Here is a 113173-nt window from a genome sequence, read left to right as displayed (position 1 = left end):
TTATGTGGCGTGGCGGCAAGAGCAAAAGGCGAATCAGGCGGTCGTCTGACGGACTCAGTCGTGACGCAGGATGTACAAGTTCGCTCTCATCAAACGTGACACCACTGCAGATGCGCCTGCCTAAACGCCCATTGTGGGAGCGAGCTTGCTCGAGAACAGGTCGACATCCGCTGCATATATAGCGCCTGGAACACCGTCTTCGTGAGCAAGCTCACTCCCACCTGGACAGTGTTTGCCAGGGAGCCAGCACGGCGTATGGACGACGAAATCTTCCCTGATGCCTGCAGGGGTCAGCTTACCGACAACCCATCACCCGGTCGCAGGTGATCTTGGTACGGCTTCCATTTGAGCTCGACACCCGACTGATCGTCGTCCAGCCCACTTTCTGGATGTAACCCACCCACGTCTCGCCGTCCGATGCGAGCCCGGTAAAAAACGTCAGCGAACCGTATCGGCTGTTGGTCTGCGCCCAGCGGCGATTGCCCACGCTTTCAACGCCGCGCACAAACATCGTGTTCCCTGCGTCCGCCACGCTGTACGTGTTGTTGCCGGCATCGATGCAGGCCAACAGCGTCGCGCTGCGTGTGCATAGCGCCTTGTCCAGCCTGGGCGAGGGCGGCATGGCGATGGCCTGCGTGCTCAACGCCAGTAAGCACCCTGACAAAAGCCAAAACAACCGAGTCATGAAGTGGCCTCAAAAAAGATTAGCGTGTGCGTATCGTTATACTATAACGTAAAAAGCGATATCATCCGTACTCTGGTGAAACCTTCATGAACCGCCTTCCCGTTACCGTTCTCTCCGGCTTCCTTGGCGCTGGTAAAAGCACGCTGCTGAACCACATCCTGCGCAATCGCGACAATCTGCGCGTCGCCGTGATCGTCAACGACATGAGCGAGATCAACATCGACGGCAGCGAAGTTCAGCGGGACGTCAGCCTCAATCGGGCGGAAGAAAAACTGGTGGAGATGAGCAACGGCTGCATTTGCTGCACCCTGCGCGAAGACTTGCTGGAAGAGGTCAGCCGGCTGGCCCATGAAGGCCGGTTCGACTATCTGCTGATCGAATCCACGGGCATCTCCGAGCCGCTTCCCGTGGCGGAGACCTTCACCTTTCGCGATGAGCTGGGCGGGAGCCTGGCCGATGTCGCCCGCCTCGACACCATGGTGACGGTGGTCGATGGCCTTAATTTTCTGCAGGACTTCAACGCTGCGGAGAGTTTGGCCTCGCGCGGAGAGACCCTGGGCGAGGACGACGAGCGGGCGATCACTGATCTGCTGATTGAGCAGGTCGAATTCGCCGACGTGATCCTGATCAGCAAGATCGACCTGATCAGCTCAACCGACCGGCGAGAGCTGATGGCAATTTTGCGGCGGCTCAACAGCCAGGCAGAGATTCTGCCGATGGTTATGGGCGCCGTGCCCCTCGGCAAGATTCTGGACACGAGCCGTTTCGATTTCGAACGTGCGGCTCAGGCACCGGGCTGGCTCAAGGAGTTGCGCGGCGAGCACACGCCAGAGACCGAAGAATATGGCATCGCGTCCACGGCTTATCGGGCGCGTCGGCCGTTTCATCCACAGCGATTTTTCGACTTCCTGAATGCGCCGTGGGAAAACGGCCGACTGCTGCGCTCGAAGGGCTTTTTCTGGCTCGCCAGCAAGCACGAGGACGCCGGCAGTTGGTCCCAGGCCGGCGGCTTGATGCGTCACGGTTTCGCCGGTCGTTGGTGGCGCTTCGTGCCCAAGGCGCAGTGGCCGCAGGACGACGAAAGCACGCAGGTGATCATGCGCAGCTGGGAAGCCGAGACCGGCGACTGCCGTCAGGAACTGGTGTTCATCGGTCAGAACATCGACTTTGCCCGGCTGGCGGTAGAGCTTGATCAATGCCTGCTGACTGACGCCGAGATGGCGGGCGGCGTCGCGGACTGGCGCTCGATGCCTGATCCGTTTGGCGACTGGTATGGCGACGCGGCGTAGCACCCGTCTGACTCACTGCGTTTTCCAGATGCCCTTGCTCTGCTGCTCGCAGAACGGTTTGAGAAACGCAGCGTCGCTGGCAACGCCGTAATAGTGAATGTTCTGCCGATAGGGCATATTGGCCACCTGCGCGTTGCTGCACTGGCCAAATGACCCGGCAGGGCACTGCTCCGAGTACGTGACCTCGGTTTTCTGATCCTTGAGCTGAGGTTTGCAGAATCCGTCGTGGAACAGGTCTGGCGGGATGTTCAGATTTTCCTGACAGACTTTGACGTCCACTCGCTCGCCTTGGCTGTGCACCACGCACGACTCAGCCCGGACCGGCGTCGACGTCATTGCCATCAGCGCCCATGCCAGCCCCATAGGCAGCCAGATTGCTCGCATCAATTACCTCCGTCAGCGCTCATTCAGGAGCGATCTCAAAATGGCCGATATGCTGCAGAACATCCCCACTCATGTCATTGCTGGCCCTTTAGGTGCTGGCAAGACGAGTCTGATCAGGCATCTTTTGAAGCAGAAACCGGCGGGCGAGCGCTGGGCTGTGCTGATCAATGAGTTCGGCCAGATCGGCCTGGATGCTGCGCTGCTGACGACCGGCGATGATGGTATCGCACTTGGCGAAGTGGCTGGTGGCTGCCTGTGCTGCGTCAATGGCGCGCCTTTTCAGATTGGCCTCGGCCGGCTCTTGCGCAAGGCCAGGCCGGACCGCTTGCTCATCGAGCCCTCCGGGCTGGGGCATCCGGTCCAGTTGATCAAGCAATTACACGAGGCGCCCTGGGTCGGGGTGCTGTCCGTCCAGCCTAGTGTCATGGTGCTCGACGCCCAGGCACTCGCCCAGGGCAAAGAGCTGCCTGACACCCAGCGAGAAGCCCTGGCGCAGGCGGGCCTGCTGGTGCTGAACAAGTCAGAAGGGCTGGACGCGTCGACCCGAAAGGCAATCATCGACGGACTGCCTGCGAGCAGGCTCCACTGGACCGACCACGGCATATTGTCTCTGGGTTCGTTGCCGGGCATGGACGTCAGCGCCCACGCTGGCTCGGCCAATCCAGCAATCCCCCGGTCATTGCCGCAACTCCCCGCAGCGTGGGCGGACCCGATGACGCCGGTCTGCCTGAGTCAGCAACAGGCGGAGGGGTGGAGCATCGGCTGGCGCTGGCACCCTCAGCGAGTGTTTGATGCGGCGAAAGTCCAGTCCTGGCTGCAAACCTTGAACTGGCGGCGTGCCAAGCTGGTTATCCACAGCGAAAAGGGGTGGATCTCAGGCAATGCGGTGAACAGGAGTGCGCTGGCATGGGCGTCGAGTGAGTGGCGCAAGGACTCCCGTCTCGAGCTGATCTTCGATGGGCCTCAGGACGAGGCCGCTTTGCAGACAGCGCTGGCGGCCTGTCTGCTCTGAAACGAGTTATCCACAGAGGATCACTGCTTCCACTTATTGTGTTCCTGACGCCATTGGCTCAGCTGAATGATCTCGGCGGTCGGTTTCGGGTCTTTGATCTCGAACGGGTAGGGCGCCAGCTCGATCTGCGCCGCGTGGGCACCGAACATGGTGATCGTGCCGGGATGCCGGTGCTCACCGGTGACCGTGAACTCGAAGTTATACACCCGCGCCAGTCGCTTGCGGCCCTCATTGTCGCGCTTGAACGCGAGTCGCTTCAGCGCCACGTTGCCGTCGAGCAACTCAAGATCAAGTTTGGCGCAGTGCTGTTTGACGCGTTCGAGCGCCCGTTCACGCAGGCCATGGGCGTGCCACAGCCAGGCGCCGGCAGTCGCCAGCAGCATGAGGACGAAAATGTTGCCCAGGGTCAGCATGGAAAAGGAACTCCAACAGAAGGCTTGCAGCTTAACTGCGTCGGGTGACAGACAGCCATAGCCCTAAAGTTTAATTTCGCTTCACTTCGTCCGGCATCGCCACTACTGTGCCTTCCCGGTCTCAGGAACCTGTCATGAAACGTACGCCCCATCTACTCGCCATCCAGTCGCATGTCGTGTTTGGTCACGCCGGCAACAGCGCAGCCGTGTTCCCTATGCAGCGTATCGGCATCAATGTCTGGCCGCTTAATACCGTTCAGTTCTCCAACCACACCCAGTATGGCCACTGGGCGGGGGAAGTCCTGGCGCCGCAGCAGATTCCGGCGTTGGTTGAGGGGATTGCGGCGATAGGCGAGCTGGGCAATTGCGATGCGGTGCTGTCGGGTTATCTGGGGAGCGCAGCGCAGGGACGCGCGATTCTGAGCGCCGTTGCGCAGATCAAACGCGCCAATCCACGCGCGCTGTATTTGTGTGATCCGGTGATGGGGCACCCGGAGAAGGGCTGCATCGTGCCGCAGGAAGTGAGCGATTTCCTGCTGGACGAAGCCGCTGCAGTCGCCGACTTTCTTTGCCCGAATCAGCTGGAGCTGGACAGCTTCTCCGGCCGCAAACCCGAATCGTTGCTTGACTGCGTGGCCATGGCGCGGGCGTTGCTGGCCCGAGGCCCCAAGGCGGTTGTCGTCAAGCACCTGGCCTACCCGGGTAAACCCGCGGACGGCTTTGAGATGCTGCTGGTGACCGAGCACGAAACCTGGCACCTGTGTCGGCCGCTTCTGGCCTTTCCCCGGCAGCCGGTGGGCGTGGGCGACCTGACGTCCGGGCTGTTCCTGTCTCGGATTCTGCTCGGTGACGACCTGCGCAGCGCCTTCGAATTCGCGGCGTCAGCGGTGCATGAAGTGCTGCTGGAGACCCAGGCCTGCGGCAGCTACGAGCTGGTGCTGGTGCGCGCGCAGGACCGAATCGCTCACCCGCGGGTCAAGTTCGAAGCGGTCCGGCTGTAAGCCGAACCGGTGCTGGCTTAAACCGGCTCATCCTTGATTTCACGATAACGCTTCTCCAGTTCCTGACGGATCTGGCGGCGTTGTTGTGCCTGCACGTAACGGCGCTTGTCTTCGCTGTTGGCCGGTGTCAGCGGCGGTACGCTGGCAGGTTTGCGCTGGTCATCCACCGCCACCATGGTGAAGAAGCAGCTGTTGGTGTGACGAACCGAGCGCTCGCGGATGTTTTCGGTCACCACCTTGATGCCCACTTCCATGGACGTATTGCCGGTGTAGTTGACCGATGCCAGGAACGTGACCAGCTCGCCGACGTGAATCGGCTCACGGAAAATCACCTGATCCACCGACAGCGTCACCACATAGCGCCCTGCGTAACGGCTCGCGCACGCGTAAGCCACTTCGTCGAGATACTTCAGCAGCGTCCCGCCGTGCACGTTGCCGGAGAAGTTGGCCATGTCCGGGGTCATCAATACAGTCATCGACAGCTGGGCGTTTCCGGGTTCCATAGCGTTGCTCACGGTCTAAAAGGGTCAGAAGGCACCTTGCTCGGGTGCTCGAATGCAGATTGGCGACAAAACCATCGATACCGGGACGCCAACGGCCGCTCCGCCGTCACGCCCTGTACCCATCTGTTTCCATATATTGCACTGGCTTCTCCCGCTTTTGTGCGGTGTTAACCTGCGGAAGCCCTTGGATGGGGTAAATCCTGCGTCTCAGTCAGAATATTCAGGCTTCGTTGGCGAGTTTTCGTACAGCAGTCGTCTCTCTTTCAGACGGATACGCGTATTTCATCGATTGCCAGCAGGAGCAGCGCCCATGCATGCCATCAGTTTCATTCAGGACCTGGCAGTGATCATGCTCGTGGCTGGCGTCGTAACGGTGGTGTTTCATCGGCTCAAGCAACCGGTGGTGCTGGGCTACATCGTGGCCGGCTTCATCATCGGTCCGCACACCCCGCCGTTTGGCCTCATTCACGACGAGGACACCATCAAGACCCTCGCCGAACTCGGCGTGATCTTTTTGATGTTTTGCCTCGGCCTGGAATTCAGCCTGCGCAAGCTGTTCAAGGTCGGTGCGACGGCGTTCATTGCCGCGTTTCTCGAAATCATGCTGATGACCTGGATCGGTTACGAAATCGGCCAGTTCTTCGCCTGGAACACCATGGACTCGCTGTTCCTCGGTGCCATTCTGGCGATCTCGTCCACCACCATCATCGTCAAGGCGCTCAATGACCTGAAGATGAAAAACCAGCGCTTCGCCCAACTGATCTTCGGCGTGCTCATCGTTGAAGACATCCTCGGCATTGGCATCATCGCGCTGTTATCGGGGATCGCCGTGAGCGGCACGGTCAGTTCCGGGGAGGTGTTTTCAACGGTCGGCAAGCTGTCGCTGTTCATGATCGTGGCGCTGGTCATCGGCATTCTGGTCGTGCCGCGATTGCTGGCCTACGTGGCGAAGTTCGAGAGCAACGAAATGCTGCTGATCACGGTGCTGGGGCTGTGCTTCGGGTTTTGCCTGCTGGTGGTGAAGCTTGAGTACAGCATGGTGCTGGGGGCGTTTCTCATCGGCGCAATCATGGCCGAATCCAGGCAACTGGCGAAGATCGAGCACCTGGTCGAGCCCATTTGTGACATGTTCAGCGCGATCTTCTTCGTCGCGATCGGCTTGATGATCGATCCGAAGATTCTGCTCGATTACGCCTGGCCCATCGCGGTGATCACCGTCGCTGTGGTGCTGGGCAAGATGATTTCCTGCGGGCTTGGCGCTTTTATCGCTGGCAACGACGGTAAGACCTCGCTGCGGGTGGGGATGGGACTGTCACAGATTGGCGAATTCTCCTTCATCATCGCAGCGCTGGGGATGACGCTGCAGGTCACCAGCGATTTTCTCTACCCGGTCGCCGTGGCGGTCTCCGCGATCACGACGCTCTTGACCCCTTATCTCATCCGCGCAGCAGACCCTCTGTCCCACACGCTGGGCGCCATTGTTCCTGCACGCATGGCGCGTGTGTTTGGAATGTACGGGGAGTGGCTGCGCAGCATTCAGCCCCAGGGGCAGGGCGCAGTGCTGGCAGCGATGATCCGGAAGATTCTTCTGCAAGTCGGAATCAATCTGGCATTGGTCATCGCCATCTTCTTTACAGGAGCATTCTTTGCGGAGCGGATTGGCGTGTATTTCAGCGACTGGGTCAGCGATGTCGGGCAGCAAAAAGCCTGGATCTGGGGTGCGTCGTTGCTGCTTTCACTGCCGTTTCTGATTGCGGCTTACCGCAAGCTAAAGGCGCTGTCGATGCTGCTGGCAGAGATGAGCGTGAAGCCGGAGATGGCGGGCAGGCACACAGCGCGCGTCCGTAGGGTGATCGCCGAAGTGATCCCGCTGCTGTCTTTGCTGGTGATTTTTCTGCTCATCGCATTGCTGTCATCCAGCATGCTGCCGACGCGCGAATGGCTAATGCTGATTGTCGTCGTGGCGTCTGTGGTGGCTGCCGTCCTGTGGCGCTGGTTCATCCGGGTGCATACGCGCATGCAGATCGCGTTGCTTGAAACCCTGGGCAATCATCCTGAGCCCTGAGTTGTAAATCAGCGTTGAGGTGCGTACCTCAACGCTGATTCAGGGGAGCGGTTGTGCTTCTCAGCTTTCCAGCCAGACGTCCCGCGCCCAGTGCCAGACGGATTCCCAGCTTTCTTCGGTGACGAGTTCTTCTTCGCCAGACCACAGCACCACAGTGCCGTCTTCTTCAACGCAGTAGTAATCCTCGCCGTCCTGGCAGATCGGGATCAGCTCGCGGGGTACGCCGATATCCCAGGCGGTCGCTGCCACTTCCGGCAAATACGTATGGGAGACCGGGTCAGTGACGGTGACAGGCTCAAGACTGCCGTAGACCACGTCGCTGACGGTCAGCAAGAACTCCTTGAAGACGAAGGGGATATTGATGAACAGCTGCTCTTCAACCTCGACCAGCTGATCTTCATCAGGCAGCTCAAGCGGGACAGGGACCGGTTCATTGGCTTCACGGAGTTGTTCGATGACTTCTTCCACGACGTGGATCCTCTAACGATTTGCGCGGGTTATACAGTAGCTCAAAGGCATCGCCAAATTAACTTGGCTTCTATAAAAAGCAGAACCCCGGAACAAGTCCGGGGTTCAGTTGCAGCAGCTCAGCGGTATTAGCCGTTCTGGCGGATACCTGCCACCAGCCAAGGCTGGTTGTCGCCCTGAGCGCGTTCCATGTTCCAGCTCTCGCTGAACACTTCGCCCTGATCGAAGCGCGACGTTTTCGACACACCGCTAAACGTCAGCGTGGCGATGGTCTTGTCGGCGCGATCATCCAGACCGTCAAGTTGCACGGTGAGGTTGTCGATGAAGGTGGACTGGAAACCGTCGCCCAGATCGGCACGTTCTTTTTTCAGGAACTGCAGCATTTGCGGGGTCACGAACTCGGAGATCTTGTCCATCTCGTTCGCGTCCCAGTGCTGTTGCAGCGACTGGAAGTGGCTGCGGGCCGCTTCAATAAAGCGTTCTTCGTTGAACCAGGCTGGCGCGTTGATCACCGGACGGGCTGCCGCTGCTGGAGCGGAACCGCCGAAGATCGAATTCTGTGCCGGTTGTGGTTGCTCGAAGGTTTCACGCTGATAAGGAGCACCAGCGGGAGCCATCTGTGGCTGCTGTTTGCGTCGACGCGCCGCGATGAAGCGGAAGATCACGAAGGCGATGATCGCCATGATCAGGATGTCGAAGAACTGCATGCCTTCGAAGCCACCGCCCATGAACATGGAGGCCAGAAGACCACCGGCGGCGAGACCGGCCAATGGGCCGAGCCATTTGGAAGCACCGCCCGCAGCAGGCGCAGGACGGCCGGCGGCGTTAGGTGCAGCGGCAGGAGCGGAAGGAGCTGTTTGACGCGCCTGGTGACTTGGCGCCGAGCCCATGCTCTTGCCACCACCGAAACGCGCAGCATTGACGTCGAGGCTCATGGTGAGCCCGATCATCAGTGCCAAAGCGATGCTAAGAAAACGTTGCATAAGGGAATTCCCGTTTGTGGATTGCACGCGCGCCATGTTGCACAGGACAAATGGGGATGACCAGCGGCCATATGTTTCCGGCTTTTGCGTGAATCTTCACCTGCCTGTCCTATTTGGGTTGTAGGCAGGTGAAGAAAGTTCTGTAGGAAAGATGGGGGGTGGATGTGGGAATGCAAGGGGTGCATCAACGCATCCTCAGTTACCGCTCACACCGGCTCGAGCTTCGCGTACCCCAGCATCAGCCACTTGCTGCCTTCCGAAAAATTCACCTGCACCCGCGCCTGAGCGCCTGAACCCTCGAAGTTGAGGATCACGCCTTCGCCAAACACCGCGTGCTGCACGTGCTGACCCAGGGAGAACTGGCTCTGCGGAATGGCTTCGCCGTCGAACAGACGACTCGGTGCCATGGTTTTGGAACCGCCGAACGGACGGGTCACGCTGTTGGACAGCCGCACTTCCTGAATCAGATTAGGCGGGACCTCCCGTACGAAGCGCGAGACCTTGTTGTAGGTTTCGCTTCCGTACAGGCGTCGGGTTTCTGCGTAGGTCATCACCAGATGCTGCATGGCGCGGGTGATGCCCACGTATGCCAGACGGCGCTCTTCTTCCAGGCGGCCCGGTTCTTCCAGGCTCATCTTGTGCGGAAACAGGCCTTCTTCCATGCCCACCAGGAACACGTACGGGAACTCCAGACCCTTGGCGCTGTGCAGCGTCATGAGCTGAATGCTGTCTTCGTGCTCATCCGCCTGGGTGTCGCCGGCCTCCAGGGAGGCATGGCCGAGGAATGCAGCCAGTGGCGTCAGGTCTTCCTCCTCGTCGCTGTTCTCGAAGGCGCGCGCGGCGCTGACCAGTTCCTCAAGGTTTTCCACCCGGGCCTGGCCTTTCTCGCCTTTTTCTTCCTTGTGGTACGTGATCAGGCCGGACTGCTCGATGACCGTTTGGGTCATCAGGTGCAGCGGCATGTCTGCGGCCTTGGCGGCGAGGTTTTCGATCAGTTCGATGAACGCGCCTAACGCGCTAGCCGCACGACCGGCCAAGCCTTTGTTGGCGACCAGCAGGCGCATGGCCTCCCACATCGACACGTCGGCATGGCGCGCATGCTCGCGAATCGCTTCGACGGTTTTCTCGCCAATGCCGCGCGGCGGGACGTTGATGACCCGCTCCAGCGCCGAATCGTTACCGCGCCCGTCCAGCAGGCGCATATACGCCATGGCGTTCTTGATTTCGGCGCGCTCGAAGAATCGCTGGCCGCCGTAGATACGGTACGGGATGCGCTCGCGCAGCAAGGCCTCTTCGAGGACCCGCGATTGGGCGTTTGAACGGTACAGAATGGCGATGTCGCTGCGCGCGAGGCCGGTCTTGATCGCGCTCTCAATGGTCTCGACCACGTAGCGCGCTTCGTCGTGTTCGTTGAACGCTGCGTATAGATTAATCAGCTCGCCATCGCCGACGTCCGTCCACAGTTCTTTGCCCAGACGCCCGGTGTTGTTAACGATCAAGCCGTTGGCGGCCTTGAGGATGCTCGCGGTGGAGCGGTAATTCTGCTCCAGGCGGATGGTCTCGGTATCAGGGAAGTCTTCGGAATACTGATGAATATTCTCGATCTTCGCGCCGCGCCAGCCATAAATGGACTGATCGTCGTCGCCGACCACCATCAGGCTGTCGCCACCCTGGGCGAGCAGACGCAACCAGGCGTATTGAACGGCGTTGGTGTCCTGGAATTCGTCTACCAGCACGTGACGGAAACGACGCTGATAGTGCGCAAGCAGGCTCGGGTTGTCGCGCCACAGGTCCAGCGCGCGAAGCAGCAACTCGGAGAAGTCGATGACGCCGGCGCGCTGACACGCCGCCTCGTATGCCTCGTAGACCGACTTCATGGTCGTCAGAAACAGATCGCCCGAGGCCTGGATGTGCTTGGGGCGCAGCCCTTCGTCCTTCTGGCCATTGATGAACCACTGCGCCTGCCGTGCCGGCCAGCGCTGCTCATCCAGATTGAGCTCGCGCATGACGCGCTTGACCAGTCGCTGCTGGTCATCGCTGTCGAGGATCTGGAAGCTCTGGTTAAGACCCGCTTCCTGCCAGTGCGCCCGCAGCAGGCGGTGCGCCAGGCCGTGGAAAGTGCCCACCCACATGCCGGCCGGGTTGATACCCATAAGCTGCTCGATGCGATGGCGCATCTCGGCGGCGGCCTTGTTGGTGAACGTCACCGACAGAATCGAGTGCGGCGAGGCGTTCTCGACCTGGATCAACCAGGCGATACGGTGCACCAGCACACGGGTTTTGCCGGAACCAGCGCCGGCCAGGACCAACTGACGACCCACGGAGGCAGCTACGGCCTGGCGTTGGGCATCGTTGAGGGAGTTAAGCAGAAGGGAGAGGTCATCGCGCATCGGGGCATTCTAGGGTGCCGTGAGGGCATGGGCAAACCCTAACGCTGGCCGGTCGTGATGTTGCCGGTCCCATCTTTGCCGTCTGTAGATTTTAATTGATGACTGTTTGGTCTCGACGATCCCTTGTGTATCCTCCGCGAACGTTCAAGGCCCCCAATTATAAGAAACGCCATGACCTTCAGTTCCGAAGCCCCGGCAAACTCCGTGGCGACACGTCGTGTCATCTGCAAGCAGTTCGCGACCCAGCTTGCCGCCGAGCGCACCCGTCTTCTTTATCAGGGATCGCTGCTGCCGACCCTGTTCATGTTCATCAATGGTTTGCTCTGCGCGTGGCTGCTCTGGAGTCCCGAGCGTTACGTGCTGGTGGGCGTCTGGCTGGGCTGGCTGTCAGCGCTGGTGTGTCTGCGCGTGCTGCAAGTCGCAGCGTTCAGGTCAGCATCACTCGATCGTCGATCGCAGCCGATCTGGAACCGCATGTTTCTGGCCGGCGCCTGCGTCAGTGGGTTCACCCTCTCCAGCGCCGCGCTGGTGCTGATGCCGGCGCAAAGCCTGGCCCAGCAGGCCTGGGTGTTCGGCCTGATTGGCGCGGCCACGCTGTCTGCCAGTGTGGCCTATGCGGTAAGCATTCCGGCGTTTCTCACGTTCACGCTGCCGTGTCTGCTGCCGCCCATTCTCTATCTGTTCTGGACCGGCGACCCCCAATGCCACGGTTGGGGCTGGCTCGGACTGATTCTCCTGCTGGCGCTTATCGTGGTGGCTGCGCAGGTCAACCGTTTGATCGAGCGGGGTCTTATCCGGCGATTTCAGAACGTGGCGCTCATCGAGCACCTTCAACAGGCCCAGGCCGAAAGCGACGAGCTCAACCGCGAACTGACCCGCCAGTACGAAGAACGTACGCGTTATCTGACCCATTACGATGAGCTGACCGGCCTCGCCAATCGCGCGCTGTTCAATGAGCGGCTGCGTGACGCCAATCAGCGTGCGCGTCATGGCGGGCGCACGCTGGCTTTGCTGCACATCAACCTTGATCGCTTCAAATTGCTCAATGACAGCCTGGGTCACGATACCGCTGACCAGTTGCTTCGCCTTGTCGCGCGCAGGCTCAGCGGCCATGTGACCGATGCCGATACCGTCGCGCGTTTGTCAGCGGACGAGTTTGCCGTGCTGTTCGACAGCCACGGCAACCTGACCACACTGGCGCGGATCACGACGCGCCTGCTGGCAAAACTGCGCTCGCCGATATCGGTTTGCGGCCATGAGTTAGTGGTCAGCGCCTCCATCGGCATCGCGTTGCTGCCGGGTTCTGCACGGGACATCGCCGCGTTGGTCAGCCAGGCAAATATGGCCATGCAACACGCCAAACACCTGGGCGGCGACAATTTTCAGTTCTTTACCGAAAGCCTTGAGGCGGGCACGCCGGGTCGTTTGCAGCTGGAAATCCAGCTGCGTCGCGCGATTGCAGAAGGGCAGCTGGAGGTTTTCTATCAGCCGAAGCTGGAGCTGGAAAGTGGTCGCCTCAATTCGGCGGAAGCGCTGGTGCGCTGGCGTCATCCCGAGCGCGGTCTGATTTCGCCCGGCGAGTTTATCGGGTTGGCAGAGGAGACCGGCCTGATCGCCAACATCGGCGAGTTCGTACTGCGCAAAGCCTGTCATCAGGCCTGCGAATGGCAGCGGGAGGGGCTCGCTCCTATCAGGGTGTCAGTCAATCTCTCTGTGCATCAGATGCGTCAGGGCAAGCTGGTCAGCCTCGTTCGGCAAGTGCTCGAAGAGACCGGGCTCAAGCCCGAATACCTGGAGCTTGAGCTCACCGAGAGTCAACTGCTGGAGAGCGTCGAACATATCATCACCACGTTTCAGCAACTGCGCGCACTCGGCGTAAAACTGGCCATCGACGACTTCGGCACCGGCTACTCATCGTTGAGCTACCTGAAACGTTTTCCGGTGCACTGCGTGAAGATCGACCAGGCCTTTATTCGTGGTCTGAATGAATGCGCAGAAGACGCTGCGATTACCCGAGCGATCATCGCGATGGCCCACAGTCTTGACCTCAGGGTGGTGGCCGAAGGCGTGGAAGATTGCGAACAGCTGGAGTTTCTCAGGTCTCACGGTTGCGACGAGGTGCAAGGCTACTTGATCAGTCGGCCAGTGGAGGCCAGCGTTATGGGCGGCATCCTGCGCAGTCGGCTGACCGAAGCCTGGAGTCCTGTGCGAAAAGCCCTACACTACAAAGCGACCTGAGCCTCAACAACGATCGGTTGACCACGGCGAGATCGTTTAACTGTGCGGTTTGCAGGTCATGTAGTATAACTACAAGAAAGCTACAGCCCGGCCCATCCTTCACTTGAGTCCTGTCCTTTGAATCTGTTGCAGCACATCGCCCAGTCACGCCATCTCTTGCGCAAGTCGGAGCTGAAAGTAGCCGATCACGTGCTGCTCGATCCGGCGGCCGTGATGCACAGCTCCATGGCCGATCTCGCGCATGCGGTCGGTATCAGCGAGCCGACCATCGTGCGTTTCTGTCGCGCCATTGGCTGCACCGGCTTTCAGGACCTGAAACTCAAGCTGGCGCAAAGCCTTGCTGCTGGCGCGAGCTTCGGCCAGTTCGCCATCCACGAAGACGATTCCGTCGCCGATTACAGCCTGAAGATTTTCGACACCACGCTGCACACGCTGATAGAAGTGCGCGAAAAGCTCGACCCCCATGCCTTGCAGGCGGCGGTGACGGTCATGGCGGCGGCGCATCGTGTCGAGTTCTACGGCTTCGGCGCATCGGGCGCAGTCGCGGCTGACGCCCAGCACAAATTCTTCCGTCTGTTACTGACGGCAGCGTCTTACTCCGATCCGCACATGCAGGCGATGTCGGCTGTGACGCTCAAGCCTACGGACGTCGCGGTGTGTATTTCCCAGTCCGGTCGCTCAAAGGACTTGCTGATCACCGCCAACCTGGTGCGCGAAAGCGGCGCCAACCTGATCACCCTTTGCCCGAGTCAGACGCCACTGGCCGAGCTGTCCACGGTCAATCTCGCCATCGACGTGCACGAAGACACCGAAATCTATACGCCGCTGACCTCGCGTATTGCGCATCTGGTGGTCATAGATGTCCTGGCGATGGGCGTTGCGATGGCGCGCGGTCCGAGCCTGGTCAATCACCTCAAGAGCGTGAAGCGCAGCTTGCGCAGCCTGCGGTTGTCGCCGAAGTCGATCAAGTCGTCTGAAGATTGATCTGAACTCGCGTAGCGCCGAAACCTTCACCAACCTGTAACGCTTCCGACGTCTGATCGTCACCGCATCCCGCCACTCTGTACTCCCGCACACGAATGGGAGACAGGATATGCCTCGGCACTACGATGACTCGCAGCAGCACAGCACCTCCACAAAGACTCGCCGTCAGCAGGAAGACCAGCGCCGCATGGCGTTCCGGCGTGCGATCGAAAGCCATTCCGAAGAACGCCGCCTGAATCAGGAGCTCTCAAGCTACCTGGACAGCGCCAGCGCCCATTTCTGGCAGAGCGCTAGCGCTTCGGAAGGTGGCCATCAAAGCGCGCGACCAGCTCGCTGATCTGGGTACGCTCCGTCCGAATGAATGACAGGAACGCGTGAGCCACCGGCGACAGACGTTTGTCCCGTGCCTGTACGACGCACCAGCTTCGGTACAGCGGCAATTCGGCCACTGGCAGCTCAATCAGCGTGCCAGTGGCAAGTTCCAGGCTCAGCGCATGGCGGGTCAGCAGCGCAACGCCAAGCCCCGCCACTACGCATTCGCGCTGCGCCTCGGCCGAGGACACCTCCAGCGTGTGCTCGAAATGAATGCGCTTCTCCTTGAAATACTCCTCGCAGGCCTTGCGCGTCCCTGAACCCTGTTCGCGAACCACCAGCGTTGCTGCCTCCAGATCCTTCAGCGCCGGATTGGGCAATAACGTCAACGGATGGTCCGGCTGCGCCACGGCAACGATCGGGTTATTCAAGAAGGGCAAAAACTCCAGGCCCATGTCCTGTGGGACCATCGACATGACGACCAGATCATCACGGTTATCCGACAGCCGCCGAATCACCTGCGCCCGATTGACGACCGTGAGGTTGAGCATGACTTCGGGGTATTTGCGCTTAAAAGCTGCAAACAGGTGGGGAACGAAATACTTTGCGCTGGATTCAATCGCCAGTTTGAGCTGCCCCTGCAGGGAGCCCTGCATGTCGGAGAGCTGCATGTCGAGGTTCTCCAGCCGACCGAAGATGTCGCGACTGGCAAGCTGCAGCGCTTCGGCGGCTTCCGTCAGGTAGAGCTTCTTACCCACGTATTCGAACAGCGGCTGGCCGACCAACTCTTCCAACTGGCGCATCTGCAGGCTCACCGCCGGCTGGGTCAGCGACATTTCCTCAGCTGCGCGACTGTAAGAGCGCAAATCACAGACCTCATTGAAGATCCGCAATTGACGCAATGTCATTCGCATCAATGACTTACGCATTTTTCCAGCCCTAGCCGTTTAGTTGATATCGGGAACTATAAGGTTTTGCTTATGGTTCACCCAATATTTACTCATTTTTGTTAATTGCTGATTCGTCATAGGGTGGCGTCACCTGCGAGCAACATGCAGTAACGGAATGTCGCGCGGTATTGGCCAGCCATCTGGTCCGTCTGCTAATCGGTCGAGGAAATACCAGTGATAAAAAAAATCCTGATCGCCAACCGTGGGGAAATCGCTGTTCGGATTGTGCGCGCTTGCGCCGAAATGGGCATCCGCTCGGTGGCGATTTATTCCGACGCGGACCGGCACGCGCTTCACGTCAAGCGTGCCGACGAAGCCTATGGCATCGGCTCGGAGCCCCTTGAAGGCTATTTGAACCCGCGCAAGCTGGTGAACCTTGCCGTTGAAACCGGCTGCGACGCGTTGCACCCCGGCTATGGTTTTCTCTCGGAAAACGCAGAGCTGGCAGATATCTGCGCCGAACGGGGTATCAAGTTCATCGGCCCGTCCGCTGAAGTGATCCGCCGCATGGGCGACAAGACCGAAGCTCGCCGCAGCATGATCAAGGCCGGCGTGCCGGTGACGCCCGGCACGGAAGGCAACGTGGCCGACATCGCCGAAGCACTGGTTGAAGGCGATCGCATCGGTTACCCCGTCATGCTCAAAGCCACCTCGGGCGGCGGCGGGCGCGGCATTCGTCGCTGCAACAGCCGGGAAGAGCTGGAGCAGGCGTTTCCTCGAGTCATTTCCGAGGCCACCAAGGCATTCGGCAAGGCTGAGGTATTTCTCGAAAAGTGCATCGTCAATCCCAAGCACATCGAAGCGCAGATCCTTGGCGACAGCTTCGGCAACGTCGTGCACCTGTTCGAGCGTGATTGCTCGATCCAGCGCCGCAACCAGAAGCTCATCGAAATCGCCCCAAGCCCGCAACTGACGCCGGAGCAGCGCGCCTACATCGGCGACTTGTCCGTGCGCGCCGCCAAGGCCGTGGGCTACGAGAACGCCGGCACCGTGGAGTTCCTGCTCGCCGAGGGCGAGGTGTACTTCATGGAGATGAATACCCGCGTACAGGTCGAGCACACGATCACCGAGGAAATCACCGGGATCGACATCGTCCGCGAGCAGATCCGCATCGCCTCAGGACTGCCGCTGTCGGTGAAGCAGGAAGACATCATCCATCGTGGTTTCGCGTTGCAGTTCCGCATCAACGCGGAAGACCCGAAGAACAACTTCCTGCCGAGCTTCGGCAAGATCACCCGTTACTACGCGCCCGGCGGCCCCGGCGTGCGCACCGATACGGCGATTTACACCGGCTACACCATTCCGCCGTATTACGACTCCATGTGCCTGAAGCTGATCGTCTGGGCGCTGACCTGGGAGGAGGCAATGGACCGCGGCCTGCGTGCGCTGGATGACATGCGTCTGCAAGGGGTGAAGACCACGGCCGCGTATTACCAGGAAATCCTGCGTAACCCGGAATTCCGCAGCGGCCAGTTCAATACCAGCTTCGTGGAGAGCCATCCCGAGCTCACCAATTACTCGATCAAGCGCAAACCCGAAGAGCTGGCCCTGGCCATCGCCGCCGCCATCGCTGCCCACGCGGGCTTATAAAAAGCCAGCTGCAAGCGCTAAGCCGCAAGCTGCAAGTTGAAGCCGATCCGCTGTGACTTGCCGCTTGTAGCTTGCCGCTTGAAGCTAAAAGGAGATCCGAACATGTCCAAGAAAATCTTCGTCACCGACACCATTCTGCGCGACGCCCACCAGTCTCTTTTGGCGACCCGCATGCGCACCGAGGACATGCTGCCGATCTGCGACAGGCTCGACAAAGTCGGCTACTGGTCGCTGGAAGTGTGGGGCGGGGCGACCTTCGACGCTTGCGTGCGCTTTCTGAAGGAAGATCCGTGGGAGCGCCTGCGCCAATTGCGCGCGGCGCTGCCCAACACGCGTTTGCAAATGCTGCTTCGCGGTCAGAACCTGCTGGGGTATCGGCACTACAGCGATGACGTGGTCAAGGCATTCGTCGCCAAGGCGGCGGACAACGGTATCGACGTGTTCCGCATCTTCGATGCCATGAACGACGTGCGCAATCTGCGCGTGGCGGTGGAAGCGGTGAAGGCTTCCGGCAAACATGCCCAGGGCACGATCGCGTACACCACCAGCCCGGTGCACACCATCGGCGCGTTTGTGGCGCAGGCCAAAGAGATGGAAGCGATGGGTTGTGATTCCGTCGCGATCAAGGACATGGCCGGTCTGCTGACTCCCTATGCCACGGGCGAGTTGGTCAAGGCGCTGAAGGCCGAGCAATCGCTGCCGGTGTTCATTCACTCCCACGACACGGCCGGCCTAGCCGCGATGTGCCAGTTGAAGGCCATCGAAAACGGTGCTGACCACATCGACACCGCGATCTCCAGTTTCGCCTGGGGTACCAGCCATCCGGGTACTGAGTCGATGGTCGCGGCCCTTAAAGGCAGCGAATTCGACACCGGCCTGGACCTGGAACTGCTGCAGGAAATCGGCCTGTATTTCTATGCGGTGCGTAAGAAGTATCACCAGTTCGAAAGCGAATTCACGGCGGTCGATACCCGCGTGCAGGTCAATCAGGTGCCGGGCGGCATGATCTCCAACCTCGCCAACCAGCTCAAAGAGCAGGGTGCGTTGAACCGCATGGGCGAAGTGCTGGCCGAGATTCCGCGAGTGCGCAAAGACTTGGGCTACCCGCCGCTGGTGACGCCGACTTCACAGATCGTCGGCACCCAGGCGTTCTTCAACGTACTGGCCGGCGAGCGCTACAAAACCATCACCAACGAAGTGAAGCTTTACCTCACTGGCGGCTACGGCAAGGCGCCGGGGCAGGTGGACGAGACGCTGCGCCGTCAGGCCATCGGCAACGAAGAGCTGATCGACGTGCGCCCGGCCGACCTGCTCAAGCCGGAGATGACCAAGCTGCGCGGCGAGATCGGCGCGCTGGCCACCAGCGAAGAAGACGTGCTGACCTACGCCATGTTCCCGGACATCGGCCGCAAGTTTCTCGAAGAACGTGCGGCGGGCACGCTGGCGCCAGAGCCGTTGCTGCCGATCCCCGAGCCGGGCGCGGTGGCGAGGGCGGGAGGCGAGGGCGTCCCGACCGAATTCGTCATCGACGTTCACGGCGAAAGCTACCGCGTTGATATCACCGGTGTGGGCGTCAAGGCCGAGGGCAAGCGTCACTTCTATCTGTCCATCGACGGCATGCCGGAAGAAGTGGTGTTCGAGCCGCTCAACGAGTTTGTCGGCAGCGGTATTGGCAAGCGTGCCCAGGCCAGTAAGCCAGGCCATGTCAGCACTTCGATGCCGGGCAATATCGTCGACGTGCTGGTGAAGGAGGGCGACAGCGTTCGCGCCGGTCAGGCGGTACTGATTACCGAAGCGATGAAGATGGAGACCGAAGTTCAGGCGGCAGTCGCTGGCAAGGTCGTGGCCATCCATGTCGCGAAAGGCGATCGGGTTAACCCGGGCGAGATTCTGGTCGAGATCGAGGGCTGATAACCCACTGCATAGATAACAGCCCGCCGCGCACAGATGCGGCAGGCTGAACAGTTACCTCTGGGGGAGCTCTCGTGGCTCCTCTTTTTTTGCTTCAGCCAAGCGTCTCCGGCTGTGGGACTCGACGCTCTCAGCGGTGGCGCAGTTGCTCCAGCGTCCTGATTTGCTCACCGTCCTGGAAGTTATCCACAGCCAGCCATGCTTCGAACGCCTGTTGTATTGCAGGCCATTCGCTGTCGATGATCGAGTACCAGGCCGTATCCCGATTCTGACCCTTGAACACGGAATGCTGGCGGAAGGAGCCCTCGAAGCTGAATCCGAAACGCTCCGCCGCACGCTTGGAACGGGCGTTGTTGGCATTGCATTTCCATTCCAGACGACGATTGCCCAGCGCAAAGGATTCCCTCGCCAGCAGGTAAACCGCTTCCGTTGCCTTGGGGGTGCGTTGCATTGAGGCGCCGAAGGTCACATGGCCAATTTCGATGCGGCCCGCGCTCGGGAAAATCGACATCAAGCCCAGAAACCCGTGGATGGTGCCGGTCTGTTGATCGATGACGGTGTAGAACCAAGGATCGGTCGAGCCTTCCAGTCTTGCGAGATAGTCATCGAATGCGCCGCGCTCTGGAAACGGGCCCACGAACAGGTAATCCCACAATTTGCGGTCAGCAGCCGGGCCTTCCAGTGCATCCCACAGCCCATCGCCATGGCGGGCGGCGTTCAATTTTTCCAGACGAATAAAGCGTCCTTGCAGTGTGCGGGTATCCGGCAGCTTGGCCGGTTGCCAGTTTTCAAGATCCGACATGTCGAGAGTCCCTGTCTTACAACGGTTTGCGAAATTGAATATAGCCCGGGCGCTCAGCGATGCGCTCGTAGAGCTGAATGGCGATTGCGTTGGTCTCGTGGGTGAGCCAGTGGACTTTGTCGGCGCCGTCCCGTTTGGCGGTCGCGTAGACGTATTCGATCAGTTGGCGGCCAACGCCCGTGCCGCGCTGTTCCGGCACCACCAGCAAGTCCTGCAAGTAGCAGGCATTGCTGATGCTCCAGTTCGAGCGGTGATAAATGAAATGCACCATGCCCACCGCCCTGCCGTCCTGCCAGGCGAGGGCGGCATTGGTGGGCTCGCTGCTGTCCAGAAACCGCTGCCAGGTGCTCTGTGAAACCGCATCGGCCAGCGTGGTTTTATAGAAGGTCAGATAGGCCTGCCACAACGGTAGCCAGGCGTCGTGATCTTCGGCGGTGACGGGGCGGATGTGGAGGTCAGACACGCGGTGCTACCTGGCTCATCAACTGAGCGATTTTCTGATCGGATGGGTCCTGGCTGAGTGCCAGGCCTTTGCTCACGCCGGCGATGTCTGCGGCGCTGCGGTTCTGGTTGAGCTTGCGCTTGCCTTCCAGCCGCTCGATGGGGATCGCGAAGCCGACGATGCCGTTGAGCATTTTCTCGATGTAATCGGCGGGTGCGTCGCTGACAGCCCAAGGCTCGGCGCGGCTGGCTTCGTGCTTGTCGGTCAGGCCGGTGACAATCCGCAACAGCCGCTCGGGATCAGTGAACACATCGGCACGGCCGTAGGCGTGCACCGCCAGGTAATTCCAGGTGGGCACTACTTTGCCGTGCTCGGCCTTGGCGGCGTAGAAAGACGGGCTGATGTAAGCCTCTGCACCCTGGAAAATCAGCAGTGCTTCAGCGCCCGTCTGGAGGGCTTTCCATTGCGGATTGGCCTTGGCCAGATGCCCGTACAGCGTGCCTTGCGGACCCTGAGTCGGTTCGAGCAACAAGGGAATATGACTCGCCTGCAGTCCGGTCTCGTCAAAGGTGACCAGAGTAGCCAGGCGTGTGGCTTCTATCTGTCCGTGTAGGCTGGCGAAGTCTTCGTCTTTGAAATAACTGGGCATGTACATGAGATTTTCCTTGGCGGCTGAGTCAATCCTAGGCAGCCTATTGGTTCGTTGTAAGAGCCATTAATGGTCTATCTCATAGGGCCAATCCCATGCACGCACCCACGCCCGCGCTGACGTTCGATTTTGCCGGCATTGAGCTGAACCGCCGCCATGGTCTTAGCCGCCAGCTCTATCAGACACTGCGCGAGCGCATCCTCGACGGTCGCTTGTCCGGTGGCACGCGCTTGCCGGCGAGCCGGGATTTAGCGTTATCCCTCGGCATCTCCCGCAACAGCGTGGTGCGCGCTTATGACCAGCTTTACGCCGAAGGCTTTACCGAAAGCCGCGTCGGGGACGGCACTTACGTCGCACTCTTGAGAGAGAAATCGCCCGCTGCAAAAAAACTATCCACACACCTGTCCACAGGGTTATCACCAAGCTTATCAACAGGTTTATCCACAAAACCCCTGATAATGGCGGCCGAATCGTCCAACAATGTTATCCACAGCACAGCAATGCATACGCTGGATCAGCATCATTTGCGGCCTCCCAAAAGCGGCCTGCCCAGGGCGTTTCGCACGGGTGTTCCGGCGTTTGATCTGTTCCCTTTCGACACGTGGGGCAAGCTCCACACGGCTTTCTGGCGTAAGCCGGGCCTCCAGCATCTTGGCTACGGCGACCCGGCTGGCGAATGGCGGCTGCGGGAGCTGATCGCTGCCTATTTGAGGACTTCCCGCGACTTGCGCTGCGCACCTGAGCAAATTGTGATCACCAATGGCGCGCAGCAGGCGATTACCCTTTGTGCACAGCTGCTGCTGGAGCAGGGCGACGTGGTGGCGATCGAAAATCCGGGGTACCGCGCGGCCGGTCATGCCTTCGGGGTAGCTGGCGCCAGGTTGCAGGGCACGGCGGTTGACGACGAGGGCATGCGCAGTCCGGCTCTGGATGACTCAGGCTGCAAGTTGGCGTACGTGACGCCCTCACACCAATACCCGCTGGGCGTGACGATGAGTCTGGCTCGGCGGCTTGAACTGCTCGCGTGGGCTGAGTGCAATCAAAGCTGGATCGTCGAAGACGACTACGACGGCGAATACCGCTACAGCGGCGCCCCGCTGGCGCCGTTGGCAGCGCTGGATCGCAGCGGTCGCGTGCTGTACGTCGGGACATTCGGCAAGGTCGCATTTCCGGCGCTGCGCCTGGGTTATCTGGTGTTGCCGCGCAACCTGGTTGAGCCGTTCAGCCGGCGCCGGGCCGTGGACATGCGTCATTCCGAGGTGGGCACACAGATGGTCATGGCCGAGTTCATCGCGGCGGGTCACTTTCAGCGGCACATCCGCCGCATGCGCCGGGCTGCGTTGAGTCGACGCGATGCATTACTGGCCGGCTGGCCCAAAGAGCTTGCGGGTTGCAGCCCGATGATCAAGCCCGTTGCAGGGCTGCATGTGACCGTCGCAGTGGATACGTTAGAGCGTGAAACGGAACTGGTCGCCAAGGCAGAAAATGTCGGCGTCGAGGTCGCGCCGTTGAGTGAGTATTGGCTGCCGGGGTCAGAGACGCCGGTGGATGATCGGGCCGGTCTGGTCCTGGGGTTTGCAGCGGTGCCTGAGGCCGATATCGCCTCGGCGCTGGCGCGATTGCGAAGTGCATGGCGGGTTTGATCTTGGTGAACCCGATGGCGGCCTGGCGCGTCATCCAGCAGGCACCGGCGTATACTCGCGCCCATCGCAATCCTTCTTCGAGATACGCCCATGAGTCTTCCTCTCTCCGCGGCGCCGCAGCGCAAGCTCGGCGCGCCGCTGATCGCTTTCCTTTTGCTGGTGGTCGGCGCTCTGTTTCTGCAATCCGCCGTTGGCGGCAGGCAAGTGCTGTTGCTGATCGTTGGCGCGGCGCTGGGCCTCACGCTCTATCACGCCGCCTTCGGCTTCACCTCGGCCTGGCGGGTATTCATCAACGAGCGACGCGGCGCCGGCTTGCGCGCGCAGATGGTGATGCTGGCCGTCGCGGTGTTGCTGTTCTTCCCCGCGCTGGGTGCAGGTACGCTGTTCGGCACGCCGGTCACCGGCCTTGTGGCCCCGGCGGGCGTGTCGGTTGTCTTCGGCGCCTTCATCTTTGGCATCGGCATGCAAATGGGCGGCGGCTGTGCGTCCGGCACGTTGTTCACCGTCGGCGGCGGCAATGCGCGGATGCTCGTAACCTTGCTGTTCTTCATCATTGGCTCGCTGATCGCCACGCATCACGTCGATTGGTGGTTCTCGTTGCCGTCGTTCCCCGCCACTTCCATCGTTAAAACCTTCGGCGTGATCCCTGCGTTGCTGATGAGCCTGGCGCTGTTCGCGATCATTGCCCTTGTCACCGTCAAGCTGGAAAAGCGTCGGCACGGACAGCTGGAAGCGGCCGTCACCAGCGAGCATGTTGGCGTGCGCCGTTTCTTTCGCGGGCCGTGGCCGCTGGTGTGGGGCGCGGTTGGCTTGGCGCTGCTCAACTACGCCACGCTGGCATTGGCGGGTCGCCCTTGGGGCATCACCTCGGCCTTCGCGCTGTGGGGTGCGAAAGTCGCCGGTGGTCTGGGGGTGGACGTGGGCAGTTGGCCGTTCTGGCAAATGCCAGCGAACGCCAAGGCGCTGGCCGCGCCGGTGTGGGAGGACATCACCACCGTCATGGACATCGGCATCATGTTGGGTGCGGCAGTGGCGGCAGGCCTTGCTGGACGATTCGCTCCGAGTCTGAAAATCCCGACGCGCTCGTTGATCGCTGCAGTGATTGGCGGGCTGTTGCTGGGTTACGGTTCGCGCCTGGCGTACGGCTGCAACATTGGCGCGTACTTCAGCGGGATCGCCTCAGGCAGCCTGCACGGCTGGCTCTGGCTGGTCGCTGCCTTTGCGGGCAACGCAGTGGGCGTGCGGATTCGGCCGGTATTCTTTGAGGGCGAGCGTCGGCCTGCTGTTTTGACAGGGTGCTGATCGAGTGATTTGAAGGAGGGAGGACGCTTGCCCGCGAGGTGCGGGCAAGCGCTCTTACACAGGATTAACCGGCGATCTGCTCCTTCGCCAGCTTAGCGATGTTTTCCGCCGTGAATCCATACTTGGCCTGCAGCTTCTCGATCGGGGCCGACGCACCGAAGGTGTTCATCACAACCTTCGCTCCGGTCTGGCCGACATACCGATCCCAGCCCACCGGCCCCGCCTGTTCCACCACCACCCTGGCTTTCACGTCCGGCGGCAGCACGCCGTCGCGATAGGCCTTGTCCTGATCCTCGAACAATTCCCAGCTCGGCATCGACACCACTCGCGCCGCAACCCCTTCGGCTTTGAGCGTCTCGAACGCTTCGACGGTCATACCGACCTCGCTGCCAGTGGCGATCAAGATCACGTCCACTTTGCCTTCTACCGCATCGGCCAGCACGTACGCGCCTTTAGTCAGGCCCTCGGCGGCGGCGTATTTCGAGCGATCAAGGGTCGGCAACGGCTGACGCGAGAGCACCAGGCAGGACGGTCTGCTGGTTTGCGCCAGCGCTATTTTCCAGGCTTCGGCCGTTTCGTTGGCATCGCCCGGACGAATCGTCAGCACACCGGGTGTTGCCCGCAGCTGAGTCAGTTGCTCGATGGGCTGGTGTGTCGGGCCGTCTTCGCCGACGCCGATGGAGTCATGGGTAAAGACGAAAATAACCGGCAATTCCATGATCGACGCCAGACGAATCGGCGGCTTCATGTAATCGCTGAACACCAGAAACGTCGAGGTGTACGGGCGGATATAGGACAGAGCCAGGCCGTTCGCGATAGAACCCATGGCATGTTCGCGGATACCGAAGTGCAGGTTTCGACCGCTGTAATTGCCCGCTTCAAAGCTACCGGCTCCGTCGAACGTCAGATTGGTTTTGGTCGACGGCGAAAGGTCTGCGGAGCCACCGATCAGCCAAGGAATCTGCTCGGCGAAGGCGTTCAGCACTTTGCCACCGGACGCGCGGGAGGCAATGCCTTTGGCGTCGGCTTCAAAATTCATCTGCTTGTCTTGCCAGCCTTCGGGCATCTCACCGGCACGCATGCGCTTGAGCTGATCGGCGAGGTCGGGCTGGTCCTTTTCAAACTGGTTGAAGGTCTCAAGCCAGGCGTCGTAATCGCTCCCGCTGCGGTCGAGCAGTGCATCACGCAGGCAATGGCGGGCATCTTCCGGCACTAGGAAGCTGCTGTTTTCGTCCCAGCCGTAGGCTTTTTTGGTCAGTTTGATTTCGTCATCGCCCAGCGGTTCGCCGTGGGCGGCAGACGTATTGTGTTTGTTGGGCGAGCCAAAGCCGATGACGCTGTCGACCACGATCAGGGTTGGTGCATCGCTGGTTTGCTGAAAGGTCTGCAGCGCTTTTGCCAGCGCACTGGCGTCATTGGCGTCTTTGACGTGCAGGGTTTTCCAGCCGTAGCCCTCGAAACGCTTCTGCACATCGTCGCTGTAAGCCAGCTCGGTATGACCTTCGATGCTGATGGTGTTGTTGTCGTAAATCCAGCACAGATTCGACAGCTTCAAATGACCGGCAAGTGAGGCCGCTTCTGCGGTTACGCCCTCCATCATGTCGCCGTCGCCGCACAGCACGTAAACGCTGTAATCGAACAGCGTCGCGCCCGGCGTGTTGAAGTGTTCGCCCAGCCAGCGCTCGCCCATCGCCATGCCGACGCTGTTGGCGCAACCCTGACCCAGCGGGCCAGTGGTGGTTTCCACGCCGGTGGTCATGCGGTATTCGGGGTGGCCCGGGGTTTTGGAGTCCATCTGGCGAAACTGCTTGATGTCCTCAAGGCTCACCGCAGGTTTGCCCGATGGCTTGCCGTGCTCGTCGATCTCGATCACACCGGCCAGGTGCAGCAGTGAATAAAGCAGCATTGAAGCGTGACCGACCGATAGCACGAAGCGGTCGCGGTTTGGCCAGTCAGGGTGTTCCGGGTGGTAGCGCAGGAAATCTTTCCACAGCGTGTAGCCCACAGGGGCAAGCGCCATCGGCGTGCCGGGGTGCCCGGAATTGGCTTTTTGCACTGCATCCATGGCTAGGGTGCGAATGGTGTTGATGGTCAGTTGGTCGCGGTCGGTGTGCGGCGTAAACGTGCGCACTGCGCCTGATCGTTCGGTGGAGTGAGAGTTGGCAGACGAGCTCATTAACGTTCTCCTCGTGACGGGTAGCGGAAGCATCCAGATAGGTGTTGAGCCCTCGGAGGCTGTGATCGTTCCATGAACAATCTGTCAGTCGACCCGGTGGAGAAGCGATTCAGCTTTCCGCTCGTATTTGGTTACATATAGCCTGTGGGCGTAACGAACGAAGTTGTTCTCACGTATTCGAAGCCTTGGGTCGAGCCTTTGCCGACCGATTTAAGCGTATTGCGGAGGTGGCTTTTGCAGGAATTCATCGTCAAGAAGTACCGGGCCATGATCCGGACGTTTACCTACATCGGCTGGTCATTGTTCTGGCTGCTGATTTGGGACGTCGTCGTCACCGTCGACTTCATGCTGTTTCTGGATCGCAAGATCACCCTCCCATCAATGCCCTTGACCCTGTTGGGTTCTGCGCTGGTCGTGCTGACCAGTTTTCGCAATACCAGTGCGTATAACCGCTGGTGGGAGGCGCGCACGTTATGGGGTGCGCTGGTGAATAACTCCCGCAGCTTCGCCCGGCAGGTGCTGACCTTCATTGATGACGAGGACGGCCTGAACCCGGTCAAGGCCACGCTGTTGCGCCGGCACGTCGCTTATGTCGAATGCCTGTCGGCTCATTTGAAGGGCAGTGATTGTGGCGAGCAGGTGACCGCGATGATTTCCCGGGAAGAGTATGAGCGCCGCACGCGCACCAACAACTTCCCCAACGCGATTCTCAATGAGTCCGCGGCGATCATCGCTCAGGAATACAAGGCCGGCCGCCTGGACAGCATTCGTCTGGAACGGCTCGAAGCGACGCTGGTGGAAATCTCCAACAACCAAGGCGGCATGGAGCGCATCGCCAATACCCCGTTGCCTTACCCGTACGTGACGTTCCCGCGCCTGTTCATCACGCTGTTCTGCATCATCGTGCCGATCGGTCTGGTGGAAACGCTGGGCTGGTTCACGCCGCTGGCGTCCACCGTGGTCGGCTTCATGCTGCTGGCGATCGAGAAAATCGGCACCGACTTGCAAAGCCCGTTCAAAGCCTCCGAGCACGAGATCCAGATGAAAGCGCTGTGCGAAAACATCTCCGGCAATCTGAATTCAATGCTGCAGGATGCGATGGACAAGCGGCCGGTTGAGGTGGCTTATTCGTGATGAGGTCATGCCCTTGCTCTGAGAGGGCATGAACGACGCTAGGCGCATCTGGACTGAGAGGATGCTCTATCCGCGAGCTATCCAGCGGTCGAGAGGCCGCTTTTGCATCAAGAATGAAGCCACCGCAAATGCACCTGTTGATACACGAGTTGTGGGAGCGACCGGGGTGGCGTTCCACCTTGCTCGCGAAGAGGTCGGAAGGTGCGCTGAATCTTCAGCGGCTGAAATGCCGTCTTCGTGAGCAAGCCCACTCCCACAGGATTGGGTTTGCTGCGCGAGCAAAGTGTCTGGACGCCGGGTAATTTGCGACCCGTTGCGGGTTACCGACCTTGCGATATGTCTTTGCTCATCGCAGACAAAGGCCTGCAGATCATCATCTGAGCGCCGCCACTCGCTCAGCGCAACTCCCCACACACGTCCAGCTCTACCAGCCGCCGCACTTCATCCCCACTCAGACCAGCCCCCAGCAGCGCATGCAGCTTGCCGAACGCGGCTTCGCGGGTCATGCCGCCGCCGGACAGCACGCCGACGCCCCGCAGCCGGCTGCCGGCCTCATACACATCCAGTTCGACGCCGCCTTCGTGGCATTGAGTAATCGCCACGACCACGATGCCTTTCTGGTGAGCACGCTGAAGGCTGGCGAGGAAGTCGACATCATCGCTAGGCCCTGTGCCGTTGCCGAAGCATTCCAGCACAAGCCCCTGAATACCGCTGTCGATCATGCCGTCGAGCTGAGCACCGCCGATGCCGGGAAACAGCGGCAGCACCGCAACGTTCGCCAGTTGCTTGGGCTGGCGATAGTCCAGTGCCGCCGGCAACGCCGAGGCGGCCTCACCACCCCGTGCGCGATTAAGCGCCGCGAAAGGATTACGGCCGAAGCTGCGAATCTTTGCGCAACGAGTCGGTTCCAGCAGCTCCCCGTGGAAGTACAGATGCACTCCCGCGGCAAGCCCTTGCCCCAAAGCCTGCAAGGCGCCGTTAACGTTTTCCCAGGCATCGCTGTCGGGAACGCCCGCTGGCAACATTGAGCCGGTGAACACCACAGGGGCATTCAGGCCCAACAGTTGAAAGCTCATGGCCGCTGCGCTGTAGGCCAGGGTATCGGTGCCGTGCAGAATCAGCACGGCGTCGCACCCTTGCGCTTCAATTGCATCGACCACCGCCTCACGCAAGCGCTGCCAGTAGGCGGGCGTCATGTTGGCGCTGTCGATCAGGGGGGACATTTCGCGGAACGACCACTGCGGTACCACCATTTCGGGCAGTGCAGCCAGTTGCTCAGCCATGCGCGCTTCAAAGCCGGAAGCGGGTGCCAGCCCGTTTTCGCTGGCCTGCATGCCGATGGTTCCACCGGTATACAGGACCATTACCTGGCGGGCTGATGCGTGGTTTTCGCGATTCATGCCTGTCTCCCTTGATTGACGTTCAAATGATCAACGCGCGTCCGTGACCGGTTTGCCGCCGATCGCTGCCGCGTGCGCTGCAGGCTGCGCAGCATCGGGCTTTGGCCAGGCTTTCAGATCCAGGTCCAGATCGGGGAACTGGCTGGAGTCGAAAACCGGCGTTTTGATGCCGGCTTTACGCTGGGCATCGTAGTCTTTCAGGACCCGCAGCGCGATTTTGAACAGCATTGCCAGCGCGATCAGGTTGACGAAGGCCAGCAGCGTCATGGTGATGTCGGCGAAGGCGAACACCGTGCCCAGATCCTCGACCGCACCCCACAAGATCAACGCCAGAACCAACACGCGGTAGCCGAAGATCGCCTTGCGGTTCTCGCCCAGCAAGAAGCGCAGGCTGTTTTCGCCCAGGTAGTAGTTGTAGAGAATCGAGGTGAACACGAACAGCGCCAGTGCCACACTGATGAACAGCTTGCCCCAGTCACCGACGACGGCGGCGAGGGAGTTCTGCGTCAGGGCAATGCCATCACCTTCGAAGCCGGGGGTATAGAAACCCGACAGCAGGATCAGCAACGCGGTGCAGGTGCAGATGACGAAGGTGTCGAGGAACACGCTGAACGCCTGAACCACACCTTGTGCCACCGGGTGCTCGACCTGAGCCACCGCTGCCACGTTGGGTGCGCTGCCCAGGCCGGCTTCGTTGGCGAAGACGCCACGTTTGACGCCCATGACAATGGCACTGCCGATCAGGCCACCGAACACTTCATCCATGCCGAACGCGCTTTTGACGATGGTCATCAGCATGTGCGGAACGTGTTCGAACTGCACGCCGATGACATACAGCGTGACGGCGATGTAAACCAGCGTCTTGATCGGCACCAGCAGGTCGGCGACCTTGGCGATGCGCTTGATCCCGCCGACGAACACCAGGCCCAGCAGAATCGCCAGACCGACGCCGGCGTAGCTTGGCGAGATCTTGAAGGCGTCGTTGAGCGAGTGGGTCACGGCGTGGGATTGCAGGCCGTTGAAGGCGAACCCGAAGGTCACCAGCAACAGCACCGCCATGATCATGCCCAGCCAGCGTTTGCCCAGGCCGTGCTGAATGTAATACGACGGGCCGCCGCGGTATTGGCCTTCGGCGTCGCAGCGTTTGTACAGCTGGCCGAGGGAGCATTCGAAAAAGCTGCTCGCCATGCCGACAAGGGCAGTGACCCACATCCAGAACACCGCACCGGGTCCGCCGAGGGTGACCGCGATGCCGACGCCTGCGATGTTACCGGCGCCGACGCGGCCGGCAAGGCTCAGCATCAGGGCCTGGAACGAACTCAATTGGCCCGCGCTGCTGCGCAGACTGTCGCGGAACACCGCGAACATGTGAAAGAAGTGACGGAACTGAACGAAACGCGAGCGAATCGTGAAATATCCACCGAGCCCAACAATGAGCACGATCAGTACTTTTCCCGAGAGGAAGTCGTTGATGACTTCAAGCATTGGTGTTTCCTCGCTTTCTTAGAGGGTGCGCACTATACCGGCGCGCGTTATTGGAGTCTTTATCCGGTTTGTTTCATGCCCAAATGACGCCGGGCAAAAAAAAGGGCCTGGAAGCGTGTGCTCCCGGCCCTCAAAAGGGTGAGGGGTGTCTAGACCCTCAGCCTGGTGATCGTGTTGCAAGTGTCGCAAGGGGGCCGGACGGATCAAGCCTTCAAGGGCACGAGTCGCGGCGCAATCATGTTCTCGGGGCGCAGGATGTCCGCCAGCATGACGTCATCGAGCAAGCCCTCTTCGCGCACCAGCTCCAGCACGCCACGGCCTGTTTCCAAGGCGACGCGGGCGATACGGGTGGCGTTTTCGTAACCGATGTACGGGTTCAGCGCAGTGACGAGGCCGATCGAGTGCTCGACCAGTTCACGGCAGCGCACTTCGTTGGCGGTGATGCCGACTATGCAGTGCTCGCGCAGCATGTCCATGGCGCGCTGCAGCAGGCGAATCGAGTCGAAGATCTTGTAGGCGATCAACGGCTCCATCACGTTGAGCTGCAACTGGCCGCCTTCGGCAGCGATGGTCAGCGCCAGGTCGTTGCCCATGATTTCGAAGGCGCACATGTTCACCGCCTCCGGAATCACCGGATTGACCTTGCCCGGCATGATCGAGCTGCCTGGCTGACGCGCAGGAAGATTGATTTCGTTGATGCCGGTGCGCGGACCGCTGGAGAGCAGGCGCAGGTCGTTGCAGATCTTCGACAGCTTGACTGCAGTGCGCTTGAGCATGCCGGAGAACAGCACGAAAGCGCCCATGTCGGAGGTGGCTTCAATCAGGTCGGCAGCCGGCACCAGCGGCTGGCCGCTGATGGTCGCCAGACGCTGAACGGCCAGGTGCTGATAACCAGGGTCAGCGTTGATGCCGGTACCGATGGCAGTGCCGCCCAGATTGACTTCGGTCAGCAGCTCAGGCGCCAGACTGCGCAGGCGATTGAGGTCTTCAGTCAGCGTGGTGGCGAAGGCGCGGAATTCCTGACCCAGGGTCATTGGCACCGCGTCTTGCAATTGGGTACGGCCCATTTTCAACACGTGGTTGAACTCGTGACCTTTGGCCGCGAACGCCTGAATCAGGCTGTCGAGGCTGGCGAGCAGCGCGTCGTGGCCCAACAGCAAACCCAGGCGAATGGCCGTCGGGTAGGCGTCGTTGGTGGACTGCGCCATGTTCACGTCGTTGTTCGGGTGCAGGTATTTGTATTCGCCCTTGGCATGGCCCATCGCTTCGAGCGCGATGTTGGCGATGACTTCATTGGCGTTCATGTTGGTGGAGGTGCCGGCGCCGCCTTGAATCATGTCGACAACGAACTGATCGTGGAAATCACCGCGGATCAGTCGTGCGCAGGCTTCGCTGATGCCCGCATGCTTCTCGCTGCTCAAATGGCCCAGCTGATGGTTTGCATCCGCCGCTGCCTGCTTGACCATCGCCAGCGCTACGACCAGCTTGGGGTAGTGCGAAAGCGGAACGCCAGAGAGGCGGAAGTTGTGCACTGCGCGCAGGGTCTGGATGCCGTAATACGCTTCAGCGGGTACTTCGAGAACGCCAAGCAAGTCTTTTTCGATGCGAAATGATGCAGCGGAGGACATGATAGAGAAAGTCTCAAGATGGGCACGGACTAAGCCGGAACGCCCTTGATACTAGGCCTGTGGGCTATTCTGGACCAATGCTGTAAAACGCTGCCCTATGCACAATCGGCATAATGTCGCTGTGACGCGGGGATTGTGACGAGCGTGTGAATCAGTGTATGAGGCTCCTGTTCGCACCCGCGAATGCGCAACTTTTAAGGCTGGAGAAACGATGAACCTGGAAAGCAAATGGCTGGAAGACTTCAGCGCGCTGGCCGCGACCCGCAGTTTTTCCCAGGCGGCGGAGCGTCGGTTCGTCACGCAACCGGCCTTCAGCCGGCGCATTCGCAGCCTTGAAGCGGCCCTTGGCCTGACGCTGGTCAATCGCTCGCGCACGCCAATCGAGCTGACGGCGGCGGGGCAGTTATTCCTTGTCACCGCGAGGACAGTGGTCGACCAGCTCGGCGAGGTGCTGCGTCATTTGCACCATCTGGAAAGCGGGCAGGGCGAGGTCATGCAGATCGCCGCTGCCCACTCGCTGGCGCTGAGCTTCTTCCCGCGGTGGATCGCGCAGCTGCGCAACGAAGGACTGAATATCGCCACGCGCCTGGTCGCTACCAACGTCGGCGACGCGGTGCATGCGCTGCGTGAAGGCGGTTGCGATCTGATGCTGGCGTTCTATGACCCCGACGCCGCACTGCAGATGGACGCCGAGATCTTCCCGTCGCTGCACCTGGGCGTGACCGAAATGCTGCCAGTCTGCTCAACCGATGAAGAGGGGCGTCCGCTGTTCGACCTGGAAGGGGAACAGAGCGTGCCGCTGCTGGCGTACAGCGCGGGTGCGTTCTTGGGTCGCTCGGTGAACCTTCTGTTGCGCCAGCGCAGCGTGCGCTTCACGACGATTTACGAAACGGCGATGGCCGACAGCCTCAAGGGCATGGCGCTCCAGGGGCTGGGTATCGCGTGGGTGCCGCGCCTGAGCGTGACGGCTGAGCTCGAACGGGGAGAACTGGTGATCTGCGGCGGCACTCAGTGGCACGTCCCGCTGGAGATTCGGCTGTACCGATGCGCGCTGGTTCGCAAGGCCAATGTCCGGCTATTGTGGCGCAAGCTGGAAGCGGGCGGCAGCTCGCCAGCCGCCTGACTTCGGAGTCAGTAAACCCGGGCTTCCGTGGGCCGGTTTGGTAGGCTGACAGGAGGTCGCGGGCAGTCTGTCAAACGAGAGTCTTTGCGGTATACTCCGCGGCCTTCGGCCGGTTCGACTGGTCATAATTTGTACGACAAGCCACGCCGGTTTTCCCGCGTGGCTTGTTGTTTTTAGCCGCGCCTGCGGGCGCCCGATGAGAGGCACGACGATGAGCGCACTGGTTGGCGTGATCATGGGCTCCAAGTCCGATTGGTCCACCCTTAGCCACACCGCCGACATGCTTGAAAAGCTCGGCATTCCGTACGAAGTCAAAGTGGTTTCGGCGCACCGCACGCCTGATCTGCTGTTCAAGTACGCCGAGGAAGCCGAAGGCCGTGGCATCGAGGTGATCATCGCCGGTGCCGGTGGCGCCGCTCACCTGCCTGGCATGTGCGCCGCCAAGACTCATCTGCCCGTTCTGGGTGTGCCGGTGCAGTCTTCCATGCTGTCGGGCGTTGATTCATTACTCTCCATCGTTCAGATGCCTGCCGGCATTCCGGTCGCGACGCTGGCCATCGGTAAAGCGGGCGCGATCAACGCCGCGCTGTTGTCGGCCAGTATCCTGGGCGCCAAGCATCCACACTTCCACGCAGTGCTGAAGACATTCCGCGCTGAGCAGACAGACAGCGTTCTGGACAATCCAGACCCACGCGAGGCCTGAGGTTTTCATGAAGATCGGCGTAATCGGTGGCGGCCAGTTGGGTCGCATGTTGGCACTGGCGGGGACCCCGCTGGGGATGAACTTCGCCTTCCTTGACCCCGCGCCGGACGCCTGCGCCGCTGCGCTTGGCGAGCATCTGCTCGCCGATTACGGCGATCAGGAACACCTGCGCCAGTTGGCGAATGATGTCGATCTGGTCACCTTCGAGTTTGAAAGTGTGCCGGCAGAAACCGTCGCCTTCCTCTCGCAGTTCGTGCCGGTTTACCCGAGTGCCGAAGCGCTGCGCATCGCCCGCGATCGCTGGTTCGAAAAGAGCATGTTCAAGGACCTCGGCATCCCGACGCCGGCGTTCGCTGACATCCAGTCCCAGGCGGAGCTGGACGCTGCGGTGGCCAGCATTGGTCTGCCGGCCGTGTTGAAAACCCGCACGCTGGGTTACGACGGCAAGGGCCAGAAAGTCCTGCGCACGCCCGAAGACGTAGTCAACACCTTCGCCGAGCTGGGCAGCGTGCCGTGCCTGCTGGAGGGCTTCGTGCCATTCACCGGCGAAGTTTCGCTGATCGCCGTCCGCGCCCGTGATGGCGAGACCCGCTTCTATCCGTTGGTCCACAACACTCACGACAGCGGCATTCTGCGCTTGTCGATCGCCAGTACCGATCACCCACTGCAGGCGCTGGCTGAAGATTACGCCGGGCGCGTGCTGAAGCAGCTCGATTATGTGGGCGTGCTGGCTTTTGAATTCTTCGAAGTCGATGGCGGCCTGAAAGCCAACGAAATCGCCCCGCGCGTCCACAACTCAGGTCACTGGACCACCGAAGGCGCCGAGTGCAGCCAGTTCGAGAACCATCTGCGCGCCGTTGCCGGGCTGCCGCTGGGTTCGACGGCCAAGGTCGGCGAAAGCGCGATGCTTAACTTCATCGGTGAAGTGCCCGTTGTGAGCGAGGTCATCGCCGTCGAAGATTGCCACCTGCATAACTACGGCAAGGCCTTCAAGGCCGGGCGCAAGGTCGGCCACGCCACCGTCCGCAGCAAAGATCGCGCGACGCTGGATCGTCAGGTGAAGCAGGTTGAGGCTCTGATCAAAAACTGATCACCGCGCTGACCGGTCTTGACCGCCTCCGTAGGAGTGAGCTCGCTCGCGATGGCATTTGTCCGCGACATCATTGCTGTCTGACCCAGCGTGATCGCGAGCAAGCTGCTCCTACAGTGTCCTTCATATCCTGTTGAACCATTTCGCCGGGCCGCCCCTCTCATAGCGTGTTGCCAATAGCCAGCTAGGCTTTGGCATATTCATTCAAACAGAGGGACATGGCATGGGAATCATCGGAACCATCTTCATCGGCTTGATCGTAGGTCTGCTGGCGCGCTTTCTGAAGCCAGGCGACGACAGCATGGGCTGGATCATGACCATCCTGCTCGGTATCTGCGGCTCGCTGGCCGCCACTTATGGTGGTCAGGCGCTGGGTATCTACCGCGCAGGCGAGGGTGCAGGTTTCCTCGGTGCGCTTGTCGGCGCGATCATCCTGCTGGTGATCTACGGCATGATTAAAAAGCGTTAAGCACGCCTGGCCCTCTGCGCTATTGCGGCGCAGAGGGCTAGAATGCCCGGCACTCAACTCCTCCCGCCGAGCATCTCCAATGCGTCATCTCCTTTTCGTTTCACTGCTGCTGGTCTGCGGACTGGTACGCGCCGTTGAATTACCCGAAACCGACTGGCTTGAACTGATGCCGAAGTCGGATCAGAAAGCCCTCGAAGCCATGCCCGAAATCGACCACAACTCGCCGGAAGGCCAGGGCACGTTCGACAGCAAAGGCGGTTTGAAGCAGAGCAAGGGCTTGCCTGCCGTCATGTATTCCACCAAAACCGTCGCGTCGATGAACGACAAAACCATCCGCCTGGGTGGCTATCCGGTTCCGCTGGAGACTGATGCGAAGGGCCACAGCACGCTGTTCTTCCTCGTCCCGTACCCGGGCGCCTGCATCCACGTGCCGCCACCGCCGCCGAATCAGCTGGTGCTGGTGCGTTATCCGAAAGGCCTGAAGATCGCCGACATCTACACACCGTTATGGGTCATCGGCACGTTGAAGGTGGAGAAGGTCAGCAATGATCTCGCCGACGCCGCCTATGCGCTGGACGCATCGAAAGTGCGTGTGGTGGTTGAGGCGGATTTGTAGGATCTGGCTAAGCACCATCCCACTGACACAGCGCGGGTGCTTGGTAGGACCGGCTTTAGCCGGGAAGGCGTCGGGTGTCACACCACAAAATTGATGGTGCTCAAACCGGCCCCTTCCCGGCTAAAGCCGGTCCTACAAAATAGCGCAGTGTTGTCAGGCCTCTGCCAACGGCTCGGCCCAGATGCTGACGCTCAGCGCATGCATATCACCTGGCTTGAGCGTCACGACGTCGGTCAGGACGTTGGCCGTCTCAACGCACACCATGCCCTTCCAGCCCTCAGGCTGCATGTCGTCGAAGGTTTTGGTCTTGGCGATCCACGGGTTCCAGACGATGGCCGATTGCGAACCCGTCGTTTGAATCTGAATCCGGCGTTTCCACTGCGGGTCGACCACTGAAATCAGGTCAGGCGTGTCCTGATAAATACGGTCCGTCTCGCCAGTGAACGTGATGTCACCCACCTGTACGTTCTGGGTATCCCAGCTTTCCAGTGTGTTCAGGTACTCGACGCCATCCAGCCCTTCGATACTGATCCGGCTCACATCGCTCACCGCGAAATAACTGTGCAGCGCCTGACTCAGCGTGACGTCTTCGGCGCCAGCGTTGAAGCTCACCAGACTGACATTCAGCGCGGCATCCAGGCGGATGTGCAGCTTCAGGCCAACGGTGTGCGGCCACCCCGACAAATGTCCCTCGGCCTGGGGCTGGATGAATTCGACGATCAATGCGTCGCCGTCCTCACCGACGCCCATCAACTCCCAGTCGATCGCCCGAACTTCGCCGTGGGCCTTTGCCGGCTCGTCGCTCTCGCGCATGGCCTGCACGCTGGACGGGTTTTTCTGGAAATTGCCAAACCACGGCCAGCAGATAGGCATGCCGCCGCGAATAGGCTTGCCCGATTTGAACAACGCGCCCGGGTTGGACCAGATCAGCGGCTCATCGCCGTCCACCTGGTAACTGATGATGTGCGCGCCTTGCTGGGCGATCACCAGTTCGGCCTGACCGTGGCGGATGCGCCAGCAATTAAGCTCACCGAGCTGGAAGGATTCGACGTTTGACGTAGGCATAGAGGTTCTCACTCGAAGGACAGTGACTGAATCAGACTGCGCCAAGCTTGATGAGTTTGTTGCGCAAAGCCAAGGGCGGGCACATCGGCGCCCACCCGGGCTTGATGATCAGCGTCGAGCCGGCACCGAACGAGTACGGCCGCTGCCGTCGATGGCGACAAAAACGAACACCGCCTCGGTCACCTTGCGCCATTCGCTGGACAGAGGATCATCGCTCCACACCTCGACCATCATCTGAATCGAGCTGCGGCCGATTTCCAGGGTCTGGGTGTAGAACGACAACTGCGCGCCCACCGCGACGGGCACCAGAAACGCCATGCGGTCGATGGCAACAGTCGCCACACGGCCACCGGCCACCTTGCTCGCCATGGCAGTGCCGGCGAGGTCCATCTGGGCAACCAGCCAGCCGCCGAAAATGTCGCCAAAGCCGTTGGTTTCGCGGGGCAGGGCGGTAATCTGCAGGGCAAGATCGCCCTGCGGTATCGGATCTTCTTGTTCGAGCTCAATCATTACTGGGTTCCTCTGACCCTGCAGACCCTGTGAAAACTACTGCGCTCGACAATACTGCGTTAAAAGCAGGCGGAAAATGCTCATTTAGGAGCCTCTAGACTCCGCTTTTCCGCCTGCTTTTGCCTTGTCTTGCCTTCGCTCGCGACGTTTTCACAGCGTCTGCTGACTCTAGGTAGTCTTCATTTCGTTTAAAGGGAAACTCTGCGAAAACGACTTGGGCAAATGGCTTCGCACAACTTCCCTGAAGAGACCGGCTGAGTCGTGGCCGGCGAGTATATCGGGCGCGCGGTCATGAAACGACCGCCGCTTTTTCATGATGCCTTCGCGCCATTGCAATCCATGTGCATTTGTACGCAATTTGCTATCGTGCCGGACCGACTTGGCGCACTACGCCATTTTTGGCACGCAATTTTGATGCCCGATTAACTTTTCGAGTCGAGAAATCGCGTGTGAAGCCGTTACCCACGGTTGAGTCACCGTTGATTTTTCGCCCAAAGAGAGCCTCAAAAGAGAAGCCACTGTCATGTCCTCTGTGCCTTTAAGCGCCACCCAGCCTTCGCGCCCGTTGAACCGTAACGATTACAAAACCCTTTCACTGTCTGCCCTGGGCGGAGCGTTGGAGTTCTACGACTTCATCATTTTCGTATTCTTCGCAGCAGTGGTAGGCAAGCTGTTTTTCCCCGTAGACATGCCCGAATGGCTGCGTTTGATGCAAACGTTTGGCATTTTTGCCGCCGGTTATCTGGCTCGGCCCCTGGGCGGCATCGTCATGGCGCATTTTGGTGATCTGCTGGGCCGCAAGAAAATGTTCACCCTCAGCATTTTCCTGATGGCCGTGCCGACGCTGATCATGGGCTTGCTGCCCACTTACGCGCAGATCGGCATCTGGGCCCCCATGTTGCTGCTGCTGATGCGCGTCATTCAGGGCGCCGCAATCGGTGGCGAAGTGCCTGGCGCGTGGGTATTCGTTTCCGAACACGTTCCCGCCCGTAACGTCGGTTACGCCTGCGGTACCCTCACGTCCGGCCTGACGGCCGGGATTTTGCTCGGCTCGCTGGTCGCCACCTGGATCAACAGCGTGTACTCGCCCGTTGAGGTATCGGACTACGCCTGGCGGATTCCTTTCCTGCTCGGTGGCGTCTTCGGTCTGATGTCGGTTTACCTGCGCCGCTGGCTGCACGAAACCCCGGTGTTCGCCGAGCTTCAATTGCGCAAGCAACTGGCTGAAGAAGTGCCGCTCAAAGCGGTATTGCGCGATCATCGCGGCGCCGTCGTGCTGTCGATGTTGCTGACCTGGCTGCTCTCCGCCGGCGTGGTGGTGGTCATTCTGATGACGCCGACCCTGCTGCAGAAGGCCTACGGTTTCGCACCTGCCGACACCCTCAAAGCCAACAGCCTCGCCATTGTCTTGCTGAGTCTGGGATGTATCGGGGCTGGCGCGCTGGCGGACCGAGTCGGCGCGGGCCTGGTGTTCCTGTTCGGCTCGCTCGGTCTGCTGGTGAGTTCGTGGACCTTCTACCACATGATCGGCACGCACCCGGATCTGCTGTATCCGCTGTACGCGATCACCGGTTTGTTCGTCGGCACCATCGGCGCAGTGCCGTATGTGATGGTCAAAGCATTCCCGCCGGTGATTCGCTTCACCGGGCTGTCGTTTTCCTACAACCTGGCGTACGCCATCTTTGGCGGTTTAACGCCAATGGTCGTCAGCCTGATGTTCGCCGCCAACCCGATGGGCCCGGCTTGGTACGTGGCGATTCTTTGCGCCATGGGCATGGGGATTGGTGTTTACCTGATCAAGAGAAAGCCGGTCGAGTCCTGATCGAGCCACCGGCAAATCCTCCTGCTGAAACCGAGGCCGCCAGTCGTAATGACTGGCGGCCTTTCATTTGATTGTCATATTCCGGTCATAGAGTAGTCACATGGCCATCATAGATGGCGGCACTCTTCACCTCGCCAGGAGCAAGGCATGACCTTCAAACGTTTGATGACGGCGCTGACGTTCGTCGCGGCTGGCGCGGCTATCGGCAGTGCTTCTGCCGCCGTCGACCCTGCGATCAAGCCCTACGTCAAAACCAGCGGTGTCTCCGGGAATCTGTCCAGCGTGGGCTCCGACACCCTCGCCAATCTGATGACGATGTGGGCCGAGGCCTACAAGAAAGAATACCCAAGCGTGAACATCCAGATTCAGGCTGCCGGCTCCTCAACAGCGCCGCCCGCACTGACCGAGGGCACTGCAACGCTGGGACCCATGAGCCGCAAGATGAAGGACGGCGAACTGTCGGCCTTCGAGCAGAAGCACGGCTACAAGCCGACGGCGATTCCCGTGGCAGTGGACGCGCTGGCGGTGTTTGTCCACAAGGACAACCCGATCAAGGGCCTGACGCTGCAGCAGGTCGACGCGATTTTCTCCGCGACCCGGCTGTGCGGCGCCAGGACCGATGCAAAAACCTGGGGCGATGTGGGCGTGACAGGAGATCTGGCCGGAAAGGCCATCCAGCTGTTCGGACGCAATTCGGTGTCCGGCACCTACGGTTATTTCAAGGAAGAGGCGCTGTGCAAGGGCGACTTCAAACCCAACGTCAACGAACAACCCGGCTCTGCTTCGGTGGTCAGCTCCATCAGCAATTCGCTGAACGGCATTGGCTACTCGGGTATTGGTTATAAAACATCCAGCGTGCGCACCGTACCCCTCGCGAAAAAAGAGGGCGGCGACTTTGTCGAAGACAACGAGGCCAACGCGCTGAATGGCACTTACCCGCTGGCGCGCTTCCTTTATGTGTACGTCAACAAGGCGCCGAACAAGCCATTGAATCCTCTCGAAGCCGAGTTCGTCAGATTGATCCTGTCAAAACAAGGTCAGGAAGTTGTCATGAAAGACGGGTACATTCCGTTACCAGCCAAGGTCGTCAGCAAAGCCTTGGCTGATCTGGGGCTACAAGAACGGTAGCGAGCGCGCTGCCCAGACAACCCTGATGCGGGGTGACAGGTTCGTCCCGCCACAAACGACAAAGGCCTTATGGAACGAGGCTCGCAGAACACTGAACAGTCCGTTGCCCCGATTCAGGAGCGGCGGGCTTTTTTGCGTCACCTCGCTGTCATGTATTTGTCATACAGAGTGGCTACGGTGTGCGCATGAATGATTTGGCCAATTCATCAATGACCGAAAAACCCCGTCCCGAGCGCATTGATTTCAATGCGCCCGAGCTGCAACGCAAGCGCAGGATCCGTGCGCTCAAAGACCGCCTGACGCGTTGGTACGTGTTAGTGGGCGGTCTTGCCGTGTTGGCCGCCATCACCCTGATCTTCTTCTACCTGGCTTACGTCGTCGCGCCGTTGTTTCAGGGGGCGAAACTGACGCGCAGCGATGCTCAAACTCCCGCCTGGCTGCAAGATGCTGGCAACCCCATGGTGCTGGTCATCGAAGAGCAGAATCAGGTCGCCATGCGCGTGTCCGACAAGGGCGAAGCGCTGTTTTTCCACCTCAAGGACGGCGGCGAAATTTCCCGCGTGGCCTTGCCAATCCCTGCTGGCGCGAAGGTGACGTCGGTGGCCCAGGATCAGCCCGGCAAGCCTTTGATTGCGGTCGGCCTGTCCAACGGACAGGTGCTGGTGTTCAAGCACGCTTATCCGATCAGCTATCCCGACAACAAAAAAACCATCACCCCCACGATTACTTATCCTTACGGCGAGACGCCGCTGGTGCTGGACGAAGGCGGGCGGGCGCTTGAGCACGTCAATCTGAATGCCAGCGACACGACCCTGATTCTGGCCGGTGCAACCGGTACCCAGCTGCACGTGTTGTCGCTGACCCAATCCGAAAACCTGATGACCGGCGAAACCGATCGCGAGCAAAGCCGCATCGACTTGCCGCAACTGTCGGCGGCGGTCAAAGCCATCTACGTCGATCCGCGCCAGCAGTGGCTGTACGTGATCAACGGCCGCGCGCTGGTGGATGTGTTCGACCTGCGCGATCGCACGCTGAACGGCCGCTACAAACTGCTTGAAGACGCCAACGCCGAAACCACCGCCAGCACGCAGTTGGTGGGTGGCATCTCGCTGGTGATCGGCAGTTCCAGAGGCAACATCGCGCAGTGGTTCATGGCGCGGGACGTCGACGGCGAGATGCGTCTGCAACACATTCGTGACTTCAAAATGAGCGGCGCGCCGATTTCTCAGATCACCGCCGAGCAGCGCCGCAAAGGGTTCATTGCCATGGACACCTCCGGCAAGCTCGGCGTTTTCCACAGCACCGCTCACCGCACGCTGTTGATCGAGCCGATAGCCAGCGGCCCCGCGGTGATGGGTCTGTCGCCCCGCGTGGATCGCCTCATCGTTGAAGACAGCGGCAAGCTGCTGCCCCTGAGCCTGAACAATCCGCACCCGGAAATTTCCTGGAGCGCGTTGTGGGACAAGGTCTGGTACGAGAACTACGATGAACCCAAGTACGTTTGGCAATCCACCGCATCCAGCAGCGACTTCGAGCCCAAGCTCAGCCTCGCGCCTCTCACCTACGGCACGCTCAAAGCCGCCTTCTACGCCATGCTGCTGGCCGCACCGATCGCCGTCGCTGCGGCGATCTACACCGCTTACTTCATGGCGCCGCGCATGCGTCGCAAGGTCAAGCCGGTCATCGAGTTGATGGAAGCGATGCCGACGGTCATTCTCGGCTTCTTCGCCGGGCTGTTCCTGGCGCCGTATCTGGAAGGGCACTTGCCGGGCATCTTCAGTCTGCTGATCTTCACCCCCATCGGCATTCTGCTGGCGGGGTTTGGCTGGACGCGCTTGCCTGACTCGATTCGCCTGCGGGTACCCGACGGCTGGGAAAGCGCGATTCTGATTCCGGTCATTCTGCTGATTGGCTGGGTCTCACTGAGCATGAGCCCGCACCTGGAGAACTGGTTCTTCGGCGGCGACATGCGCGCGTGGATCACCAACGATATGGGCATCACCTACGACCAGCGCAACGCAATGGTGGTCGGAATCGCGATGGGTTTTGCGGTCATCCCCAACATTTACTCTATTGCCGAGGACGCTGTGTTCAGCGTGCCGCGTGGCCTGACCCTCGGCTCACTGGCCCTCGGCGCCACGCCGTGGCAGACACTGGTTCGCGTGGTGATTCTCACGGCCAGCCCGGGGATTTTTTCTGCGCTGATGATCGGCATGGGCCGCGCTGTGGGCGAGACCATGATCGTGCTCATGGCCACCGGTAACACGCCGATCATGGACATGAACCTGTTCGAAGGCATGCGCACCCTTGCGGCCAATGTGGCGGTGGAGATGCCCGAGTCGGAAGTGGGCGGCAGTCATTATCGCGTGCTGTTCCTCGCCGCCCTGGTGCTGCTGATGTTCACATTTGTCATGAATACCTTGGCAGAGCTGATTCGTCAGCGTCTGCGCAAGCAGTATTCGTCTCTCTAGGGCAGGTTGAAACCGATGAAGCAGACCTCCCTCAAGCGGTGGTTCAACAGTGGCGGCCCCGGCGTCTGGTTGAGCGCGGGTGCGGTGTCCATCGCGGTGATCATGACCATCGGCCTGCTGGCGGTGATCGCCGTGCGCGGGCTGGGGCATTTCTGGCCCGCCGATGTCATTTCCGCCCAGTACGACGTTCCCGGGCAGGAAAGCCACGTGCTGGTGGGCGAGCTTGTTCAGTCTGAACAAGTGCCGCGCGCCAGGCTCAAGGCCGCCGGGTTGCCGGTTCCTGATCAGGGGCCCGAGTTCATGACCCGCGATCTGTTCAAGGTCGGCAACCGGGATATTAGTCCCAGCGATTTCAACTGGGTCATTGGCGAGTGGCTCAAGGACCCGCGCAAGCCTGCGGAATTGATGACCCTCGAGCGCCGCGAGTGGGGCAATTTCTACGGCTATCTGGTCAACGTCAAAGAAGACGGCAAAGTTGTCGCCGAGGGTGAAGCCGCATGGCCGCAACTGCAGGCGCGTATCGAGCGGGTGCAGGGCATTTCCGATCAACTGGACGACCTGGAGAAGGGCGAGATTGGTGCGATCAACCACGGTATCGAGCGGCTGCGTCTGCAGGCGCGCAAGCTTGAGCTCAACGGCGAACTCGATGCCGCCGCACAGGCCGACATGGCCACTGAGCGCGCCGAATACGACGCCCGCTACAAGGACGTCGAATCGCGGCTGGGCGCGTTGCACGCCGAATACAATCGCGACAGCCTGACGGCCCGTGACGCCAACGGCAAAGAAATCGAGATCAGCATCGGCAAGGTGGTTCACGCGTATCAACCCAACGCCATGGGCACGATGACCAAGCTGGGGTTCTACTTTCAGAAGCTTTGGGAGTTCCTCAGCGACGACCCGCGCGAGGCCAATACGGAGGGCGGGATTTTCCCGGCGATCTTCGGCACCGTGATGATGACGCTGATCATGGCCGTCATCGTGACGCCCTTTGGCGTGCTCGCCGCTGTGTATCTGCGTGAGTACGCGCGCCAGGGCGTGATGACGCGCTTGATCCGCATCGCGGTGAACAACCTCGCGGGCGTCCCTGCCATCGTCTACGGCGTGTTCGGGCTGGGCTTTTTCGTTTACGTGCTGGGCGGATCTCTGGATCAGCTGTTCTTCCCCGAAGCCCTGCCGGCGCCGACGTTCGGCACACCGGGCTTGCTGTGGGCATCGTTGACCCTGGCGCTCCTCGCCGTGCCGGTGGTGATCGTTGCCACCGAAGAAGGCCTGGCGCGCATCCCGCTGACGCTGCGCGAGGGCTCGCTGGCTTTGGGCGCGACCAAGGCCGAAACGCTGTGGAAGATCGTTTTGCCGATGGCCAGCCCGGCCATGATGACCGGTCTGATCCTGGCCGTCGCTCGAGCGGCCGGTGAAGTGGCGCCGCTGATGCTGGTGGGTGTGGTCAAGATGGCGCCGTCGTTGCCGCTGGACGGCAATTACCCGTACCTGCACCTCGACCAGAAGATCATGCACCTGGGTTTTCATATCTACGATGTCGGTTTTCAAAGCCCCAACGTCGAGGCCGCGCGCCCGCTGGTGTACGCCACGGCGCTGCTGCTGGTGCTGGTGATCGCGCTGCTGAACCTGTCGGCGGTGACGATTCGCAACCGCCTGCGCGACAAGTACAAGGCTTTCGAAGACTGAGTCGGCCACACGCTTCAAGCGGCACGCTGAAAAGCCGCATACCGTATCAGCACCACATTTGCAGCTTGCGGCTAGAGGCTTGCAGCTACGAACGGAGAGAGACCATGCAACACGAACCCCACGCCCACGGCATCAACATGTCGGCCCTGGGTCGCAAGCGCCAGGTGCTGGATCTGGCGAACGAAGCCGTTGCGCTGGAAGTGCCGGGGCTGGATCTCTTCTATGGCGAGAAGCAGGCGCTGTTCGACATCCGCATGAACATCCCGAAACAGCGCGTGACCTCGTTCATCGGGCCGTCCGGGTGTGGCAAGTCCACCTTGCTGCGCACCTTCAACCGCATGAACGATCTGGTGGACGGCTGTCGCGTACAGGGCGAGATCAAGCTCTATGGCCACGACATCTACACCAAAGGTGAAGACGTCGCCGAGTTGCGTCGCCGGGTCGGCATGGTGTTCCAGAAGCCCAACCCGTTTCCGAAGACCGTTTACGAGAACGTCGTTTACGGGCTGCGTATTCAGGGCGTGAACAAAAAGCGCGTGCTCGATGAGGCCGTCGAGTGGGCCTTGCGTGGCGCCGCACTGTGGGACGAAGTCAAGGACCGCCTGCATGAGTCGGCGCTCGGACTTTCCGGTGGTCAGCAGCAACGTCTGGTGATCGCCCGCACCATCGCCGTCGAACCCGAAGTGCTGCTGCTCGATGAGCCGTGCTCCGCGCTCGACCCGATTTCGACCCTGAAAGTCGAAGAGTTGATCTACGAACTGAAATCCAAATACACCATTGTGATCGTTACCCACAACATGCAGCAGGCGGCGCGCGTGTCGGATTACACCGCGTTTCTGCACATGGGCAAGGTGGTCGAATACGGGGACACCGATACGTTGTTCACCAATCCGACCAAAAAGCAGACTGAAGACTACATAACCGGTCGTTACGGCTAGCACGTGTTTCGTCAGCCTTGAACCACCGCGCAATCAATCGGACGGACACTCATGATCAAAGACAGCCATACACATCACATCTCCCAGCAGTTCAACGCTGAACTGGAAGAAGTTCGCAGCCACCTGCTGGAAATGGGTGGTCTGGTCGAGAAGCAGGTCAACGATGCGGTCACCGCGTTGATCGAAGCCGACTCGGGCCTGGCCCAGCGGGTGCGCGAGGTGGACGACCGCATCAACCAGATGGAGCGCAACATCGATGAAGAGTGCCTGCGCATTCTGGCCCGTCGTCAGCCTGCCGCGTCCGACCTGCGTCTGATCATCAGCATCTCCAAGTCGGTCATCGACCTTGAGCGCATTGGCGATGAGTCCACCAAGATCGCTCGCCGTGCGATTCAGCTGTGCGAAGAGGGTGAGTCGCCGCGCGGTTACGTCGAAGTGCGCCACATCAGCGATCAAGTCAGCAAAATGGTGCGCGATGCACTGGACTCGTTCGCCCGCTTCGATGCCGATCTGGCGTTGTCGGTTGCGCAGTACGACAAGAACATCGACCGCGAGTACAAGACCGCATTGCGTGAGCTGGTCACCTACATGATGGAAGATCCGCGCTCGATCTCCCGCGTGTTGAATGTGATCTGGGTCCTGCGTTCGCTGGAGCGCATCGGCGATCACGCGCGCAACATCTCCGAACTGGTGATCTACCTCGTGCGCGGTACCGATGTCCGCCACCTGGGCCTCAAGCGCATGCAGGAAGAAGTGAAAGGCCTGACCGCCGAAAGGATTAATGTTCTGGACACGCCTGACGATAAATAAGATTGCCTGAGAAAAAACGCCTGGCGACCGCCGGGCGTTTTTGTTTCTCCGGTCTGCCCATATTTTTCAAGTCACCCGCGAATAAAAGTCCCGGTGTCGTCAAACAGTTTGGCAGCTGGCCACCCGCCAGCGAATGCTCGCCATTTACGGTGAACACGCCATCAGGAGCGTCGATGAGTAAAGTCAGTGTATTGGTGGTGGATGACGCACCGTTCATCCGTGATCTGGTCAAGAAAGGCCTGCGCAATGCCTTCCCGGGAATCGCTCTGGAAGACGCAGTCAATGGTCGCAAGGCGCAAGTCATGCTCAGCCGTGAAGTGTTTGATCTGGTGCTCTGTGATTGGGAAATGCCCGAAATGTCCGGGCTCGAATTGCTGACCTGGTGCCGCCAGCAGGACAACCTGAAGACCATGCCTTTCATCATGGTCACCAGCCGTGGCGACAAGGAAAACGTGATCCAGGCGATCCAGGCCGGCGTCTCCGACTTCATCGGCAAGCCGTTCACCAACGAGCAACTGCTGACCAAGGTCAAGAAAGCGCTGCACAAGGTCGGCAAGCTCGACGCGTTGATGTCCAGTGGCCCGGCCCGCGTCAATGCGGCGTTTGCCAATGACTCGCTTGGCGCACTGACAGGTAACCGCCCTGAAACCGTCAGCGCTTCACCCACTGCGTCGGCAGCACCTCAAGCCGCTCAGCCTATGGTCCAGCCGACAGCTAAAGCTGCTCCTGCCGCTGCACCCACCGGTCGTGGTCAGGGTCAGTTGCGTCTTCCGAGCGGGAACCAGCCCTGCGTTATCAAAGCGCTGACGCTCAAGGAAGCCTCGCTGCTGGTCCGCCGCGGCGAGGTCCTGCCGCAGATCCTCGAAAGCGCCGTGCTCGATCTGGAGCAGGGCGAGAACGCCGAGGTGGCCCGTCTCAATGGTTATCTGCACGCGATTGCCGCGTTCGAGCAGAAGCCGGACAGCGAGTGGCTGCAGGTCACCTTCCGCTTCGTCGACAAGGACACCCAGAAGCTTGATTACCTGTCGCGCCTGATTGCCCGTGGCACCGCGCAGAAGCACTTCGTGCCGGGCGCCTGATCCGCTGCGCACTCACCTGGGGGAGCGACCGGGATGGCGCTCCACCTTGCTCGCGATGAGACCGGTACATCCGCTAAATTTGGTGCGGTCGGGCGTCCATCTTCGCGAGCAAGCTCACTCCCACTCTATCCAGCATAGAAATTGCAATTCCGATCGCGCCCTGTGCTGACGCAATTTCCTTGACGCTTCGTCTATTACCGATTGATTCGGATGAGTCCAATTGCGTCGGCATCGCTGTTAGGCTGGGCGCCAATCGTCCACTCACCAGGTCTATCCCGATGTTAGAGCGCGTGCTGGTTGTCTGTGCCTTACTGCTGGCCACGCAGACCGCCGGGGCCGTCACGATCTATCGGTTCACCGATGCCAATGGCGTCGTGTCGTTTACCGACCAGCCTGTGCGTGGCGCGGAGGTGATGAAGCTTCGCGAGCGCATGGTCGAGCGCATCGACTCCCAGGTGCGCCTGAGCGTGAAGAAAGCCAATTGCAGCGATAGCCTGTATGTGCGAAACGATCTTTACGCGCCCGTGGAAGTCGAGCTGCGTCTGGCCGGGGTGAAGAACGTGGTGGGCGTGTCGGACCAAGTCATTCGCCGCACAATTCCAGCGCGCAGCAACGAACGCCTTATCGCCCTCAGCCCGCAAGTCGCCAGCAAGGCCATGGCCTACAAGCCCAGTCTGCGATCCATCGTCGGCGACCCGCAGCGCGGCGTGTCAGCGAACGGATTTGCCTATCGCTATCCGTTGCCATGGGTGGGCGGGCCGTTTCGCATCAGTCAGGGTGCCAATGGGTCCTACAGCCACGTAGGCGCCAAGAGCCGCTACGCGATCGACATCGCCATGCCCGAAGGCACGCAGATCATCGCTGCGCGGGGCGGGACCGTGATCAAGACCGAGAATGCCCAGTCGGGCCGAGGCGCAAATCCATCAGGCAACTTCGTGCGCATCCTGCACGACGACGGCACGATGGGCGTTTATTTGCATCTGCAGCAGGGATCGGTGAGCGTCAAGGAAGGCCAGCATGTGGCAGTGGGCGCGCCGCTCGGACGGTCCGGCAACACCGGCAACAGCACCGGCCCGCATTTGCACTTCGTGGTGCAACGCAATGTCGGGCTGGCGCTGGAGTCGATCCCGTACGAATTCTCGCAACCGGTCCAGAGCCTGCCTAACTTCGCGATTGGCGGCAATTGATGATCTGCTGGCGGGCAGGTCAATCCAGCTTCAACACCTTCGCCAGCACGATTTTCGGGCCTTTCATCTTCTTGATGATGATGCGCAGGCCTTCGACTTCCATGACTTCCTCTTCCTCAGGCACGCGCTTGAGGCTGTCGTAGATCAGGCCTGCGAGGGTCTCGGCTTCAACGTGGTCCAGATCGATGCCCAGCAGGCGCTCGACCTTGAACAGCGGCGTATCCCCCCGTACCAGCAGCTTGCCCGGCTGATAGGCCAGAATCCCGCGCTCGGCCTTGCGGTGTTCGTCCTGAATGTCGCCCACTAGCACTTCCAGCACATCCTCCATCGTCAGGTAACCGATGATCTTGCCGTCGGCTTCCTCGACGAGCGCAAAGTGCGCGCCGCCCTGACGGAACTGCTCGAGCAGGCGCGACAACGGCATGTGCTTGGACACGCGCTCCAGCGGCCGCGTGAGCTCGGCGAGATTGAAAGACTCGGGGATGTGGTCCAGCGCCGCCAGCTCCAGCAGCAGGTCCTTGATGTGCAACAGGCCCACGAATTCATTGCGGTCCGAGTCGTACACCGGGTACCGGCTGAACTTGTGCCGACGGAACATCGCGAGGATTTCTTTGAGCGGGGCGTTGAATTCCAGCGAGACCATGTCTTCGCGGGAATTGGCCCAGTCCACCACTTCCAGCTCGCCCATTTCCACGGCGGACGCCAGCACGCGCATGCCCTGGTCGCTTGGGTCCTGACCGCGGCTTGAGTGCAGGATCAGCTTGAGCTCTTCACGGCTGTAATGGTGCTCGTGGTGGGGGCCGGGCTCGCCCTGGCCGGCGACGCGCAGAATGCCGTTGGCACTGGCGTTGAGCAGGTAAATGGCCGGGTACATCGCCCAGTAGAAGAGGTAGAGCGGCACCGCCGTCCACAGCGACAACAGCTCGGGTTTGCGAATGGCCCAGGATTTCGGGGCCAGCTCACCCACCACGATGTGCAGGTACGAAATCATGAAAAAGGCGCTGAAGAACGACACGCCCTTGACGACTTCAGGCGATTCCACGCCGACCGTCTCGAGCAACGGCGCCAGCAGGTGCGCGAACGCCGGCTCGCCGACCCAGCCCAGACCCAGCGACGCCAGCGTAATACCCAGCTGGCAGGCCGACAGATAAGCATCGAGCTGACTGTGAACGGTGCGCAGAATGCGTCCGCGCCAGCCGTTTTTCTCGGCAATCGACTCGACGCGTGTGGAGCGCAGTTTGACCATGGCGAACTCGGCCGCAACGAAAAATCCGTTGAGCAGAACCAACACCATTGCGAAAAGAATCATGCCGAAATCGGCGAAGAGTGAAGCCAGGCTGATACCAGGGGAAGGGTCCATGATGGGGTTTTGCAGGTTCCGTTTTGAAGTGTGGAATGAAACAAGCCCTCACAATTGGAGGGCACAAGGGACGCAATTTAACGGCTATCTACAGGCTTGCCTAGGCTTTGGTCATCTGGGCCGGGGCAAAGTTGCAGATAAACACACTGCCCTTGCCGGGGACGCTGTTGATTTCCAGTACCGCGCGGTGGCGCAGCAGCACGTGCTTGACGATCGCCAGGCCCAGGCCTGTTCCGCCGGTGTTTGACGCGCGGCTGGAGTCGACGCGGTAGAAGCGCTCGGTCAGGCGCGGGATATGTTTGCTGTCGATGCCGATGCCGGAGTCCTGCACGCTCAGGTGCGCGCCACGCCCGTCACTCCACCAGCGGATGCGGATCTTGCCCTCTGCGGGCGTGTATTTGACCGCGTTGAAGATCAGGTTGGAGAACGCGCTGCGCAGCTCCGCCTCGCTGCCCTTGAGGCTGACGTCGCTTTCCAGCTCCAGGGTGATCTGCTGGTTCTTGCTCCCCGACAGCGCCTGGGCATCATTGGTGATGCTCTGCAGCAGCGACGACACGGCGACGGGCTGATTGTCGGACGGGTAATCGGTGGCTTCCAGCTTGGCCAGCAGCAGGAGATCGTTAAGCAACGTCTGCATGCGTCCGCCTTGCTGATGCATTTGCTGCAACGCACGGACCCAACGCGGATTCACTTCTTCGACGTTATCCAGCAGCGTCTCCAGGTACCCGCAGATGACCGTCAACGGTGTGCGCAGCTCGTGGGACACGTTGGCGACGAAGTCTTTGCGCATCTGCTCCAGCTGATGCATACGCGTCACGTCGCGCACCAGCATTAAATGCTCGTTGTTGCCGTAGCGGGTGATCAGCATCTGAATGCGCAGGCGGTCATTGACCGGCGACGGGATCTCCAGCGGCTCGGCATAGTTGGCGTGCGCGAAGTACTCCTTGAAGCGCGGGTGGCGCACCAGGTTGGTCACCGGCTGACCGCTGTCCTGGGGCGTCTTCAGGCCCAGCAAGGTTTCTGCCGCGCGGTTCCACCATTCCAGGTTGCCGTCGCTGTCGAGCATGATCACGGCATCTTTCAGTGCGGCGGTGGATTCCTGCACACGGTCGATAACCGCTTGCAGGCGGCCACGCACGCGCTGATCGCGACGCTGTAAATGGTAAATGCTGTCGAAGACTTCACCCCACAAGCCATAGCCATCGGGCGGCGGCTCGTCGGGTTTGTGATGGCGAAGCCAGTCATGCAGGCGCAGCAGCTGTTTGAGGGTCCAGGCCAGATAAAGCCCCAGACCGATTGCCAGACACCCGCCGTAATGTCCGCTGATCAAACCGGCCAGCAGCGAGGCTGTGACCAACATCAGCAAGTGGCGGATCAGGGTGCCATGCCAGTTGTGATTCAATTAACGCGTCCTTGTCTTCAGCGGTCTGAATCGCTGCCAAACGCTTTTTCAGCTTTTGGTGGAGAAACGGTAACCAGTACCGCGGACGGTTTGTACCAGATTTTCGTAAGCCTCGCCGAGGGCTTTGCGCAGACGCCGGATGTGGACATCCACGGTGCGCTCTTCCACGTAGACATTTCCGCCCCAGACCTGATCGAGCAGCTGCCCGCGGGTGTAGGCGCGTTCCTGATGGGTCATGAAGAATTGCAGCAGGCGGTATTCGGTCGGGCCCATCTCGGCAGGTGTGCCGTCTATGGTCACGCGGTGGCTGATCGGGTCCAGCAGCAGACCGCCCACTTCGATCGGTGATTCGCCATCGTTCGGGGCAGCCCGACGCAGCACGGCTTTAAGCCGGGCGACCAGCTCGCGGGGGGAGAAGGGTTTGGTGATGTAGTCGTCGGCGCCGACTTCGAGGCCCTGAATCTTGTTGTCCTCTTCGCCTTTGGCCGTGAGCATGATGATCGGGATGTCACCGGTCAGCTCGTCACGTTTCAGGCGGCGTGCCAGCTCGATGCCGGATGTGCCCGGCAGCATCCAGTCCAGCAGGATGAGGTCCGGCTTGCGGTCGACGATAACAGCGTGGGCCTGTTGCGAATTCTCAGCCTCAATGCAGTCATAGCCGGCCATTTCCAGTGCGACGGCAATCATTTCGCGAATGGGCGCCTCGTCGTCGACGATCAGAATGCTCCTGCCAACCATGCCTCGAACCTCATGTCATTTAACTGTCTTGGGGCGCATTAGATAACGGAATTATTGCAGTCGTGTGACAGGTTAGTTCGAGCTAGGCGTATTCGCCGGTCTAGCGCTAAGCTGGCGACTTGTCCTACAAGAAATGTCCATACAACGACAAACAAGAAGAGGATTCATCCATGGCTAAAATTTCTTCTGCTCTGATGCGCCTTTTGGCGGCGGCAGCGTTAGCATCTTCCGGCATGGCATTCGCTGCCGCGCCGGCGATGACCAGTGACGGCATGCTTACCGACCACAAAGGCATGACGCTCTATACCTTTGATAAGGACACCTCTGCAGGCAAGTCCGTCTGCAACGATCAGTGCGCAACCAACTGGCCGCCGCTGACTGCCACAGCAAGAGACAAGCCTGAGGGCGACTGGACCATTATCAAGCGCGATGACGGCGCCTCGCAGTGGGTTTACAAGGGCAAGCCGCTGTACTTTTTCAAAAGCGATAAGGCCGCTGGCGACAAAACCGGCGACGGCAAGGGCGACGTCTGGCACATCGCCAAGCCATGATCTGAGCCTTCGCGCGCTGCGTCGGCCCGAATCGGTCAGCGCAGCGCGTAGTCCAGAACGATACCGATGAAAATCGCCAGCCCCGCCCAGTGGTTGTGCAGAAAAGCCTTGAAGCAGGCTTGCGGGTCTTTGTCCCGCGTCGACCAGAATTCCCAGCCAAAGCATCCCGCCGCGACCAGTAGGCCGATGAAGAAGTACAGGCCCAGCTCAAAGCGTGTACCCGCCAGCATCAGGCAGAACAGCGCCAGGCATTGCAGCGTCAGGATGATCACCCGATCCGCGTCGCCGAACAGCACGGCCGTGGATTTTACGCCGATCTTCAAGTCGTCCTCGCGATCCGTCATCGCGTAATACGTGTCATATCCCACCGTCCACAGCAGATTGGCGATGTACAGCAGCCACGCGGCAGCGGGCAGCTCGCCGGTCTCTGCGGTAAACGCCATCGGCATGCCCCATGAAAACGCAGCGCCCAATACCACTTGCGGGTAGTAGGTATAGCGCTTCATGAACGGGTAGCATGCCGCGAGGGCAAGACCGCCGAACGACAGCCAGATCGTCGTCGCGTTAGTGAACAACACCAGCACAAAGCTCAGCCCCACCAACACGGCGAACAGAATCAGCGCTTCCTTTGACGTCACCCTGCCACTCACCAACGGCCGTTGCTCGGTGCGTTTGACGTGGCCGTCCACCTTGCGGTCGGCGAAGTCGTTGATCACGCAGCCCGCCGCGCGCATCAGGAACACGCCGATGACGAAAATCAGCAGCGTGCTCAGGGAAGGCGAGCCTTTGCCTGCAATCCAGACCGCCCACAAGGTCGGCCAAAGCAACAGATAAATGCCGATGGGCTTGTCGATGCGCGTGAGCTGGATGAAGTCCCAGGCGCGCGGGTGCAGACGGTTCAGGGATTTGAGCAACGACAGGTACATCAGCGGCCCTCTTGGGCATGCAGTGGAAGGTTGGCTTCGATGGCGCGCCATGCGGTGGGCAGAAACACTTCCGCCACCAGAATGCTCAAGATCCCCCGGCTGAAACAGGAGCGGCGTCCCCACAAGCCCGGCTGTGCGTCAGTCTCGGGTAGCCATTGCGCAGGATAGTGGCAGACCTGCAGCGGGCCGCGGGCGAAGGCTTTATCGCTGAACAGCAGTTCGCCCAGCGATCGGGTGCCGAGTTCGTCCATGTGCAGGCCGTCATGCTCCAGAGCGCTGCGGGCGGCGACACTGCGGGCAAACACCCATCGTTCGTCACGGCCCAGCAGATAGACTTCACGCACCCAGCCTTCGCTGCCCTCAGGCAAGTGCAGCGCGGCGCATTCATCTTCACGCAGGCGCTGCCAGCCTTCGAATTGCGGCTGCACGCAGAAATGATTGTCAGAGAGCCGGGTCAGGCGTCGGGTCAGGGAATCTTCGTGGAACAGCCACTCAAGAACGACGGGTGAGGGGGCTTCGATCAACTGATCGCGCAAAAGCCACTCGGGCGCTGGAAATGCAGGGGTTTGCTGGATCACGGGAGACAAACACAGGCGGCAATCGAGGCGGCGAGCTTAGCATGATTGCGATTTTTGACCGACGACCGGAGCCCCCCATTGCTGCGCTGAGACACTTGACGCATTCCCGGCTAAAGCCAGTCCTACAGGATATGCAGTGTTAGTAGGACCGGCTTCAGCCGGGAAGAGGCCGGTTTGGGCGCTATCAATCTTGCGGCATGACGCTCGACGCCATCGCAGCTAGAGCCAATCCTCCGAAAAGCGCGCGAGTCGTGCATCAATGAAACTTGCGTCATTGCGCTGTGATCAGTAAAAGGCCTGACCCATTCGAAAACTTCGCGACGACAGCGGAGCGTCTGGGACGCCTAGCCTGAAACCAAGAGAACCGACCAATGAAAAAGTGGCAATGCATAGTCTGTGGCCTGATCTACAACGAAGCCGACGGTTGGCCGGATGACGGCATCGCGCCGGGCACGCTCTGGCAGGATGTGCCGGAAGACTGGCTGTGCCCTGACTGCGGCGTCGGCAAAATGGATTTTGAGATGATCGAAATCGGCTGATCCGCCGACTTCCACGACCCCTCTGGAGAAATGAATGAACGCACCTGTCGTGATCATCGGTACCGGGCTGGCGGGCTATAACCTCGCCCGCGAATTTCGCAAGCTGGATGGCGAGACGCCGCTGTTGCTGATCACCGCCGATGACGGCCGTTCGTACTCCAAACCCATGCTGTCCACCGGCTTTGGCAAAAACAAGGAAGCCGACGGCTTGAGCATGGCCGAGCCAGGCGCCATGGCCGAGCAGCTCAAGGCCGAGGTGCGCACGCACACCCGCGTCAGCGGCATCGATCCGGGTCACAAGCGTCTGTGGATCGGCGAGGAAGCGGTCCCGTACCGCGATCTGATTCTGGCGTGGGGCGCGGAAACTGTGCGCGTGCCGGTGGCCGGTGATGCCGCCGATGCCATATTCCCGATCAATGATCTGGAGGACTACGCGCGTTTCCGTGCTGCAGCCGCCGGCAAGAAGCGAGTGCTGATTCTGGGCGCAGGCCTGATCGGCTGCGAGTTCGCCAACGATCTGATCCTGGGCGGCTACGAAATCGACCTGGTTGCGCCGTGCGAGCAGGTGATGCCGACGTTGCTGCACCCTGCGGCTGCCGCAGCGGTACAGGCCGGGCTGGAAAGCCTGGGCGCGCGTTTTCATCTCGGCCCCTTGCTGACACGGCTTGATCGTGCCGACGACGGGCTCGAGGCGCACCTGTCGGATGGCGAGGTGCTTCACTGCGATCTGGTGGTATCGGCGATCGGCCTGCGCCCCCGCACTGATCTCGCCGCAGCGGCCGGCCTGGAGATCGGGCGTGGCGTTGTGGTCGATCGGCATTTGCAGACCTCCCACGCCAATATCTATGCACTGGGCGACTGCGCTGAAGTTGATGGCCTGAATCTGCTTTACGTCATGCCGCTGATGAACTGCGCCCGGGCATTGGCGCAAACCCTCGCCGGCACGCTCACACCCGTCAAATATGGCCCCATGCCGGTCACGGTAAAAACGCCGGTTTGCCCGCTGGTAGTGTCGCCGCCGCCCAAGGGCTCGGTAGGTGTCTGGACCGTGGAAGGTGAGGGCGCCGACATCAAGGCACTGTGTCTGGACAGCGACGGCAACCTGCTGGGTTACGCGCTGACAGGCGCGGCGGTGATGGACAAGCTCGCCCTGAACAAGGCTTTGCCCCCGCTGCTGGCATGATTAACAGTCGTTCTGTCGGATAAGCCATCTTTTAGTTGAAACAAACGTGGCCCACGTACTGGCGCGGGTCCCGGTGGCGTGCCATTCTCATTCCTGTCTGCCGCAACGTAGAGCTGTTGCGGCACCTGCTCGCTGTCCGCAAGGGCTGCACGGGACATAAAAACAAAAAACCGTAAAAGAGGCTTTATATGCGTAAACCAGAACTCGCAGCGGCTATTGCCGAGAAAGCAGATCTCACCAAAGAACAAGCCAATCGCGTACTCAACGCGGTGCTCGACGAAATCACCAACGCGTTGCACAAAAAGGACAGCGTCACGCTGGTTGGCTTCGGCACTTTCTTGCAACGTCATCGTGGCGCCCGCACCGGCAAGAACCCTCAGACCGGTGAGCCCGTCAAGATCAAGGCCAGCAACACGGTGGCATTCAAGCCGGGCAAGTTTCTCAAAGACAGCGTCAATCCGGACTCGGCAAAGCCAGCGAAACCAGCCAAGCCGGCTGCAGCCGCCAAAGATGCGAAGCCAGCCAAGGCCGCAGCGGCCAAGGCACCCGCAGCAAAGAAAAAGTAATTCGCTGAGCGCTCTGCGGAGGGCGAGCAGCATGGAAATGGGCATACCGATCAGTCGGCGTGCCCATTTTTTATGGCCGGTGAATCGACCGGCGCCGACCCGCGCGTCCCGCCTAGCCCGCCACTTTGCGACTGACCGGTTCTGCTTGCTCGCCGGACAATCAAGCTCGCTACACTGCGGCTGGTCACCCTGACCGCCGCTGATCCTATGAGGCCCACGCATGAAGTTTCGTTTTCTACTCTGGATGTTGGGCCTGTTGATGGCCCGCGCCAGTCGCAATAATCCCGCGTTTCAGCAGCAACTCGCGGGGAAGGATCTGGCTTTCCAGTTGCAGACGGCTGACGGCAAGATCGCCCGGCACTTCATCGTGCGCGATCAGCGCGTCAAGAGCCGCGCCGGCACCTTTGCGGCGCCTGCGTTCGTGATCTCTTTCAAAGACGCCGATTACGGCTTCGCCACAATGCAGGCCCGGAACAAGCAGCTCGCATTCATGCAGGGCATTCAGGACAAGGACATCCTGGTCACCGGCAACGCGGGACTGGTGATGTGGTTCCAGGGGCTGACGAAGTATTTGAAGCCTAGGAAGAAGAAATAGTTGAATGCTCAGGCCTCTTCGTGAGCAAGCTCACTCCCACGAGTGCAGCGGCGTGCCTGAGATGTTGCGTTAACCCAGATCCTGTGGGAGCGAGCTTGCTCGCGAAGACTGACGCTGAGTCACCGCAGAAAATAGCTGAATGCTCCAGCCTCTTCGTGAGCAAGCTCACTCCCACGAGTGCAGCGGCGTGCCTGAGATGTTGAGTCGACCCCGAGCCCGTGGGAGCGAGCTTGCTCGCGAAGACTGATGCTGAGTCACCACAGAAAATAGCTGAAGGCTCCAGCCTCTTCGTGAGCAAGCTCACTCCCACAAGTTCAGCGGCGTGCCTGAGATGTTGCGTCAACCCAGATCCTGTGGGAGCGAGCTTGCTCGCGAAGACTGATGCTGAGTCACCACAGAAAATAGCTGAATGCTCCAGCCTCTTCGTGAGCAAGCTCACTCCCACTACTGCAGTGGTGTACCTGAGATGTTGCGTCAACCCAGATCCTGTGGGAGCGAGCTTGCTCGCGAAGACTGATGCTGAGTCACCACAGACAATAGCTGAATGCCCACAGATCTTCGTGAGCAACCTCTTCCCAACAAAAAGCGCAGCTAACTTTCAGGCTGCAAGCGGGCATTTCGAGATCAGCTGAACTGCGAGGCCAGTTCGCGCAACAGCACTTCGGCCTCCAGCACTTTCTTCACGACGTCCTGAGCTTTCTCGCGAGAGAGCTTCAGGCGCTCGAGCAGCTCGTCCGGAATGCTTTCCAGAGGGCCGGAGCCGATGCCTTCCTTGCGCAGCAGCCTCACCGCCAGGCATACCAGGTTTGCATACTTGTGATGCTCACCTCCGTAGTGCGGGTCGTGCTGAAAGCGCAGGGCGATGACCAGCTCCTCCGGCATGTCCCAGTTGCGCATCAGCCAGGAGCCGATCTGCTCGCGGCTGATGCCCAGCAGATGCTGTTCGACGTAGCTGTGATGCAGGTGCGGATTGACTTCGATCTGGCGGCAGATCAGCGAAAAGTGCGGCGGAAACACATGCGCCAGCAGCAGATAACCGAAGTTGTGCAGCAAACCGGCGAGGTAGGTCAGGCCACTTTCCGGGCGCTCGGCACGGGGCATCGCGCGGGTCAGGCCTTCGATGATCGCAGCCGTGTAGATCGACTGCTGCCAGTAAGGCGTCGCCTGCTGCGGATGATCCTTGGGCAACGCCAGGGTTTTGCCCAACGCCAGGCCGAGCGCCAGATTGATCACCAGATCAAAACCCAGCACGCGAACGATGGCGTCTTCCACCGAACGGATTTTGCCGGCTGAACCGTAATACGGAGAGGCCGCCCAGCTCACCACCTGGGCCGCCAATGCCGGATCGGTTTCGACTACGCCGGTGATGTCGTCGATGGTCGCGTCCGGGTCGACACGCAGCTTGATAATCTTCTGCGCCGTGTCGGCCAGCGGCGGGATTTCCACCGTGGACTCCAGGCGCTGCTGAATGCGTCGGGCGGTGAAGTTCTGAACGGCTTTGGTGATCTCCTCGCGGTCGTCATCGGGACGCGTGAGGTTAGGGGTGACCGACGTCACCGGTTCGCCAAAGCGGGCAGCGCTTGCCTTGGTCAACAGCGTTTTGAAATCCTCGCTGCTGATTTCCAGCAAGAGGCCCGGCTCGCCGGAGTCGATCAGCACGGCAGGGCCAGACAGAATTCGCTCCTCATACAGACAAGGCGAGCTGGTCAGTGCAGGCAGGCCGGGCAACGTGCCGAGCTTGTGTTTTTGCAGCATGAGCTCGAGCGACTCTTTCGGAACCGCTTTCAATTTGCGGCCGGTCAACTCGGTGATGCGGTTGAGGTCCAGCAATTGGTTTTGCGGAAACAGGATAAACAGCGCGCCAACGGAGTCATCGACCAGAATGGCCTGAACCTTTTGGGCAGGCGGCAGAGACTCATCGTCAGTTACTTCACGGAAGTTGAGTTTGCCCAGCAACTGCCGAATGACAGAAGGGCAGTGTGGGCTTGTGTCGATGTGGGCAACTTCTGTCATGGCCTGTATCCAGATTCCTACAATCGCTGAAGTATAACCAGCTTAGTTGTTATAGAGGTGAGACACCCTGTTATTGCGTTGACTGCTTCACACTTGCCCGTATTGCTGGCCATGGCGCAACCAGCGTTCCAGCAGGGGACTGACATGGTGCGGCCAGCGTTCAAGCAGTGCCTGGGCCGCGTCCCTGACCGCAGGCAGCAAATCTGCATCGCGCATCAGGTCAGCAACCTTGAACTGCAGCAGCCCTGTCTGACGCGTGCCGAGCATCTCGCCTGGCCCACGCAGCTCCAGATCTTTTTCAGCGATGACGAAGCCGTCGTTGGTTTCACGCATGATGCCCAGCCGCTGACGACCGATCTGCGAAAGTGGCGGGTGGTACAGCAGCACGCAATGGCTGGCCGCGCTGCCCCGGCCGACCCGACCGCGCAATTGATGCAGCTGCGCCAGGCCCAGGCGTTCCGGGTTTTCGATGATCATCAGGCTGGCATTGGGAACGTCCACGCCGACCTCGATCACCGTCGTTGCAATCAGCAGATTCAGATTGCCCTGCTTGAACTCGGCCATGACGGCGGCTTTTTCGGCGGGCTTCATGCGCCCGTGAATCAAGCCGACCTTGAGCTCGCCCAGCGCGCTGGTCAGTTCCTCGAACGTGGTTTCAGCGGCTTGGCATGTCAGCTCCTCGGACTCCTCGATCAGCGTGCACACCCAGTACGCCTGCCGGCCTTCGGCGCACGCATTGCGTACACGCTCGACGACTTCGATCCGTCGGCTGTCGACCACCAACACGGTGTTCACCGGCGTACGCCCGGGTGGCAGTTCGTCGAGGATCGACGTGTCGAGGTCGGCGTAGGCGCTCATCGCCAGCGTGCGTGGAATGGGGGTGGCGGTCATGATCAATTGGTGTGGGCACATCGAGCCGCCGACGCCTTTCTTGCGCAGGGCCAGACGTTGCTGAACACCGAAGCGGTGCTGCTCATCGATGATGACCAGCGCGAGATTCCTGAACTGCACTTCGTCCTGGAACAGCGCGTGGGTGCCGACCACCATCGGTGTGCCGCCGGCAATCTGCGCCAGGGATGCCGCGCGCGCCTTGCCCTTCAGTTTGCCCGCGAGCCAGGCCGTCTCGATGCCGAGAGGCTCGAGCCAGCGGGTGAAATTGATGAAATGCTGTTCGGCAAGAATCTCCGTGGGCGCCATCAGTGCAACCTGATAGCCAGCCTCCAGCGCCTGCAACGCCGCGAGTGCTGCGACGACCGTTTTGCCAGCGCCTACGTCGCCCTGAATCAGCCGGAGCATCGGCTCGTTCTGACTAAGGTCGTAGGCGATCTCATTGCCGACGCGCTGCTGCGCACCTGTGGGCGGAAATCCGAGGTTGGCGAGGAATTGCTTCGGCAGGCGTTTCGCGGGGGGCAATGCAGGCGCGCGTTGCGAGCGCAGGCTTTCACGCAGGCGTTGCTGGGAAAGCTGGTGCGTCAGCAACTCTTCAAATGCCAGTCGGTGCTGCGCCCAGTGATGGCCCAGCGCGAGCTCTTCGACGTCAGCATCGGCGGGCGGGTTGTGCAGGTAATGAATAGCCTCAGCCAGGGGCGCGAGTTGATAGTCGCGTGCCAGCTCGTCCGGCAGCCAGTCAGGCAGGCTTTTCGGGCCGAGCATCGACAGGCTCTGCTGACACAATTGCCGCAGGCGCTGCTGGGTGAGGCCTTCGGTCGTGGGATAGATCGGTGTCAGCGTCTGCTCGACAGCCACCGGCTCATCGCCTGTAATTGCGCGATATTCCGGGTGATAGATCTCAAGCCCCGAAGCGCCGGGCCGGGCTTCGCCGTAACAGCGCACATGGGTACCGCGCTTGAGGCCGTCCTTCTGCGCGTTGCTGAAGTGGTAAAAGCGCAGGCTCAACACGCCGGTGCCGTCGCCGATCCTGACCAGCAAACTGCGGCGCTTGCCCATGACCACGTCGGCGCCGCTGACCACGCCCTCGACCACCGCGTCCTGGCCCGGGCGCAATTCGCCGATGGGCACGACGCGAGTCCTGTCCTGATAACGCAACGGCAGGTGAAACAGCACGTCTTGAATGTTCTCAAGACCGACTTTCGCCAGCTTTTCAGCCATTGCCTCACCGACGCCTTTTAGCGCCGTGACCGAGACATGAGACAGCTCCGTCATACCGTCCCTTAACTCGCTTCAGCCTGAGCTTTCGGACGAGCGACGGAACACAGACGAATCGAATCAGCGAGGATTTCGATGGCTTTCGGACGCGGGAAGCTGGCACGCCAGGCGATTGCCACAGTGCGGAATGGTACTGGCGGCGACAGCGGACGGACTTCGATCACGCCGGGTGCGTAGTGATGGCTGTCGACAGCGGACATCGGCAGGATGGAAATACCCAGTCCTGAAGCGACCATGTGCCGAATGGTTTCCAGCGAGCTGGACTCCACCGTGGTGTGCTTGGCAGCATCGCCGCCCTTGACCAGCGTCGGACAGGCTTCGAGCACCTGATCGCGGAAGCAATGACCTTCGCCCAGCAACAGCAGGCTCTTGTCGTTCAGTGCCGAGGCATCAATGGTCTTTTTCTGGGTCCATGGATGATCGGCAGGCATCAGTACGTAGAACGGCTCGTCGTACAGTGACAGCGTCAGAACATCAGCCTCGTTGAACGGCAGGGCGATGATGATCGCGTCGAGCTCGCCATTACGCAGCTTGTCGCGCAGCACGTGGGTGAAGTTTTCCTCGATGTACAACGGCATCTGCGGGGCGACCCGGTGCAGTTGGGGAATCAGGTGAGGAAAAAGATACGGGCCGACGGTGTAGATCGCGCCAACTTTAAGCGGCGCGGTCAGCTGGTTCTTGCCGGTCTGGGCCAGTTCACGAATGCCCTGGGCCTGTTCGAGGACCTTCTGCGCCTGAGCCACGATGCCCTCGCCAACCGGGGTCAGACGTACGGCACTCTTGCTGCGCTCGAAAATCAGCACACCGAGTTCATCTTCCAGCTTCTTGACGCCCACCGACAAGGTCGGCTGGCTGACGTGACAGCGTTCAGCGGCATGGCCGAAATGCTGCTCTTGAGCGAGGGTAACGATGTAGCGCAATTCTGTGAGGGTCATAACGTGCGTCCATGAAGTTGCGGCCCCAGCATAGCGGGTGCAATCGATAGACGCACGTTATCAACCCGTCGCGGCTGACAAAATTCTGGTTTCAGCGTTTATCCAGGGAATAAACGAAGGGAGCGACCACTTCCAGCGACCCGTTCTTCAGCAATTCCGGCGGCGGCTTGGGCAATGGCTGCGCGCGGCGGATCATTTCCAGCGTCGCTCGATCCAGTGATGCGCTGCCCGAGCCTCCGGCCAGTTCATAGGACAACACGCGGCCTTCGCCATCGACCACGAAGCGCAGACGACTGGTGCCCTGCATTCCCCGACGTCGAGCATCTTCCGGGTACCGCTTGAACTTGCTCAGGTGACTCAGCAATTCACCCTGCCAAGTAGGTAATGCATTGCTTGGCGGCGTGGGCGGAGCAGGTTGCGGCGACGCTGACTTCTCCGGCTTGGCGTTGGACGGCGGGGCGTCCAGCGGCTTGTCGTCGGCTGGCTTCTCTTCCTTCGGCGGCTCGACCTTCTTCACAGGTTTTGGCGGCTGTGGTTTGGGCTTGGGCTTGACCGGCTTGGGTACGGCGATTTCGGCCTTGGGCGCTTCGGCGACTGGCGGAATCGGCAGTTGTTCTTCAGGCGCAGGCGGCTGCGGCGGTTGCACGACTTTTGGCGGTGGCGGCGGGGCGGGCTCGGGAGCAGGCGCCAGCTCGACCATCATCGCGGCCGGCGGCAGCTCGATGGCCTGCGAGGAGGGCCAGCGCAATGCAACGACAATCGCCACGGCATGGACCGCCAGCACCAACAACAGACTACCGCTATAGCGCGTCAGCTTTTGGCGCGTATTGATCATTTCTTGCCGACCGTCTCGAGACCCACCAAGCCGACCTTCAGGTAGCCAGCGCCGCGCAGGGCGTTCATGACGTCCATCAGGTCGCCGTAGTCGACGCCCTTGTCGGCCTGGAAGAAGATCGTGGTGTCTTTCTTGCCCTTGGTCTTGGCATCCAGCACCTGACCGATCTGCTCGCGGGCCACTTTTTCATCGCCCAGGTACAGGCTCTGGTCGGCTTTCACGCTCAGGAAAATCGGCTTCTCGGGTCGAGGCACCGGCTTGGCGGTAGAGGCAGGCAGGTCAACTTTGATGTCTACGGTTGCCAGCGGGGCGGCAACCATGAAGATGATCAGCAGGACCAGCATGACGTCGATGAACGGCGTCACGTTGATTTCGTGGTTCTCGGCGAGCTCGTCGTCGCCTTCCTTCAAATGCAGGCCCATGGTTTACCCCATCTTTACCATGTGCGGCGATTGGCTGCGCTCGACCGCAGGCTGGTGATCCAGATCGCGACTGACCAGCAATAGAACCTGCGCCGAAGCGTCGGACACTTGCGCCTTGTAGCCGGCAATGGAGCGGGCGAAGACGTTGTAGATGACGACGGCGGGAATCGCGGCAACCAGACCCAGTGCGGTGGCCAGCAAGGCCTCGGCGATGCCCGGCGCCACAACAGCCAGGTTGGTGGTCTGGGTTTTGGCGATGCCGATAAAGCTGTTCATGATCCCCCATACGGTGCCAAACAGGCCCACAAACGGCGCAGTCGAGCCGATGGTGGCCAACACGCCGGTGCCCATGCTCATGTTGCGGCCGCAGGCGGCGACCAGGCGTTCAAGGCGGAAAGCGACGCGCTCCTTGATGCCTTCCCGTTCGCGGGTGTTAACCGACAGGCGCATCTCTTCCAGTGCGTCGTGCACCAGCAAATGGGAAAGGGTGCCTTCTTTCTTCGACCCTGCGCTGGCTTCGTCCAGGTTGCGTGCGCGTTTCAGCGCAGCGATTTCGCTCCGCAGACGACGCTTGGCGCCCAGCAGTTCGAAGCCCTTGGCGATCCAGATGGTCCAGGTAATCACCGATGCAATGGCCAGACCGATCATCACGGCTTTGACGATGATGTCCGCGTTCTTGTACATACCCCAGGGCGAGAGGTCGTGGGACATGCCCAGGCTGTTATCTTCCGCAGCAGCATCAAGCGACTCAACCGGAGCAGATGCCGGGGTCAGTTCTTGAACGCCTGGCGTTGTCGCAGGGTCAACCGGAGTGGCGGTTGGCGCCTCGGCCTGTACGGCGGGCTTTTGTACGGGAGCGTTGGAGTCGGCGAGCGCTATGGGCGTCAACATCAGGCTGAACAGCAGCGCGGCAATGGCGCGTCCTGCGCGTGGCAGACCTCGGTTGGCAATGGACGAAGCGGGGGTTTGAATAGATGTCATGCTGGCCCGACCTGATATGAAGATAGGTGTTCGTTCTGAGAGCGTCACGCTGGCGCGAGGCGAGCGGAGGAGAACAAAGGACCGTCATTATTGCAAGTAATTCTTGTTAACAAAAGTAAGAGCGTCTCTTTTTTCATGAGAATGCGTCCCAATGGTCGGTTTTGCAGCCCGCTTTACAGGCTTAAATTCAACAAGTGATGTGGAGATTGGACATGTCAGCGCCATCCGTTTTGATTGCTGGATGTGGCGATATCGGGAGCCGACTGGCCTCCCAACTTATGCCCGATGACTGGACCGTGTACGGCCTGCGCCGCTCGGTAGAGAAACTGCCCAACGGCGTGCTAGGCGTCAGCGGCGATCTTTTCGACCCCCGCATTCCCGCTCACTGGCCGGAAGGGCGACTGGATTACCTGGTCTACTGCGCCACACCTACTGACCGGGATGAGGCGGGTTATCGCGCGGCTTATGTCGAAGGCCTTCGGCACGTGCTGGGCTGGAGCGAGCGCAGCGGACAGAGGCCGAAGCGGATATTGTTCGTGTCCAGCAGCAGCGTCTATGGCCAGCAGCACGGCGAGTGGGTTGATGAAACGTCGCCTGTCGAAGCGACCGGGTACTCAGGCCAGGTCATGCGCGAAGCTGAACAAGTGGCGTTGGACAGCGGTGTGCCAGCTACCATCGTCAGGCTGACCGGGATTTACGGCCCGGGACGCAGTGATCTGATGAACCGTGTACGTCAGGGCTACAGTGTTGCAACTGATCCGCCCCTGTATGGGAACCGTATTCATGCTGATGACGCGGCCGGGCTGCTGGCGTTTTTGCTGCGTGCGGCTGCAGACGATGTAGCGCTGGAAGACTGTTATATCGGCGTCGACGATGCGCCCGCGCCGCTGGCCGAAGTGGTCGACTGGATGCGTCAGCGTCTGGGCGTCACAGAGTGGTCGGATGAGCACAACGTGCGCCGCGCCGGCAGCAAGCGCTGCAGCAACGCCCGCGCCAAAGCGCTGGGCTGGACGCCGCGTTATGCGACTTATAAAGAAGGGTATGAGGCGATGCTGGCAGACCAGCCGAAATAGCTCGGATCACTGAAATCCTGTGGGAGCGAGCTTGCTCGCGAAGAGGGTGGCACAGCCGCTAAGTATCCGGCGGCTGAAAGGCCCTTTCGTGAGCAAGCTCACTCCCACAACAACGACGTTCGCTGTATCAGTTCTTCTCAAGCACCCAGCGCTTCTCGCCCGGGCGAAGGTCCGGCATTTCGGTTGCCTGGGCGTTATTTACGGCCTGGAACAACTCCAGCTGTTTGCCGTTGCGAACGAAAATCCACGGGTTACCGCGCTCGTTCTTCTCCAGCCACATGCTGTCGTATTCACCGCTCATGGCCGCGCAGTCGCCGGCCAGGCACAGTGCGTAGCGATCATTACCTGGCAGGCCGCTGACGCTGCCGTCTGGCAGGAATTCAACCGTGCTGCCCTGACCGTCGCCATTGACGATGGTCCACTTGCCACCAAGGTAGGCGGTGTAGAGCGCGCGCTCAAAGCTGGTGCCGGGTTGCGCGCCGGCCGGTGGGGCTTCTTTCGGCGAGCGGAAATGCTGCTCAGGCCCGGTGTCGCTGGCGCGTTGCACCAGCTCATCGCCCTTGATGGTCAGCTCATCAGACGCATTGCCGTAGAAGTCGACGCGCAGCTTACCGTCGGCATTGCTGGCGATCTTGCCTTCACTCAGCTCGAAGCCGTTTGAAGCAGTGGCTTGTCCGGCCTTGGTGTTGATGTTCCATTCCAGATTCGGGCCGTAGGCCAGCAGCGCCTGACGCAGGTTGCCGCCTTGGGCTGCCGCGTCGATGGCCGCCTGGTTGATCCAGGTGCCGTCCGGGCTTTTGTCGGAGTGGCTGGCGCAGCCGCTGAGCAGTGCGACCAGCAGCGAGAGGGCAAACGCAACGCGCATGGGCGGAGTCCTTCCTTTTCTCAGGAGGCGGAGCGTGCTTGAGCTCCGCACCGGGATTTACTCGATGACCAAAATGGCGTCCATTTCGACTTGAGCGCCACGCGGCAGCGCAGCCACGCCAATGGCGGCGCGCGCCGGGTACGGCTGTTCGAAATATTTGCCCATGATCTCGTTGACCTTGGCGAAGTGGCTCAGGTCAGTGAGGAAGATATTCAGCTTGACGATGTCCTTGAACGAACCGCCTGCCGCTTCGGCCACCGCCTTCAGGTTTTCGAAGACCTGAACGGTCTGTGCTTCAAAGCCTTCGACCAGTTCCATGGTCTTCGGGTCCAGCGGAATCTGGCCCGACATGTAGACGGTGTTGCCCGCCTTGATTGCCTGGGAGTAGGTGCCGATGGCGGCCGGGGCTTTGTCGCTGGAGATGACGGTCTTGCTCATGAAAAACTCCTGTTTGCGGTTTGACTACGCGCGCATACGGGTGATGCGGATCACGCCGGCCAGGGCGCGCAGTTTCTTGATCACACGGGCCAGATGCACGCGGTCGTGCACGCTGACCACCAGTTGGACCACGCTGATGCGACCATCGCGTTCATCCATACTGATTTTTTCGATGTTGCCGTCCGCGGCGTTGACGCTGCTGGCAAGCAAGGCGATCAGGCCACGCTGGTGTTCCAGTTCGACGCGCAACTCAACGTTGAATTCGCCGGTGACGTCTTTGGCCCAGGACAGCTGAATGCACTTCTCGGGGTTGTGGCGGATTTCCGCGATGTTCCGACAGTTGTCCAGGTGCACGACCATGCCTTTGCCCGCGGACAGATGCCCGACGATCGGGTCGCCTGGAATCGGCGTGCAGCACTTGGCGTAGCTGAGGACGAGGCCTTCGGTGCCACGAATAGCCAGTGGACCTTCTGCGTTTGGCAGTTGATCGCCTTCACTGGCCAGCAATCGGCGAGCGACCACGTAAGCCATGCGGTTACCCAGGCCAATGTCTTCGAGCAGGTCTTCGATGACCTCGACTCGGTACTCGGCAAGGATAAGGCGCACGCGTTCGGCCGGAATCTTTTCCAGCGTGCTGTCGAAGCCGTTGAGTACTTTGTTCAGCAGGCGTTCGCCGAGATTGATCGACTCCGATCGGCGCTGCAGTTTGAGCGCATGACGGATGTGCGTGCGGGCCTTGCCGGTCACGACAAAGTTGAGCCAGGCCGGATTCGGACGTGCTCCTGGCGCACTCACAATCTCGACGGTCGAGCCGCTTTGCAGCGGTTCGGACAGCGGCGCCAGCCGGCGATTGATCCGGCAGGCGATGCAGCTGTTGCCGACGTCGGTGTGCACGGCATATGCGAAGTCCACCGCTGTGGAGCCTTTCGGCAGCTCCATGATTCGGCCCTTGGGCGTGAACACGTAGACCTCGTCCGGGAACAGGTCAATCTTCACGCTTTCGATGAATTCCAGCGAGTTACCCGCACGCTGCTGCATTTCCAGCACGCCCTTGACCCACTGACGGGCCCGCGCGTGGGTGCTTTTCGGCTGCTCATCGCCAGACGACTTGTATAGCCAGTGCGCGGCGATGCCGTTGTTGGCCATCTCTTCCATTTCGCGAGTACGAATCTGGATTTCGATGGGCACGCCGTGCATCCCGAACAAAGTGGTGTGCAGCGATTGATAGCCGTTGGCTTTCGGGATCGCGATGTAATCCTTGAAGCGGCCGGGCAGCGGCTTGTACAAATTATGCACAGCGCCGAGCACGCGATAGCAGGTGTCGACCTTGTCGACGATGATCCTGAACGCGTAGACGTCCATGATCTCGTTGAAGGCCCGGCGCTTGCCGCGCATCTTTTTGTAGATGCCATACAAATGCTTTTGACGGCCGCTGACTTCGCCTTCGATGCCGTCAACGGCGAGGCAATGGCTCAGCGACTCTTCGATCTTGTTGACCAGTTCCTTGCGGTTGCCGCGCGCGCGCTTGACCGCCTGGCCAATGCGCGAAGAGCGCATCGGGTACATCGCCTTGAAACCCAGGTCTTCGAATTCGATGCGCACGCTGTGCATGCCAAGACGATTGGCGATAGGGGCGTAGATTTCGAGGGTTTCTTTGGCGATGCGACGGCGCTTCTCTCCGGAAAGGACTTCCAGCGTGCGCATGTTGTGCAGGCGGTCGGCGAGCTTGACCAGAATCACACGGATGTCCCGCGCCATGGCCATCGCCATCTTCTGGAAGTTCTCGGCCTGAGCTTCGGCTTTGGTCTCGAAGTTCATCTGGGTCAGTTTGCTGACCCCGTCGACCAATTCGGCCACCGTTTCGCCAAACTGTGCGCAGAGCGCTTCTTTGGCGATGCCGGTGTCTTCGATCACGTCATGCAGCATGGCGGCCATCAGGCTCTGATGGTCCATGTGCATGTCGGCAAGAATATTGGCCACCGCCAGCGGATGCGTGACGTAGGCTTCGCCGCTGCGACGGCGTTGGCCGTCGTGGGCTTGTTCGGCGTAGAAGTACGCCCGGCGGACCAGATTGACCTGGTCGGCGCCGAGGTAGGTCGCGAGGCGATCGGCGAGGGCGTCTATGCTCGGCAAGATAAATCTCCTTGCCGAAGGCTGTGACCCTGCGCCTTGCTACGTCGACCAGGCATAGGCTTAGACGGCCTCGCTGGACTCGTCCTCGAATGCGGCGAACAGTGGTTCATCTTCAACGATTTCGGCTTCTGCGATAACAGCGTAATCCATCAGGCCTGCAGCGATTTCACGCAGGGCCACTACGGTAGGCTTGTCGTTTTCCCATGCCAGCTTTGGCTCTTTGCCACCGGTCGCCAGTTGACGCGAGCGCTTGGTGGCGAGCATGACCAGCTCAAAACGGTTATCTACATGTTCCAGGCAGTCTTCAACGGTCACGCGGGCCATGGGTATTCCTCGTAGCAAATGCGATATGCGCGGTGCCCGAATGGGCGAGCGGACTCGACAGTCTAAAAAATCACCAGCGTTAAGGGAAGCGCTGATTTCAATAGCCCGGTTTTGCCGGGCAAAAACCGATCAGGCCAACAGTTGCGACAACAGCTGACTATGACGCTGCTGTTGGTGCTCCTGGCTCAGCAAATTGGCGCGGAAGATCGCTTTCAGGTCTTCGAGCGCCGTGGCGAAGTCGTCGTTGATCACAATGTAATCGTATTCGGCGTAGTGACTCATCTCGCTGACCGCCTCGCGCATGCGGCCCTCGATGATCTCGTCGCTATCCTGGCCCCGGTTGGTCAAACGCTGGCGCAGCGCCTGCTGGGTCGGCGGCAGAATGAAGATCGAGCGGGCGTGGGGCATCAGTTTGCGAACCTGCTCCGCACCTTGCCAGTCGATCTCCAGAATCAGGTCATGACCTTCGTCCAGCGTCTGCTGCAAACGGCTTTGTGACGTCCCGTACATGTTGCCGAAGACCTCCGCCTGTTCGAGAAAATCGCCATGCTCGATCATGCGCACGAACTCGGCGCGGTCGACGAAGTGGTAATTCACGCCGTCCACTTCTCCCGGACGCATGGCCCGCGTGGTGTGGGACACCGACACGCGAATCTGCGGCTGAGCGTTGATCAGGGCGTTGACCAGGCTGGTCTTGCCCGCGCCCGATGGGGCGGAAATGATGTACAGGGTGCCAGTGCTGTGGGTCATGTCGGAGGTGGCCTTACTCAATGTTCTGCACTTGTTCGCGCATCTGCTCGATCAACACTTTGAGGTTGACGGCAGCTTGCGTGCTTCGAGGATCAAAGGCTTTGGAGCCCAGGGTGTTGGCTTCGCGGTTGAGCTCTTGCATCAGAAAATCCAGCCGGCGCCCGGCTTGTCCGCCGGCTTTGAGCACGCGGCGAACCTCGGTGACGTGCGTGCTCAGGCGGTCGAGTTCTTCGGCGACGTCGCTTTTTTGCGCCAGCAGGACCATTTCCTGTTCCAGGCGCTGCGGATCGAGCTCGGCCTTCATGTCGGCAAAGCGATCAAGCACCTTCTGACGCTGGGCGGCGAGCATCTGCGGCACGAGCGTACGCAAGGTCGCGACTTCAGTCTTGATCGCGGTAAGCCGTTCGTCGAGAAGCCTGGCCAGATCGGCGCCTTCGCGGGCGCGCCCGGCCTTGAGTTCTTCAAGGGCTTCGTTGAACAAGGCCAGGGCATCATTGTTGAGGGCTTGCGGATCGGCAGCGTCGGCCACCAGCACACCAGGCCAGGCCAGCACTTCAAGCGGGTTCAGCGCAGCAGGTTGTTTGATCAGGCTGGCAACGATCTCCGCTGCCGCGACCAGTTGCCCTGCGCGCTCGCGATCAACCTGCAGCGGTTTGCCTGCGGTTTCTTCAGTAAAACGCAGGGTGCATTCGATTTTGCCCCGGGAAAGGCCCTGGCGCAGCGCTTCACGTACGGCGCCTTCGAGGTCACGGAAGGATTCCGGCAGGCGCAAATGGGGTTCGAGGTAACGGTGATTGACCGAGCGCATTTCCCAGCTCAGCGTGCCTTGTGGGCCGGCTCGTTCAGCGCGGGCAAAAGCCGTCATGCTGTGCACCATGGGAAGTACCTCTATAAATTCAGGCGTTTGCGGATAGCCGGTCCGGGATGAATACCCGGCAAAGTGTCGTGGGGAAACGACTGGCTATAAAGGCGCAGGATTGTAGCTCAGTGCAGGGTGTGCGCCCAAATGTGGCATTGTCGCAAGCGATGCGCGGCGTCGTGATCCTGCTGTCCGGCAGTGCCCTTCAGCAGCGTTCGTTGTGAGCGATGTGTCTTTAGATGTCCCAAGCCGTGCCTGCACCTCTATAATGCAGACCAGTTTTCCGTCTCCCAGTACAGGTATCCCAGATGAAACGTCCAAGTGGTCGCGCTGCCGATCAGCTTCGCCCGATCCGCATCACCCGCAACTACACCAAGCACGCCGAGGGTTCTGTGCTGGTCGAGTTCGGTGATACCAAGGTGATCTGCACCGTCAGCGTTGAAAACGGCGTTCCGCGTTTTCTCAAGGGCCAGGGCCAGGGCTGGTTGACGGCTGAGTACGGCATGCTGCCTCGCGCAACGGGCGAGCGTAACCAGCGCGAAGCCAGCCGTGGCAAGCAGGGCGGCCGTACCCTCGAAATCCAGCGCCTGATCGGCCGCTCGCTGCGTGCGGCACTGGACATGTCCAAGCTGGGTGAAATCACCTTGTATGTCGACTGCGACGTGATCCAGGCAGACGGCGGGACACGCACTGCGTCGATCACCGGCTCCATGGTTGCGCTGATCGATGCACTCAAATCGATCAAAAAGCGTGGCGGCCTGAAGGGTGGCGATCCGCTGAAGCAGATGATCGCAGCCGTATCGGTGGGCATGTATCAGGGCGAGCCGGTCCTGGACCTGGATTATCTTGAAGACTCTGCGGCCGAGACCGACCTCAACGTGGTCATGACCAATGCGGGCGGTTTCATCGAAGTGCAGGGCACTGCCGAGGGCGCGCCGTTCCAGCCTGAAGACTTGAACGCGATGCTGGCACTGGCTCAAAAAGGCATGAGCGAAATCTTCGAACTGCAGCAGGCGGCACTGGCCGACTGATCGGTTTCTACGTCAGAACACCACGTCAGAGCACTACATCAAAACAGGGAAAGCATGATGATCGAGAGTCAGTCGCCGTTGCCAACGCCGAGTAAAGAAGTCCGTCAGTGGGCGATGCTGTGCCACTTCGCGGCGTTCTTCGGCCTGATCTTCCCGTTCGGCAATTTGCTCGGGCCCCTGATCGTCTGGCAGCTCAAGAAAGAAGTCGACCCGTACATCGATGCCCAGGGGAAGGAAGCCCTCAATTTTCAGATCACCGTCGCCATCGCCGCGATGATCTGTTTTTTGCTGATGGTAGTGATTATCGGCTTTCCGCTGTTGATGCTGGTGGGCGTCGGCGCGCTGGTGCTGACGATCATCGCGGGCGTCAAGGTCAATGACGGCATCGCCTACCGCTATCCGTTTACCTGGCGGTTGATCAAGTAAGACTTCACGGGGATCGGGCAAATGCCTGATCTGCGGACAAACAAAAGCCGACTTCACGTCGGCTTTTTTTGAGCAACTGAACGTCAGATGGTGAGCGTCCAGTCGTAATCCACGATCAGCGGCGCGTGTTGCGAGAAGCGCGGCTGGCGTGGAAGGCGCGCACTGCGTACGAAACGACGCAGGCCCGGGGTCAGCAGTTGATAATCGAAGCGCCAGCCCAGGTTGAGCATCTCGGCCTGTTCGTTATCCGGCCACCAGCTGTACTGATCGCCTTCACGGCTGACTTCGCGCAGGGCATCGACGTAACCCATGTTGCCAACGATCTCGTCCATCCATGCACGCTCTGGTGCCAGGAAGCCCGGAGATTGCTGGCTGTCACGCCAGTTCTTGATGTCCAGCTTCTGTTGCGCCACATACAGCGAGCCACAGTAAATGTACTCGCGACGTTTGCGCCGCTGCTTGTCGAGGTACTTGCCGAAATCGTCCATGAGCTTGAATTTCTGATTCAAGTCTTCATCGCCGTTCATCCCGGAAGGAAGCAGCAAGGTAGCGATACTGACTTTGTCGAAATCTGCCTGCAGGTAACGCCCGTAACGATCAGCCGTCTCGAAACCAAGACCGTTGATAACTGCCTTCGGCTGCAGCCGCGAGTAAAGCGCCACGCCACCCTGGGCAGGCACTTCGGCTTCGCAGGCATATAGGAAGTAGCCGTCCAGTTGGAAGGCTGGGTCGTCCAGTTCAAAGGCGGAGGCGCGGGTGTCCTGAAGGCAGATGACGTCGGCATTCTGGGCTTGCAGCCAACTGAGCAAACCACGCTCGACTGCAGCCTGAATACCATTAACGTTCACACTGATGATCCGCATAAATGGCCCCAAAAATCACGTGCGTGTATGATACCCGAGCTCTACCTAATTAGCTAAATCCGTGGTATTCGGGGCTTTTTTCATGCAGGCGTATCAACGCGATTTCATTCGTTTTGCCATCGATCGCGGAGTTTTGCGCTTCGGTGAGTTCACATTGAAGTCTGGGCGCACCAGTCCTTACTTCTTCAATGCCGGTCTTTTCAACAGTGGTTCGGCCCTCGCCCAACTGGGTAAGTTCTACGCCGCTGCCGTTGTTGAAAGCGGTATCTCCTTCGATGTTCTGTTCGGCCCGGCCTACAAGGGTATTCCCCTTGCAGCGGCGACTGCCGTGGCGCTGGCCGACCATCACGGCCTCGACCTACCCTGGTGCTTCAACCGCAAAGAGGCCAAGGCCCATGGCGAAGGCGGCAGCCTGGTGGGCGCGCCGTTGACCGGCAATGTGTTGATCATCGATGACGTAATAACTGCAGGCACCGCGATTCGCGAAGTCATGCAGATCATTCAGGCCCAGGACGCGAACGCTGCCGGCGTGCTGATCGCGTTGAACCGCCAAGAGCGCGGCAATGGCGAGCTGTCTGCCATTCAGGAAGTCGAGCGTGATTTCGGCATTCCGGTGGTGAGCATCGTTTCGTTAAATCAGGTGCTGGAATTCCTGGCCGACGATCCGCAGCTCAAGCAGCACTTGCCTGCCGTCGAGGCTTACCGGGCTCAATACGGAATCTGAGCCTCCAAAAGGATGCGGTTTATGCTCAAGCTGGGCACGTTGGGTTTCTGTCTGTCGCTGGGTTTGGGTTGCATCGCGAGTGTTCAAGCGGACGACGCCCCGGGCATCGTGCTGTATCGCTACGTCGACAATCGCGGCGTGACCGTGCTCGATCGCCAGGGCGTGCCCCCGGAGTACGTCGGCAAGGGTTATGAAGTGCTGAATCAGCGCGGTCGCGTGGTGCAGACGATACCGCCTGCACCTTCGGCCGATGAATTGCGCGATGCCCAGGCCGCCAAGCTGCAATCCGACGCCGATGCGCATCTGCTTCGGCTGTACACCAGCGTCGAAGACGTCGACCGGGCGAAGAATCGTCGGCTCGCTGAACTCGACGGCTTGATCGTCGTAGCTCAAGGCAACATTCAGAACCTCTTCACGCAGCAGGGCGCACTCCAGACGCAGGCGGCTGATCAGGAGCGGGCAGGGCATCCTGTGCCCAAGACGCTGCTCGATCAGATGGACGACCTGCGCGATCAGCAGCAGAACCTGAAAGTCGACATCCTGCGCTATCAGACTGCGCGAACCCAGGCCGAAACCGAGTTCGCGCAAGATCGTGCGCGGTTGCAGAAGCTTTTGGGCCGCTAGCCTGCGCGCCCTCGCTTCGGATCAGACGATCAGCACCGGGACAGTCTCAAGCTGCATGTCGAGCGCAGCGGCAAGCCGATGATTGCCGTTGACCACCGGATAAGCGCCGTTTTCCAGCTCCCTGACGTGGATAGGCGGCAGGTATTGCCCCTCGGTAATGCCTGACTTGATGTCGTCCAGCCGCTTCTGAATCAACTCTCCTCGACCGGGGTTCAGGCGCTGTGGGGCGACCTGCATGACATTAGCCTGAAGTGCAGGGTCTACACGCCATGTTTTCAGGGTGGCATGGTTATAAAACCTGAAAACGCTCACCCGCAAGTTGGTGAGGGCGTCCAGATATATCCCGTCGTACACATCATGGAGCGCGATGCTTTTGCTGCCGTTGGCGGTTTCGTAGATAAACAGCGGCGTTCCGTCCTCCACCGCTTCTCTGATGGCAGTGAGCTGCTCTGGCGTTGCACTGATGCCATTGACCTTCATCACGTCTGCCAGATCAGTAGTGGCATCGATCGCAGGGCCCAGCGTGCCGCTATCGGGTCCCGCGATGGGGTTTTTCATCGCGCCTCGGCCAGACAGGGGATAGCCCGGCCTGCCGTTGATGCGTTGCAGTGAATTCCCCATGGCTCGTCGCGCGATCAGCCGTGGGCCATATGCGCACCCCGAGGTAATCAGGTAATAGGCGCCCTGCGTGCGAGACACAGCGTTGGAGATTCTGCGCACCGGCACATTCTCAATGTCCCCGACTTTGGCGAGGACATCCATGGTGCTCGTGCCGTGCCATTGCGTGGGCGTTGTGATGGTGGGGATGCCAGAGACGTGGCGCAGGCCCTGGCTTATGCCTGCTGTTGACCTGGCGATGCCGTGCATTCGACGAGCCAGGGCATGAAAGGCGTTCATATTGAACGCCTTTGAAGCGAGCAGCTTGCCGATGGCCCCAGGCATGAAAGTGCTGGAAGCGCGTGTCGCTCGATACACATGAGCAGAGCTCAGAAATACGGCGGGCATCAACTGCGCGAATGTCGGCAGGGCCCGCATAACACTCAGCTTGCCCGCATTGAATGCCAGTCTGATTGCACCTCGTAAAAGCCTCAATGCCGGGATGCCGAAAGTGAGCGCGTCCAGCGTACAGGCGACGGCGGGTGACTCATCCGTCGCAATCGCATTGGTGCAGGCGAGCCCTGGAACGAACAGTTCAAGACTGCGCAAGAGTGGAGGGTAGTTGCTGGCCACCTCTTCCGATGCTGTCTGATGGCGGTGATGGAGGTAGGCGTCATGGGAGTAAAAAAACAGGTGGGTTGTCGCTACCTCGAACGAAATGTCCTTCAGGCGTGCCGATGTCAGGGCAGTGCCTGCATCGTCGGGCAGGGAGGCGAGCGGGGCGAGCTCGGCGACCATTTCGCTGATGACCACAGAGGTTTTGCCGGGTTGTGGCTTGGTAAGGTTGGCGTAGGCGTCCCAGTCGATACCCACGGCATTTCCGGACACGATTTCCAGCGCTGAGGGCAGTGCTGAAGGAAAGGGATGCGCGCGCCGGGTAGGAATTGCCAAACGGGTATGACGTACGGCAACGCCCACGAGAGGGAAAAGCTCGTAGTAAAAAGTGTTTTCCCGGTCCGCACATTCGAGGATAAAACCGTAGCGACCCCGCTTACGTTCTCTGTCTTCTGGCACTTCGAAGCCTGCGAGCTTCCCCGTGGATGTGCGCACCGTATGAATCTTCACCCTCCCGTAGTGAAGCGCTCTTCGATCCTCGGCGGGCAACTGCGTCAGCAACTCCTCGATGATAAATGCGTAGGCGGCTTTTGCTCGCGCTTCATAGAACCGGTATTGCGCTTCAAACATCCTCGGAATATCGATGCCGATAAGCGGGGTCGAGATCCTCTCAAACCCTCCTCTGACTGGCGCTCGGGGCGTGACAGGTTTGAACGTGTCGGTCCCGTTCACCAGTTCTCCCGCTGAAAAAACGTCCAGCAAGTAAAAACGAGAAGCGTCGCTTGAAGGGTCACTGCGCAATAAATGTTCAAGTCGCCTGCTGAAAGCGGCGGGATACATGAGCATTTTTTTGATGTCGTCGGCCTCGGCGCCAAAAATGTCGCGAAGCTTGCCCATCGCTAGTCGAACGCGATCAGGTACCTCACGGGTCATTCCCTCGGCCGCCTCCAACGCATTGGCAATGTAACCGTCCAGGGCGGCCGCTGCCGCGTCCATCTCCGACAGCGAAAAGTCGTGAGTGCCCTCACTGCGCGATAGTCCATTGGCGGTCGCCCACGTCAGGCTGGGAAGTGCGCGGGTGGTGGCAATCAGGGTCAGCTCTTCATAGCTCGCCTCCTTGCTCAAGTTCATCGGCAACTGAATCAGTTCTTCGAACGTGAGCGTCGATGCCAACGCTGGAGCAAGCGTATTGCCGAGTGATACGCCATGAACGAAATTCACCCACGCCGCCGTGCCGTATCGCAGGTCTTCATCGATGCCCTCCACCACGAAGTCAGGAATGGCAGGCGAAAGGATGTACAGCGCCAGCTCAGGGGTGGCGGTCTTTGCTGCGAGCGCGTTGAGCAGCCGTGTCTGACGCTGCCGGTAGGTCAGGCCCCAATTCTGCGGCCCCTCCAGATCACAACCCGCAACGTGTCCTGGCCTTTGGTACTCGGGGGGATTGAGCTCCAGCATGAGCGCCGCCCATACCAGTTGCTGGCGAATGACCGGGGCGGTGACCTCACCATCCTCGCCGCCGTACCATTCCAGCGCTTTGAGCAGTTGACCGGCGAGCGTCTCGGCCGGCGCAGAGCTGAGCATCGAGTCGAGGACGATGCTCAGGGATTTTTGCGTTGGCCTGGCAGCGTTGGCGCCTGGCTTCAAGACGGCCAAATGGGGGGCTGCGAGGAGCGACAGCAGCGTCTGCGTACCTTGGGTGTCGTTCGGCTGTGGCGTGTTTTGCAACAGGAAACGCCCAACCGTGTCGTTGATGCTGACCAGATCCCCGGTCGTCAACAAAGCGTCGACCTGATGAGGCAGCGTCATGAGTCGGGCAGGCTCTACGGTGCTACTCACGCGTGAAGTGGCGGGTAAAAGCAACCATCTCTGGCTGCCGGCGAGGTAGGTCGGGTGCCAGCCGCGTAGAACCTGCTCCCGGTTCGCTGGCGCCGCGGCGCTTTCGTCCATCCCGTGATCAGGCGCCCGAGGTGCCACAAGGTTGAAGCGGAAGTTGTCGGTATCGAATTCCACTTCGTACGTGCGGCCGTCGAGTTCGATGAACAGCAGGCCGTCGACGTTGTAAACGCCACTGAATGGCGCGACGTCCTCAAGCGCGTCGTGCCCGGTCAGCGACTGTGCGCTGACGTAGGGCTCCAACAGATCTGCCGGGGGCGCCAGCTCTACATTCGGCTGCTCGCCGGGCAAAAGGAGTTCCAATGAGGGTTCTGGCTGAACGGGTGGCGGGGTATTGCGATGCAGCGTGGACATAAGAGGTCTCGAAATAATGAGCGAGACCTACGGTGTTCAGTTCCTGAGGGTGTGACTGTCATCAGATGGCGCTTTAGCCGGTCGGATAAATCTGAAGCCTGTGTGGGCGCCACTAAAACCTGGCCGTAAAAAAGCCCCGACCGGCAGTGGGCCGGGCGGGGCTCTTTACAGCGGCAATCAGTGACGCTTGCGATTGCTGATCAAGGTGCCAACGCCGGTATCGGTAAAGATCTCCAGCAGCACGGCATTCGGCACACGGCCGTCGATGATGTGCGAGGTGTTAACGCCGCCCTGAACCGCTTCCAGTGCGCAACGGATCTTTGGGAGCATCCCGCCGTAGATAGTGCCGTCGGCGATCAGGCCATTGACCTGCTCGGTGGTCAGGCCGGTCAGCACCTTGCCTTCCTTATCCATCAGGCCGGCGATGTTGGTCAGCAGCATCAGCTTTTCGGCCTTCAGGGCTTCAGCGACTTTGCCTGCGACCAGATCGGCGTTGATGTTGTAGGACTCGCCATCCGCGCCTACGCCAATGGGCGCAATCACCGGAATGAAATCGCCCTTCACCAGCATGTTCAGCAGGTCGGTGTTGATGCCGACAACTTCACCCACATGGCCGATGTCGATGATTTCCGGCTTGAGCATGTCCGGGGTCTGACGCGTGACGTTCATCTTCTTCGCACGAATCAGCTGCGCGTCTTTACCGGTCAGGCCGATGGCGCTGCCGCCGTGGCGGTTGATCAGGTTGACGATGTCCTTGTTGACCTGGCCGCCCAGCACCATTTCCACCACGTCCATGGTTTCGGCGTCGGTCACGCGCATGCCGTCGATGAAATGGCTTTCGATGGACAGGCGCTTGAGCAGGTCGCCAATCTGAGGGCCACCGCCGTGAACCACGACCGGGTTGATACCCACCGCCTTCATCAGCACGATGTCGCGGGCGAATCCGGTTTTCAGCTCTTCGCTCTCCATGGCGTTGCCGCCGTATTTGATGACAAGCGTCTTGCCAACAAAACGTCGGATGTAGGGCAACGCTTCGGAAAGGACCTTGGCGGCATTGGCTGCGGCATCATGTTCGAGGGTCATTTGGGCTCCACTCAAAATTGGGTCAAAAAGGAAGTTCTAGATCCGGTGCTACGTGTTTCAACTGGGTATGGAAGACGTCCTTGATCCGCTGCAGCTCAAGCTCGGTTTCGGCCTCGAAGCGTAATACCAGCATGGGCGTAGTATTGGAAGCGCGAACCAGGCCCCAGCCTTTCGGATAATCGACCCGCACACCATCGATGCTGGTGAGGTTGGCGTTGCCCCATTGGGCGTCGCGCTCCAGCGCTTCCATGATGCTGAACTTGCGGGTTTCGGTGACTTTGATGTTGATCTCGGGCGTGGACAGATCGTTTGGAAAGGTCTGGAAAAGCTCTTCGGCGCTGAGTTTTTCCTGACTGAGGATTTCCAGCAGACGCGCTGCGCTGTAGATGCCGTCGTCGAAACCGAACCAGCGCTCCTTGAAGAAGATGTGTCCGCTCATCTCGCCCGCCAGCAGCGCGCCGCTTTCTTTCATCTTCTTCTTGATAAGCGAATGACCCGTCTTCCACATAACCGGGCGGCCGCCGTATTCGTGGATCAACGGTATCAGGCGACGCGTGCATTTGACGTCGAAAATCACGTCAGCACCAGGATTGCGCTTGACCACATCGCGGGCAAACAGCATCAGCAGGCGGTCAGGGTAGATGATCGTGCCGGTATTGGTGACGACACCGACACGATCGGCATCACCGTCGAAGGCCAGTCCCAGATCGGCGCCGGTTTCCCGGACCTTGGCGATCAGGTCCTGAAGGTTCTCCGGCTTGCCCGGATCAGGGTGATGGTTGGGGAAATTGCCGTCGACCTCGCAATACAGCGGGATGACTTCGCAATTCAGCGCTTCGATCAATTGCGGGGCGATAACGCCACCTACACCGTTGCCGCAATCCACCACGACTTTCATGCGCCGCGCGAGCACCACATCGCCAATGATCTCGCTGGCGTAACGGTCGAGGATATTGACCTTGATGATGCTGCCTTTGGCGGACGGCAGGTCGTTGGCCTTGATGCGTTCGTGCAGTGCCTGAATCTGCTCGTCTGCCAGCGTATCGCCGGCAATGACGATCTTGAAGCCGTTGTAATCCTTCGGGTTGTGGCTGCCCGTCAACATGACGCCGGTTTTCCCCGCCAGTACGTGAGTGGCGTAGTACAGCGCCGGCGTGGGCACCAGACCGATGTCGCTGACGTGGCAGCCACTGTCATGCAGCCCCTTGATCAAGTCCGCGACCAGCTCAGGCCCCGAGAGTCGACCGTCGCGGCCTACCGAAACATGCGGCTCGCCCTGCGCGAAACTTTCCGCACCGACGGCGCGGCCGATCCAGTAGGCGGTCTCGGCGTTCAGCGTATCGCCGACGATTCCGCGAATGTCATAAGCGCGGAAAATCGTCTCGGGAAATGGCGGGGCGATGGAGGCGGTGCTGCTCATGACGCGGGATGGCTCCGACTGCGGGGAGTCAGGGTGGTCATCGATCAGGTCGAGGTCGAGGATATCGGTGTCCTGGAACAGCGGGTCGGTCAGGTGGTCATCCTCCGACACAACGGGAGGGAGCGGTGCGGCGCCGTGGGGCGGTCTCCCGGCTGGCTGACCCTGTTCTGTCGACCCCGCTGCCGCTGGATTATTGCGCAGCGAGAACCGCGCCATGCTCTGAGCGAGCCCGTTCAACGCGGGCAGGCTCAAGCTGAAGGCCTTGACGGCCTTGCCCCCGGAGAGTTCTTGCAGCAGTTGCTCAAGCTGCCGCGCGTCGGCAGCAACCCGGCGCTTGAGTGCACTCTCGTTCAGATACAACCCCAACAGCATCGCCCCGGCGGCAACCAGCAAGGCGAGCAGCAGCATCAGCCAGGGCGTCGAGCCTTGCAGCGCGGGGCCGGCCGCAAAGGTCAGTTTCCAGTTGGGGTAGCCGGTGGAAAATTCTTGTGGACGGCTGCCGTCGTCTTCGCCGCGCGTGAGAAAATTCTGCGCGGTGGCGTTACCAAACTGCTGAACGAGCACCACCTGACCCGCATCGGCGGGTGTCTCGGGGAGCGCATTGATCAGCCGCTGTGGGTTAAACGCCAGCAACAGGGTGCCGGTGATCGGCGCGTCTGGCGCCGTGCGCAAGGGCGCGGCGCTGTAGATCAGCCATGCGTCGCCGACTTTGCGCGCTTCGGGCGCAGGCGTTTCACCCTTGCCGGCCTTGGCCAGCATGTCCAGCGTGGCGAAGCTGATCGGCAGCGCGCTTTGGGTGTCTACGCTGTTGAATCCCACAGGGTTGAGCCGTGCGCCTATCACGCCGTCTCGATAACGCAATTGAGCCTGCGCGCTCTCGATGACCGACGGATTGTTGCTCAACAGGGCCTGGCTCAGCGCGGCGTCCATCGCGGCGGCCTGGGTGTCGGCGTTGATCTGGCGCAGGGCCTTGTTGACGGCCCCGGCTTGCGCGCTGCCCCACGCCTGAACCAGCTGCTCCTGTTGCTGCGGCTGGCTTTGAATGGCAAGCCACACCAGCACCATTGCCGCGAGCAGGCCGATGAGCGAAGGAATGAGGCCGGGACTTGCCAGGCTCAGATTGGCGTCTTTGCCGGCCGGGGCACTTGTTTCCGGAACGGGGGTCGCTTTGGCTGTGCGTTTGATGCCTTTCAAACTAACTCTCCCTGCTGGGTCGTCCTGACGCGTTCTTGTTGTTTTCGCACCGCTCAAAGCCCGTCAGGCCAAAAGCGATGCGTTAGCCAAAGTGAGTGTTTGTGACAGGATCAATGGCTGCCGGAGTGGCCGAAGCCGCCTGCGCCGCGCTGACTCTCGTCAAAGTCTTGGACGATTTCAAAGTGCGCCTGCACCACCGGCACCAGTACAAGCTGAGCCAGACGCTCGCCGATGGAGATCTTGAAAGCGGTCTGGCCACGGTTCCAGCAGGAGACCATCAGCTCGCCTTGGTAGTCGGAGTCGATCAGGCCCACCAGGTTGCCCAGCACGATGCCGTGTTTATGCCCCAGGCCCGAGCGCGGCAGAATCAGTGCAGCCAGGCCAGGGTCTGCGATGTATATCGACAGCCCGGTAGGAATCAGGAGGGTCTGACCCGGTTCGAGCAAAGTGTCTTCTTTCAGCATGGCGCGCAGGTCGAGGCCGGCCGAGCCAGAAGTGGCGTAAGCGGGAAGCGGGAATTCGCTGCCAATGCGAGGGTCGAGGATCTTGGCTTGTAGAGCGTGCATTCGTGATTAAACCTGGTTCATGCGATCGGCGATAAAAGTCACCAGCTGCCGCGCGATCTTGGCTTTGCTGGTCTGGGCGAAGAGCGTCGCTTGCAACGCTCGGTCGATCACGCTGCAGGCGTTTTCTTCGCTGTTGAAGCCAATGCTGGGATTGGCGACGTCATTGGCGACGATCAAATCAAGGTTCTTGTCTTTGAGCTTGCGTGCGGCGTAATCGAGCAGGTGTTCGGTTTCGGCCGCGAAGCCGACGCTGAACGGGCGATCCGGGCGCTGTGCAATGCTGGCGAGAATGTCCGGGTTACGGACCATCTGCAGCAGAAGACCATCACCGGTGGTGGGATCTTTCTTCAATTTCTGTGTGGCGACGACTTCCGGCCGGTAGTCCGCAACGGCTGCCGAGGCGATGAAGAGATCGCAAGGCATGGCATTTTCGCAGGCGGCGAGCATGTCCCGGGCACTGACAACGTCGATGCGCGACACCCGGTCAGGCGTCTGCAGGTTCACCGGGCCGGTGATCAGGGTGACGCGCGCGCCCGCTTCGGCAGCGGCTTCGGCCAGGGCGAAACCCATTTTTCCGGAGCTGTGGTTGGTGATATAGCGAACCGGATCGATGTTTTCCTGGGTAGGGCCGGCAGTGATCAGCACATGCTTGCCGGTCAGCGTCAGGCGTTGGAAACAATCGGCGGCAGATTGCGCCAGATCATTGGGTTCGAGCATGCGCCCGTAGCCTACGTCGCCACAGGCCTGACTGCCGCTGGCCGGCCCAAACATGCGAAAGCCGCGCTGTTCGAGCAGTTGCAGATTGGCCTGCACGGAGGGGTCGCGCCACATGGCCTGATTCATCGCGGGCGCGACGGCGACGATAGCGTCGGTCGCCAGCACCACGGTGGTCAGCAAATCGTTGGCAATGCCTTGGGCCAGACGGGCCATGAGGTCGGCGGTGCCCGGTGCGATAAGAATCATGTCGGCCCACTTGGCCAGCTCGATATGACCCATGGCGGCTTCCGCTGCGGGGTCGAGCAAATCCAGGTGAACGGGGTGGCCGGACAGGGCCTGCATGGTCAGCGGGGTGATGAATTCAGCGCCGCCTTTGGTCATGACGACGCGGACTTCCGCACCGTGGTCGCGCAAACGGCGGACCAGTTCGGCGCTCTTGTAGGCCGCGATGCCACCGCCGACGCCGAGAACGATGCGTTTTCGATACAGCCGCTGCATAGGCCTGCCTTTAGGTCGGTTAACACGCGGCAATCATTACGCCTCCCCAGGCCTGACCGTCGCGCAAAAAAGAGCGGCTAAGATAGCACAGCGACCGCACGGGAACAGCGGCGCCACATACAGGGAGCTGCTATGAGTATTCGCGATTGGCCGGCGGCAGAGCGTCCGCGGGAGAAGCTGCTGGAGCGGGGGGCGTCGAGTCTGTCGGACGCCGAATTGCTGGCGATTTTCTTGCGCACAGGGGTGTCGGGGAGAAGCGCCGTGGACCTGGCCCGGCACCTTTTGCATCAGTTCGGCAGCCTGCGTGCGTTGCTCGAAGCCAACCTGACGGCATTCAGCAGCGAGTTGGGTCTGGGACCCGCCAAGTTCGCGCAGTTGCAGGCCGTCATGGAAATGGCCCGGCGCAACATGGGCGAGGATTTGAAGCGCGATTCCGTGCTGGAAAACCCGACGCAGGTGCGTCGCTACCTTAAGGCGTTGTTACGGCACGAGCCCCATGAAGTCTTCGGCTGTCTGTTTCTGGACAGCAAGAACCGGGTTCAGACGTTCGAAGTGCTGTTTCACGGCTCGATCAACACGGCGCATGTCCACGCGCGGCAGGTGGTCAAGCGGGCACTGGCCCACAACTCGGCGGGTTTGATCCTTTGTCACAACCACCCCTCCGGCGTCAAAGACGCCAGCGAAGCCGACATCGACCTGACGCGGCATCTGAAACAGGCGCTGGCGCTGGTGGACGTGGTGGTGCTGGATCACTTGATCATCGGCGACGGCGATCCGCTGTCGATGGTTGAGTATGGGTTGATGTAGCGGCCAGGACTGGCTAATCACAGAGATTCTGGGGCTGGACACCGAACGAATGTAGGACCGGCTTTAGCCGGGAAAGCGTCGGTATTCACACCGCAAAATCGACGGTGTGCAAACGGGCCTCTTCCCGGCTGAAGCCGGTCCTACTAAGCATCGCGTGCATCCAGCGGGGGAGCGTATGAGCCCGGTTCCCGATCTCCCGCGAATTACTTCACGGTCACCTTTGAGAAATCCTGACGACCAAACGGGCTCACGCTATAACCCTCGACGTTCTTGCGCAGCAGCGCATAGGCAGTTGGATGCGCAAGCGGCAGCCACAATGCCTGCTTCTGGATCTGCTCTTGAGCCTGGTGATACAGCTTGCTGCGCTGCGCCTGATCGGTCACCGCCTTGCCCTGGCTGATCAGCTTGTCCAGCCCCTCATCGCAGTAGCGCGCGAAGTTGGTGCCGGATTTGACCGCGGCGCAGGAGAACTGCGGCGTCAGGAAGTTATCCGGGTCGCCGTTATCCCCCGACCAGCCCATGAACAGCAGATCGTGCTCGCCGGTCTTGGCGCGGCGGATCAGCTCGCCCCATTCGATAACTTTGATTTCCGCCTTGATCCCCACCGCGGCCAGATCGTTCTGCAGCAACTGCGCGCCGGCGTTAGGGTTGGGATTGAGCAAGCTGCCCGACGGCCGAGTCCAGATCGTCGTCTTGAAGCCGTCTTTCAGACCGGCCTTGGTCAGCAGTTCCTTTGCCTTCGCCACATCATGCTTGTAGCCAGGCAGGTCGCTGGCGTAGCCCCAGGTATTAGGCGGATACGGACCATTGGCCGGGCGCGCCGAGCCTTCGAATACCGCTTTCAGGTAAGTATCTTTGTCGAATGCCAGGTTGATCGCCTGACGCACTTCCGGTTTGTCCAGTGGCGGATGCTGGCTGTTGATCGCCAGGAAAGCGGTCATGAAGGCGTCAGTCTTTTCGACCTTCAGGTTCGAATCCTTGCCGGCTTCAGCGACATCCATCGGCTTTGGCGACAGGGCAACCTGGCACTCGTTGCGGCGAATACGTTGCAGGCGGACGTTGGCGTCCGGCGTAATCGCGTAGATCAGCGCATCAACGGCTGGCTTGCCGGCGAAGTAATCCGGATTGGCCTCGTAACGGACCACCGAGTCTTTCTGGAAGCGCTTGAAGATAAAAGGCCCGGTGCCAATCGGCTGGCTGTTGAGCTTCTCCGGCGTACCGGCCTTCAACAGCTGCGCGGTGTACTCCGCGGAATAAATAGAAGCGAAGCCCATGCTGAGCGTTGCCAGAAAGGTCGCATCCGGGTGGTCCAGGGTGATGCGCACTGTGGTGGCATCGGTCGCTTCGACTTTCTTGATCAGCGACGGCCATTGCATGGATTGCGCGTGGGGGAAGCCCTGCACAGCGACCTTATTCCACGGATTGGCCGGATCGAGCATGCGCTGGAAGCTGAACACCACGTCGTCAGCGTTGAGCTCGCGCGTGGGGGTGAAATAGTCGGTGTGATGGAATTTCACGCCGGCGCGAAGTTTGAAGTCGTAGGTCAGCCCGTCCGGCGACACACTCCAGCTCTGCGCCAGGCTCGGAACCAGCTTGGCGTCATAGTCCACCAGGCGGTTCATCAGCACGTCGGCCGAAGCATTGGTGGTGGTCAGCGAGTTGTACTGCACCACGTCAAAGCCTTCGGGGCTGGCTTCCGTGCAGACGCTCAGCGTCGTTGCCGCCTGGGCCAGCAGTGGTGTGGACAGGGACGCGAGCAACAGGGGTAGAACGGCTAGGCGCATGGCGATTTTCCTTTCAGAGAGAGCCCATCTGCCGGCGCAGTCTGGAGAGTCAGTAACCCTAGACCATCGATTGGCGCAGAACAATCGCTGCGGCGCGACGAGTGGTATATTTCCCGCCGCGCCTAACGCCGCTGGCGTTGCCGGGTGAAAGCCCTGGCTTTGTGACAGGCAATTCGTGGTTTGTGTTGTTGCACCGGGGGCTTTCTGGTATAAAGCAGCGCTCTTTTCTAGGGGCCCGCTGCCTTCACCTCAGGTGTGGCCGGTAAGACCCCTGAAGAAACGCGGCGCCTGGCGCCAAATGACTGAGAGATTAAGCGGCCAACCCATGCCGGGTTGGGCATGTGGTTTTAGAGGGCTGAGGCATGTCGAGAGTATGTCAAGTTACCGGTAAGGGTCCGGTAACCGGGAATAACATTTCCCACGCAAACAACAAAACCCGTCGTCGTTTCCTGCCAAACCTGCAGCATCACCGCTTCTGGGTTGAAGAAGAGAAACGCTTCGTACGTCTGCGCGTATCTGCTAAAGGCATGCGTATCATCGACAAGCGTGGTATCACGGTTGTTCTGGCCGAAATCCGCCGTGCTGGCGCGAAGGTCTAAGGGAGAAAATCATGCGTGAATTGATCCGTTTGGTGTCGACCGCTAACACCGGCCACTTCTACACCACCGACAAGAACAAGCGCACGACTCCGGACAAAATCGAAATTAAAAAATTCGATCCGGTTGTTCGTAAGCACGTGATCTACAAAGAAGCCAAAATCAAGTAATTGATTTCTGCCTCTTACAAAAAAGCCCGCAGCGATGCGGGCTTTTTTGTGGGTGAAATAAGGTGGGTCAACTAACAGTCAGGCCTTCTGTTCAAACACCACATAGATCTTGCGGCAGGCCTCCAGCACCTCCCACGTGCCTGTGAACCCTGCAGGAATCACGAAGCGGTCACCCGCGCGCAGGGTTTTCGACTTGCCTGCTTCGTCACGGATGACCGAGACGCCCTGCACGATTTCACAGTACTCATGCTCGGTGTAATTTACCTTCCACTGACCGACTTCCCCTTCCCAGACGCCTGCATTCAGCTGCCCGCACGGGCTGTTGTAATGGTTGTAAACCGTCTGGTTCGGCTCGCCCTTGAGGATCTTTTCAGCAGCAGGGGTGAAACGCTCCGCTGCGGTAGTGGCTTCGCTGAAGTCGACGATGCTTTCGATGCTCATATCTGATTCCTGAAAGTAGGCGCTGCGTGATTGTTGCTTGCCGAGGGCCGGATGGAAAGCACAAGCAAGCCCGAACAGCTGTTGAATAAAATGCACGATCCGGCCAGATTTAGCCCGCTTCTGTCCAATATATTGGAAATCCGTCCAATGCTGGTTTAGGGTGGCGAATGCCTTCGGCCGATCCGATGACGCGTCAGGCCCTGCCCTGAAGCCCGATTCGAGTGCGAAGACGTGCCTATTTCATAAGAGGAGGACGTTTCATGACCACCCTGACTCATGCTGACTGGGAACAACGCGCCCAGGATCTGAAAATCGAAGGCCGTGCTTTCATCAACGGTGAATACACAGACGCCGCATCCGGCTCGACGTTCGACTGCATCAGTCCGGTCGATGGCCGCTTCCTCGCCCACGTCGCCAGCTGTGACGCCGCCGACGCGCAGCGCGCCGTTGAAAATGCCCGGGCTACGTTCAATTCCGGCGTCTGGTCGCGATTGGCGCCGGCCAAGCGCAAGGCAGCCATGCTTCGTCTGGCCGAGCTGATCAACGAGAACGTCGAAGAGCTGGCGCTGCTCGAAACCCTCGACATGGGCAAGCCGATCAGCGACTCCTATGGCATCGACATTCCCGGCTCCGCCCAGGCGTTGAGCTGGAGCGGCGAGGCCATCGACAAGCTGTACGACGAAGTGGCGCCGACCCCGCACGATCAATTGGGCTTGGTGACTCGTGAACCAATTGGCGTAGTGGCGGCCATCGTGCCGTGGAATTTCCCGCTGTTGATGGCGTCCTGGAAGCTGGGCCCTGCGCTGTCGAGCGGCAACTCGGTGATCCTCAAACCGTCGGAAAAATCCCCGCTGACCGCGATCCGCGTCGCCCAGCTCGCCATCGAAGCCGGTATTCCGGCTGGCGTGCTGAACGTGCTGCCGGGTTACGGCCACACCGTCGGTAAAGCGCTGGCGCTGCACATGGACGTCGACACGGCTGTGTTCACCGGTTCGACGAAGATTGCCAAGCAGTTGCTGATCTACTCCGGCGAATCGAACATGAAGCGCGTCTGGCTGGAAGCCGGCGGCAAGAGCCCGAACATCGTCTTCGCTGACGCGCCGGATCTGCAGGCTGCAGCGGAATCTGCGGCCAGCGCCATCGCCTTCAATCAGGGCGAGGTCTGCACAGCCGGCTCCCGTCTGTTGGTCGAGCGCTCGATCAAGGACAAATTCCTGCCGATGGTGATCGAAGCGCTGAAAGCCTGGAAGCCGGGTAACCCGCTTGATCCGTCAACCACCGTTGGCGCGCTGGTCGATACCCAGCAGATGAACACCGTGCTGTCGTACATCGAAGCCGGCCACACCGACGGCGCCAAGCTGGTCGTCGGCGGCAAGCGCATTCTTCAAGAGACAGGCGGGACCTACGTTGAGCCGACGATCTTCGACGGCGTGACCAACGCGATGAAGATCGCTCAGGAAGAGATCTTCGGGCCAGTGCTCTCTGTGCTGACCTTCGATACCGCTGACGAAGCCATTCAGATTGCCAACGACACGCCTTACGGCCTGGCCGCGGCGGTGTGGACGGCTGACTTGTCCAAGGCGCATCTGACCGCGAAGGCGTTGCGCGCTGGCAGCGTGTGGGTGAATCAGTACGATGGCGGCGACATGACTGCGCCGTTTGGTGGCTTTAAGCAGTCCGGCAACGGGCGCGACAAGTCGCTGCACGCGTTCGATAAATACACCGAGCTGAAGGCGACCTGGATCAAGCTGTAAAAGGCCGCGCGCGCTTCAACACTCAGTCGCTGTAAAAACCAACGCAGCCGGGCTTTCATCAAAGCCCGGCTGTTTTGTTTCGTCCTTTTGAGCCACAGGAGCGTGGTGATGCGTTGGGGTACTTATTTCGCTGTGCTGGCGTCGGTATTGAGCGTCGGTCTGGCGCTGGGCGTGAGCATGCCGCTGGTGTCCCTGCGGCTGGAGGCTTGGGGTTACGGTGCGTTTGCCATTGGCGTCATGGCTGCGATGCCGGCCATTGGCGTGCTGCTGGGTGCCAGCCTTGCCAGCCGGCTCGCTTCAAGACTCGGCACCGCCAACCTGATGCGGCTGTGCCTGTGGGCCGGGTCATTTTCAGTGGGTTTACTGGCGTTACTGCCCAATTACTGGATCTGGCTGGTATTGAGGCTGATGCTCGGGACGATCCTGACCATCGTCTTCGTGCTCGGCGAGAGCTGGATCAACCAGTTGGTGATCGAACGGCTGCGCGGCAAGCTGGTGGCGCTGTACGGCAGTTCCTACGCACTGAGTCAGCTGGGCGGGCCGGTGCTGCTGGGCTTCATTGGCACGGGAGCAGATTATGGGTTCTGGGTCGGGACCCTGTTGCTGGCGGTATCGCCGTTTCTGTTGCTGGGCAGAACAGGCGCGCCGAGCGCGGAATCCAGCCATGTGACGCTGCGCGATCTCGGCGGCTTCTGTCGGAGCTTGCCGGCCATTGCGTGGGCCATTGCGTTATTCGCCGGGTTTGAAGCGATGATTCTGACCTTGCTGCCGGTGTATTGCCTGCAACAGGGCTTCACGCCTGAAATCGCTTTGGCGATGGTCAGCACCGTGGTGGTGGGGGATGCGCTTCTGCAACTGCCCATTGGCGCGCTGGCCGACAGGGTTTCCCGCCGGCGGCTGTTTTCCGGGTGTGCGCTGGTGCTGACGGTGTCGAGCCTGGCGATCCCGCTGCTGGTCGACACAATCGCCATCTGGCCGCTGTGGGTGCTGTTCGGCGCCAGTGCGGGCGGGTTGTTCACGCTGTCGCTGATTCTGATTGGCGAGCGCTACCGCGATGACGCCTTGGTGCGCGCCAATGCCCATGTCGCTCAGCTGTGGGGGATCGGTTGCCTGCTCGGCCCCTTGGCGGCAGGCGCTGGCAGCCAGTGGGTCAGCGGTCAGGCGCTGCCGTTGCTGATGGCGGCGGGGGCGCTGGGGTTGGTGATCCTGTCCCAGCGTCCCAAGGCCTTTGGCGCGCAAGCAGTGGCGGCTTAAAGCATCTTTTCCAGGCCGACCGCCGTGCTGAACCAGGCGTTCATCCGGCGCCACCAGTCGCCGGGCTCTTTGGACAGCGTATGGATTTTGCCGTTGTCCTCGGTCACCCATACCAGCCGGTCGTTCTCCAGCTTGACCTGATAGCTGATGGCCGGCGCCATACCCTGAAGCGCCAGCTCGCGCAGGTATTCGGTCAGCTCGGGGCTGTCGACCAGCACGCCGACTTCGGTGTTCCACAGCACTGACCGTGGATCGAAATTGAACGAACCCACGAACATCTTCTGTCGATCAAAAATCATCGCCTTGCTGTGCAGGCTCGATTCCGAGCCGCCCTTGATCAGGTTTGTGTGCAGAAATGCAGGTCCGCTGCCCTTGGCGTTGCTCGGATCGCCTGGCTGGCGGCGCAGTTCGAACAGCTTCACGCCGTGCTCCAGCAGTGCTCGGCGGTAGGGCGCGTAACCGCCGTGTACCGCCGGCACGTCGGTGGCCTCCAGCGAATTCGTCAGCAGGTTCACCGACACGCCTTTGTCCGAGAGTCCGGTCAGGTACACCAAGCCTTCCTGCCCGGGCACGAAGTAGGCTGAGATCAGCATCAGTTCCTTGTGCACGCCGCCCAGATCAGGACTCAATTGAGTCGCCAGCAGCAGATGCGGGTCGGGCTCGCCCCGTGACAGCACCTTGGTCGGCGCGTCCCACAACGCCTGGTTGTGCGCCCAGATCAGCTCATTGAGCCAGGTCTTCATGCGCGGGTGAGTCCGATAGTCCATCAGCCGTTCATACAGGGCCTTCTTCTCAACGTGGGCCTGATCCAGCGACTCGGCCAGCAGAGCGCGCGCTTTGGTCAGATCCTTACGATCGGGTGGCCAGTAGAGGAAGTCGTTGATCGGCTTGCTGAGCGCGCTGTTCCAGTACTGATCGAAGCTGTGACCCAGCTGTTCCGCCACCGGGCCCACGCTGAGCATGTCGATGTCGGTGAAATTCAGATTGGGTTCGGCGTCGAAATACTCGTCACCCAGATTGCGCCCGCCGACGATGGCCACGGCGCCGTCGGCCAGCCACAACTTGTTGTGCATGCGTCGATGCTGCTGGGACAGATTGAACAGCCGGCCCAGATTACGGGTGGCGCCCATGCTGCGGCCCAGATTGAGCGGATTGAACAGGCGAATCTGAATATTCGGGTGCGCAGCGAGTGTGGCGATGACTTCATCCAGCCCGTCGCTGGTGGTGTCGTCCAGCAGGATGCGCACGCGGACGCCGCGGTCGGCAGCTTTGAGCAATTCGTCAACCAGTGCCCGCGTGCTCAGGCCGTCGTGAACGATGTAGTACTGCAGATCCAGGCTGGTTTTGGCGTTGCGAATCAGCTCGGCGCGGGCCATGAAGGCTTCGGTGCTGTTGGGCAGCAGGCGGAAGCCCGAACGGCCCTCGTGAGGCGCCGCCTGGGCCATGATCGAGCGGCCGAATGAAGACTGCACCGCCGGCAGCGCCTGACTCGGTCCGTCAGGAGCGGGCGTATGCGCACAACCGCTGAGGCCGAGGGCGAGAGCCAGGAGGAGGGGCACCGCCCGTAAGTTCGTCAACGCGGTCATCCGAAAATCAGTCATGGCGATATGACCGCGCTTTCTCCTAAAGGTTAAAAGCCGCAAAAGGTTAAAAGCTTCAAAAGGTTTAGCTGCAAAGGTCATGCAGGGTCGGTCCGCTGCATGAGCAGCGCCGTGGCAGCGCCGACCTTGCGCACCGCGTCCTCGATTTGCGCGGTCGGTTTGGCGGCGAAGTTCATCCGCAGGCAGTTTCTGTATTTGCCGGACGCCGAAAATATGCTGCCCACGGCGATCTGTACGCCTTGCCCCTGCAGCGCGCGGTTCAGGCGCAAGGAGTCGAAGTCTTCCGGCAGCTCGATCCACAGCATGAAGCCGCCCTGGGGACGGCTCACGCGGGTGCCTTCCGGGAAGTAACGCGTGACCCAGCCGGTCATCAGGTCGCGACTGCGTTGGTACTGGCCGCGCATCCGGCGCATGTGCGGCTCGTAGTGTCCGGCCTTGAGAAAGTCCGAAATCGCCAGCTGCGGCTGGGTCGCGGTCGAACCGGTGCTGATGTATTTCATGTGCAGCGCGCGATCGAGATAGCGACCGGGCGCGACCCAGCCGACGCGCAGGCCCGGCGCCAAGGTCTTGGAAAACGAGCTGCAGAGCAGGACGCGGCCGTCTTCGTCGAAGGATTTGATCGTGCGCGGGCGAGGGTAGGTGTAGGCCAGATCGCCATACACATCGTCTTCGATGATCGCCACATCGAAGCGTTGCGCCAGGGTCAGCAGTGCGCGTTTACGGTCCTCCGGCATGATGTAGCCCAGCGGGTTGTTGCAGCTCGGCGTCAGCTGTATGGCCTTGATCGGCCACTGTTCCAGCGCCAACTCCAATGCGTCGAGGCTGATGCCGGTGAGCGGGTCGGTGGGGATTTCCAGGGCTTTCATGCCCAGCCCCTTGAGCGCCTGCATGGCGCCGTGAAAGCTGGGCGAGTCGACTGCGACGATGTCGCCCGGCTGGCACACCGAACGGATACAGATGGCCAGCGCCTCTTGGGCGCCAGTGGTGATCACCAGATCGTCCGGATCGATGTTGGTGCCGGAATCCAGCAGCAGCCGCGCGACTTGCTCCCTCAGGCAGCGCCGACCGTGGATGTTGTCGTAATACAGCCCGGGCATGTCGGAGCGACGGCTGATTCTGCCCAGCGCCTGGGTCAGTGGCCGTAAGGTCGGGCTGGTGACGTCGGGCATGCCGCGACCCAGCTGAACCACGTCAGGGCTGGGTGCGGCTCGTGCCAGTTCCAGCACTTGATCCCACTGAGAGATTTCCACCGGGCGCTGGGCGGGGCGGCCTATCGCAGGCAGGGCGGGCGTCTTGCGGCCAGCCGGCACGAAATACCCGGACTTGGGCCGTGGCAGCGCGAGCCCGTTGTCTTCCAGCAATCGATACGCCTGCTGCACGGTGCTCAGGCTGACGCCGTGCTCAAGACTCAACGCACGCACCGAAGGCAGCCGGTCGCCGGGGCGATAAAAGCCGTTTTCGATGCGCGTGCCGAGCAATTCGGCGAGGTTGACGTAGAGGGTCATGGCGTACTCCCACAAGGTGATGCGATCGGTAGACCGATACAGATGTTGGGAAAATACAGCATTCAGCGCGAGAGGAAACCGATCTGTATGCAAAGAATAATAATTCTTTGGATCTGTAATGGTTTTCCATACAGACACATCATGAATCCACTCGAAACCCACCCTGAGGTGTCTGGAAATGAGCGGAATAAGTGATGTTCGGTTAACGCTGTATGCCGGTGAGCTGGTCCGGGAGCAGGACGGGAGCTCGCGCATTAGTGCGCCGGAAGGATTAGGGATGTGGGGGCTGTTTCAGCATCGCCTGGCCAGTCGGCGCGCGTTGTTGAAACTGACTGACGAGCAGTTGAAGGATATTGGCTTGAGCAGCGAGCAGGCGCGCCATGAAGGGCTCAAGCCGTTCTGGCGCGAATGAGGGCTGTGACGCAGTCAGCCTCACAGCGGCGAGTTTCGTTACACCAGTTCTTTGAAGCGGTGCCACAACATCCCCAGCGCCAATAGCGGCGAGCGCAAATGTTTACCGCCGGGGAAGGTGATGTGAGGGACTTTGGCAAAGAGCTCGAACCCGCCGCTGTGTTGGCCGCTGATGGCCTCAGCCAGCAACTTGCCGGCCAGATGCGTCGCGTTCAACCCGTGCCCCGCGTACGCCTGGGCGTAGAACACGTTTGGATGCGTGTGCAGTCGCCCGATCTGCGGCAAGCGATTGGCGCCGATGCCGATCATCCCGCCCCACTGAAAATCGATCTTCACGTCTTTGAGCTGAGGGAACACCTTGAGCATCTTCGGCTGCATGTACGCTGCAATGTCGCTCGGGTCGCGGCCTGAATAGTGACAGGCGCCGCCGAACAGCAAGCGTCGATCAGCCGACAGCCGAAAATAATCCACCGCCACACGCTGATCGCACATCGCGGTGTTGCGCGGAATCAGTTGGCTGGCGAGCTCTTCGCTCAGTGGCTCGGTGGCGATGAGGTAACTGCCGGCGGGCAAGACCTTGCCGCTCAACTCCCCATCGAGCTCGTTGAGATACGCATTGCAGCCCAGCACCAGCGTGCTGGCGCGCACCCGCCCTTGAGCTGTATGAATGTTGACCTCTGTGCCATATTCCAGCCGCGTCGCTGCCGAGTGTTCGAACACCTGCACGCCCAGTGACTGAGCGATGGCGGCTTCTGCCAGCGCCAGGTTCAGCGGATGCAGATGGCCCGAGCCCATGTCCAGCATCGCGCCGGCATAGTTGGGTGAGCCGATGACGCTGCTGAGGTTGCCCGCTTCAATCAATTCCAGCGGGTGTCGGTAACCCAGGCTGCGCAGCTCTTCTGCGTCTTTGGCAAAGCCCTCGAACTCCTTGGGCTTGTTTGCCAGATCGCAGTAGCCCCAGGTCAGGTCGCAGTCGATCTGGTATTTGCTGACGCGCTCGCGGACGATTTCCACCGCTTCGAGGCCCATCAGCTTGAGCTGGCGCACGCCGTCCTCGCCGATGACATTGCTGAACTGGTCCACATCGTGGCCGACGCCGCGGATTAACTGCCCGCCATTACGACCGCTCGCGCCCCAGCCGATCTTGTGTGCTTCCAGCAGCACCACCTTCAAGCCGCGTTCAGCCAGCTCGATCGCCGTGTTCAGCCCGGAAAACCCGCCGCCGATGATGCAGACGTCGGTTTTGATCTCGCCGTGCAGGACAGGGTGGTCAGGCTGAGCATGGCGGGTGGCGGCGTAGTAAGAGGCCGCGTGATCAGACAATCCGGGCTGGGGAGACCGAGCATTCATGTTGAATATCCCGAGAACACTGTTTGGAAAATTTTACGGAGGGTAGCGGGGTGAATGAATCCGGGCAAGAAAATGCCAGCGCATGATCACCCGGGTGTAAGTCCCGGAGGCACTGGGGCACAATCAGCACCTTTCACAGGGAAACTGCCGCGATGGGTTGCAACAGCGAGAAAATCCGCGATTTGCGGCGGCAGATTCCGTCGTTCGAATGCGTGCCGGGGTGCCACGATTGCTGTGGGCCGGTGACCACGTCGTCCGAAGAAATGTCGCGGTTGCCGCGCAAGACACCGGCCGAGCAGGAAGCGGCCCTCAATGAGCTGAACTGCGTACACCTGGGCCCGCACGGCTGCACCGTGTATGACGAGCGGCCGCTGATTTGTCGCCTGTTCGGCACCACGAAAACCCTGCCATGCCCCAACGGTCGCCGCCCTGAGGTCCTGATTCACCCGCGCGCCGAGAAGCAGGTGCATGAGTTCATCGCCTCTACGCGGCAGGTCCTGGTGTAACGACGCCAGATGCCATCAATCCACTGCTAGTGTTCACTCCGGAATCGGCAGGCACAAACTCTCCTTCACCTCTTCCATCACGATGTAGCTCTTGGACTCCCGCACGTGGGGCAGCTTGAGCAGGATATCCCCCAGCAGCTTGCGGTACGACGCCATCTCGGAAATCCGCGCTTTCACCAGATAGTCGAAATCCCCTGACACCAGATGGCATTCCAGCACATGGGGCAGTTTGAGCACCGCGCGGCGGAATTCTTCAAAGGTGTCACCGGACTTGTAGTCCAGGCTGATCTCGACAAACACCAACAAGCTGGCTTTGAGGTTCTGCGGATTGAGGCGGGCGTTGTAGCCCATGATGATGCCTTCACGCTCCAGACGCCGGACCCGCTCCGTACACGGCGTGGTAGACAGCCCGACGCGTTCGCCCAGTTCGGTGAAGGAGATCCGGCCGTCGTTTTGCAGGATGCGCAGGATATTGCGGTCGATCTTGTCCAGCTCGCGTTTGGACTGGTGCTGGGTACGCATCGAAGAGCCCTCTGCCAAAGCGTCGGTTGCCGAGAAGAAATGCCGAATATAGGCGTTTATATAGTCAAAAGCACTGCTCACGCCTTTTTATACTGCGCACATCCTTGCTTAAAACTTGAAAACGTCAGCGGACATCCGCGATGAGGGAATCAACATGCGCGTTCTGGTCCTTGGAAGTGGCGTAATCGGTACCACCAGTGCGTATTACCTGGCGCGTGCGGGCTTCGAGGTGACGGTCGTTGACCGTCAGCCGGCCGCGGCCATGGAAACCAGTTTCGCCAACGCCGGGCAGGTGTCGCCGGGCTACGCCTCCCCATGGGCGGCACCGGGTGTGCCGCTCAAGGCCCTCAAATGGTTGCTGCAGCGCCATGCGCCGCTGGCAATCAAGGCGACGGCCGATGTCGATCAATACCTGTGGATGGCGCAGATGCTGCGCAACTGCACCCAGAACCGTTATGCGGTCAACAAAGAGCGCATGGTTCGCCTCTCCGAATACAGCCGCGACTGCCTTGATGAGCTGCGTGCCGAGACCGGCATTGCCTACGAAGGCCGCAGCCTCGGCACCACCCAGCTGTTCCGCACTCAGGAACAGCTGGATAACGCCGCCAAGGACATCGCCGTACTCGAACAGGCCGGCGTGCCCTATGAAGTGCTCGACCGTGAAGGCATCGCCCGGGTTGAACCGGCCCTGGCCAGCGTCAGCAATATCCTCAGTGGGGCACTGCGTCTTCCGAACGATCAGACCGGCGACTGCCAGCTGTTCACCACGCGTCTGGCCGAAATGTGCGTGAAGCTGGGCGTTGAGTTCCGCTTCGGCCAGTCCATCGAGTCCATTGATTTCGCCGGCGACACCATCAAGGGCGTGCGCATCAATGGCACGCTCGAAACCGCTGACCGCTACGTGCTGGCGCTTGGCAGCTACTCGCCGCAACTGCTCAAGCCGCTTGGCATCAAGGCGCCGGTTTATCCGCTCAAGGGCTACTCGCTGACGGTGCCGATCACCGACCCGGCGATGGCGCCGACTTCGACCATTCTCGACGAGACCTACAAGGTCGCGATTACCCGCTTCGACAATCGCATTCGTGTGGGCGGCATGGCCGAGATCGCCGGTTTCGACCTGTCGCTTAATCCTCGCCGCCGCGAGACCCTGGAGATGATCGTCAACGACCTTTATCCTCGCGGCGGCGACCTGCAGCAGGCCAGCTTCTGGACCGGTCTGCGCCCGACGACGCCAGACGGAACACCTATCGTGGGCGCAACGCCGTACCGCAATCTGTTCCTCAACACCGGCCACGGCACGTTGGGTTGGACGATGGCCTGCGGTTCAGGCAGATTGCTGGCTGACCTGATCGCGCGCAAAACGCCGCAGATCAGTGCTGAAGGCCTCGATATTTCCCGTTACGGCAGTTCCAAGGAGATCGCAAAACATGTCCATTCAGCGCCAGCTCACCAATGAGCGCATGAGCCAGTTGGTCGTCCATAACGGCACCGTTTATCTTGCCGGGCAAGTGGCCGACGACATGGCAGCGGGGATTGAGCAGCAGACCCGCGAGACGCTTCACAACATTGAGCGATTGCTGGACCTGGCCGGTACCGACAAGACCCGCATTCTGTCGGTGACGATCTACCTGAAAGACATCGATGCACACTTTGCCGGCATGAACAGCGTCTGGGACACCTGGCTGCCGAGGGGCCTTGCCCCTGCGCGTGCAACGGTTGAAGCCAAGCTGTGCGAGCCTGAGATTCTGGTTGAACTGTCGGTGGTTGCGGCGCTGCCGTAGCTCACCCACCTATATCCATCTATTGACCGACAAGAAGCCCCAGCATGCGTCCAGCCCGCGCCCTTATCGACCTTCAGGCCTTGCGCCACAACTACCAACTGGCGCGCGACACCGCTGGCGCCAAGGCGCTTGCCGTGATCAAGGCGGATGCCTACGGCCACGGCGCGGTGCAGGTTGCGCAGGCGCTGGAATCCGAGGCCGATGGCTTTGCCGTGGCGTGCATTGAAGAAGCGCTGGAGCTGCGTCAGGCCGGGATCAAAGCACCGATTCTGCTGCTGGAGGGTTTTTTCGAGGCCGACGAACTGGCGCTGATCGTCGAGCATGATTTCTGGTGCGTGGTGCATTCCCTCTGGCAACTCGATGCCATCGAGCAAACCGCACTCGGCAAGTCGCTGAACGTGTGGCTGAAGATGGATTCGGGCATGCACCGCGTTGGCATTCACCCGGCGGATTTTCAGGCGGCCCATCAGCGGCTGCTGAACAGCGGCAAGGCCGCGAAGATTGTCTTGATGACCCACTTCGCCCGCGCCGACGAACTCGACAGCGCGCGCACCGATCAGCAAGTGGCCATTTTTCAATCGGCCCGTGCCGGTCTGACCGCCGAACTCAGCCTGCGCAATTCCCCAGCCGTCATGGGCTGGCCCAGCGTGCCAAGTGATTGGGTCCGTCCGGGGATCATGCTTTACGGCGCGACGCCGTTTGATCAGCCGCAATCGGTCGCCGATCGTTTGCAGCCGGTCATGACCCTGGAATCCCGCGTCATCTGCGTGCGTGACCTGCCCGTCGGTGAGCCAGTGGGCTACGGCGGTACATTCGTCGCCGAGCGCAACATGCGCATCGGTGTGGTCGCGATGGGCTACGCCGACGGCTATCCGCGGCAGGCGCCCACCGGCACCCCCGTGATGGTCGACGGGCATCGCAGCCAGTTGCTCGGGCGTGTGTCGATGGACATGCTCTGTGTCGACCTCACCGACGTGCCGGGCGCAGGGCTGGGCAGCCGCGTCGAGCTGTGGGGCAAGAACATCCACATCAGCGACCTTGCGTCCAGCGCGGGCATGATTCCGTACCAGATTCTGTGCAATCTGAAACGCGTGCCAAGGCTTTATACCGGGGCCTGATCGCCGCTCGCCAATCCCCTGCAAACCACTCCTTCGCGGCCAGTCACGGCCGCCAGTCCCTTTGCTGATCCGGCCATGGGCTCAAGTGTTGTAAATACTGAACGCTGTTGCCATGATGGCGGCCACTTGACCCAACTTGATCATCAGGAGGACTCCCGCATTGGACGTCGGTGAACGACTGCAATCCATTCGTAAACTCAAAGGTCTGTCCCAGCGTGAACTCGCCAAACGAGCGGGCGTGACCAACAGCACCATCTCCATGATCGAGAAGAACAGCGTCAGCCCCTCGATCAGCTCCCTGCGCAAGGTGCTGGGCGGCATACCGATGTCCATGGTGGAGTTCTTTTCCGAAGAGCTCGAACCCGAAAATCCGACCCAAGTGGTCTATAAAGCCAGCGAACTGATCGATATCTCGGACGGTGCCGTGACCATGAAACTGGTCGGCAAATCCCATCCGAGCCGCGCCATTGCGTTCCTTTCCGAAGTCTACCCGCCGGGTGCCGACACTGGCGTCGAGATGCTCGTGCACGAGGGCGAGGAGACCGGGATTCTGGTCGAGGGCCGTCTTGAGCTGGTGGTCGGTCTGGACACCTACGTGCTCGAAGAGGGCGACAGTTACTACTTCGAGAGCTCCCGACCCCATCGCTTTCGCAACCCGTTCGACGTTCCTGCGCGACTCATCAGCGCGGCCACGCCGGCGAATTTCTGATCAGCGACATGATTAACCGAAAACTGATCTTCATCGGGCTGGCCGCCTTGCTGTTTGCCGACACTGCTGACGCGACCATGCGCTGCGGCACGGCGCTTATCAGTCTGGGGGACACCGCCGACGTGGTCCGCCAGAAGTGCGGGGCGCCCGACAGCAGTGTTGATCAAATGCCCGCGCTCAGGAGCAACGGCGTCCCGAAGCTTGGCACTGCTAAAGTCAGCTTATGGGTGTATGGCCCTCGCAACGGCGCAAAACAACACCTGCGGTTCATCGAGGACAAGTTGGTGGAAATCGAGACGAAGCGGGATTGAGTGGCCGTGTGACAGTCGTTTTTTAAGGGCGCAAGCCGCGCAGTGCAGCAAATCCCCTGAAGGCCCGGTCCAACCGCTATCAAATAACAAAATCAGGAGAGGCCGGATGCCGCATTCCTGCTCGATCGAGCAAGCTGTCGATCACGTGTTGGCTGAATTGCCGGCACACATCCATATGGGTATGCCGCTGGGGTTGGGCAAGCCCAATCGCTTCGCCAACGCGTTGTACGCCCGAATCAAATCGCTGCCCGATCGACATCTGACTATCTACACCGCGCTGTGCCTCGGGCGACCGGATGGCGGCGATGGTTTGCAGGGACGGTTTCTGGAGCCCTTTCTCGAGCGCGTCTTCGACGATTACCCTGAACTGGATTTCCTCACTGATCTGCGCCGGGACGACCTCCCGCCCAACATTCACGTCCAGCAGTTCTTCATGCAGCCCGGCAGCCTTCTGGGCAGTGTCGAAGCGCAGCAGGATTATGTCAGCAGCAATTACAGCCACGCTGCGCGGGACATCAACGCCAATGGTCTGAATCTGATCGCGCAGCTGATTGCCCGCGACTCCCAACGGCCCGATCACCTCAGCCTGAGCTGCAACCCCGACATCACCCTCGACCTGCTGCCCATGGTGGAAAAACGCCGTGGGTTGGGCGAGCGCATTCTGATACTCGGCCACGTCCACGCGGATCTGCCCTACATGCAGGGCGGTGCCGAGGTCAGCGCCGACACCTTCGACCTGCTGATCGAGCACGAAGAGCGCAGCACGCTGTTCTCGACGCCGAACATGCCAGTCGGTGTCCAGGATCACTTCATTGGCTTGTACGCGAGCACGCTGGTGCGCGACGGCGGTACGCTGCAGATCGGCATCGGCTCGATGGGCGACGCCCTGACTGCCGCCTTGCTTGCGCGCCAGGCCGATAACGAAACCTACCGCGCGTGCCTGGCCGAGTTGGACGGCATTTCCACCTGGAAGCCGTTGATCGAGGCGCAAGGCGGGGTGATGCCGTTCGCCACCGGGCTTTATGGCTGCAGCGAAATGCTGGTCAACGGGCTGCTGGTGCTGCTGGACGCGGGGATCATCCGCCGCAAGGTGTACGCCGACGTCGAGCTGCAGCAAATGGCCAACGACGGGGTTCTGGACGAATCGATTTATAGCGACGGCGTGTTGATTCACGGCGGCTTCTTTCTCGGGCCGCGCAGCTTCTACGAGCGGCTGCGGGAATTCACGCCGGCGCAGATCGCGCAGATCAACATGACTGCGATCAGTTACATCAACGAGCTATACGGCGACGAGACGCTCAAGCGCCTGCAACGGCGGGATGCGCGATTCATCAACAGTTGCTTCACCGTGACGTTGCTGGGCGCAGCGGTCTCCGATCAATTGGCCGACGGCCGTGTGGTCAGCGGTGTGGGCGGGCAGTACAACTTCGTCGCTCAGGGCCATGCGCTGGACGGCGCGCGTTCCGTGCTGATTCTGCGCAGCTGGCGTGAATCGGGTGGGGAGGTCAATTCCAATATCGTCTGGGACTATGCGCACACGACGATCCCGAGGCATCTGCGCGATATCGTCGTCACTGAATATGGGATCGCCGACCTGCGCGGCAAAACCGACGCGGCGGTGATCGAGGCGCTGCTCAACATCAGCGATTCACGCTTCCAGCCGGGCCTGATCGATCAGGCGCAAAAAGCCGGCAAGCTGCCGAAGGATTTCCGCCTTGATCCGCTGTTCAGCCAGAACACGCCCGAGCGGCTGAAGGACATCCGCGACCAGTTCCCGTCGCTGTTCATCGAGTACCCGCTGGGCAGCGATTTTACGGCCGAGGAGCGCGATCTCCTGCGCGCGCTCAACTGGTTGAAAAGCAAGTTCAAGCTCACGGAAATCATCGAGCTGGGCAAGGCCACGCTGGAAGCGCCTGACGCGAGCGCCTATCCGGAGCACTTGCAGCGCATGGGCCTCGATCATCCGCAGGGGTTGCGAGAAGAGCTGTATCAGCGGCTGGTGCTGGCGGGGTTGCAGGCGACGGCTTAGGCCCGATGTTTCCCACGTTTACTGTGGCATCCGTTCAGCCGAGGGTTTTGATCACCAGTAGCACTGCAGCAAAGAAGCCGCTGACCGCAAACAGCTGCTGCAACCGCGGGCCGGCGAGGTAACGGCTGACCTGTCTGCCGACTACCAGTCCGGCGACGGCCCCTGCGGCGAACGGCAGTCCCACAGTCCAATGCATCGCGCCGCTGATGGTGGCGGTGATCACGCTGCCGGTCGAGACCAGGGCGATCACCGCCAGCGACGTGGCGACGATGCTCTTCATCTCAAGGTCGGTGTATCGGGTCAATGCCGGCACGATGACGAAGCCGCCACCCACACCGAGCAATCCTGACAACAGCCCGGCCAATGCACCGGTCGCCGCCAGTGACCGAGCGCAAGGCAGGGTCCAGCGCAGCCGACCCACCAGCGGATTGACTACGCAGGGCCTGAATGCCCCACGATCCGGCGGTTTGCCGTGGCGCAGTTCGTGAGCGGCTTTGCGGTAGATCCGCCCGCACACATAAAACAGAATCAGCGCAAACCCCAACGCCAGCGGCGCATTGGGCAGCTGGTGCGCCAGCCACAGCCCTAACGGCGACAGCGCGATGCCAATGATTGCGATGAAAATGGCCGCACGGTAACGGACGATACCCTGGCGCAGCCCAAGCCCTGCACCGACGGCCGAAGCCAGGCCGACCGCCAAAAGGCCCACCGGCGCGGCTTCAATCATCGTCAGACCCAGCCCGAAGACCAGCAGCGGCACCGCAAGAATGCCGCCACCCGCGCCCGTCAATCCCAATACTGCGCCAATGATCGTACCGAGGCCGGCTCCGATCAGTTCGTGTTCATTCATCGTAAGTGAGCAAGTTCCGTGGGGGCTGTCAGGAGGTAGCTGTTCAGGGTGTGAGCGCGCTTGATCGGCGCGCTCGGCAGGGTTAACAGCGCATTGATCGGGACCTTCAGGTAGCGGACGCCGTTGTCCTCCGCTTCCGGCAGGTTGCCGCCGCGCATGTTGATCTGCACCGAAGGCAGGATCAGCATCGGCATGTCGAGGGTGGCATCGCGCTTCTCGCGCATCTCGACGAAAGCGTCCTCGTCGATGCCTTCGCGCACATGGATGTTGCTGGCGCGTTGCTCGGCGACGGTGGTCATGAACATCAGCTCACGGCCATTGGGCAGGTAGTCGTGGCACATGAACAGACGCGTCTGTGGCGGCAGGCCGAGAATTCGGCCGACCGAGCGATACAGCGTGCGCGCATCGGCGCCGGGGAAGTCGCAACGGGCGGTGCCGTAGTCGGGCATGAACAGCGTATCGCCGACAAACGCCACGGCTTCATCGCCTGCTTCAATCACGTACGTCATGCACGCCGGGGTGTGTCCGGGGGTGTGCATGGCTCTGGCCTGCAGCGTGCCGATCTGAAAGTGCGCGTCATCTTCCAGCAACCGGTCGAACTGGCTGCCGTCGCGGGCAAAGTCGCCTTTGGCGTTGAACAGCGTGCCGAAGACTTTCTGCACGCGAGTGATGTGGCTGCCAATGGCGACGGTGCCGCCGAGCTGTTCTTTCAGGTAAGCCGCTGCCGAAACGTGATCGGCGTGGACGTGGGTTTCCAGAATCCACTGCACCGACACGCCCAGCTCGCGAACCCTCTCGATCAGCTTGTCGGCGGACTGCGTGCTGGTGCGCCCGGATTTCGGGTCGTAATCCAGCACGCTGTCGATCAGCGCGGCTTGAAGCGTAGAGCGGTCAATGACCAGGTAACTGATGGTCGAGGTCTGCGGATCGAAGAACGCCTCTACGCTCAGTTTTTCGCCAATTTCCATAACGTGTCTCCTGTTCTACTGACCGCAAGAAATCTGTGGTAGTCGAGCTTGCTCGCGAAGGGGCCGGTACATTCACAGTGACCTCAGCGCCTGACAGTCTGTCTTCGTGAGCACGCTCACTCCCACCGGGTTACGCGTTTGCTGGGCCAAAGCGCGGCGTCAGCTGCATCACCCCAGAGGTGAATCCGGATCAGACGAACGTCACAACGCCATCTTTCAACGACTGTACGCGCGCCAGTGACTCTACACGATAGCCCTGACCGTCCAGTTCGGCGCGGCCGCCCTGGAACGACTTCTCGATCACGATACCCAGGCCGGCGACGGTTGCGCCCGCTTGCTTGATGATCGAGATCAGCGCCTGGGACGCCTTACCGTTGGCCAGAAAGTCGTCGATGATCAACACCCGATCGCTGCTGTTCAGGTGACGGGTAGAAATGGCGATGGTGCTTTCGGTCTGCTTGGTGAACGAATACACCGACGCGGAAAACATGTTCTCGGTGAGGGTCAGCGACTGATGCTTGCGCGCGAAGATCACCGGGATGCCCATCTTCAGACCGGTCATCACTGCAGGCGCGATACCTGACGCCTCGATGGTGACGATCTTGGTGATGCCGGAGCCTGCGAACAGCGCGGCGAATTCGTCACCGATCTGCTGCATCAGCACCGGGTCGATCTGGTGGTTGAGAAACGCGTCGACCTTCAATACCTGATCGGAAAGCACGATGCCTTCTTCGCGAATTTTCTTGTGCAGTGCTTCCACGTGGGTGGTCCTCAGAGCGCGATGTGCGGGAAATGAACGTTATCTTTTCAGCATGGCGCGTATGTCCGCCAGGGCTGTATTGCCGCGTACGGCTTTGACTTCGACGGGCGTGTCATCGTTGCCTTCCCAGGCGAGATCGTCCGGCGGCAGTTCGTCGAGGAACCGGCTCGGCAGGCAATCGATGATTTCGCCGTACTGCTTGCGTTTGGCGGCGAAGGTGAACGCCAGCGTCTGCCGCGCGCGGGTGATGCCCACGTAGGCCAGGCGGCGTTCTTCTTCGATGGTATCGGCCTCGATGCTGGAGCGGTGCGGGAGGATTTCCTCTTCCATGCCCATGATGAACACGTACGGAAACTCCAGCCCCTTGGAGGCGTGCAGGGTCATCATCTGCACGCCTTCGGCGCCGTCTTCCTCTTCCTGCTGACGTTCGAGCATGTCGCGCAGAACCAGTTTGCCGATGGCCTCCTCGATGGTCATGCCGCCTTCTTCGTCTTTCTCCAGCGTGTTCTTCAGCGCCTCGATCAGGAACCACACGTTGCCCATGCGGTAGTCGGCGGCCTTGTCGCTGGAGCTGTTCTGACGAATCCAGTTTTCGTAATCGATGTCCATGACCATGCTGCGCAAAGCGGCGATAGGGTCCTGCGTCGCGCATTGCTGGCGCACGCCGTCCATCCAGTGCTTGAAGCGTCTGAGGCGATCGGTGAAGCGGGCGTCCAGATGTTCGCCCAGGCCGATCTCGTCGGTCGCGGCGTACATCGACACCTTGCGCTCGGTCGAGTAGTTGCCCAGCTTTTCAAGGGTGGTCGAGCCGATTTCCCGGCGCGGCACGTTGATCACGCGCAGGAAGGCGTTGTCGTCATCCGGGTTCACCAGTAAGCGGAAGTAGGCCATCAGGTCTTTCACTTCCTGACGCCCAAAGAAGCTATTGCCCCCGGACAGCCGGTACGGAATCTGATGGTGCTGCAGCTTCAGCTCGATCAGCTTGGCCTGATAGTTACCGCGATAGAGGATCGCGAAGTCGCTGTACGGCCGGTCGGTGCGCAGGTGCAGGCTGAGGATTTCGATGGCCACGCGCTCGGCTTCGGCGTCTTCGTTCTTGCAGCGAATCACGCGGATTTCATCGCCGTGACCCATCTCGCTCCAGAGTTGTTTCTCGAACGCGTGAGGGTTGTTGGCGATCAGCACGTTGGCGCAGCGCAAGATGCGGCTGGTGGAGCGGTAGTTCTGCTCCAGCATCACCACTTTCAACGACGGGTAATCGTCCTTGAGCAGCATCAGGTTTTCCGGCCGCGCGCCGCGCCAGGCGTAGATCGACTGGTCGTCGTCGCCCACAACGGTGAACTGGCAGCGCGTGCCGATGAGCATTTTCACCAGCAGATACTGGCTGGCGTTGGTGTCCTGGTATTCGTCGACGAGCAGATAGCGCACCTTGTGCTGCCACTTTTCCAGAATGTCGGCGTGCTCCTCGAACAGCTTCACCGGCAGCAGAATCAGGTCGTCGAAATCCACCGCGTTGTACGCCTTCAGCGTGCGCTGGTAGTGGCTGTAGACGATGGCGGCGGTCTGCTCCTTGGGGTTGCGCGAATTGGCAAGGGCTTCGGGCGGCAGGATCAGTTCGTTTTTCCAGGCGCCGATCATGTTCTTGATCTCGTCGACGCCGTCGTCGCCCGAGTATTCCTTTTGCATGATGTCGGTCATCAGCGCTTTGACGTCGGTCTCGTCAAAGATCGAGAACCCGGGCTTGTAGCCCAACCGGGCGTGTTCCTTGCGGATGATGTTCAGGCCCAGGTTGTGGAACGTCGAGACGGTCAGGCCGCGCCCCTCGCCAGCGCGCAAAAGGGTACCGACGCGCTCTTTCATCTCCCGCGCCGCCTTGTTGGTAAAGGTCATGGCGACGATGTACTGGGCACGGATGCCGCAGTTCTGGATGAGGTGGGCAATCTTGCGTGTGATCACGCTGGTCTTGCCGGAGCCAGCGCCGGCGAGCACCAAAAGAGGGCCGCCGACGTAGTTCACGGCTTCCTGTTGCCGGGGATTGAGTCGGGACATGGGGAAAAATGGGGTCGCCTGGAAAAGGGCGGGCATTTTAACAGGGTCAGCGGATTGTGCAGCCACCGTCCGACACTGTGATGCGCCGCGCTATCTATATTTCGCCGTTTTGTTACATTTGCGTATTGCGGATGATTCTCGCGTTTGACGACCCTCATTCGGGGGTGCGCCAAGGTCTTTACGTTTGTGTGGGGAGTTAGCTTGTCTACGCCTGTCGAACCCTTGCGCTTGCTGCTTCTGGCGGACACGCCCGAATGGCCGGCATCGTTGCGCGAGTGCCTGGCGCCGCTCGGAGACGCCGCTGTCCTTGACTGCGCGCCGAGCTGGGACGCTGTCAGCAATCAAACCGACTTCTCCACCTCCGGAATACTCTTTACCACCGAAGCCCTTCAGCCCGCCGCCGGCCAATGCCACTGGCCCACTGTATTGCTTTTCGACACCGAACCGGACGAAGAGCCCGTTGGTGTCAGCGACTGGCTGGTGCGCGACGCCCTCACATCGCAGGCCCTGCGCCGCTGTCTGCGCCACGTGCGCGAACGGGGCGTTCTGGAGACCACGCTCAATCGCCTCGCCGAGCAGGACCCTCTTACCGGCATCGCCAACCGCCAGGGCTTTCAGACCCTGTTGGCCGCCCGACTGGCCGAGTTCGACGGCCGCGGCCTGGCGCTGGGGCATCTGGACCTGGACAACTTCCGGCGCGCCAATGACGCGCTGGGTCATCAGGCGGGGGATCGGCTGATCCTGCAAGTGGTGGCGCGGCTGAAAGGCCAGCTGGAGGCGTGCGATCAACTGGCGCGACTGGGCAGCGATGAATTTGCCCTGCTGATCGACACACGACGCGCCCCCGAGCGCGCCGAATCCATCGCCGAGCGCATCACCGAAGCCTTGTCCGAACCGTATTGGGTCGATGGGGAAAGCCTGTTGATCGGTTGCAGCCTTGGCATCGCCTATGCGCGCCTCAATGGCGGCGCCGATCCGTTGATGTGGCACGCGCACATCGCCATGCAGCAGGCCAAGGGCACTCAGGGCTGTACCTTTCATGTCTTCAACGAACGCATCAACCGCAACGCGCGCAGCCTCGCCGATCTGGAAAGCGAACTGCGCCGCGCCTTGCGTCGCGATGAGCTGGAGCTGCATTACCAGCCACGCCTGTGCCTGAATACCGGGCACATTCTGGGGCTGGAGGCATTGGTGCGTTGGCGCCACGCTGAGCGTGGGTTGTTGCCGCCGAGTGAGTTCGTGCCGCTGGCTGAGCAAAGCGGGTTGATCGTGCCGCTGGGTTATTGGGTGATTGCCCGTGCCCTGCGCGACATGCAGGCCCTGCGCGAGAAAGGCGTGCCGCCGCTGCACATGGCGATCAACCTGTCGTTCCGCCAGTTTCAGGACAACCAGTTGCTCGCGACACTCAGCCGGTTGATCGCTGATCGGGGTATCGATGCGCAATGGCTGGAATTCGAATTGACCGAGACGGCCGTCATGCGCCGCAGCGATTTGGTCAAACAGACCATGGATGCGCTGGGACGGCTGGGTGTGCGCTTCTCGCTGGACGATTTCGGGACCGGGTTCTCGTCCTTCGTACACCTCAACAGCTTGCCGATCACACTGCTGAAGATCGACAAGAGCTTCGTCGGTGAAATGGAGCAGCGCGAGGAAAACCGCAAGCTGGTCCACGCGATGATCAACCTGGCCCACAACCTCAGCCTGGAAGTGGTAGCCGAAGGCGTCGAAACCCCCGAGCAACTGGCCTTGCTGCGCAGCTTCAACTGCGATCAGGCCCAGGGTTTTTTGATCAGTCACCCGCTGGCCTTGCCGGAGCTGATGGATTATCTGGCGATGGGCCAGAGCAAAGGTATTGCGCTGCAGAGCCAGTGAGCGCGGCTCGTTCTTTGAACACACCTCGGAGTGATTCTGTAGGAGTGAGCTTGCTCGCGAATGCATGGGGTCAGCCGACATGGATGTCACAGACCCACCGCCGTCGCGACCGTCGTGACCTCCGATTGCTCCTACAGTTGGGTTTGTGACCGCCCCGGATTGTGAATACCCGCAGAGGCCTATCCCATCACCACAACCCCCGTCGCCTCCTTGCGCAGCAGTCGCGCGGTCTTGCGCTCGAATGCCCAGGTCAGTGCGACTGCGGAGCAGAGCAGGCCGATCGCCAATCCCCACCACACGCCCACCGCGCCCTGGTTCGCCAGAAACCCGAGGCCCCAGGCCAACGGCGCGCCGACCACCCAATAGCTCGCCAGTCCGATCAGGAACGTGGTTTTTGCGTCCTTGAATCCCCTGATCGCGCCCATGGCGATGGTCTGCGTGCCGTCGAGAATCTCGAACCAGGCGGCGATGGCCAGCAGCCTCACCGCCAGCTCGACCACGCCCTGGTATTTCGGATCGTTGACGTCCACGAACAAACCGATGACGGCGTGGGGCGCAACCCAGAACAGAATGCCGAACGAAAGCATCAGCAGCCCGCCGAAGCCAATCCCCATGCGTCCGGCAGTGCGCGCCAGCAGCAGGTTTCCGGCCCCGTAGTGCAGACCGATGCGCATGGTCACCGCGTAGGAAATCCCGACCGGGACCATGAACGCCATCGACACCGATTGCAGAGCGATCTGGTGCGCCGCCATCTGGGTGCTGCCCATGGCGCCCATGCAGAATGCCGCAAAGGTGAACAGCCCGACTTCCACCGCATACGTGCCACCGATGGGCAGGCCCAGGCGCCACAGCTCTTTCAGGCAGCTGCGCGAGAGTTTCATGAGTTCTTTGTGAAGGGGATACGCCGCGTAGGCGCGGTGATAACGAATGTGCAGCGCGAGGGCCAGGGCCATGGCGTTGGTGACAATGGCCGTGACCAGACCAATGCCCATCAGGCCCCAGAGCGGCAGGCCGAACAGCCCGTGGATAAACGCGTAGTTGAGCCCGAAGTTCAGCGCCACGCCCACCAGACTGATCACCATTACCGGGGTCGCACGCCCCAATGCACTGGTGAAGCCGCGCAGCGCCATGAAGCTCAACAGCCCGGGCAGCGCCAATGGCAAGGTGATCAGAAATTCGCTGGCCATGTGGACGTTGGCTTCGACTTGACCAAATTGCAGCAGGATCGGCTCGAGGTTCCATAGGATCAGCGCAGCAACCAAGGCCATGCCCCACGCCAGCCACAAACCGGCCTGGGTCAGGCGGGTGACGCCGGCGTGATCATTCGCGCCCTTGCGGATCGCGACCAACGTACCGACGGCGGCCATGACCCCCACGCAGAAGAACGACACGAAGTTGTAGCTCGCCGCGCCCAACCCGCCACCGGCCAGGGATTCCGGGCCCAGCTTGCCCATCATCACAGTGTCGGTGAATACCATCAGCATGTGCGCCATCTGCGAAGCAATCAGCGGCCCGGCCAGACGCAGGATGATCCACAGTTCTTTGAAAGCGTGCTGGTGCATGGTCTTTGCGCTCGGGTTTGCGGTGTTTGCAGGCCGGTCATTGTGGGGATTCAGGTGAGGATGCACAAAGGGATAAATCCGATCACTCGCATGAGTAAAACTCATCTTGAGGTTTTCTGCGGTAGAGTGGCCTCGGTCGCCGTCCAGCCTGAGGAATCCCCGCCGATGTCTCGCACTCTTCCGCCTCTGTATGCCCTGCGCGCGTTTGAAGCCGCTGCGCGACACAGCTCGTTCACGCGCGCCGCTGAAGAGCTGTCGATCACCCAGAGCGCGGTCAGTCGGCACATCCGCACGCTTGAAGAGCATTTCGCCTGCCGTCTGTTTCGCCGCAATGGTCGCAATTTGCAGCTCACCGAAGCCGCGCGTGAATTGCTGCCGGGCGTGCGGGAAGGGTTTTCTGCGTTGGAGCGAGCATGCAGCGCGCTGATGGCAGAGGAGGGCATCTTGCGCATGAAGGCCCCGTCGACCCTGACCATGCGTTGGTTGCTGGCGCGGCTGAGTCGTTTCCGCCATCTGCAGGTGGGCAACGAAGTCCAGCTGACCAGCGCCTGGATGGACATCGACAGCGTCGACTTCGCACAGGAGCCGTTCGATTGCGCGGTGTTGCTCAGCCATGGGCATTTCCCGCCGGAGTGGGAGGCAACGTACCTGTTCCCCGAATGGCTGATTCCCGTGGGCGCGCCGACGCTGCTGGATGACGCGCCGTGGGACGCCGAGCGACTGGCCGGCGCCGAGCTGTTGCACCCTACGCCCGACCGCCGCGACTGGCGCCGATGGCTGGAGCGCATGGACTTGTCTGAGCGGGTCTCGCTCAAGGGAGGGCAGGTTTTCGACACGCTGGAGCTGGGCATGATTGCGGCCGCTAGAGGTTACGGCGTTTCCATGGGCGATCTGCTGATGGTGGCGGAGGACGTCGCTCAGGGCCGGCTCAGCCTGCCGTGGCGCACGGCGGTGGTCAGCGGCGAAAACTACTACCTCGTCTGGCCCAAGACCCGCCCTGGCGGCGAGCGTCTGCGGCGCCTGAGCGACTTCTTGCAAGGCGAAGTGCAGGCGATGGAATTGCCTGACGTGACGATTCTGGAATGAGTCGTAAAGCGCACCCCGACCGAAAGCGGACGCAGGACAGCCAAAAAGGGAATTAATTCCGTCCTGAAGCGACGTAAGACTCAAGTTTTTTGTCTGTCGGCCGAAGGTGTATTGCAGAGCCGGTTCACCTCAATCGACTCATCGATTCCCTCTATTAGAATTCGTCCGAATGGTGCTCCTGAATCAGGATGGTCCCGTCGTTCGGCAAGGAGCTCCAATGCCTCAGCCTCGCGCCCGAATTGCTTCGCAACTCGGCATCGCCCTGGCCGTTATTCTGGCCGTCGTCATCAGCGGCAGTACGCTGTTCGCCTTGCGCTCTCTTGATTCGGCGAACCTGGTCATCCGCGAAGAGCACATGAGCAGCGAAGCCCGGTTGCTGGCCGACCAGTTGAACACCTTCCACAGCACCCTGCGCGACAGCACCCAGCGTCTGAGCGGTCTGTTCGAGAAGCGTTTTTCGGGCGGCCTGAGCCTGCAGGGCGATCAGCAGATTGCGGTCGCGGGCGTGCAGACCCCTGCGCTGCTGATGAACGGCACTGCGCTGAACAATGACTTCACGGAAGTCGACGATTTCAAGAAAATGACGGCCGGCGTGGCGACGGTTTTCGTGCGCAGCGGCGACGACTTCGTGCGCGTCAGCACCTCGCTGAGCAAACAGGACGGCTCACGCGCCATCGGTACCTCGCTGGATCACAAGCACCCGGCCTACGACAAGTTGCTCGCCGGACAGGGATATGTCGGTCGCGCGCTGTTGTTCGATCGCTTATACATGACGCAGTACAGCCCGGTGCGTGACGCCAACGGCAAAGTCATCGCCGTGCTGTTCGTCGGCTTCGATTACACCGACGCGCAGAAGGCGCAGTTCGACAACCTGAAAAACTTCCGCATCGGTTCCACCGGTTCGCTGGCGTTGCTTGATGAGCAGAACAAATGGCTGGTGCCGCCTGCGGGCGTGAAGGACCTGGATCAGGCAAGCACCACGCTGGCCGAGTTCGCCAAGACGCCGAGCGTTGGGCATTTCTGGCAGGACGCCGGCGAAGATTTCTACACCGTCGGCGAGAAGTTTGCGGGCGGCCCGTGGACGGTTCTGGCAACGATGCCCGAGGATGAAATCAGCGCAGTGACCTGGAGCGTGGGCACGCAATTGGCCATCGGCAGCCTGCTAGCGATGTTGATCGCTGTCGGCGCTGCGATCTGGCTGTTACGCAGCAAGCTGCGGCCGCTGTCGGCGTTGGTCAGTCAGGCAGAAGCGTTGGGCGCTGGTGATCTGAGCGCACGTCTGAACGTGTCCAGTCACGATGAAATTGGTCAGTTGGCGGGCAGTTTCAACAAGATGGGCCAGGCGCTGGAAACCATGGTGTCCCACATCCGCACAGCAGCGCTGGAAGTCAGCAGTCGTGCCAATGCGCTGTCTGGCTTGTCGGGGGGCGCCTATGAAGGGATGGAGCAGCAATCCGGCGAAATCACCAGCATGGCCGGCGCAGTGGAGGAGTTCAGCGCCACGGCCCTGACCATCGCCGACAACATGGGCACCACCGAACGCATGGCCCAGGGCAACGCCCAGCAGACGCGCATCGGTCGCACGTCCATGGAGGAGGCGTCTGCTTCGCTGGAGCAGATCGCCGGTTCGCTGAGCAGCACCGCGACGGTGATCGATACCTTGGGCCAACGCTCGCAGGAGATCGGCGGCATCGTCAGCGTCATCACCTCGATCGCCGAGCAGACCAACCTCCTGGCCCTCAACGCCGCGATCGAAGCCGCACGCGCCGGTGAACAAGGCCGTGGTTTTGCGGTGGTAGCGGATGAAGTCCGCAGCCTGGCATCACGTACGCGCCAGGCCACCGATGAAATCTCCGGCATGATCAGCAGCATTCAGCAAGAGACCAGCAATGCCATCAGCACCATGCAGCAAGGTAATGCGCTGATGCAGGAAGGCCTGTCGCGCAACGCCAAAGTGGCTGCAGCGCTGGCCCAGATCGACGAACAAAGCCGTTCTGCCGGTGA

The 113173-nt window shown here is 60.6% G+C and carries 101 protein-coding genes and 3 pseudogenes (2 of these 104 running past the window's edge); 53 read left to right on the top strand and 51 right to left on the bottom strand.

The window, feature by feature from the left end:
* A protein-coding gene (locus AC07VF_RS07510; protein WP_495008332.1) for an N-acetylmuramoyl-L-alanine amidase crosses the window boundary here: on the top strand, positions 1-49 show its final stretch. It extends 1190 nt beyond the left edge of the window; 49 of the gene's 1239 nt are visible here — the last part of the coding sequence; the start codon falls outside the window, past its left edge; it ends in the stop codon at positions 47-49.
* A gap of 246 nt (positions 50-295) precedes the next feature.
* Here AC07VF_RS07510 and AC07VF_RS07505 read toward each other — a convergent pair whose 3' ends face one another.
* Positions 296-685: a glutamine synthetase gene (locus AC07VF_RS07505; protein WP_495008333.1), complete on the bottom strand. Its 390-nt coding sequence runs from the start codon at positions 683-685 to the stop codon at positions 296-298.
* Between the two features lie 86 nt (positions 686-771).
* On the opposite strand from AC07VF_RS07505, the gene zigA reads away from it, so the two are divergent.
* Positions 772-1974, top strand: coding sequence for a zinc metallochaperone GTPase ZigA (gene zigA, locus AC07VF_RS07500; protein WP_495008334.1), 1203 nt, complete (start codon positions 772-774; stop codon positions 1972-1974).
* 12 nt (positions 1975-1986) lie between these two features.
* On the opposite strand, the gene AC07VF_RS07495 is transcribed toward zigA, so the two are convergent.
* Entirely contained in the window at positions 1987-2358 is a 372-nt protein-coding gene (locus AC07VF_RS07495) for an NADH:ubiquinone oxidoreductase (RefSeq protein ID WP_282365416.1), read from the bottom strand.
* A gap of 49 nt (positions 2359-2407) precedes the next feature.
* Between AC07VF_RS07495 and AC07VF_RS07490 the strand changes: the two genes are divergently transcribed.
* Positions 2408-3370, top strand: a complete 963-nt coding sequence (locus AC07VF_RS07490; RefSeq protein WP_495008452.1) for a CobW family GTP-binding protein — start codon at positions 2408-2410, stop codon at positions 3368-3370.
* Positions 3371-3390: 20 nt separating this feature from the next.
* Here AC07VF_RS07490 and AC07VF_RS07485 read toward each other — a convergent pair whose 3' ends face one another.
* Positions 3391-3783, bottom strand: coding sequence for a DUF3301 domain-containing protein (locus tag AC07VF_RS07485; RefSeq protein WP_074886003.1), 393 nt, complete (start codon positions 3781-3783; stop codon positions 3391-3393).
* 134 nt (positions 3784-3917) lie between these two features.
* On the opposite strand from AC07VF_RS07485, the gene pdxY reads away from it, so the two are divergent.
* Positions 3918-4784 carry a pyridoxal kinase PdxY gene (gene pdxY / locus AC07VF_RS07480; protein WP_495008335.1) on the top strand — a complete coding sequence of 289 codons (867 nt, stop codon included), beginning with the start codon at positions 3918-3920 and terminating at the stop codon, positions 4782-4784.
* Positions 4785-4801: 17 nt separating this feature from the next.
* Here pdxY and AC07VF_RS07475 read toward each other — a convergent pair whose 3' ends face one another.
* Positions 4802-5287, bottom strand: coding sequence for an acyl-CoA thioesterase (locus AC07VF_RS07475; RefSeq protein ID WP_122534219.1), 486 nt, complete (start codon positions 5285-5287; stop codon positions 4802-4804).
* 310 nt (positions 5288-5597) lie between these two features.
* Between AC07VF_RS07475 and AC07VF_RS07470 the strand changes: the two genes are divergently transcribed.
* Positions 5598-7352 (top strand): cation:proton antiporter, encoded by a 1755-nt coding sequence (locus tag AC07VF_RS07470; RefSeq protein ID WP_495008336.1) that lies wholly within the window; start codon positions 5598-5600, stop codon positions 7350-7352.
* 60 nt (positions 7353-7412) lie between these two features.
* Here the strand turns inward: AC07VF_RS07470 and AC07VF_RS07465 are convergent, their stop codons facing one another.
* The 3 genes from AC07VF_RS07465 to uvrD all read right to left on the bottom strand — a co-directional run bounded on the left by AC07VF_RS07465 (position 7413) and on the right by uvrD (position 11193).
* Positions 7413-7820, bottom strand: coding sequence for an SMI1/KNR4 family protein (locus tag AC07VF_RS07465; protein WP_192174524.1), 408 nt, complete (start codon positions 7818-7820; stop codon positions 7413-7415).
* Between the two features lie 128 nt (positions 7821-7948).
* Positions 7949-8803: a Tim44 domain-containing protein gene (locus tag AC07VF_RS07460; RefSeq protein ID WP_192174525.1), complete on the bottom strand. Its 855-nt coding sequence runs from the start codon at positions 8801-8803 to the stop codon at positions 7949-7951.
* A gap of 206 nt (positions 8804-9009) precedes the next feature.
* A complete protein-coding gene (gene uvrD, locus AC07VF_RS07455) occupies positions 9010-11193 on the bottom strand; it encodes a DNA helicase II (protein ID WP_282365412.1) in 2184 nt (727 codons plus the stop codon).
* A 171-nt stretch (positions 11194-11364) separates the two neighbouring features.
* On the opposite strand from uvrD, the gene AC07VF_RS07450 reads away from it, so the two are divergent.
* The 3 genes from AC07VF_RS07450 (at position 11365) to AC07VF_RS07440 (ending at position 14752) form a co-directional block, all read left to right on the top strand.
* On the top strand, positions 11365-13431 hold the full coding sequence (locus AC07VF_RS07450) for a putative bifunctional diguanylate cyclase/phosphodiesterase (protein WP_495008337.1): 2067 nt from the start codon (positions 11365-11367) through the stop codon (positions 13429-13431).
* Between the two features lie 117 nt (positions 13432-13548).
* Complete coding sequence (gene hexR, locus AC07VF_RS07445) at positions 13549-14415, top strand: transcriptional regulator HexR (RefSeq protein ID WP_065988147.1); 867 nt, start codon at positions 13549-13551, stop codon at positions 14413-14415.
* A 109-nt stretch (positions 14416-14524) separates the two neighbouring features.
* Positions 14525-14752: a PA3496 family putative envelope integrity protein gene (locus tag AC07VF_RS07440; protein WP_463584319.1), complete on the top strand. Its 228-nt coding sequence runs from the start codon at positions 14525-14527 to the stop codon at positions 14750-14752.
* Here AC07VF_RS07440 and AC07VF_RS07435 read toward each other — a convergent pair.
* Positions 14706-15656 (bottom strand): LysR family transcriptional regulator, encoded by a 951-nt coding sequence (locus AC07VF_RS07435; RefSeq protein WP_346631301.1) that lies wholly within the window; start codon positions 15654-15656, stop codon positions 14706-14708. The two genes, AC07VF_RS07440 and AC07VF_RS07435, sit on opposite strands and share 47 nt — an antisense overlap.
* Positions 15657-15851: 195 nt before the next feature.
* Between AC07VF_RS07435 and AC07VF_RS07430 the strand changes: the two genes are divergently transcribed.
* Positions 15852-17267, top strand: a complete 1416-nt coding sequence (locus AC07VF_RS07430) for an acetyl-CoA carboxylase biotin carboxylase subunit (protein ID WP_074885974.1) — start codon at positions 15852-15854, stop codon at positions 17265-17267.
* Positions 17268-17369: 102 nt separating this feature from the next.
* Complete coding sequence (gene oadA, locus AC07VF_RS07425) at positions 17370-19178, top strand: sodium-extruding oxaloacetate decarboxylase subunit alpha (RefSeq protein WP_495008338.1); 1809 nt, start codon at positions 17370-17372, stop codon at positions 19176-19178.
* Between the two features lie 130 nt (positions 19179-19308).
* On the opposite strand, the gene AC07VF_RS07420 is transcribed toward oadA, so the two are convergent.
* From AC07VF_RS07420 to AC07VF_RS07410, 3 genes are read right to left on the bottom strand one after another with little or no spacing between them, the layout of a single operon-like run.
* A complete protein-coding gene (locus tag AC07VF_RS07420; protein ID WP_495008339.1) occupies positions 19309-19980 on the bottom strand; it encodes a GNAT family N-acetyltransferase in 672 nt (223 codons plus the stop codon).
* 16 nt (positions 19981-19996) lie between these two features.
* Entirely contained in the window at positions 19997-20443 is a 447-nt protein-coding gene (locus tag AC07VF_RS07415) for a GNAT family N-acetyltransferase (protein ID WP_495008340.1), read from the bottom strand.
* Complete coding sequence (locus AC07VF_RS07410; RefSeq protein ID WP_495008341.1) at positions 20436-21077, bottom strand: FMN-binding negative transcriptional regulator; 642 nt, start codon at positions 21075-21077, stop codon at positions 20436-20438. Before AC07VF_RS07410 ends, AC07VF_RS07415 begins: the two co-directional genes overlap by 8 nt.
* Before the next feature lie 89 nt (positions 21078-21166).
* Here AC07VF_RS07410 and pdxR point away from each other — a divergent pair, with 89 nt between their 5' ends.
* Together pdxR and AC07VF_RS07400 are read left to right on the top strand one after the other, a co-directional pair.
* Positions 21167-22714 carry a MocR-like pyridoxine biosynthesis transcription factor PdxR gene (gene pdxR / locus AC07VF_RS07405; RefSeq protein WP_495008342.1) on the top strand — a complete coding sequence of 516 codons (1548 nt, stop codon included), beginning with the start codon at positions 21167-21169 and terminating at the stop codon, positions 22712-22714.
* A 90-nt stretch (positions 22715-22804) separates the two neighbouring features.
* Positions 22805-24016 (top strand): YeeE/YedE family protein, encoded by a 1212-nt coding sequence (locus AC07VF_RS07400; RefSeq protein ID WP_495008343.1) that lies wholly within the window; start codon positions 22805-22807, stop codon positions 24014-24016.
* A 64-nt stretch (positions 24017-24080) separates the two neighbouring features.
* Here the strand turns inward: AC07VF_RS07400 and tkt are convergent, their stop codons facing one another.
* Positions 24081-26192, bottom strand: a complete 2112-nt coding sequence (gene tkt / locus AC07VF_RS07395) for a transketolase (protein ID WP_192174537.1) — start codon at positions 26190-26192, stop codon at positions 24081-24083.
* A gap of 267 nt (positions 26193-26459) precedes the next feature.
* Between tkt and AC07VF_RS07390 the strand changes: the two genes are divergently transcribed.
* Positions 26460-27326 carry a bestrophin family protein gene (locus AC07VF_RS07390; RefSeq protein ID WP_407073263.1) on the top strand — a complete coding sequence of 289 codons (867 nt, stop codon included), beginning with the start codon at positions 26460-26462 and terminating at the stop codon, positions 27324-27326.
* 395 nt (positions 27327-27721) lie between these two features.
* Here the strand turns inward: AC07VF_RS07390 and AC07VF_RS07385 are convergent, their stop codons facing one another.
* The 3 genes from AC07VF_RS07385 to AC07VF_RS07375 form a co-directional block, all read right to left on the bottom strand.
* Positions 27722-28726 carry an asparaginase gene (locus tag AC07VF_RS07385; RefSeq protein ID WP_192174539.1) on the bottom strand — a complete coding sequence of 335 codons (1005 nt, stop codon included), beginning with the start codon at positions 28724-28726 and terminating at the stop codon, positions 27722-27724.
* Between the two features lie 30 nt (positions 28727-28756).
* Positions 28757-30211, bottom strand: coding sequence for an alanine/glycine:cation symporter family protein (locus AC07VF_RS07380; RefSeq protein WP_192174540.1), 1455 nt, complete (start codon positions 30209-30211; stop codon positions 28757-28759).
* A gap of 203 nt (positions 30212-30414) precedes the next feature.
* On the bottom strand, positions 30415-31839 hold the full coding sequence (locus tag AC07VF_RS07375; protein WP_192174541.1) for an aspartate ammonia-lyase: 1425 nt from the start codon (positions 31837-31839) through the stop codon (positions 30415-30417).
* Between the two features lie 211 nt (positions 31840-32050).
* Between AC07VF_RS07375 and AC07VF_RS07370 the strand changes: the two genes are divergently transcribed.
* From AC07VF_RS07370 to AC07VF_RS07350, 5 genes are all read left to right on the top strand, one after another.
* Positions 32051-32962 carry a LysR substrate-binding domain-containing protein gene (locus tag AC07VF_RS07370; RefSeq protein ID WP_192174542.1) on the top strand — a complete coding sequence of 304 codons (912 nt, stop codon included), beginning with the start codon at positions 32051-32053 and terminating at the stop codon, positions 32960-32962.
* Positions 32963-33173: 211 nt separating this feature from the next.
* Positions 33174-33665 carry a 5-(carboxyamino)imidazole ribonucleotide mutase gene (gene purE, locus AC07VF_RS07365; protein WP_065988179.1) on the top strand — a complete coding sequence of 164 codons (492 nt, stop codon included), beginning with the start codon at positions 33174-33176 and terminating at the stop codon, positions 33663-33665.
* A gap of 7 nt (positions 33666-33672) precedes the next feature.
* On the top strand, positions 33673-34755 hold the full coding sequence (locus AC07VF_RS07360; protein WP_495008344.1) for a 5-(carboxyamino)imidazole ribonucleotide synthase: 1083 nt from the start codon (positions 33673-33675) through the stop codon (positions 34753-34755).
* A gap of 223 nt (positions 34756-34978) precedes the next feature.
* A complete protein-coding gene (locus tag AC07VF_RS07355; RefSeq protein WP_037016790.1) occupies positions 34979-35224 on the top strand; it encodes a GlsB/YeaQ/YmgE family stress response membrane protein in 246 nt (81 codons plus the stop codon).
* Between the two features lie 79 nt (positions 35225-35303).
* Positions 35304-35840: a DUF3299 domain-containing protein gene (locus AC07VF_RS07350; RefSeq protein ID WP_495008345.1), complete on the top strand. Its 537-nt coding sequence runs from the start codon at positions 35304-35306 to the stop codon at positions 35838-35840.
* Positions 35841-35993: 153 nt separating this feature from the next.
* On the opposite strand, the gene AC07VF_RS07345 is transcribed toward AC07VF_RS07350, so the two are convergent.
* Both AC07VF_RS07345 and AC07VF_RS07340 read right to left on the bottom strand, forming a co-directional pair.
* Positions 35994-36905 (bottom strand): D-hexose-6-phosphate mutarotase, encoded by a 912-nt coding sequence (locus AC07VF_RS07345; RefSeq protein WP_192174545.1) that lies wholly within the window; start codon positions 36903-36905, stop codon positions 35994-35996.
* Between the two features lie 108 nt (positions 36906-37013).
* The gene (locus AC07VF_RS07340; protein WP_093466337.1) at positions 37014-37415 is read right to left on the bottom strand and encodes an acyl-CoA thioesterase; all 402 of its coding nucleotides are present in this window, start codon (positions 37413-37415) and stop codon (positions 37014-37016) included.
* Between the two features lie 523 nt (positions 37416-37938).
* Here AC07VF_RS07340 and AC07VF_RS07335 point away from each other — a divergent pair.
* The 8 genes from AC07VF_RS07335 (at position 37939) to AC07VF_RS07300 (ending at position 48536) form a co-directional block, all read left to right on the top strand.
* Complete coding sequence (locus AC07VF_RS07335; RefSeq protein ID WP_495008346.1) at positions 37939-39237, top strand: MFS transporter; 1299 nt, start codon at positions 37939-37941, stop codon at positions 39235-39237.
* A 147-nt stretch (positions 39238-39384) separates the two neighbouring features.
* Positions 39385-40365, top strand: a complete 981-nt coding sequence (locus tag AC07VF_RS07330) for a phosphate ABC transporter substrate-binding protein PstS family protein (RefSeq protein WP_495008347.1) — start codon at positions 39385-39387, stop codon at positions 40363-40365.
* A gap of 185 nt (positions 40366-40550) precedes the next feature.
* Positions 40551-42836, top strand: a complete 2286-nt coding sequence (locus tag AC07VF_RS07325) for an ABC transporter permease subunit (protein WP_495008348.1) — start codon at positions 40551-40553, stop codon at positions 42834-42836.
* A 15-nt stretch (positions 42837-42851) separates the two neighbouring features.
* Entirely contained in the window at positions 42852-44522 is a 1671-nt protein-coding gene (pstA, locus tag AC07VF_RS07320) for a phosphate ABC transporter permease PstA (protein WP_495008349.1), read from the top strand.
* 104 nt (positions 44523-44626) lie between these two features.
* On the top strand, positions 44627-45460 hold the full coding sequence (gene pstB, locus AC07VF_RS07315) for a phosphate ABC transporter ATP-binding protein PstB (protein WP_065988194.1): 834 nt from the start codon (positions 44627-44629) through the stop codon (positions 45458-45460).
* Between the two features lie 51 nt (positions 45461-45511).
* Complete coding sequence (gene phoU / locus AC07VF_RS07310) at positions 45512-46270, top strand: phosphate signaling complex protein PhoU (RefSeq protein ID WP_133773894.1); 759 nt, start codon at positions 45512-45514, stop codon at positions 46268-46270.
* 173 nt (positions 46271-46443) lie between these two features.
* Entirely contained in the window at positions 46444-47349 is a 906-nt protein-coding gene (locus AC07VF_RS07305; RefSeq protein ID WP_495008350.1) for a response regulator, read from the top strand.
* A 278-nt stretch (positions 47350-47627) separates the two neighbouring features.
* A complete protein-coding gene (locus AC07VF_RS07300; protein ID WP_495008351.1) occupies positions 47628-48536 on the top strand; it encodes a peptidoglycan DD-metalloendopeptidase family protein in 909 nt (302 codons plus the stop codon).
* Between the two features lie 19 nt (positions 48537-48555).
* On the opposite strand, the gene AC07VF_RS07295 is transcribed toward AC07VF_RS07300, so the two are convergent.
* The 3 genes from AC07VF_RS07295 to phoB form a co-directional block, all read right to left on the bottom strand.
* Positions 48556-49896 carry a hemolysin family protein gene (locus AC07VF_RS07295; protein ID WP_495008352.1) on the bottom strand — a complete coding sequence of 447 codons (1341 nt, stop codon included), beginning with the start codon at positions 49894-49896 and terminating at the stop codon, positions 48556-48558.
* 100 nt (positions 49897-49996) lie between these two features.
* Positions 49997-51256, bottom strand: a complete 1260-nt coding sequence (gene phoR, locus AC07VF_RS07290) for a phosphate regulon sensor histidine kinase PhoR (RefSeq protein ID WP_244656054.1) — start codon at positions 51254-51256, stop codon at positions 49997-49999.
* Positions 51257-51346: 90 nt separating this feature from the next.
* A complete protein-coding gene (gene phoB / locus AC07VF_RS07285) occupies positions 51347-52036 on the bottom strand; it encodes a phosphate regulon transcriptional regulator PhoB (protein ID WP_037016751.1) in 690 nt (229 codons plus the stop codon).
* 170 nt (positions 52037-52206) lie between these two features.
* Here phoB and AC07VF_RS07280 point away from each other — a divergent pair, with 170 nt between their 5' ends.
* A complete protein-coding gene (locus AC07VF_RS07280; protein WP_495008353.1) occupies positions 52207-52587 on the top strand; it encodes a COG4315 family predicted lipoprotein in 381 nt (126 codons plus the stop codon).
* Positions 52588-52622: 35 nt separating this feature from the next.
* On the opposite strand, the gene ubiA is transcribed toward AC07VF_RS07280, so the two are convergent.
* Both ubiA and AC07VF_RS07270 read right to left on the bottom strand, forming a co-directional pair.
* Positions 52623-53513 (bottom strand): 4-hydroxybenzoate octaprenyltransferase, encoded by an 891-nt coding sequence (gene ubiA / locus AC07VF_RS07275; RefSeq protein ID WP_192174554.1) that lies wholly within the window; start codon positions 53511-53513, stop codon positions 52623-52625.
* Positions 53513-54091, bottom strand: coding sequence for a chorismate lyase (locus tag AC07VF_RS07270; protein WP_192174555.1), 579 nt, complete (start codon positions 54089-54091; stop codon positions 53513-53515). Before AC07VF_RS07270 ends, ubiA begins: the two co-directional genes overlap by 1 nt.
* Before the next feature lie 371 nt (positions 54092-54462).
* Between AC07VF_RS07270 and AC07VF_RS07265 the strand changes: the two genes are divergently transcribed.
* The 4 genes and pseudogenes from AC07VF_RS07265 to AC07VF_RS07250 all read left to right on the top strand — a co-directional run bounded on the left by AC07VF_RS07265 (position 54463) and on the right by AC07VF_RS07250 (position 56974).
* Positions 54463-54630, top strand: coding sequence for a rubredoxin (locus AC07VF_RS07265; RefSeq protein WP_002555879.1), 168 nt, complete (start codon positions 54463-54465; stop codon positions 54628-54630).
* Between the two features lie 34 nt (positions 54631-54664).
* Complete coding sequence (locus AC07VF_RS07260) at positions 54665-55813, top strand: NAD(P)/FAD-dependent oxidoreductase (protein ID WP_282365389.1); 1149 nt, start codon at positions 54665-54667, stop codon at positions 55811-55813.
* Between the two features lie 188 nt (positions 55814-56001).
* Positions 56002-56271: pseudogene (locus AC07VF_RS07255) on the top strand (HU family DNA-binding protein); the annotation flags it as partial.
* A gap of 328 nt (positions 56272-56599) precedes the next feature.
* Positions 56600-56974: a helicase gene (locus tag AC07VF_RS07250; RefSeq protein ID WP_192174557.1), complete on the top strand. Its 375-nt coding sequence runs from the start codon at positions 56600-56602 to the stop codon at positions 56972-56974.
* A gap of 624 nt (positions 56975-57598) precedes the next feature.
* Here AC07VF_RS07250 and AC07VF_RS07245 read toward each other — a convergent pair.
* The 6 genes from AC07VF_RS07245 to exbB all read right to left on the bottom strand — a co-directional run bounded on the left by AC07VF_RS07245 (position 57599) and on the right by exbB (position 64326).
* Positions 57599-58987 carry an aminoacyl-tRNA deacylase and HDOD domain-containing protein gene (locus AC07VF_RS07245; protein ID WP_495008354.1) on the bottom strand — a complete coding sequence of 463 codons (1389 nt, stop codon included), beginning with the start codon at positions 58985-58987 and terminating at the stop codon, positions 57599-57601.
* A gap of 87 nt (positions 58988-59074) precedes the next feature.
* Entirely contained in the window at positions 59075-61150 is a 2076-nt protein-coding gene (gene recG, locus AC07VF_RS07240) for an ATP-dependent DNA helicase RecG (protein WP_192171468.1), read from the bottom strand.
* 8 nt (positions 61151-61158) lie between these two features.
* A complete protein-coding gene (locus tag AC07VF_RS07235) occupies positions 61159-62088 on the bottom strand; it encodes a hydrogen peroxide-inducible genes activator (RefSeq protein WP_065988216.1) in 930 nt (309 codons plus the stop codon).
* A 91-nt stretch (positions 62089-62179) separates the two neighbouring features.
* Positions 62180-62923 carry an energy transducer TonB gene (locus AC07VF_RS07230; RefSeq protein WP_192171467.1) on the bottom strand — a complete coding sequence of 248 codons (744 nt, stop codon included), beginning with the start codon at positions 62921-62923 and terminating at the stop codon, positions 62180-62182.
* Positions 62920-63345: a TonB system transport protein ExbD gene (gene exbD, locus AC07VF_RS07225; RefSeq protein ID WP_133773871.1), complete on the bottom strand. Its 426-nt coding sequence runs from the start codon at positions 63343-63345 to the stop codon at positions 62920-62922. The genes AC07VF_RS07230 and exbD overlap by 4 nt, the downstream gene beginning before the upstream one ends.
* A 3-nt stretch (positions 63346-63348) precedes the next feature.
* Positions 63349-64326, bottom strand: coding sequence for a tonB-system energizer ExbB (exbB, locus tag AC07VF_RS07220; protein WP_495008355.1), 978 nt, complete (start codon positions 64324-64326; stop codon positions 63349-63351).
* Between the two features lie 212 nt (positions 64327-64538).
* Here exbB and AC07VF_RS07215 point away from each other — a divergent pair, with 212 nt between their 5' ends.
* Positions 64539-65399 (top strand): NAD-dependent epimerase/dehydratase family protein, encoded by an 861-nt coding sequence (locus AC07VF_RS07215; RefSeq protein ID WP_346627398.1) that lies wholly within the window; start codon positions 64539-64541, stop codon positions 65397-65399.
* Between the two features lie 127 nt (positions 65400-65526).
* Here AC07VF_RS07215 and AC07VF_RS07210 read toward each other — a convergent pair whose 3' ends face one another.
* From AC07VF_RS07210 to AC07VF_RS07185, 6 genes are all read right to left on the bottom strand, one after another.
* Positions 65527-66264, bottom strand: coding sequence for a hypothetical protein (locus AC07VF_RS07210; protein WP_192171464.1), 738 nt, complete (start codon positions 66262-66264; stop codon positions 65527-65529).
* 57 nt (positions 66265-66321) lie between these two features.
* A complete protein-coding gene (locus AC07VF_RS07205) occupies positions 66322-66702 on the bottom strand; it encodes a RidA family protein (protein WP_065988223.1) in 381 nt (126 codons plus the stop codon).
* Between the two features lie 24 nt (positions 66703-66726).
* Positions 66727-68835, bottom strand: a complete 2109-nt coding sequence (gene spoT / locus AC07VF_RS07200; RefSeq protein WP_192171463.1) for a bifunctional GTP diphosphokinase/guanosine-3',5'-bis pyrophosphate 3'-pyrophosphohydrolase — start codon at positions 68833-68835, stop codon at positions 66727-66729.
* Between the two features lie 60 nt (positions 68836-68895).
* Positions 68896-69159, bottom strand: a complete 264-nt coding sequence (gene rpoZ, locus AC07VF_RS07195; RefSeq protein ID WP_025257879.1) for a DNA-directed RNA polymerase subunit omega — start codon at positions 69157-69159, stop codon at positions 68896-68898.
* Positions 69160-69288: 129 nt separating this feature from the next.
* Entirely contained in the window at positions 69289-69909 is a 621-nt protein-coding gene (gmk, locus tag AC07VF_RS07190; protein ID WP_192171487.1) for a guanylate kinase, read from the bottom strand.
* A gap of 13 nt (positions 69910-69922) precedes the next feature.
* A complete protein-coding gene (locus tag AC07VF_RS07185; RefSeq protein ID WP_192171462.1) occupies positions 69923-70786 on the bottom strand; it encodes a YicC/YloC family endoribonuclease in 864 nt (287 codons plus the stop codon).
* Positions 70787-71076: 290 nt separating this feature from the next.
* Between AC07VF_RS07185 and rph the strand changes: the two genes are divergently transcribed.
* Both rph and AC07VF_RS07175 read left to right on the top strand, forming a co-directional pair.
* A complete protein-coding gene (gene rph / locus AC07VF_RS07180; RefSeq protein ID WP_192171461.1) occupies positions 71077-71799 on the top strand; it encodes a ribonuclease PH in 723 nt (240 codons plus the stop codon).
* A gap of 57 nt (positions 71800-71856) precedes the next feature.
* Positions 71857-72225, top strand: coding sequence for a DUF4870 domain-containing protein (locus tag AC07VF_RS07175; protein WP_192171460.1), 369 nt, complete (start codon positions 71857-71859; stop codon positions 72223-72225).
* Between the two features lie 83 nt (positions 72226-72308).
* Here AC07VF_RS07175 and crc read toward each other — a convergent pair whose 3' ends face one another.
* Complete coding sequence (gene crc, locus AC07VF_RS07170; RefSeq protein WP_065988229.1) at positions 72309-73088, bottom strand: catabolite repression control protein Crc; 780 nt, start codon at positions 73086-73088, stop codon at positions 72309-72311.
* An 82-nt stretch (positions 73089-73170) separates the two neighbouring features.
* Here crc and pyrE point away from each other — a divergent pair, with 82 nt between their 5' ends.
* Positions 73171-73812 (top strand): orotate phosphoribosyltransferase, encoded by a 642-nt coding sequence (pyrE, locus tag AC07VF_RS07165; protein ID WP_495008356.1) that lies wholly within the window; start codon positions 73171-73173, stop codon positions 73810-73812.
* A 12-nt stretch (positions 73813-73824) separates the two neighbouring features.
* Entirely contained in the window at positions 73825-74436 is a 612-nt protein-coding gene (locus tag AC07VF_RS07160) for a DUF4124 domain-containing protein (RefSeq protein ID WP_495008357.1), read from the top strand.
* A gap of 21 nt (positions 74437-74457) precedes the next feature.
* On the opposite strand, the gene AC07VF_RS07155 is transcribed toward AC07VF_RS07160, so the two are convergent.
* The 5 genes from AC07VF_RS07155 to coaBC all read right to left on the bottom strand — a co-directional run bounded on the left by AC07VF_RS07155 (position 74458) and on the right by coaBC (position 83373).
* Positions 74458-77895, bottom strand: coding sequence for a ParB/RepB/Spo0J family partition protein (locus AC07VF_RS07155; RefSeq protein WP_495008358.1), 3438 nt, complete (start codon positions 77893-77895; stop codon positions 74458-74460).
* A 177-nt stretch (positions 77896-78072) separates the two neighbouring features.
* Entirely contained in the window at positions 78073-78978 is a 906-nt protein-coding gene (argB, locus tag AC07VF_RS07150) for an acetylglutamate kinase (RefSeq protein ID WP_495008359.1), read from the bottom strand.
* A 22-nt stretch (positions 78979-79000) separates the two neighbouring features.
* Complete coding sequence (locus AC07VF_RS07145; RefSeq protein WP_495008453.1) at positions 79001-80398, bottom strand: phosphomannomutase/phosphoglucomutase; 1398 nt, start codon at positions 80396-80398, stop codon at positions 79001-79003.
* Positions 80399-81702: 1304 nt separating this feature from the next.
* The gene (gene dut / locus AC07VF_RS07140) at positions 81703-82158 is read right to left on the bottom strand and encodes a dUTP diphosphatase (RefSeq protein ID WP_192171455.1); all 456 of its coding nucleotides are present in this window, start codon (positions 82156-82158) and stop codon (positions 81703-81705) included.
* Between the two features lie 6 nt (positions 82159-82164).
* Complete coding sequence (gene coaBC, locus AC07VF_RS07135; RefSeq protein ID WP_495008360.1) at positions 82165-83373, bottom strand: bifunctional phosphopantothenoylcysteine decarboxylase/phosphopantothenate--cysteine ligase CoaBC; 1209 nt, start codon at positions 83371-83373, stop codon at positions 82165-82167.
* 132 nt (positions 83374-83505) lie between these two features.
* Here coaBC and radC point away from each other — a divergent pair, with 132 nt between their 5' ends.
* Positions 83506-84180 carry a RadC family protein gene (gene radC / locus AC07VF_RS07130; protein ID WP_192171453.1) on the top strand — a complete coding sequence of 225 codons (675 nt, stop codon included), beginning with the start codon at positions 83506-83508 and terminating at the stop codon, positions 84178-84180.
* A gap of 203 nt (positions 84181-84383) precedes the next feature.
* Here the strand turns inward: radC and AC07VF_RS07125 are convergent, their stop codons facing one another.
* On the bottom strand, positions 84384-85964 hold the full coding sequence (locus AC07VF_RS07125) for an ABC transporter substrate-binding protein (RefSeq protein ID WP_495008361.1): 1581 nt from the start codon (positions 85962-85964) through the stop codon (positions 84384-84386).
* Between the two features lie 362 nt (positions 85965-86326).
* Between AC07VF_RS07125 and rpmB the strand changes: the two genes are divergently transcribed.
* Entirely contained in the window at positions 86327-86563 is a 237-nt protein-coding gene (rpmB, locus tag AC07VF_RS07120) for a 50S ribosomal protein L28 (protein WP_037016669.1), read from the top strand.
* Positions 86564-86574: 11 nt separating this feature from the next.
* Positions 86575-86730, top strand: coding sequence for a 50S ribosomal protein L33 (gene rpmG, locus AC07VF_RS07115; RefSeq protein WP_010225867.1), 156 nt, complete (start codon positions 86575-86577; stop codon positions 86728-86730).
* Positions 86731-86808: 78 nt separating this feature from the next.
* Here rpmG and AC07VF_RS07110 read toward each other — a convergent pair whose 3' ends face one another.
* Positions 86809-87171, bottom strand: coding sequence for a cupin domain-containing protein (locus tag AC07VF_RS07110; protein WP_346627402.1), 363 nt, complete (start codon positions 87169-87171; stop codon positions 86809-86811).
* Between the two features lie 260 nt (positions 87172-87431).
* Between AC07VF_RS07110 and AC07VF_RS07105 the strand changes: the two genes are divergently transcribed.
* The gene (locus AC07VF_RS07105) at positions 87432-88925 is read left to right on the top strand and encodes an aldehyde dehydrogenase (RefSeq protein WP_346627403.1); all 1494 of its coding nucleotides are present in this window, start codon (positions 87432-87434) and stop codon (positions 88923-88925) included.
* Between the two features lie 108 nt (positions 88926-89033).
* On the top strand, positions 89034-90179 hold the full coding sequence (locus AC07VF_RS07100) for an MFS transporter (protein WP_495008362.1): 1146 nt from the start codon (positions 89034-89036) through the stop codon (positions 90177-90179).
* Here AC07VF_RS07100 and AC07VF_RS07095 read toward each other — a convergent pair.
* Both AC07VF_RS07095 and AC07VF_RS07090 read right to left on the bottom strand, forming a co-directional pair.
* A complete protein-coding gene (locus AC07VF_RS07095; RefSeq protein ID WP_495008363.1) occupies positions 90176-91765 on the bottom strand; it encodes a phospholipase D family protein in 1590 nt (529 codons plus the stop codon). The genes AC07VF_RS07100 and AC07VF_RS07095 overlap by 4 nt on opposite strands.
* Positions 91766-91857: 92 nt before the next feature.
* The gene (locus AC07VF_RS07090) at positions 91858-93285 is read right to left on the bottom strand and encodes an aminotransferase-like domain-containing protein (RefSeq protein WP_423571964.1); all 1428 of its coding nucleotides are present in this window, start codon (positions 93283-93285) and stop codon (positions 91858-91860) included.
* 178 nt (positions 93286-93463) lie between these two features.
* On the opposite strand from AC07VF_RS07090, the gene AC07VF_RS07085 reads away from it, so the two are divergent.
* A complete protein-coding gene (locus tag AC07VF_RS07085; RefSeq protein ID WP_122534158.1) occupies positions 93464-93697 on the top strand; it encodes a DUF1127 domain-containing protein in 234 nt (77 codons plus the stop codon).
* A gap of 38 nt (positions 93698-93735) precedes the next feature.
* On the opposite strand, the gene AC07VF_RS07080 is transcribed toward AC07VF_RS07085, so the two are convergent.
* A complete protein-coding gene (locus AC07VF_RS07080) occupies positions 93736-95046 on the bottom strand; it encodes an NAD(P)/FAD-dependent oxidoreductase (protein ID WP_495008364.1) in 1311 nt (436 codons plus the stop codon).
* Between the two features lie 152 nt (positions 95047-95198).
* Here AC07VF_RS07080 and AC07VF_RS07075 point away from each other — a divergent pair, with 152 nt between their 5' ends.
* On the top strand, positions 95199-95552 hold the full coding sequence (locus tag AC07VF_RS07075; protein ID WP_346627407.1) for a YkgJ family cysteine cluster protein: 354 nt from the start codon (positions 95199-95201) through the stop codon (positions 95550-95552).
* A 33-nt stretch (positions 95553-95585) separates the two neighbouring features.
* Here AC07VF_RS07075 and dadR read toward each other — a convergent pair whose 3' ends face one another.
* A complete protein-coding gene (gene dadR, locus AC07VF_RS07070; RefSeq protein WP_065988245.1) occupies positions 95586-96074 on the bottom strand; it encodes a transcriptional regulator DadR in 489 nt (162 codons plus the stop codon).
* Positions 96075-96228: 154 nt separating this feature from the next.
* Here dadR and dadA point away from each other — a divergent pair, with 154 nt between their 5' ends.
* The 6 genes from dadA (at position 96229) to AC07VF_RS07040 (ending at position 102022) form a co-directional block, all read left to right on the top strand.
* Positions 96229-97530 (top strand): D-amino acid dehydrogenase, encoded by a 1302-nt coding sequence (gene dadA, locus AC07VF_RS07065; RefSeq protein WP_495008365.1) that lies wholly within the window; start codon positions 96229-96231, stop codon positions 97528-97530.
* Positions 97502-97855: a RidA family protein gene (locus AC07VF_RS07060; RefSeq protein ID WP_192171444.1), complete on the top strand. Its 354-nt coding sequence runs from the start codon at positions 97502-97504 to the stop codon at positions 97853-97855. Before dadA ends, AC07VF_RS07060 begins: the two co-directional genes overlap by 29 nt.
* 44 nt (positions 97856-97899) lie before the next feature.
* Complete coding sequence (alr, locus tag AC07VF_RS07055) at positions 97900-98973, top strand: alanine racemase (RefSeq protein WP_495008366.1); 1074 nt, start codon at positions 97900-97902, stop codon at positions 98971-98973.
* Between the two features lie 160 nt (positions 98974-99133).
* The gene (locus AC07VF_RS07050) at positions 99134-99682 is read left to right on the top strand and encodes a cupin domain-containing protein (protein WP_037016647.1); all 549 of its coding nucleotides are present in this window, start codon (positions 99134-99136) and stop codon (positions 99680-99682) included.
* Between the two features lie 8 nt (positions 99683-99690).
* Complete coding sequence (locus tag AC07VF_RS07045) at positions 99691-99993, top strand: DUF2845 domain-containing protein (RefSeq protein ID WP_423571956.1); 303 nt, start codon at positions 99691-99693, stop codon at positions 99991-99993.
* A gap of 106 nt (positions 99994-100099) precedes the next feature.
* The gene (locus tag AC07VF_RS07040) at positions 100100-102022 is read left to right on the top strand and encodes an acetyl-CoA hydrolase/transferase family protein (protein ID WP_192171441.1); all 1923 of its coding nucleotides are present in this window, start codon (positions 100100-100102) and stop codon (positions 102020-102022) included.
* 34 nt (positions 102023-102056) lie between these two features.
* On the opposite strand, the gene AC07VF_RS07035 is transcribed toward AC07VF_RS07040, so the two are convergent.
* The 4 genes and pseudogenes from AC07VF_RS07035 to rep all read right to left on the bottom strand — a co-directional run bounded on the left by AC07VF_RS07035 (position 102057) and on the right by rep (position 106649).
* Complete coding sequence (locus AC07VF_RS07035) at positions 102057-102872, bottom strand: sulfite exporter TauE/SafE family protein (RefSeq protein WP_495008367.1); 816 nt, start codon at positions 102870-102872, stop codon at positions 102057-102059.
* An 86-nt stretch (positions 102873-102958) separates the two neighbouring features.
* Positions 102959-103840 (bottom strand): annotated as a pseudogene (locus tag AC07VF_RS07030) (MBL fold metallo-hydrolase); the annotation flags it as partial.
* Between the two features lie 190 nt (positions 103841-104030).
* Positions 104031-104600: a xanthine phosphoribosyltransferase gene (locus AC07VF_RS07025; RefSeq protein ID WP_122534147.1), complete on the bottom strand. Its 570-nt coding sequence runs from the start codon at positions 104598-104600 to the stop codon at positions 104031-104033.
* A gap of 39 nt (positions 104601-104639) precedes the next feature.
* Positions 104640-106649, bottom strand: a complete 2010-nt coding sequence (rep, locus tag AC07VF_RS07020) for a DNA helicase Rep (RefSeq protein ID WP_122534146.1) — start codon at positions 106647-106649, stop codon at positions 104640-104642.
* A gap of 201 nt (positions 106650-106850) precedes the next feature.
* On the opposite strand from rep, the gene AC07VF_RS07015 reads away from it, so the two are divergent.
* Entirely contained in the window at positions 106851-108521 is a 1671-nt protein-coding gene (locus tag AC07VF_RS07015) for a putative bifunctional diguanylate cyclase/phosphodiesterase (RefSeq protein WP_192171438.1), read from the top strand.
* Positions 108522-108700: 179 nt separating this feature from the next.
* On the opposite strand, the gene AC07VF_RS07010 is transcribed toward AC07VF_RS07015, so the two are convergent.
* Positions 108701-110083: a NorM family multidrug efflux MATE transporter gene (locus AC07VF_RS07010; RefSeq protein WP_495008368.1), complete on the bottom strand. Its 1383-nt coding sequence runs from the start codon at positions 110081-110083 to the stop codon at positions 108701-108703.
* A 165-nt stretch (positions 110084-110248) separates the two neighbouring features.
* On the opposite strand from AC07VF_RS07010, the gene AC07VF_RS07005 reads away from it, so the two are divergent.
* The 3 genes and pseudogenes from AC07VF_RS07005 to AC07VF_RS06995 all read left to right on the top strand — a co-directional run.
* Positions 110249-111169 carry a LysR substrate-binding domain-containing protein gene (locus AC07VF_RS07005; protein ID WP_495008369.1) on the top strand — a complete coding sequence of 307 codons (921 nt, stop codon included), beginning with the start codon at positions 110249-110251 and terminating at the stop codon, positions 111167-111169.
* Positions 111170-111338: 169 nt separating this feature from the next.
* Positions 111339-112460: pseudogene (locus tag AC07VF_RS07000) on the top strand (Cache 3/Cache 2 fusion domain-containing protein); the annotation flags it as partial.
* Positions 112461-112502: 42 nt separating this feature from the next.
* Positions 112503-113173, top strand: the 5' portion of a protein-coding gene (locus AC07VF_RS06995) for a methyl-accepting chemotaxis protein (RefSeq protein WP_407073215.1). It continues 190 nt past the right edge of the window; only the first 671 of its 861 coding nucleotides appear in the window; it begins with the start codon at positions 112503-112505; its stop codon lies beyond the right edge, outside the window.

Source organism: Pseudomonas sp. GW821-FHT02H06, from assembly GCF_059421525.1.
Note: the sequence above shows the minus strand (reverse complement) of the source record. Positions and strands in the feature narration are given on the sequence as shown.

What these genes read in the sequence shown, in the direction of transcription:
- oadA (WP_495008338.1), top strand. Translation starts at nt 17,370, where the DNA reads ATGTCCAAGAAAATCTTCGTCACCGACACCATTCTGCGCGACGCCCAC.
- AC07VF_RS07305 (WP_495008350.1), top strand. Translation starts at nt 46,444, where the DNA reads ATGAGTAAAGTCAGTGTATTGGTGGTGGATGACGCACCGTTCATCCGT.
- AC07VF_RS07090 (WP_423571964.1), bottom strand. Translation starts at nt 93,285, where the DNA reads ATGACCCTCTACGTCAACCTCGCCGAATTGCTCGGCACGCGCATCGAA.
- rpmG (WP_010225867.1), top strand. Translation starts at nt 86,575, where the DNA reads ATGCGTGAATTGATCCGTTTGGTGTCGACCGCTAACACCGGCCACTTC.
- rpoZ (WP_025257879.1), bottom strand. Translation starts at nt 69,159, where the DNA reads ATGGCCCGCGTGACCGTTGAAGACTGCCTGGAACATGTAGATAACCGT.
- AC07VF_RS07400 (WP_495008343.1), top strand. Translation starts at nt 22,805, where the DNA reads ATGAGTCTTCCTCTCTCCGCGGCGCCGCAGCGCAAGCTCGGCGCGCCG.
- AC07VF_RS07260 (WP_282365389.1), top strand. Translation starts at nt 54,665, where the DNA reads ATGAACGCACCTGTCGTGATCATCGGTACCGGGCTGGCGGGCTATAAC.
- uvrD (WP_282365412.1), bottom strand. Translation starts at nt 11,193, where the DNA reads ATGCGCGATGACCTCTCCCTTCTGCTTAACTCCCTCAACGATGCCCAA.
- AC07VF_RS07280 (WP_495008353.1), top strand. Translation starts at nt 52,207, where the DNA reads ATGGCTAAAATTTCTTCTGCTCTGATGCGCCTTTTGGCGGCGGCAGCG.
- AC07VF_RS07210 (WP_192171464.1), bottom strand. Translation starts at nt 66,264, where the DNA reads ATGCGCGTTGCGTTTGCCCTCTCGCTGCTGGTCGCACTGCTCAGCGGC.
- dadR (WP_065988245.1), bottom strand. Translation starts at nt 96,074, where the DNA reads ATGCGTACCCAGCACCAGTCCAAACGCGAGCTGGACAAGATCGACCGC.
- AC07VF_RS07010 (WP_495008368.1), bottom strand. Translation starts at nt 110,083, where the DNA reads ATGCACCAGCACGCTTTCAAAGAACTGTGGATCATCCTGCGTCTGGCC.
- exbD (WP_133773871.1), bottom strand. Translation starts at nt 63,345, where the DNA reads ATGGGCCTGCATTTGAAGGAAGGCGACGACGAGCTCGCCGAGAACCAC.
- AC07VF_RS07420 (WP_495008339.1), bottom strand. Translation starts at nt 19,980, where the DNA reads ATGTCGGATCTTGAAAACTGGCAACCGGCCAAGCTGCCGGATACCCGC.
- AC07VF_RS07125 (WP_495008361.1), bottom strand. Translation starts at nt 85,964, where the DNA reads ATGCGCCTAGCCGTTCTACCCCTGTTGCTCGCGTCCCTGTCCACACCA.
- AC07VF_RS07040 (WP_192171441.1), top strand. Translation starts at nt 100,100, where the DNA reads ATGCCGCATTCCTGCTCGATCGAGCAAGCTGTCGATCACGTGTTGGCT.
- alr (WP_495008366.1), top strand. Translation starts at nt 97,900, where the DNA reads ATGCGTCCAGCCCGCGCCCTTATCGACCTTCAGGCCTTGCGCCACAAC.
- AC07VF_RS07440 (WP_463584319.1), top strand. Translation starts at nt 14,525, where the DNA reads ATGCCTCGGCACTACGATGACTCGCAGCAGCACAGCACCTCCACAAAG.
- recG (WP_192171468.1), bottom strand. Translation starts at nt 61,150, where the DNA reads ATGACGGAGCTGTCTCATGTCTCGGTCACGGCGCTAAAAGGCGTCGGT.
- AC07VF_RS07080 (WP_495008364.1), bottom strand. Translation starts at nt 95,046, where the DNA reads ATGAATGCTCGGTCTCCCCAGCCCGGATTGTCTGATCACGCGGCCTCT.
- AC07VF_RS07330 (WP_495008347.1), top strand. Translation starts at nt 39,385, where the DNA reads ATGACCTTCAAACGTTTGATGACGGCGCTGACGTTCGTCGCGGCTGGC.
- AC07VF_RS07370 (WP_192174542.1), top strand. Translation starts at nt 32,051, where the DNA reads ATGAACCTGGAAAGCAAATGGCTGGAAGACTTCAGCGCGCTGGCCGCG.
- AC07VF_RS07360 (WP_495008344.1), top strand. Translation starts at nt 33,673, where the DNA reads ATGAAGATCGGCGTAATCGGTGGCGGCCAGTTGGGTCGCATGTTGGCA.
- AC07VF_RS07035 (WP_495008367.1), bottom strand. Translation starts at nt 102,872, where the DNA reads ATGAATGAACACGAACTGATCGGAGCCGGCCTCGGTACGATCATTGGC.
- crc (WP_065988229.1), bottom strand. Translation starts at nt 73,088, where the DNA reads ATGCGGATCATCAGTGTGAACGTTAATGGTATTCAGGCTGCAGTCGAG.
- AC07VF_RS07460 (WP_192174525.1), bottom strand. Translation starts at nt 8,803, where the DNA reads ATGCAACGTTTTCTTAGCATCGCTTTGGCACTGATGATCGGGCTCACC.
- AC07VF_RS07355 (WP_037016790.1), top strand. Translation starts at nt 34,979, where the DNA reads ATGGGAATCATCGGAACCATCTTCATCGGCTTGATCGTAGGTCTGCTG.
- gmk (WP_192171487.1), bottom strand. Translation starts at nt 69,909, where the DNA reads ATGACCCACAGCACTGGCACCCTGTACATCATTTCCGCCCCATCGGGC.
- radC (WP_192171453.1), top strand. Translation starts at nt 83,506, where the DNA reads ATGAGTATTCGCGATTGGCCGGCGGCAGAGCGTCCGCGGGAGAAGCTG.
- AC07VF_RS07235 (WP_065988216.1), bottom strand. Translation starts at nt 62,088, where the DNA reads ATGACCCTCACAGAATTGCGCTACATCGTTACCCTCGCTCAAGAGCAG.
- AC07VF_RS07160 (WP_495008357.1), top strand. Translation starts at nt 73,825, where the DNA reads ATGCGGTTTATGCTCAAGCTGGGCACGTTGGGTTTCTGTCTGTCGCTG.
- AC07VF_RS07450 (WP_495008337.1), top strand. Translation starts at nt 11,365, where the DNA reads ATGACCTTCAGTTCCGAAGCCCCGGCAAACTCCGTGGCGACACGTCGT.
- ubiA (WP_192174554.1), bottom strand. Translation starts at nt 53,513, where the DNA reads ATGTACCTGTCGTTGCTCAAATCCCTGAACCGTCTGCACCCGCGCGCC.
- AC07VF_RS07155 (WP_495008358.1), bottom strand. Translation starts at nt 77,895, where the DNA reads ATGTCCACGCTGCATCGCAATACCCCGCCACCCGTTCAGCCAGAACCC.
- AC07VF_RS07095 (WP_495008363.1), bottom strand. Translation starts at nt 91,765, where the DNA reads ATGACCGCGTTGACGAACTTACGGGCGGTGCCCCTCCTCCTGGCTCTC.
- exbB (WP_495008355.1), bottom strand. Translation starts at nt 64,326, where the DNA reads ATGACATCTATTCAAACCCCCGCTTCGTCCATTGCCAACCGAGGTCTG.
- AC07VF_RS07410 (WP_495008341.1), bottom strand. Translation starts at nt 21,077, where the DNA reads ATGTACATGCCCAGTTATTTCAAAGACGAAGACTTCGCCAGCCTACAC.
- AC07VF_RS07175 (WP_192171460.1), top strand. Translation starts at nt 71,857, where the DNA reads ATGATCGAGAGTCAGTCGCCGTTGCCAACGCCGAGTAAAGAAGTCCGT.
- AC07VF_RS07350 (WP_495008345.1), top strand. Translation starts at nt 35,304, where the DNA reads ATGCGTCATCTCCTTTTCGTTTCACTGCTGCTGGTCTGCGGACTGGTA.
- dut (WP_192171455.1), bottom strand. Translation starts at nt 82,158, where the DNA reads ATGCACGCTCTACAAGCCAAGATCCTCGACCCTCGCATTGGCAGCGAA.
- pdxY (WP_495008335.1), top strand. Translation starts at nt 3,918, where the DNA reads ATGAAACGTACGCCCCATCTACTCGCCATCCAGTCGCATGTCGTGTTT.
- AC07VF_RS07045 (WP_423571956.1), top strand. Translation starts at nt 99,691, where the DNA reads ATGATTAACCGAAAACTGATCTTCATCGGGCTGGCCGCCTTGCTGTTT.
- AC07VF_RS07085 (WP_122534158.1), top strand. Translation starts at nt 93,464, where the DNA reads ATGAGCGGAATAAGTGATGTTCGGTTAACGCTGTATGCCGGTGAGCTG.
- pdxR (WP_495008342.1), top strand. Translation starts at nt 21,167, where the DNA reads ATGCACGCACCCACGCCCGCGCTGACGTTCGATTTTGCCGGCATTGAG.
- AC07VF_RS07470 (WP_495008336.1), top strand. Translation starts at nt 5,598, where the DNA reads ATGCATGCCATCAGTTTCATTCAGGACCTGGCAGTGATCATGCTCGTG.
- AC07VF_RS07340 (WP_093466337.1), bottom strand. Translation starts at nt 37,415, where the DNA reads ATGATTGAGCTCGAACAAGAAGATCCGATACCGCAGGGCGATCTTGCC.
- AC07VF_RS07185 (WP_192171462.1), bottom strand. Translation starts at nt 70,786, where the DNA reads ATGGTGCACAGCATGACGGCTTTTGCCCGCGCTGAACGAGCCGGCCCA.
- AC07VF_RS07390 (WP_407073263.1), top strand. Translation starts at nt 26,460, where the DNA reads ATGATCCGGACGTTTACCTACATCGGCTGGTCATTGTTCTGGCTGCTG.
- AC07VF_RS07295 (WP_495008352.1), bottom strand. Translation starts at nt 49,896, where the DNA reads ATGGACCCTTCCCCTGGTATCAGCCTGGCTTCACTCTTCGCCGATTTC.
- AC07VF_RS07110 (WP_346627402.1), bottom strand. Translation starts at nt 87,171, where the DNA reads ATGAGCATCGAAAGCATCGTCGACTTCAGCGAAGCCACTACCGCAGCG.
- AC07VF_RS07250 (WP_192174557.1), top strand. Translation starts at nt 56,600, where the DNA reads ATGAAGTTTCGTTTTCTACTCTGGATGTTGGGCCTGTTGATGGCCCGC.
- AC07VF_RS07435 (WP_346631301.1), bottom strand. Translation starts at nt 15,656, where the DNA reads ATGCGTAAGTCATTGATGCGAATGACATTGCGTCAATTGCGGATCTTC.
- AC07VF_RS07075 (WP_346627407.1), top strand. Translation starts at nt 95,199, where the DNA reads ATGGGTTGCAACAGCGAGAAAATCCGCGATTTGCGGCGGCAGATTCCG.
- AC07VF_RS07215 (WP_346627398.1), top strand. Translation starts at nt 64,539, where the DNA reads ATGTCAGCGCCATCCGTTTTGATTGCTGGATGTGGCGATATCGGGAGC.
- pyrE (WP_495008356.1), top strand. Translation starts at nt 73,171, where the DNA reads ATGCAGGCGTATCAACGCGATTTCATTCGTTTTGCCATCGATCGCGGA.
- AC07VF_RS07335 (WP_495008346.1), top strand. Translation starts at nt 37,939, where the DNA reads ATGTCCTCTGTGCCTTTAAGCGCCACCCAGCCTTCGCGCCCGTTGAAC.
- AC07VF_RS07490 (WP_495008452.1), top strand. Translation starts at nt 2,408, where the DNA reads ATGCTGCAGAACATCCCCACTCATGTCATTGCTGGCCCTTTAGGTGCT.
- AC07VF_RS07005 (WP_495008369.1), top strand. Translation starts at nt 110,249, where the DNA reads ATGTCTCGCACTCTTCCGCCTCTGTATGCCCTGCGCGCGTTTGAAGCC.
- AC07VF_RS07245 (WP_495008354.1), bottom strand. Translation starts at nt 58,987, where the DNA reads ATGACAGAAGTTGCCCACATCGACACAAGCCCACACTGCCCTTCTGTC.
- AC07VF_RS07230 (WP_192171467.1), bottom strand. Translation starts at nt 62,923, where the DNA reads ATGATCAATACGCGCCAAAAGCTGACGCGCTATAGCGGTAGTCTGTTG.
- AC07VF_RS07380 (WP_192174540.1), bottom strand. Translation starts at nt 30,211, where the DNA reads ATGCTTGAAGTCATCAACGACTTCCTCTCGGGAAAAGTACTGATCGTG.
- rpmB (WP_037016669.1), top strand. Translation starts at nt 86,327, where the DNA reads ATGTCGAGAGTATGTCAAGTTACCGGTAAGGGTCCGGTAACCGGGAAT.
- AC07VF_RS07060 (WP_192171444.1), top strand. Translation starts at nt 97,502, where the DNA reads ATGTCCATTCAGCGCCAGCTCACCAATGAGCGCATGAGCCAGTTGGTC.
- AC07VF_RS07475 (WP_122534219.1), bottom strand. Translation starts at nt 5,287, where the DNA reads ATGGAACCCGGAAACGCCCAGCTGTCGATGACTGTATTGATGACCCCG.
- AC07VF_RS07505 (WP_495008333.1), bottom strand. Translation starts at nt 685, where the DNA reads ATGACTCGGTTGTTTTGGCTTTTGTCAGGGTGCTTACTGGCGTTGAGC.
- AC07VF_RS07145 (WP_495008453.1), bottom strand. Translation starts at nt 80,398, where the DNA reads ATGAGCAGCACCGCCTCCATCGCCCCGCCATTTCCCGAGACGATTTTC.
- AC07VF_RS07265 (WP_002555879.1), top strand. Translation starts at nt 54,463, where the DNA reads ATGAAAAAGTGGCAATGCATAGTCTGTGGCCTGATCTACAACGAAGCC.
- tkt (WP_192174537.1), bottom strand. Translation starts at nt 26,192, where the DNA reads ATGAGCTCGTCTGCCAACTCTCACTCCACCGAACGATCAGGCGCAGTG.
- AC07VF_RS07495 (WP_282365416.1), bottom strand. Translation starts at nt 2,358, where the DNA reads ATGCGAGCAATCTGGCTGCCTATGGGGCTGGCATGGGCGCTGATGGCA.
- dadA (WP_495008365.1), top strand. Translation starts at nt 96,229, where the DNA reads ATGCGCGTTCTGGTCCTTGGAAGTGGCGTAATCGGTACCACCAGTGCG.
- coaBC (WP_495008360.1), bottom strand. Translation starts at nt 83,373, where the DNA reads ATGCAGCGGCTGTATCGAAAACGCATCGTTCTCGGCGTCGGCGGTGGC.
- AC07VF_RS07100 (WP_495008362.1), top strand. Translation starts at nt 89,034, where the DNA reads ATGCGTTGGGGTACTTATTTCGCTGTGCTGGCGTCGGTATTGAGCGTC.
- rep (WP_122534146.1), bottom strand. Translation starts at nt 106,649, where the DNA reads ATGTCCCGACTCAATCCCCGGCAACAGGAAGCCGTGAACTACGTCGGC.
- AC07VF_RS07485 (WP_074886003.1), bottom strand. Translation starts at nt 3,783, where the DNA reads ATGCTGACCCTGGGCAACATTTTCGTCCTCATGCTGCTGGCGACTGCC.
- rph (WP_192171461.1), top strand. Translation starts at nt 71,077, where the DNA reads ATGAAACGTCCAAGTGGTCGCGCTGCCGATCAGCTTCGCCCGATCCGC.
- AC07VF_RS07385 (WP_192174539.1), bottom strand. Translation starts at nt 28,726, where the DNA reads ATGAATCGCGAAAACCACGCATCAGCCCGCCAGGTAATGGTCCTGTAT.
- pstB (WP_065988194.1), top strand. Translation starts at nt 44,627, where the DNA reads ATGCAACACGAACCCCACGCCCACGGCATCAACATGTCGGCCCTGGGT.
- AC07VF_RS07325 (WP_495008348.1), top strand. Translation starts at nt 40,551, where the DNA reads ATGAATGATTTGGCCAATTCATCAATGACCGAAAAACCCCGTCCCGAG.
- phoB (WP_037016751.1), bottom strand. Translation starts at nt 52,036, where the DNA reads ATGGTTGGCAGGAGCATTCTGATCGTCGACGACGAGGCGCCCATTCGC.
- purE (WP_065988179.1), top strand. Translation starts at nt 33,174, where the DNA reads ATGAGCGCACTGGTTGGCGTGATCATGGGCTCCAAGTCCGATTGGTCC.
- AC07VF_RS07345 (WP_192174545.1), bottom strand. Translation starts at nt 36,905, where the DNA reads ATGCCTACGTCAAACGTCGAATCCTTCCAGCTCGGTGAGCTTAATTGC.
- AC07VF_RS07205 (WP_065988223.1), bottom strand. Translation starts at nt 66,702, where the DNA reads ATGAGCAAGACCGTCATCTCCAGCGACAAAGCCCCGGCCGCCATCGGC.
- AC07VF_RS07375 (WP_192174541.1), bottom strand. Translation starts at nt 31,839, where the DNA reads ATGTCCTCCGCTGCATCATTTCGCATCGAAAAAGACTTGCTTGGCGTT.
- phoU (WP_133773894.1), top strand. Translation starts at nt 45,512, where the DNA reads ATGATCAAAGACAGCCATACACATCACATCTCCCAGCAGTTCAACGCT.
- AC07VF_RS07300 (WP_495008351.1), top strand. Translation starts at nt 47,628, where the DNA reads ATGTTAGAGCGCGTGCTGGTTGTCTGTGCCTTACTGCTGGCCACGCAG.
- AC07VF_RS07105 (WP_346627403.1), top strand. Translation starts at nt 87,432, where the DNA reads ATGACCACCCTGACTCATGCTGACTGGGAACAACGCGCCCAGGATCTG.
- phoR (WP_244656054.1), bottom strand. Translation starts at nt 51,256, where the DNA reads ATGTTGGTCACAGCCTCGCTGCTGGCCGGTTTGATCAGCGGACATTAC.
- pstA (WP_495008349.1), top strand. Translation starts at nt 42,852, where the DNA reads ATGAAGCAGACCTCCCTCAAGCGGTGGTTCAACAGTGGCGGCCCCGGC.
- zigA (WP_495008334.1), top strand. Translation starts at nt 772, where the DNA reads ATGAACCGCCTTCCCGTTACCGTTCTCTCCGGCTTCCTTGGCGCTGGT.
- argB (WP_495008359.1), bottom strand. Translation starts at nt 78,978, where the DNA reads ATGACCCTCGAACATGATGCCGCAGCCAATGCCGCCAAGGTCCTTTCC.